Below are 113,049 nucleotides of genomic sequence, written 5' to 3'. Positions count from 1 at the left end.
CTACAGGGCGCATGTCGAATGGCTTGCCGGTTATAAAGCGCCGGTGCTGTTTGCCGCCGGCGGCACGGGTGAGTTCTTCTCGCTGAAGCCGGATGAAATTCCGACCATCGTTTCCGCCGCCAAGGACGTTGCCGGTGAAACCGCCATCGTTTCCGGCTGCGGTTACGGCACCGAGATCGCCGTCGATATCGCCCGCTCGGTCGAAAAGGTCGGCGCGGACGGCATCCTGCTTCTGCCGCATTATCTCATCGATGCGCCGCAGGAAGGCCTTTACGCCCATATCAAGAAGGTGTGTCAGTCGGTCGGCATCGGCGTCATGGTTTATAACCGTGACAATTCCGTGCTGCAGGCGGATACGCTGGCGCGTCTTTGCGACGAATGCCCGAACCTCGTCGGCTTCAAGGACGGCACCGGCGATATCGGTCTCGTTCGCCAGATCACCGCAAAGATGGGTGATCGCCTGATGTATCTCGGCGGCATGCCGACGGCGGAACTGTTTGCCGAAGCCTATCTCGGCGCCGGTTTCACCACCTATTCCTCGGCTGTCTTCAACTTCGTGCCCGGCCTTGCCAATGAGTTCTACGCCGCCCTGCGTGCCGGCGAGCGCGCCACCTGCGAGCGTATCCTGACGGAATTCTTCTATCCGTTCATGGCGATCCGCAACCGCGCCAAGGGTTATGCCGTCTCCGCCGTCAAGGCCGGCGTTCGCCTGCAAGGCTTCAACGCCGGTCCGGTGCGCGCGCCGCTGAAGGACCTGACCAATGAGGAAATCGGCATGCTCGACGCCTTGATCGGTACGCACAAGCGCAAAGCCTGATTTGGAGGCCTGATCGAGACAAGCGGGAGGGGAGCCATGAACATCACAGCGGTGCGCACGCATCTGCTCGAACACCGGCTGGACACGTCGTTCGAAAGCGCATCCATGCGTTTTGACCGCCGCGCCCATATTCTGGTGGAAATCGAATGCGACGACGGAACCGTCGGCTGGGGCGAATGCCTCGGCCCGGCGCGGCCCAACGCCGCCGTGGTCCAGGCCTATTCCGGCTGGCTCATCGGCCAAGACCCGCGTGAGACCGAAAAGATCTGGGCCGTGCTTTATAATGCCCTGCGCGATCAGGGCCAGCGCGGCCTCAGCCTCACGGCGCTGTCCGGCATCGATATCGCGCTGTGGGACATCAAGGGCAAGCATTATGGCGCTTCCATCTCGATGCTGCTCGGCGGGCGCTGGCGCGAAAGCGTGCGGGCCTATGCCACCGGCAGCTTCAAGCGCGATGGCGTTGACCGCGTTTCCGACAATGCCTCCGAGATGGCGGAGCGTCGGGCGGACGGCTTTCATGCCTGCAAGATCAAGATCGGCTTCGGCATAGAGGAAGACCTTCGCGTCATCGCCGCCGTGCGCGAGGCGATTGGGCCGGATATGCGGCTCATGATCGACGCCAATCACGGCTACACCGTCACCGAGGCCATCGCGCTCGGCAACCGCGCCGCCGACTATGGTATCGACTGGTTCGAGGAGCCGGTGGTTCCCGAACAACTCGATGCCTATGCCCGGGTGCGGGCCGGCCAGCCGATCCCGGTTGCGGGCGGCGAGACCTGGCACGGGCGTCACGGCATGTGGCAGGCGCTTTCCGCCGGCGCCGTGGATATTCTCCAGCCCGATCTCTGCGGCTGCGGTGGCTTTTCCGAAACGCAGAAGATTGCGGCGCTCGCCACGCTGCACGGTGTGCGCATCGTACCGCATGTCTGGGGCACCGGCGTACAGATTGCGGCAGCCCTGCAATTCATGGCGGCGATGACGCCCGATCCGGTGCGGGTCAATCCCATCGAGCCGATCATGGAATTCGACCGCACCTTTAATCCATTCCGGCAGGCCGTGCTGAGCGAGCCGATAGAGGCGGTAAACGGCGTCGTCACGATCCCGAACGGCCCCGGCCTCGGCATAGAGATCAACCGCGACGCATTGCTTGAATTCAGGATGCCAGACCCGTGAGCGAACTTGTCAGAAAACTGAGCGGCACAGCGCCCCGGCCCGCTTTCCCGAAAGGCACCGTCGATACGCAGATGCATCTCTATCTGCCCCACTATCCCGCCCTGCCGGGTGGACCGGGCCTGCCGCCGGGCGCTCTGCCCGGACCGGAAGATTATCGCAGCCTCATGCAATGGCTCGGCATCGACCGGGTCATCATCACCCAGGGCAACGCCCATCAGCGCGATAACGGCAACACACTCGCCTGTGTCGCGGAAATGGGCGAGGCGGCCCGCGCGGTGGTCATCATCGATGCGGGAACGACCGAAAAGGACATGGAAAAGCTTGCCGCCGCAGGCGCTGTCGGTGCGCGTATCATGGATCTGCCGGGCGGTGCGGTAAACCTGTCCGAGCTGGAAGCCGTGGACGAGCGCGCGCATGCGGCCGACTGGATGGTGGCGGTGCAATTCGACGGCAATACGCTGCTCGATCACCTGCCGCGCCTTCAGAACATCCGCTCGCGCTGGGTGTTCGATCACCACGGCAAGTTCTTCAAGGGCATCAAAACCGATGGCCCGGAAATGGCGGGGCTTCTGAAACTCATCGACCGAGGCAATCTCTGGTTCAAGTTCGCCGGCGTTTACGAAAGTTCGCGTGAGAGCTGGCCCTATGAGGACGTCGCCGCCTTTTCGAGCGTCATCGCCGCCCATGCGCCGGAGCGCATCGTCTGGGGCACCAACTGGCCGCATAACTCCATCCGCGAGACGGCGGCCTATCCCGACGATGCCCGCCTTGCGGAACTCATACTCGGCTGGCTGCCGGACGATGCCGCGCGCCATCGCGCGCTGGTGGAAAACCCGGAAGCGCTGTTCAAGCTGCCGCCAGTCACGGCGGCATAGGTCAATCGGGGATGGCTGGGGAAGGGAGGTCCCCCTCATCCTTTAAACTGAAAGGTCTTTGCATGCCGGCCCGGATGGGCGTGAAAAAAATCGGTCCGATAGCCTTGGAGGGCTGGGTCGTTTCAACAATGGAGGAGGAAAGCATGAAAAAGATTGCAAGCATGATGTGCGTCGCGATGGGGATCGCGCTCGCCGGTGTTTCCGCCAAGGCGCAGGAAATCACCCTGCGTTCGGCCGATATTCATCCCGACGGTTATCCGACGGTCGAAGCGGTGAAATACATGGGCGAGCTTCTGGCCGAGCGCAGCAAGGGCCGCATCAAGATACAGGTCATGAACAATTCCGTTCTCGGCGGCGAGAAGGATACCATCGAGCAGACCCGCTTCGGCGTCATCGACATGAACCGCGTCAATGCCGCGCCCTTCAACAATCTGGTCAAGGAGACCACCGTTCTTGGTCTGCCTTTCCTGTTCCGCTCGACGGAGCACATGCACAATACGGTCGACGGCCCGATCGGCGATGAGGTTCTGGCGGCCTTCGAACCGCACGGCCTCGTCGGTCTTGCCTTTTACGATTCCGGCGCACGTTCCTTCTACACCACCAAAAAGCCCATCGAAAAACTCGCGGACCTGAAGGGCCTCAAAATCCGCGTGCAGCAGTCGGATCTGTGGATTTCGATGATGCAGGCCTTTGGCGCCAACCCGACGCCGATGCCGATGGGCGAGGTCTATTCTTCGCTTGAAACGGGCGTTGTCGACGGTGCGGAAAACAACTGGCCCTCTTACGAATCCGCCCGTCACTACGAGGTCGCGAAAAACTACTCCCTGACGGAACATTCGCTGAACCCGGAAATCCTCGTCATTTCCAAGGTCTCTTACGACAAGCTCTCTCCGGAAGATCAGAAGCTCTTGCGTCAGGCGGCCAAGGATTCGGTCGGCAAGATGCGTGAGCTCTGGAGCGCCCGCGAAAAGGCATCGGAAGAAAAGGTCCGCGCCGGTGGCGTCAATGTCATCAAGGTCAACAAGGAGGAATTCGCTGCCGCGATGGGTCCGGTCTACGACAAGTTCGTCACCGATCCGAAGATGAAAGACCTTCTGGAACGGGTGAAAGCGGTCAAGTAAAGCGCGGAAAACCGGCCCTGGGAACAGGGCCGGTTTTCTTTTGTCGCCGTTGACGCGGAGGAACAGACAATGCGAAATTTCATGCGGGCCATTCGCCCTTTTCTCGGCGCGCTCAGCCACGCGTCGCTTTATATTGCCGGTATCGGCATGATCGCCATGACGCTTATCGTCGGCTGGCAGGTCTTTGCGCGGTATATTCTGAACGATTCACCCAGCTGGTCGGAGCCGCTGTCGCTGCATCTCATGTCGTGGTTCATCATGCTGGGGGCGGCGGTGGGCGTGCGCGAAAGCGTGCATCTGGGGCTGGATATCCTGCGCTACATGATGCCGCCACGCGTGCAGAAGGGAATGGACCTTACCAGCCTTGCCCTGATCTTCTTCTTCGGCGCCGGCATGGCCTGGTATGGCACCTCGCTTTCCATGGGCACATGGACGGCGACGATCCCGGTTCTCGGCTGGCCGGGCGGCACGGATTTCTTCCCGCTGATCGGTGGCGGTTTCCTCATCGCGCTGTTTGCGGCTGAACGTTTCGTCGATCTCGCCATCGGCGAGGAGATTGCGGCCGATGTGATCGTGCAGGAGGCAGCGTAGATGGCTTACACCATTCTCTTCGGGGTCTTCACCCTGCTGATGCTGATCGGCACGCCGATAGCATTTTGCCTCGGCATAGCCTCTTTCGCCACGGTTCTTTATCTCGGCCTGCCGCCCATTGTCGTGTTTCAGCAGATGAATTCCGGCATGAACGTGTTTGCGATGATGGCGATACCGTTTTTCATCTTCGCCGGCGACCTGATGGTGCGCGGCGGCATCGCCCATCGCCTCATCCGCTTCGCGGCCGGCCTCGTGGGACACCTGCGCGGCGGTCTCGGCCAGGTCAACATCGTGGCCTCGACGCTGTTCGGCGGCATTTCCGGCTCGGCCGTGGCCGATGCCTCCGCAGTCGGCGGTCTGATGATCCCGCAAATGGCCAAGCGCGGTTATGACAGGGACTATGCGGTCAATGTCACGGTCAATGCGGCGATCATCGCGCTGATGATACCGCCCTCGCATAATATGATCCTTTATTCGATTGCGGCGGGCGGAAATGTTTCGGTGGCCGATCTCTTCACCGCCGGCATTGTTCCGGGTTTCCTGCTTGCAGCGGCGCTGATGGTGACGGCCTATATCGTTGCCCGGCGTAAGGGTTACCCTTCCGAGCCGTTCCCCGGCTTCTCGAAGCTGATGTATTATCTCCTGGCTTCGTTCCCCGGCATCCTGTTGATCGGCATCATCTTCGGCGGCGTTCGTTCGGGCATCTTCACCGCGACGGAAAGTTCCTGCATCGCGGTTCTCTATGCCTTCCTCGTTGCGATGCTGGTCTATCGCGAACTGGACTGGAGCGGTTTCGTGGAGGCGGTGATGGGTGCGGTGCGCACGACGGCCATGGTTCTGCTGGTCATCGGCACGGCGGCGTCCTTCGGCTGGCTGATGGCCTTCCTGCAGGTGCAGACGCTGATGATTGCCGCAATCAGCGCGATTTCGGACAATCCGATCATCGTGCTGCTCGTCATCAACGTCATCCTGCTGTTGCTCGGCACCTTTATGGATATGGCGCCGATGGTCATCATATCCACGCCGGTGCTTCTGCCGGTCGTGAAGGCCTTCGGCATCGACCCCGTACATTTCGGCGTCGTGATGATCCTGAACGCCGGTATCGGGCTCAACACGCCGCCAGTCGGAACGGTGCTTTTCGTCGGCTGCGCGGTCGGCGGCATATCGATACGGGAAGCGATGCGGACGATCTGGCCGTTCTTCGGAGCCAGCATCGCGGTGCTGCTTGCCGTCACCTATATTCCGTCGCTGTCCCTGTGGTTGCCGTCACTGTTCCGGTAATTCCAGCGCTCTCAAACGAGAAGGCCCCGTTATGCCGGGGCCTTTTCCGTTTCAGTGGCAAGCAGCCTCTGCTGCTCGTGTTCGTCAAAGGCCAGGAGATTGCCGTGCCGGCTGCGGCGTATGCGGTTCATATGGTCGCGCGGGCTTAACCCCAATGTCCGTTTGAACATGCGCGAGAAATAATAGGGGTCGCCATAGCCCACTTCGGCGGCCGCTGCCGTAACCGAAAGCCCCGCCTCGAGAAAATGCATGGCGCGCTCCATGCGTTTGAACTCCTGATATTTACGCGGCGTCCGTCCCACCCGTTTTTGAAATTCGCGCAGAAAATAATCGCGATTATAGGGAGCCGCTTCGGTCGCCCGGCCGGCAATGTCGGGGTCGAGCGGATTGGCTGAAATCATGGTGATCGCCTTCATCACCGCAAGGTCGAGGCCTTCCGTGCCTTCCGGCTGGAAACTCGGTCGGTCCACCCATCCGAGGAAGGCGTCGTCGATGAAGGCGATGAGCAGCACCATGAAAAGATGATGCTGGCCAAGTGTGACGGAGGAGGGCGGGGCGCTCTGCCGGTAGTGGCGCACCAGCGGTTCCAAGAGCGGCCAGCGGCTCAGCTTCACTTTCGGCTTCAGGTCCATCTGCGCGATCAGGTTGTGGCGTCCGTAAATATCCAGCGTGAAATGTTGCGCCACCCCGCGATAGGTGACGGCCTGCTCGTTCCAGCCGACAAAGCGCTGTCCCCGGAAAATCAGCATGGCGTCACCCGGCTCCAGCACCCGCGCCTCGCCATCGACGAGATAATGCCCGCGCCCTTCCAGACAGATGATGAGATCGTCCACCTGGTTGGATTTGTCGATCTGCCAGGTGCGCGAATGCTCCATCTTGATCGTTGCGCGCGTCAGGTTGAGGTTGAGCGCCGCAGGCGGAACGGACGATAGAATGCCACCTTCGATTTCGTCCATCTTTTTCCTCGTCTTTGTTAATTCACCTTGGCGCGGAAATTTGGTTTTGTCACCGCATAAATTGCTTTTACGCGCCGTATCAATGAGGGAGGAGATCGGTCGCGGCGAGAAATTGCGCCATCACGCGCGTGCCGCTGCCTGTTCCGGGAGAATCACTTGTACGAAATTGTATTCTGTCGTTCGCGTTCCGCTGGAGCGCGGGGAGAAGCTTTATGAAATCTCAGCGCTTCCTCGGGCTGGGATATCTGACGCCTTATATCGTCGGGCTTTTGGTCTTCACGGCCATCCCGTTTCTCGGCTCGCTCTATCTCAGCTTCACCCGTTACGATCTGATGAGCGAACCCAGCTGGGCAGGATTGGCCAATTACGAGCGGCTGTTCACCCGCGACCGCACCTTCATGAAATCGCTGAACGTTACCCTGTTCTACGTGTTTCTGACGGTGCCGCTAAAGCTTGCCTTCGCGCTATTCATTGCGGCCATACTCAATTACAAGCTGCAATTCATCAACTTCTTCCGCACCGCCTTTTACGTGCCGTCCATTCTCGGCGGCTCCATCGCGATTGCGGTTCTGTGGCGCTACATCTTCGCAAGCGAGGGGCTTGCCAATATGGCGCTTGCCGCGATCGGCCTGTCGCCGGTGGACTGGTTCGGCGATCCCGGCAACGCGCTTTTCACCATCACGCTGCTGCGCTGCTGGCAGTTCGGTTCGGCCATGGTGATCTTCCTCGCCGCGCTGCAATCCATCGACAAGTCGCTTTACGAGGCGGCCGCCATCGATGGCGCGGGCAAGGTGCGGACCTTCTTCTTCATCACGCTGCCGCTTCTGACGCCGGTGATCTTCTTCAATCTCATCATGCAGATGGTGCAGGCGTTTCAGGAGTTCAACGGCCCTTACATCATCACACAGGGCGGGCCGCTGAAGTCCACTTATCTCTTGCCTCTTTATATCTATGACGAGGCCTTCAAGAAGTTCAACATGGGCTATGCCTCCGCCATCGCCTGGGTGCTCTTCACCATCATCACCGTGCTGACCCTCGTGGCCTTCTGGTCGTCGAAGAAGTGGGTCTATTACGCCGGCGACAAGCGGAACTGATGCCATGACCGATATCGCAACCCTAAACGACATGCAGGCGGCCCGCCGGGCGCGGCTCAGACTCGTCTCCACCTCTGTCCGTTATGTGCTTCTCTTCGCGGTCGGCCTCCTCATGCTCTACCCGCTGATCTGGCTGGTGGGCGCAAGCTTCAAGACCAATTCGGAAATCTTCTCCGGCGCCGGCTTCATTCCCGATAATCCGACGCTGGATGGTTACATCCGCGGTTGGGAAACCTCGACGCCCTATACGTTCGGCCGGTTCTTCTGGAATTCGTTCCTGATCATCCTGCCGAAAGTCATCGGCACGGCGATCTCCTGCACCATGGCGGCCTATGCCTTTGCTCGCTTCGATTTTCCGCTGAAAAAGATCCTGTTCGGCTCGGTCATCGCCATCCTGCTGTTGCCGAATGTCGTTACCCGCATTCCGCAATATATCCTGTTTCGCGATCTCGGCTGGCTGGACAGTTTCCTGCCGCTCTGGGTGCCGTCCGCGCTCGCCGGCGATGCCTTCTTCGTCTTCATGCTGGTGCAGTTCCTGCGCTCGCTGCCATCGGACATGGAAGAGGCCGCCCGTGTGGATGGCGCCAACAGCCTGCAGACGCTGATTTACATCGTCGTGCCGATGCTGGCTCCGGCGCTGATCTCGGTCTGCCTGTTCCAGTTCATGTGGACGATGAACGACTTTCTAGGGCCGCTGATCTACCTGTCCTCGGTCGACAAATATCCGGTGAGCCTCGCGCTCAAACTCTCCATCGACACCACCGAAGCCTTCGAATGGAACCGCATCCTGGCGATGTCGGTGCTGACGATCGCGCCTGCGCTGATCGTGTTCTTCGCGGCGCAACGGTATTTCATTGAAGGGATCTCGTCTGGCGGGGTCAAGGGCTGAAAATGGCAAGCGTTCAACTTAAAAATCTCGAAAAAGTCTATGGCGGCAGCTTCAAGGCCGTGCACGGCATCAATCTCGACGTCGAGGATGGCGAGTTCATGGTGTTCGTCGGCCCTTCCGGCTGCGCCAAATCCACGACGCTGCGCATGGTGGCGGGGCTGGAGGAAATCACCGGCGGCGAAATCCTGATCGGCGACCAGCGCGTCAACGACCTGCCGCCCGGCAAGCGCTCCATCGCCATGGTCTTTCAGAATTATGCGCTTTATCCGCATATGAAGGTGCGCGGCAATCTCGCCTTCGGCCTGAAGATCGCCGGTGTCGCCAGGCCCGAGATCGAAAAGGCAATCGACAATGTCGCGCGCATTCTCGAAATCGAGCCGCTGCTCGACCGTCTGCCGAAGCAGCTCTCCGGCGGGCAGGCGCAGCGTGTGGCGCTGGGCCGCGCGCTCATCAAGAAGCCGGGCGTATTCCTGTTCGATGAGCCGCTGTCCAATCTCGATGCCAAGCTGCGCGCCTCCATGCGGGTGCGCATCACCGATCTGCACCGTCAGCTGAAGGCGGAAGGCCTGTCCTCGACGGTCATTTACGTCACCCATGATCAGACGGAGGCCATGACCATGGGCGACCGTATCTGCGTCATGCAGGCCGGCCGCATCATGCAGGTCGCGACGCCGAAGGAGCTTTACAACCATCCCGCCAATCTCTTCGTCGCCGGCTTCATCGGCACGCCGGAAATGAACCTGGTGGACGTGGCAATCGAGGGCGCGGAGTTCGTCATCGCTGGCCAGCGGCTGCCGATCGGCGCGCATCTGGAGCAACGGCTATCGGCGAGACCCGCGGATGCCGTCATTGGCATCCGCCCGCAGCATTTTTCGCTGGCGGGGGAGACGGATGGCCCGGCGCTGCAGGCGAAACTCACCAATGCGGAATTCATGGGCCACGAGGTCTATCTGCACGCCGATCTAGGCGGTCAGAAGGTCGTCAGCGTCGTTGGCGCGGCGGAATTCGAGGCGCTCGGGCGCGACGGCATCCTGCGACTGAAGCCGGATCCGGAGAAACTGCATATTTTCGACAAGGCCGATGGCCGCAACGTCTCGCTGTGAGGAGGGGACGGGCGTGCCTGATTTTTCGAGGAGGAGAAGAACAATGAAGACGATGACAAGAATGATGGCGATGCTCGCCGGTGCAGCCTATGTGGCGATGGCGACGGCCCCGGCGGCGGGTGCTGCGGAACTGCGCATGTCATGGTGGGGCGGCGAAAGCCGTCATGTCGCCACTCAGAAGGCAATTGCCGCCTGTGGCGAGAAATATGGCCACACGGTGAAGGGCGAATTCACCGGCTTCGACGGGTATCTGGAAAAGCTTACCACGCAGATGGCGGGCAAGACGGAAGCCGATATCGTTCAGGTCAACTGGCCGTGGCTGCCGCTGTTTTCCAAGAACGGCGAAGGTTTTGCCGATCTGCGCCAGCTGAAGCCGCTCGATCTTTCGCAATGGGCCGAGAGCGATCTGGACGCCGGTTCGATGAACGGCGTGCTGCAGGGGCTTTCCGTTTCCACCACCGGCCGCGTCTTCTTCTTCAACGCCACCACCTTCGAAAAGGCCGGCGTTGAAATTCCGAAGACCTGGGACGAGTTTTTCGCGGCAACGAAAACCATCAAGGAAAAGCTCGGCAAGGACTATTACACCTTCAATGCCGTCAAGGAGACTGCCCAGCTGCTGGTGACGCTGGCCGTCGTGCAGAAGACCGGCAAGGATCTGGTCGATCCTAAGACCAACCGCGTGGCCTGGACGCCGGAGGAGCTGGCCGAGGGTATCTCTTTCGTCGGCAAGCTGGTCGAAACCGGCTCCATCCGCTCCCAGAAAGAGGAAGCGGCCGACGGTAACGTCAATCTTTACGAAAAGCCGTCCTGGTCCGAAGGCCGCATCGCCGGTTCCTATGAATGGGATTCGACCTATTCGAAATATGCCGATCCGCTCAAGGAAGGGCAGGTTCTGAAACCGTTCCCGATGCTGAAGCTTGCCGATGCCGTAACAGAGGGCGTCTATCGCAAGCCCTCCATGGTGTTTTCGATCTCGAAAAATTCGAAGAACCCGGAAGCGGCCGCCCAAATCCTGAACTGCCTGCTGAACGAACCGGAAGGGATTGATGCGCTCGGCACCTCACGCGGCCTGCCCGCCTCGAAGGCAGCGGCGGCGCGTCTCGGCGACAAGGGCGAGCCGGAGGTGCGGGCCGCCAACGCCATCGTCATGGCGGCATCGGGACCGGTGGTGTCACCCTTCAACGAACACCCGGAAATCCGCTCGGGCTTCATCGATACGCTTGAGGAATATGCCTATGGCCAGCTGACGGCGGAAGAGGCGGCCGAGCAGATCATCGATACGACCAACGATGTTCTCGCCAAATTCGATTGACGACAATGGCCTGCCGTCGCCTCCATGGCGGCAGGCTCCCTATCCGGATGCCGGATGATGTGAGGCGTGTCCGCCAAAGGTTTGGCCGGACAGGCACCAAAGACGAGAAAAGAGCATGAACGAACCCCTTATCATCGCGTCTTCGGCGCGAACGGCAGCGCTTTGCCTTGCCGTGCCCGGCGCTCGCCATTTCCTTCCGTCCAAAACGGCATGGCATCTGACGTCGGCGGATGGCGCCGAAAGGAGAGGCGAAACCGCGACCGTGGTGACGCTGCTGCCTGATCTCTCCCCGGATACGCGCTATGTCTTCGAAGCGGAGGGGTTTGGACGGCTGGAGTTCAGAACCGCCCCCTGTGCCGGGCTTGTCGAGGCTGCGGAATTTTCCCTGATGCCGGATGTTGCGCTCGATGATGAGACGCGTGCGCGCGCCAATGCGCAGGCGCTGGAAAGAGCCGTGGCTGCGGTGCCGCAGGGCGGCACATTACGTCTCTCGGCCGGTCTCTGGACAGCCTTTCCCGTTCGCCTGAAAAGCAACATGACCTTCCACCTTGCCGAAGGAGCGGTGCTGCGCGCGCCCTCCACCCGCAGGGGCTGGCCGATCCTGCCTGCCCGCGATGAGGCAGGCCGTATGCTCGGAAGCTGGGAAGGCTTGCCGGATGCCTGTTTCGCCGCGCCGGTTCATGCCATCGCGGCCGACAATCTCGTCATCGAGGGCAGGGGCGTTCTCGAGGGTTCGGGCGATAGCGGCGATTGGTGGAGCTGGCCGAAAGAAACCCGCGACGGCGCGCGCCGGCCACGCGGCCTGCATCTCGTTTCCTGCCGGAAGACAAACCTGCTCGGTTTCACCATCCGAAACGCCGCCTCCTGGACGATCCATCCGCAGGGCTGCGAAGACTTGATTGCCGCCGGCCTCAGCATCGTCGCACCCCATGACAGCCCGAACACCGATGGTTTCAACCCCGAAAGCTGCCGCAACGTCACGATATCAGGCGTGCGCTTTTCCGTCGGCGACGATTGCATCGCGGTGAAGGCGGGAAAGCGCGGCCCCGATGGCGAGGACGATCATCTTGCGGAAACGCGCGGCATTCGGGTGCGCCATTGCCTGATGCAGCGCGGCCATGGCGGGCTGGTGATCGGTTCGGAAATGTCCGGCGGCGTGCATGACGTGGCGGTTGAGGATTGCGACATGGTCGGCACGGATCGCGGTCTGCGCCTCAAGACACGGCGCGGGCGGGGCGGCACCGTCAGCAATATCGCCATGCGCCGGGTGCTGCTGGATGGCGTGCAGACCGCGCTTTCCGCCAATGCCCATTACCATTGCGATGCCGATGGACATGACGACTGGGTGCAGTCGCGAAACCCGGCGCCGGTCGATGGCGGCACGCCCTTTATCGACGGCATTAGCGTGGAGGACGTCGAAATTCGCAACCTATCCCATGCCGCCGGCGCTTTTTTAGGCCTTGCCGAAGCGCCCATCCGCAACATCGCCATCCGCAATCTCACCATCGTCTCGCACGATCCGTCGGCTATTGCGACGCCGCCGATCATGGCCGACCGGGTGCGTCCCATGCGCCACGAGGCGATTGTTTTCGAGCAGGCGCATATAGTCTGCGATAATCCCGCCCTGCTGAGCGATGCTTCCGTTTCCATTGTGTCAGATTCCGATTGAGAAAACCGATGAAAGCCACTGAATATTTTGATCAATTCTCCAGTCTCTATAAACATTACAAGGGCGGAAGCTGGTGTTACGAGGATGGATGCGTCTATCGCGGCCTGCAGCAGCTGTTCGAGGCCACCGGCGAGGCGCGCTGGAACGATCATCTGCACCGTCTGGCCGATGCGCAGATAGCGCCAGACGGCACGCTCGCCGGTTACGATCCGCAGGAATATAATATCGACCATATCCTCGCCGGCCGTGTCCTCTTTCCCCTTGCGGCGGAAACGGGTGATCCGCGTTACCTCGCTGCGGCGGAGCATCTGGCGGGGCAACTGCGCAGCCATCCGCGCATCGCATCCGGGAATTACTGGCACAAGAAGCGTTATCCGCATCAGGTCTGGCTGGACGGGCTTTACATGGGGCTTCCTTTCCAGATCGAATATGCGCAGGCGACGGGCCGGGCGGAACTGGTCGACGATGCGCTGCGGCAGTTTTCAGCGGCACTCGCGGCGACCGAGGATAGCGGTGGGCTCTATGCCCATGGTTACGACCACAGCCGCAGCCAGCGCTGGGCGGATCCTCAAAGCGGCAAGTCTCCCGCCATATGGGCGCGCGCGGTCGGCTGGCTCGCCATGGCGCTGGTGGATGCGCTCGCCATCCTGCCGGATGACGGCGCGACGGCGGTGCTTCGCAACAAGACGCGGTTGCTCCTGGCCGGCATCATCGCACGGCAGACCGAGACAGGGCTCTGGATGCAGGTTCTCGACAATCCGGGCCTTGCGGGCAATTACGAGGAAACATCCGCCTCGGCCATGTTTGCCTATGCCTTGCTGCACGCAGTGCGGCTGAAGCTCGTGCAGGGCAAAGAGGCGAATGCCGCCCTTTCGGCGGGTCGCCGCGCGCTTGAGGCGCTTCTTGAAACCCGGCTGAAAGCCGATGAAGAGGGCGTGATGCGCCTCACCGGCATCGTTCATGTCGCGGGCCTTGGCGGCTTTGAGGGCAATTATCGCGATGGAACGCCGGAATATTATCTGACCGAGCCGGTGGTGTCCGACGATGCCAAGGGCGTCGGGCCGCTGATGATGGCCTATGCCGAAAGCCTGCTTCTGGCCAAGCCGCAGGCGCAGGCTGTTTCAGTGGCGTGACGTCACGCCGCCCTTGCGAAGATCACGGTCTGGATCAGGCCCTGTTTCTTGTGGTTGGCGATGGTGATCGTGCCGCCGAAGCGCTCGATGATTTCCCTGGCGATGGCAAGACCAAGACCCACGCCGGGGATTGATTTACGCCGCGCGAGGTCCACCCGGAAGAAGGGTTCGAAAACCCGCCCGATCAGTTCCTGCGGAATGCCGGGGCCTTCATCCCTGATCGTCACGACGATTTCGCTGTCGTCTCCGGTCAGATCGATATGCGCCTTCTTGCCATGGGTAACGGCGTTCAGGATGAGGTTGCGCAGGGCTCTCTTGAGCGCCAGCGGGGCCGCCCTGATGGTCATGGCGGCTTCCGGCTCGATGAAGTCGAGCGCACCCGCGTGACCGAGATCGGAAACATCGCTGACGATCTCGCTGAGAAGCGTACCGATGTCGATCGTCTTGACGCTGTCCTGGCTGACTTCTTCCCGAACCAGAAGAATGGCGCTGTCGGCGATGGCGTCCAACTCCTCGAGGTCCGCCAGCCATTTGGCCCGTTCCTCGTCGTTCTCGATGAATTCCGCCCTCAGCCGCATGCGGGTCATCGGGGTTCTGAGATCGTGGCCGGCGGCGGCGACGAGGCGCATGCGGCTTTCCATCGCCGCCTTCAGGCGGGTGGCGAGTTCGTTCAGCGCCCGCGCAGTGGCGCGGATTTCGCCCGGTCCGGTTTCCGGCAGGTGCGGCAGCGAACCATCGGGCCCGATGCTGGCGGCGGCATTTTCCAGCATGTCGAGCGGGCGGGTGATCTTGCTCGCGGCAAAGATCGAAACGGCGGCGCTGCCGAGAATGATCAGCCCTATCCACATCCCGAAAATTTTCCAGCCGCCCGGCGGCGGACCCATATGCGGGATTTCCGTGACCAGCCAGCCGCCTCTCTCCAGCGCGATAGCCGCCACGGGGGCAGGATTTCCCGGCGAGCGGATGACCATGGCGGTGCGCGGCTCTCCGACGCGGGCCAACGCCTTTTCCAGAAATTCCGAAAGCATGCCGTCGAGATCGCCTTCCGGCGGTTTCTGTTTGATCTGGAAATAACCGGGCTGCTGCAGGGAGGGATCACGCTCGGCCATGGTCACGGCAAAGGCGAGGCTGCGGGCCAGTGGCTCGATGGTGGCGTCAGGCGGCGGCGGCTGCAATGTCCGGTCGGCCACAAAAGTCGCAAGCGCGATGACCGCGATGATGGAGACGATCATCAGCGCCGTGATGCGGTTTCTAAGCGAGCTCATCGCTGCACCGGCAGGGTTTTGACCTGAACCGTCATCTGGTAACCGCCATTGCGCACGGTCTTGAAGATCGGCGTCTGGGTGTCGGCGTCCAGCTTCTTGCGCAAGCGGCTCATCAACACGTCGATGGAGCGGTCGAACGGTCCGCGATCCTTGCCCTGCGTGAGATCGAGAAGCTGATCGCGGGAGAGAAGCCGACCGGGCCTGTCGAGAAAGACTTTCAGCAGATCGAATTCAGCTCCCGTCAAATCTATCTTTTCACCGCTGGCGCGGATGACGGAGCGCTGCTCGGGATCGGCGGTGAAATCCGCAAAACCATAGGCGGCGGATGAGGCGCGGGGCGCTTCCTGCGGTGTGGCGCGGCGCAGCACGGCCTTGATGCGCGCCGTCAGTTCACGCGGATTGAAGGGTTTGCCGAGATAGTCGTCGGCGCCGATTTCCAGCCCGACGATCCGGTCGACATCTTCCTTCAGCGCTGTCAGGAGAATGACCGGCGTGCGCGGCCGGCGGCCCTGCAGATCGCGGCAGATATCGAGGCCGGAACCGTCGGGCAGCATCACGTCGAGCACGATGAGGTCGGGATCGGAACTGGCGATCTTTTCCTCGAACTCACGCCTGTCGGCGGCCATCGACACGCGGAACCCCTGCGAGCTGAGATATTTCGCGAGCAATGTGCGTATTTCCGGATCGTCATCGACGATCAATATATGTGTCACCGAAACTGTCGTCATATCGTCCAACCTTTTGATGCCACTATACATAAGCGCTGAAAAGAAACGGCGGATTTTTGCAACGAAAGCTTGCCGGGGCCGTCCTGGCAACATTCGGTTACAAATAGGCGGTTTGCGGAAGCAGCCCGGAAACATTCGGACCAAAGCCGGAAACGCGATGCTCCTATCGTCCTTTCATGTTGGAAAACGGAAGGAAGGTAAGATGAGAAACTCGCTACTGGCCGCCGCCATCGCGACAGCAACCATGGGCGTTTCCGCCGCCGCGCAGGCGGCGGAAGAGAATGCGCCCGCACCCCGCACGACCGAACAGGCTGCGCCGCCGCCCGCCAATCCCGATCTCGGCCCGGACATCGGCCCGGATCGCGGTCCGGATGAAAGGCCGCTGCCGCCGCATATGCGCAGAATGCCGGGCCCGGATGTTCTCGGGCTGGCGACGAAGCTTTCGGCGGCCGAAATCTATCTCGGCGTCACGCCGGAGCAGCTCGGTCCCTGGCGCGCCTATACCACGGCGCTGATCGATCTCGTTTCTCCCGGCCCGGAGCGCAATCCGTCGCCGCCAGTGCCGGGTGAAGGCAAGGCCAAGCCCGAGCCGCGTCTTGCGGGAGAGGAACTGGCAGGCATCATCGCGCAGAAGGCGGAAAAGGCCAAAGCCCTGCAGGACGCCATTGCGGCGCTGAAACCGAAGCTTTCGCCGCAGCAGGTGATGAAGCTTGCCGAGCTCGAGCGTGCCCTGATGCCGCCTCCGCCTCCCGGCCCGCGTCATGGCCCCGCAGAGCGCGGCGGTTTTGCTCGCCCGCATGGCGACCTGAGACCGCCGGTTCCCGAGGCGGAACGGGGCTGAGGCAAGTTTCGAAGTTTCCTCCTTTAATCTGCCCCCCAGTAAAGGAGGAAATCAGCCGGCAACGGCTGGAGCCGGGGGATCGCACGCCTGCGATCCCCCGCGTGATTTTCAAGCAGGAAGACGATGATGAGATATTTTTATCTGGTGCTGGCAACGGCTTTTGGTTTGAGCTTTGCCTGGTCGGTGGCCGCGGCGAAGGACAAGCCCGTGCAACAGCCGGCGGCTAAATCCCGCCAGGAAGAACAGCGGCGTCAGCCCGCCTGCGCGAAGGATAAACGCGAGAAGACGGATTCCAGACGTCTTCGCAGCACCTGCCGCAAGGCGGCGGCGCGGAAATCCGCTTCTGCCTATGAATGGATCGAAGCGGACAGGGGGTTCATCCTCGTGAAACGCGACATGACGCCGGTTTCTTCCTTCGAGTGAACCGGCTGGACAGGACATCAAGATGAAAACGGCACGCAAGGCAGGCGCATTGCTGGCGGTTGTTGCTCTCGCTGTGGGCGGCTACTGGCTGTCCTCGCAATATACGCGGGCGGCCACACCCGGCTATATCACCGCACCGGTGACGCGCGGCGATATCGAGCAGACGGTGCTGGCGACGGGAACGCTGAAACCCGTTCGCCTTGTCGCCGTCGGCGCGCAGGCCTCCGGCCGCATCACCGCCGTCAGGGTGGCGCTCGGCGATACCGTCAAGGCGGGCGATCTGATCGCCGAAATCGATTCCGTTACCCAGACGAACAGTCTGCGCACGGCGCAGGCGGCCCTGGCGAACGTGAAGGCGCAGCGGGTGGAGAAGCAGGCGACGCTTCTTCTCAACCGCCAGAGCCTTGCCCGTCAGCAGGAGATGGTGTCGAAGAACGCCGCCTCCCGCGCCGATTTCGAAAGCGCCACCGCAGCCCTTGCCGTCACCGAGGCGCAGATCGAAGCCATCGGCGCCCAGATCGAGGAAGCGCAGGTCGCGGTGGAAACGGCCGAGGCCAATCTTGGCTATACCAAGATCACAGCCCCCATCGAAGGCACGGTTCTGTCGATCGTCAGCCAGGAAGGGCAGACCGTCAACGCCACGCAATCCGCGCCAACCATCGTCATCCTCGGCCAGCTCGACCGGATGACGGTGCGCACGGAAATTTCCGAGGCGGATGTAACGCGGGTCAAGCCGGACCTGCCGGTCTATTTCACGGTGCTGGGTGAGCCGCAGCAGCGTTACGACGCGACGCTTGCCTCGATAGAGCCGGCGCCGGAATCGGTGCGCAGCGATTCCAGCTTCAGTTCCTCGACCTCTTCATCCTCCAGCTCGTCCTCTTCCAGCACGTCGTCCTCCGAGGCGATCTATTATAATGGCGTGTTCGAAGTGCCGAACCCGGAAGGCAAGCTGCGTACCTATATGACGGCGGAGGTTCATATCGTTCTCGGCGAAGCGAAGGATGTGCTGACCGTCCCTTCGGCAGCCCTTGGCAGCATGGACAGCGACGGCAGCTATGCCGTGCGCGTGGCCGGCGCCGATGGCAGGGTTTCCGAGCGCAAGGTCGAAATCGGGCTCAACAACAAGGTCACGGCGGAAGTGCGTTCCGGCCTTGCCGAAAACGAGCGCGTGGTGACCGGCGAGCGTTCCGTCGACACCGCCACAAACGCCATGCCGGGGCCGGGCGGCCCGCCGATGGGGCTTTGAAGCATGGCTGAACCTTTGATTTCGCTTAAATCCGTACGGCGGGATTATCCCTCCGGCGAAGGCACGATCAGCGTGCTCAAGAATATCGACCTCACCATCGAGGCCGGTGAGATGGTGGCGATCGTCGGCGCGTCCGGGTCGGGCAAGTCGACGCTGATGAATATTCTCGGCTGCCTCGACCGCCCGACATCGGGTAGCTACAGCATCAGGGGCCGGGAAACGGGCAATCTCGATGCCGACGCGCTTTCGGCGCTCAGGCGCGAAAATCTCGGCTTCATCTTCCAGCGCTACCATCTGCTGGCCGAGTTGACGGCGCTCGGCAATGTCGAAATTCCGGCGATCTATGCCGGCACGACGCAGGCCGACCGCAGGCACAATGCCGCAAGGCTGCTTGGTCGCCTCGGCATGGCGGAACGTCTGGATCACCGTCCCGGCCAGCTTTCCGGCGGCCAGCAGCAGCGCGTTTCCATCGCCCGCGCCCTGATGAACGACGCCGAGATCATTCTTGCCGACGAGCCGACCGGCGCGCTCGACAGCGCCAGCGGCGACGAGGTGCTGCGCATCCTCGGCGAGCTGCATGCTGAAGGCCGCACCGTCATCATCGTTACCCATGACATGTCGATTGCCAGACGCGCCGGGCGGATCATCGAAATCAGCGACGGCACAATCATTTCCGACCGCAGTGCGGATGCAACGCCCGTACCGCAGGACGATGCCAAACCCGCTGCCGTTTCCGGCGGGTCTTCGGGTCTCGCGGGTCTCGTTTCGTCTCTGCGCGAGGCGTTGCGCATGGCGCTTCTGTCGATGCGGGCGCACAAGCTGCGTACCTTTCTCACCATGCTCGGCATCATCATCGGCATCGCCTCGGTCATCAGCGTCGTGGCGCTGGGGCAGGGGTCGCAGCAGCGGGTGCTGCAGAACATATCAAGCCTCGGCACCAACACGCTTGAAATCTTCGCCGGCAAGGATTTCGGCGACATAAGGTCGGGCAAGATCACCACGCTCGTCGTTTCCGATGCCGAAGCGCTTGCCAAGCAATCCTATGTCGCGGCGGTCACGCCGACGGTCTCGACCTCCAGCACGGTGCGCTTCGGCGCGAAGGAGGCGAATGCGCTGGTGAACGGCGTCAGCGAGCGTTATTTCGTCGCCAAGGGCACCAAGCTGTCGCAGGGCCGCTTTTTCGATGGCGGAAGCGTCGCGCAGAAGGCGCAGGAAGTGGTGATCGACGAAAATACCCGCAAATCGCTGTTTGCGGATTTCGATGGCACCCCTGTCGGCCAGGTCATTCTCATCGGCAAGGTGCCGGCCCGCATCGTCGGCGTCACGCAGGCGCAGCAGGGCGGTTTCGGCTCAAGCCAGAACCTGTCGCTTTACCTGCCCTATACCGCCGTCCAGTCGCGCTTTCTCGGCAGCCTGTCGCTGCGCAGCATCACGGTGCAGGTGAGTGACGATACCGATGCCTCAATCGCCGAGCAGGCGGTGACGACTCTTCTGACCCAGCGGCACGGCACACGAGATTTCTACATTCTCAATACCGACGATATCCGCCAGACCATCACCAGCACCACGCAGACGCTGACCCTTCTGATCGCCGCCATTGCGGTGATTTCGCTGCTGGTCGGCGGCATCGGGGTGATGAACATCATGCTCGTTTCCGTGTCTGAACGCGTATCGGAAATCGGCGTGCGCATGGCGGTCGGCGCACGGCGCACCGATATTCTGCGGCAGTTCCTCATCGAGGCGGTGCTTGTGTGCATCATCGGCGGTACGCTGGGCGTGCTGGGCAGCCTCGGCTTTGGCGCGCTTTTCTCCGCCTTCAGCAGCAATTTCGCCATGGTCTATTCCACGACGTCAATCATCGCCGCCTTCGTCTGCTCGACGCTGATCGGTGTTGTCTTCGGTTATCTGCCGGCGCGCAATGCGTCGAAACTCGATCCCGTCGCGGCTTTGTCTGCTGGGTAAATCCCCCCGCCGGTCACGCCTTGTTTTTTTCGACGAAGCGGATGGCGTCGCCAACGGTCAGGATCGTGCTTGCGGCGGAATCTGGAATTTCCACCCCGAATTCCTCTTCGATTTCCATGACGATCTGAACGGTCTCGAGCGAATCCGCACCGAGATCGTCAGCAAAACTGGCCTCGTCCACGATGGTGGCAGGGTCTGCGCCAAGCTGGTCCACGATGATTTTTCTGATACGTTCTGCAATGGTGGACATGGTAAGACTCCGCGAAAGTTGCCTGCCGTCTAATTCCGCTCCATCTGAATTTGCGCCGAAGATATCCAAGCGAAATCAAGCTGAATTTCGAAAGGACAGGCCGCAGAGTCAAAGGCTCGGAAGATCGATGACATCCGGACGTAGCACGCCTTTCGCAGCCGCGAAAGGGTGTCGATCACCCGTTAGTATTCCATAATAATATGGGACGTTCGCCACGTTAAACAGTTTGTGACTGGCAGCGGTGAACCGCAACGCGGTAAAGCTCGTTACCTGTGAACCTTAAATCCGTCAGCCACACCGAGCCTCATGCCATGGTCCAGTCGTCCCCGGAACGCTTCATATTGCTCGACGGCATAAGGGGCGTGGCCGCCCTTTTTATCGTCCACCGCCATGCCGAAGACCTGTTCGGGAAAAGCACGGCTTCGAGCTATCTCGCCGTGGATCTGTTCTTTGCGCTCAGCGGTTTTGTGCTCGCGCATGCCTATAGCCGGAAACTGGCCGAAGGGGCGATTACGCCAGGCTTTTTCATGAAGGCGCGCTTCGCACGTCTTTACCCTCTTTATGGGCTGGCGCTGGCCCTGATGGCGGCATATTTCATCTGCCTCTACGTGCTGGGCCTGCCGACGCCGATCGACGATCTGCATCGTCTTATCGATCCCGGCGAGCTTGCTTTCGCCCTGGTAACGGGGCTGCTCTTTTTGCCGGCACCCTTCACGCTCACTCTGAACGGCGCGCTGTTTCTCGTCAGCCCGGCATGGTCGCTTTTCAACGAGCTGGTGGTGAATGCGTTTTACGCCCGCTTCGGTGTCCGGGCCACGATGAAACAGACCGCCGCGGTGCTCATTGTCAGCGCCCTTGTGCTGATGGTGGCTGCTGCCGAGTTCGGCCGTCTGCATGCCGGTTTTCGCTGGCATGAAATGTATGCCGGCATGGGGCGGGTGTTCTTCTCGTTTTTTGCCGGCGTGCTGATTTACCGTTTCCGCAATCGCGCACCGCAGTTCAAACCTTTTCAGGCGGCGCTTTGCCTTCTGCTGGTCTGTTTCATTCTGGCCGTGCCCATGTTGCGCGAGCTTCGGCCGTTCTTCGATCTTGCGGTTGTCCTCGTCGTCTGGCCGCTGCTGCTGTTCGTCGCCAGCAAGACGGTTCCGGGGCGCGGGGTCGGAATGGTGTCGGTGTTTCTCGGCACGGCGTCCTATGCGGTCTATGTGCTGCATATTCCGCTTCTGGCCTGGACGGAGCTTCTGATCCCGGCGGTGCACCGGGAAAACCTGGCTTTGCCGGCCGGAATTGTTTTCCTCATCGCCACGACGTGCCTGTCATGGTGGCTGACGGTCCATTACGATCAGCCCGTTCAGAAATGGCTGAAGAACCGGTTGAGAAAGCGGAGTGAAATCCGCCAGCCGGTATGACCCTGCCTTGCGGCTGCAAACCTCAATAATGGGCGAAAATCGGGGCAGTCAGCACGAAAGCTGCGACGAGGCTGATGATCGTCAGTTTCGCCGCTCGCATGCGGCGCATTTTGCGGCCGCTCCAGTCATACGTCATACTCACCTCCACGCAGACGCAAAACTTACCGGCATGGGAAACAACGCCAGCCTCGCGAAGACCGGTTATGGTCCCGCTACGCACAGGGTGCACATTCCATACCCAAGCTTCCCGGGACACGCCTGATCGCGCGCGGGACGCTCAATTTCAGTGTTGCCTGATATACGGCTTTTGCCAAGCCGTTATTTTCATCGGTGATTTTGAAGGCCGCCACGGAAAGGGCGGCAAGCCCAATCACCGGTAAAGGGGCGGCAGACCCTGAATGGCGTAACGCGGCAGCGGTTTCCACGGTTTGACGCGTTCATGTTTGTGAACGCCGAACAGGAACAGCATTTCCTCGGAGATATCGGCAGGGTCGGTCAAGCCATCCTGAAAGAGCTCGATCACCTTGCGGGCGGCATTGTTGTAAAGAATGGCTTCGTCATCCATGGTGTGACGATCGTAACCGAGACCTTCCAGCACCGACTGGAGCATTTTCAGGTCCTGCGATGTGATGATGCAATTTTCATATGCGGAAGACATGGCGTCCTCCTTTCTTGTGGGGTTCGCAAAAGCCGGAGCGTCGCGCCTCAATCGGGAGATGGTGCGGGGACGCTTCAACGCCTTGAAACGCGGGCGACGTCGGGGAAACCGTTCCCGGGCCGTTCCGTCATGCATGTCGCGTGAATAAGGATCGTGCCCGCCGGGCAACAGGCGGGACAGGGCTGGGAGTGCAACAGGCCTGACGGCGGCAACGCCCTTTAATTACCGATGGAGAAGCTTGCGCCGTTTAGGGGGAATAGGCAAGCTAATTCCGTTAACGGAGACAACGCAGCAGCCGCTGCCGCAGGCAACAAAAAAGGCCGGGGCAATATTGCACCGACCTTCCTCATATCGCTCTCAACACCAGTGCCAGTACATCCGTGGTCAAAAGTCTGAAGCGACTAAAACAACTGCGAACGTCGATTTCATTCGCGCTCACCAGCAGTTGCCATGAGAGCTGTTTAAATGGGCAATGTGGCCAAAACAAGTCCGGCATGGATGGCGATGCTTTTATTCGCCGTGACTTGTCGGCCCGCTTGGTGCCTATTTCTTTTTGCTATCTGCTGTCGTGGCGTTTGCGAATTTGACCTGCGAACCGGCGGGCGGCGCGGCAGGTGCTTTCGTCTTGTCCTTCTTCGGTTTGCGGATTTCCTTGTTGCTGCGCAATTGACCCTTGGCCATGGTGTCCTCCTCCTGTTGGATTGATGCGGCCTCGAGCGGCTATGAGACAATCCGTTCAAGGCCTGTTCGAGCGGGCGATGCTGGAAATCCGGCCAGTCAGTTCTTGCCGGATCGTTTTTTTGCGGAAACCGGCGCGTCGGGGATAATCGTCGCTTCCTGCGCTTCGCGAAGCTGGCGAAGGCGTTCCGTTTTGCGGGCGCGCTGGTCGGCCTCGGCGTTTATGATCTGCTTTGCGGCGTTATCCGTCAATGACGCCCTGTCCTGTGCGGATAGTTTGCCGGGTTTGAAAAAAGCTTCCTTTGACGCGGCCATGGCATTCTCCTTTATGGAAGAGCGGTATCGGACGGCTAGGGGCGCGTAACCTTTTTGGGGGGGCGGGCAGCAGCCCTTCGCGCTGAATTTTCTTCTTTGCCCTCTTGCGGCGGTGGCGCATGGCTTCCGCTTCTTCGCGGACGCGCTTTTCCCTGGCCCAAAAACAAAAGGCCGGGCTTTGACCCGACCTCTCACGATCATTCTAACCTGCAGCCAGTACATCCGTGGTCTGCGGGGTCAAATGACGAATATCAAGCTGCCTGAAGGTTATCAGCCGAGCTTTTGCCGGACCGACGGTCCTGGACGATCTCGTAGCTAATCTTCTGGCCGTCGTTCAGCGAACGCATGCCAGCGCGCTCAACAGCGGAGATGTGAACGAAAACGTCCGTGCCGCCATTGTCAGGCTGAATGAAGCCGAAGCCCTTGGTGGCGTTGAACCACTTTACAGTACCAGTGTTCATAACGATTTCCTTTCGTAGAATCGTTGTGGTTCCCGCGATACCTTGCGGGATAAGATCGATTATTTGAGAGGAAATCCGACGGGGAACAGTCTGTTCCAGAACGACGTCACAAGCAATGGTCGATGAAGAAAATATAGGCGCAATTTTTGATTTTGCAATGGGCATTGAAGGAAAAAGCACCGGCGAGCGACCTATCATTGGCTAAGTATCTGGTTCACGGTGCTATTTCCTGCTGACCCAAACGTGCGCCCGGTTTGGCGCGGCCTTTGGTTTCGCGCGCATCAGCCTCCGCCGGGAGACACGTCTTTCGCACCGTCATCCGGCAGGCTGCCTGCGCCGGGCGTCTTGTCATAGTCGGTGAGGGACGGTTTGGCGTGCGGGCCGGCGGGAGGAATCTCGTTCGGGCTGGAAGACCCTTTGTCGAGCGTTTTCGGCTTCGTTTTCTTCGTCATGTCGCGTCCTCCTTTTGGTGGGAAAACGCTGGGGAAAAGGCGCGGGTTCCGTTTCCACGCCGCAAGGGCGCGCTTTTCCGCCGTCAGCGGCGGGAACGCGGCTTTTTCTCTTCCCTGTTCATATCTCGCCCGACCCATTTGAAAAATACGACGAGGCTGACGCCGATGATGATGAGCGGAACGAAGGATTCAAAACTGGACATGACTCACTCTTTCTTCCCCCGGCGATCATTTTACCGGCATGGAAGAAGCGCGTAATCTGCGGAATATCGTCCGTTCTTTTTTGGCCATTGCTGTCTGCGGCCCAGCTGCCGATGGGCCGCAGATGAAGGCGGTTAAACCGGCAACGATTTCACCGCCGCCGTGCCGCCTTCACGGGCGCTTTTCAGCGCCGCCACGCCTGTCAGAACGGACATGGCGCCGGCGCGCGAACCCGCCCGCTGCCGCAGCCGGTCGTTGGAGCCGGGCTTGAAGATCATGTCGCGCATGCGGTTGTCGCCGCCATAATGGCCGCCGGGCTCATGCGGCACCCATATGCGTTCGACACCGCCGCCGAAGCTTTTCACCAGCAGGATTTCATCGGCCGGCGGTTCCGTCCAGGGTTGCTTTTCATACTGGCGCATCTCGATGCGGCCCTTATGGCCGTTGAAGGCGATGTGATGGCCCTCGATCGGCATATAGGTGTTGAGCGAATAGGAGACCTGCACGCCGGTGGCATAACGGATCGAGGCGCTCATCGTGTCGGGAATGTCGATCTCCTCGCGGAAGACGCAGGCATCGCGCACATAACCGTCCACCGTCGAAGGGTCTTCATAAAGCGCATCGAGGAAAGGATCGGCGCCGAGATCCATGAAATAATCGCACTCGTTCTTGTGCGGACAGGTACGACAGCGCGTTCCGCGGAACGGGCCGTTCTTGCCATAATGCAGCAATTGCCCGAAGCCCTTCACTTCCACGGGATCGGAATCGAGATACCAGTTCAGCAGATCGAAATGGTGCGTCGCCTTGTGCACGAACAGGCTGCCGGAATGTTCGGTAAAGGCGTGCCAGCGGCGGAAGTAGTCCGCGCCGTGCTGGTTGTCGAGATACCAGTGGAAATCGACCGAGGTGACGGTGCCGATTGCGCCGTCGTCGATCAGCTCCTTGATGCGGGCGGCGGTGGGAGAGAAACGGTAATTGAAGGACACATCGACCCGGCGGCCACTTTTGGCCTCCGCCGCGCGGATGCGGTCGATCTTTTCCGGGGTGGTGGTCATGGGCTTTTCGCTGATGACATCGGCCCCCCCTTCCAGCGCGCGGATGATGATGTCGTCATGGGTGTCGTCAGGTGTGCAGACGATCACCAGTTCGGGTCGCTGTTCCTCCATCATCCGGTCGAAATCGTCATAAAGCGGTGCGTTCGATCCCATCATGGCGCGGGCGCGTTCGGCGCGCATCAGGTTCAGGTCGCAAATGCCGACCAGTTCGACATAATCGCTCCAGCCGGCCAGAAGTTCGCGGCCCCACATGGTGGTGCCGCGATTGCCGGTGCCGACCAGCGCATAGCGTTTGCGTTTCACCTTTTCAGGCATCGTATCTCTCCCGGATAATCAACAAACAGTCTTGAAACGCTCGACCACGGTGGCGAGGACCTCGTCCATCGGGCGCGCCTGCCAGCGATGCGAAAAGATTTCCACTTCCTGCGGGCCGTGGAAGCCGGCAGCCTCGATCATGGCGCGAAATACCTTGAGGTCAATCACGCCGTCGCCCATCATACCGCGATCGTTGAGCGGATCGGTCGTCGGCACCAGCCAGTCGCAGATATGGTGGGCGAGAATTTGCCCGTTCCTGCCGGCGCGCGCCACCTGTTCCTCCAGTTCCGGGTCCCACCAGACGTGATAGACGTCGATGGCGACGCCGGTGCCGGCACCCAGCCTGTCGCAGAGATCGAGCGATTGTTCCAGCGTGTTGAAGCAGGCGCGGTCGGCGGCATAGAAGGGGTGCAGCGGCTCGATGGCGAGCGGCACGCCGGCCGCCCGCGCATAGGGCAGAAGTTCGGCCATGCCGTCCTCCACCATCTGCCGGGCGCCTTTCAGATCGCGTGAGCCGGCGGGCAGGCCGCCGACGACAAGCACGAGGCAATCGGCCTTCATGGCGGCGGCCTCATCGACGGCGCGTTTATTGTCCTCGACGGCGAGGCGGCGGCCTTCGGCATTGGGGGCGGGGAAGAAGCCGCCCCGGCAATGGCCGCTGAGGCGCAGCCCGTTCCGTTCCACTATGCGGGCGGCTTCAGCAAGGCCGACGCCATGCACCTGCTCGCGCCAGGGCGAGATGGCGGTAATGCCATGGGCAAGGCAGGCATCGACGATTGCGCCGAAATCGCCGCCCTGCCGCACGGTGGCGAAATTGATGGAAAGGCCTTCAAGGCTCATTTCGGTATCTCCCCTTGTTTTGCGTCACCCGATGCCACGGACGGCCAGAAACGCTTTCATGCGCTGCGCCGCCAGATCCGGCTCGGCCAGCACATTGGCCTTGTCCGCCAGCCGGAAAAGCTCGGCGAAATGCTGCGTGGAGCGGGTGCTTTCCTGTCCGCCGACCATGGTGAAGTGGTCCTGCAATCCGTTGAGATAGGCGAGGAACACCACGCCGGTCTTGTAGAAGCGGGTCGGGGCCTTGAAGATATGGCGCGACAGCGCCACCGTCGGCTCCAGAATATCGAAGAACTCGTTGTCCGCGCCACGCTTCAGGCTGGCAAGCGCCTTGGAAGCGGCCGGCGCAATGGCGTCGAAAATGCCGAGCAGAGCGTCAGAGTGCCCCTGTTCGTCGCCGGCGATCAGTTCGGCGTAGTTGAAGTCGTCGCCGGTATACATGCGCACGCCTGCCGGCAGGCGACGGCGCATGACGATTTCCTTTTCCTTGGAGAGAAGCGAAATCTTGATGCCATCAATCTTGTCGGCATTCTCCTCGATCATGGCAAGGCAGGTTTCCATGGCCTGCATGTGGTCACCGGAACCCCAGTAACCCTCAAGCGCGGGATCGAACATTTCGCCCAGCCAGTGAATTACCACTTTCTGCTCGGCGCGGGAAAGCACCCTTGCATAAGCCTTGAGATAATCGTCTGGTGAGCGGGCAGCAGCGGCCAGTGCGCGGCTCGCCATCAGGATAACGCGCCCGCCTTCTCCATGAACAAAATCAAGTTGTTCCATGTAAGAGCCGACAATCTGGTTCAGGTCGTAACTGCCGCCATTCAGATGATCGGTGCCGACGCCGCAGGCAATCAGCGCGTCCTTGCGGCTGGCTGCTTCCTTCAGCGAACGGGAGATCAGTTCCTGCGCCTGCGGCCAAGCGAGCCCCATGCCGCGTTGTGCCGTGTCCATCGCCTCGGCGACACCGAGGCCAAGGTCCCACAGGCGGTGACGGAAACGCAGCGTGGCGTCCCAGTCGATGGCGGGTGTCAACCACGGGTCGTTATCGGCAAGCGGATCGGCCACCACGTGGGCGGCGGCGAAAGCGACGCGGTTGAAATCCGCCGCACTGCGTTTTTCAACGGCGACGGGCGTGCCTGATAGTTTGTAGACCTCGATGCTGCGGTCATCCTTCGGAAGCTTGAGTTCGCTCACCGTCGCCTCCTCAGGAAAGGGCGGGAACGTCGAGCCAGCGGCGTTCCTTCCAGGATTTCAGTCCAAGCTCGGCCAGCTGCACGCCCTTCACGCCTTCCATGAGGCCATAGGGCCACGGGTCGTTGTCGACGAGGTGGCGCACGAACATTTCCCACTGCGCCTTGAAGCCGTTGTCATAGACGACATTGTCCGGCACTTCCTGCCACGTCTTGTAGAAATCGATGGTCTGCGGCTGGTCGGGGTTCCACACCGGCTTCGGTGTGTTGGTGCGGTGCTGGGTAAAGCATTTGGTCAGGCCCGCCACCGCGGAACCATGAGTGCCGTCCACCTGGAAGGTCACGAGATCGTCGCGGCGCACCCGCACCGCCCATGAGGAGTTGATGTGGGCGATAGCGCCGCCTTCCAGCTCGAAGGTGGCATAAGCGGCATCATCGGCATCCGCCTTATAGGCTTTGCCCTGCTCGTCGAAACGTTCCGGAATATGGGTCGCACCGAGGCAGCTGACGGATTTCACCGGACCGAACAGATTGTCGAGCACATAACGCCAGTGGCACAGCATATCGAGAATGATGCCACCGCCATCTTTCAGACGGTAGTTCCATGAGGGGCGCTGCGCCGGCTGCCAGTCGCCCTCGAACACCCAGTACCCGAACTCGCCGCGCACCGAGAGGATTTTGCCGAAAAAGCCGCTGTCGCGCAGCATGGCGAGCTTGCGCAGACCGGGCAGGAACAGCTTGTCCTGCACCACGCCGTGCTTGATGCCGGCGCTTTCGGCGAGCCGGGCAATCGCCAGCGCCTCTTCCATCGTGTCGGAAATCGGCTTTTCGCAATAAACGTTCTTGCCGGCCTTGATGGCTTTCTCCAGCAGGCTGCCGCGCATCTGCGTCGTGCCTGCATCGAAAAAAAGCGTATCGTCAGGGTTCGCCAGCGCCGCATCGATATCGGTCGTCCAGCGGGCGACATTGTGCTTTTTCGCGATTTCCTCGATCTTTGCGCCGGTGCGGCCGACCAGAATGGGGTCGAGCATGACCCTTTCGCCGTTCTTCAAAACCACGCCGCCCTGATCGCGAATGGCGAGAACGGAGCGCACGAGGTGCTGGTTGTAACCCATGCGGCCGGTGATGCCGTGCATGATGACGCCGATACGTTTCATGAATTTCCTCCCAAGGCGGCCTCTTCCCGAAAGCCGCTTCCGTCAAACATGGCAATTTGTAACCATTTGGTTATTTGTGGTCGTGAAGGATGCGATCTGTCAAGGTGTTTTTGACAGGAAAAATTCATGGTCTGACGACCGTTGTGTTTTGGTGTTTACGCCGCGCCGCAAAAGAAAACGACGCGCTTCGCGGATGCGAATGGCGCGTCGTCGCTGTTGTTAAAGAGGAATTCGGACCGGCCGGCTCAGACTGGCCGCACTGCAGCAAGCAACGTGTCGACGATGTGCTGGCCCCATCTTTCCAGTTCGGCAGGGTTGGTCAGGTCACGCTGGAAGATCGTCGACAGCGTGAACCGGTTCGAAAGATAGAAGGCGCCGAGTGAAGCGATGGTCAGATAGACGTCGATCGGATCGAGGCCGTCACGAAATTCGCCAGCGTCGCTGCCGCGCCGCAGCACGTCTTCCAGCTCGGAAATGAAATTCGAATGCATCGCCGTAATCGCCGGGGATTGCCTGAGATAGCGGGCTTTATTGAGGTTTTCCGTTGCGAGAATGCTCAGGAATTCCGGGTGGTCGAGGAAGTAGTGCCAGGTGAAAAGCGCAAGTTCCCGCAAGCCCTCCGAAGGGGCCTTGCGGGCCAGGTCAAGCCGCCTCTCGGTGTGGCGAATATGGCGATAGGCGTCTTCCAGAACGGCGAGATAAAGCGCATCCTTGTCGCCGAAATAATGGTAGATCATCCGCTTGTTGGTGCCGGCACGCCGGGCGACGACATCGATTCGAGCCCCCGCCAGCCCCTTGGCGGCCACCTCGCGGCGGGCGGCTTCGAGAATGGCGGCGCGCGTTCTTTCCGGGTTTCGCACCTGTGCCGTCGCGCGTTTGCGCTTGGGCGACGGCGTTTTCTCCATGGCCGCATCGGGGGCCGGATCGGACGGCTGGTTTTTTGTCGTTTCTTCCATTTCAGCACCCGCTTGACAATGTTTGCGATCGGTGTTCCCATGTAACCAATTAGTTATAAAACGGCAAGTGTCGTTTACGTTCATCATCAATTGGCAGTCAATAGGGAGGAGTTGCCAATGCCCATGATGCTTCACAGGAGAGGTGTGCTTTCAGCAGGGCTTGCGGCCCTGTCGCTTGCAACATTGGGAGGAGGGTCGGCGCAGGCGCAGGCCGCGCGCCTTCGCATGTTGTGGTGGGGGTCGCAGGAACGCGCCGATCGCACCAACAAGGCGATATCGGCCTACAAGCAGGTCAAGCCGGATCTCGATATTGCCGGTGAGTTTGCCGGCTGGAGTGATTACTGGCCGCGCCTTGCCACGCAGGTGGCGGGCCGCAACGCGCCTGATCTGATCCAGATGGATTATCGTTACATCTTCGAATATGGCCGTCGCGGCGCGCTCGCGCCGCTCGATGAATATATCGGCAAGGGCCTGAAGATCGAAGATTTCGGCAAGATGAACATCGATTCCGGCCGGGTCGATGGCAAGCTTTACGGCATCAATCTCGGCGTCAATTCAAGCGCCGTCTTCTTCGACAAGGCGGCCTGGGAAAAATCCGGTGCCACGCCGCCGGCGATTGGCCAGACCTGGGAGGAGTTTGCCGAAAACGCCGCCAAGCTCAGCAAGAACAAGCCGAAGCCCGGTTATTACGCCACGGCCGATGCCAGCGGCGTGGAGCCGAGCTTTGAGAACTGGCTGCGCCAGAACGGCAAATCGCTCTACACGCAGGATGGCGGCATCGGCTTTGATCCTGCTGATGCGACCAAGTGGTTCACTTTGTGGGCGGATCTGCGCAAGAGCGGCGCCTGCGTGCCGGCCGATGTGCAGGCGCTCGACCAGCTCAACATCGAAACGAACCCTTTGACGACGGGCAAGGCGGCAACCGCATTCGCCCATTCCAACCAGTTCGTCGGTTATCAGAAGCTCAACAAGTCCAAGCTTGCCATAAGCTCCTATCCGAAGAGCACGAAGGATGGCCCTTCCGGCCATTATCTGAAGCCTTCCATGCTCATCAGCGTCGCCAATGGCAGCGCCGGCATCGAGCAGGCCGTCGGTTTCATCAACTTCCTTGTGGCTGAACCGCAGGGCATCGATATTCTCGGCGTCGAGCGCGGCGTTCCTGCTTCGGAATCCATGCGTAGCCAGTTGAGCAGCAAGCTCGACGAGGTCAGCAAGACCATGGTGGACTATATTGCCGAGATTACCCCCGGCGTCGGCGATCTGCCGCCGGCGCCGCCTCCGGGCGCGGGCGAATTCGCCTTCGTCCTCAAACGCACGGCGGAGGAAATCGGCTTCGGCAAGATCACGCCGGAAGAGGGCGGTGACCGCCTCGTCAAGGAATCCGAAACCGTTATCAAACGGAAGTGATGGTTTATGGCCTTTCGATCTGAAACTCTTGTGGGGGAGAGCCGTGGCGCGGCTCTCCCGAAGCGGGGCGGCGTGAAGCGGATTTTCGACCGCAACATTCACGCCTACCTGTTTCTGCTGCCTTGGCTGATTGGCTTTTTCGGCCTCACCCTCGGTCCCGCGCTTGCGTCGCTTTATCTGTCCTTCACCAATTACGACCTGTTGCAGTCGCCGGACTGGGTGGGGGCGGCAAACTATGTGCGCATCGCCACGGCCGACCCCAAATTCGCCGCAGCCATGCAGGTCACCTTCACCTATGTGCTGCTGTCGGTGCCGCTGAAGCTGATCTTCGCGCTGCTGGTCGCGCTCGCCTTCAACCGCGGCATCAAGGGGCTGACGCTTTACCGGGCGATCTTCTATCTGCCGTCGCTGCTGGGTTCGAGTGTCGCGATTGCCGTGCTCTGGCGCCAGCTTTTCGCCTCTGACGGCCTCGTCAACATGATCCTGTGGCAGGCTTTCGGTTACGAAGGGCCGAGCTGGATTTCCAATCCGGATTATTCGATCTACACGCTGGTCATCCTGTCCGTCTGGCAGTTCGGTTCGCCGATGATCATCTTCCTCGCGGGTCTGAGACAAATCCCGCAGGACATGTATGAGGCGGCGGAAATCGACGGTGCAAGTAAGGTGCGGCAGTTCTTCCGCATTACCCTGCCGCTTTTGACGCCGGTGATCTTCTTCAACGCGGTGATCCAGACGATCGACGCCTTCAAGGCCTTCACCCCCGCCTTCATCATTTCCGAAGGCACCGGCGGGCCGATCAACTCGACGCTGTTCTACACGCTCTACCTCTATCAGGAAGCCTTTGGTTTCTTCCGCATGGGTTATGCCTCGGCGCTTGCCTGGATTTTGGTGATCATCATCTCGCTGTTCACGGCCTTCTCGTTCCTCAGCGCGAAATACTGGGTGCACTACGATGACTGATGCTGTTACCGCCCCCCGGCCGGGCCAGGGCCCGCAACGTTCGCCGCTGAAATCGGTGATGCTCCACACGGCGCTGATCATCGCGTCCTTCGCGATGCTCTATCCGATCCTGTGGATGATCTCGGGTTCCTTCCGGCCGCAGGACGAGCTGTTCGGCTCTTCCTCGCTCATTCCCTCGGCGGTGGATGTCGGCGGATATATTCGCGGCTGGACCGGGCTGCAGGTGAGCTTCGGACAGTTTTTCTGGAACTCCTTCTTCATCTCGGTGCTGGCCACCATAGGCAACGTGGTCGGCTGTTCGCTCGCCGCCTTCGCTTTTGCCCGGCTACGTTTCGGCGGGCGCAATTTCTGGTTTGCGCTGATGCTCGGCACCCTGATGCTGCCCTATCACGTCGTGCTCATCCCGCAATATATCCTGTTTCTGGAAATGGGCTGGGTGAACACATCGCTGCCGCTGATCGTGCCGAAATATCTGGCGACGGACGCCTTCTTCATCTTCTTGATGGTGCAGTTCTTCCGCGGCATCCCGCGTGAACTGGATGAGGCTGCTGTCATGGACGGCTGCTCGCCCTTCCGCATCTACTGGAAGATCATGTTGCCCCTGTCGCTGCCGGTGCTGGCGACGGCCGCGATCTTTTCCTTCATCTGGACCTGGGACGATTTCTTCGGGCCGCTGATCTATCTGAACGACATCAACACCTACACCGTGCAGCTCGGCCTCAGATCCTTCGTGGATTCCACCGGCAGCTCGGACTGGACCTCGCTTTTCGCCATGTCCAACCTGTCGCTGGTGCCGGTCTTCCTGTTCTTCCTGTTCTTCCAGCGGCTGCTGATCGAAGGCATCGCCACCACTGGAATGAAACGCTGAACGGAACCCGGATCGGGAACGCATTTTAAGACAATCAACACTGTCGCTGCCGTCCTGCATGCGGCGCGACAGTCGGGAGAAACAGCATGGCAAGCAGCATTACGCTCGAAAAAATCGTCAAGCGGTTCGGCGCTTTTCCGGTCGTTCACGGCATCGATCTCAAGATCGAGCCGGGCGAGTTCACCGTTTTCGTCGGCCCCTCGGGCTGCGGCAAATCCACGCTTCTGCGCATGATCGCGGGGCTTGAGGAAATCTCCGAGGGAGATCTTCGTATCGATGGCGAAAGGGTGAACGAAACCGCCGCCTCCAAGCGCGGCATCGCCATGGTCTTCCAGTCCTATGCGCTTTATCCGCATATGAGCGTCTACAAGAACCTCGCCTTCGGTCTGGAGACGGCAGGCTACAAGAAACCGGAAGTCCAGGCACGGGTGCAGAAGGCCGCCGATATCCTGCAGATCGGCCCGCTTTTGCAGCGCAAGCCGAAGGCGCTTTCGGGCGGCCAGCGCCAGCGCGTCGCCATCGGCCGCGCCATCGTGCGCGAGCCGAAAATCTTCCTGTTCGACGAGCCTTTGTCCAACCTCGATGCGGAACTGCGCGTGCAGATGCGCGTCGAAATCGCCAAGCTGCACCAGACGCTCGGCAGCACCATGATCTATGTAACGCACGACCAGGTGGAAGCCATGACCATGGCCGACAAGATCGTCGTGCTGCGCGACGGCCGCATCATGCAGGTCGGCCGCCCGCTCGATCTCTACAACAACCCCGCCAACCAGTTCGTGGCCGGTTTCATCGGCTCGCCGAAGATGAATTTCCTCTCCGCCAAGGTGGCGTCAGGCGACAGTTCCAACCGCACCATCGAAGTCGCCGGCCAGCGCATCGTGCTGGAAAAACCGGTCGCCGCGCAGCAGGGCGAACCGCTGACCTTTGGCGTGCGCCCCGAACATGTGAACCCGCAGGCGCAATCCGCCTCCCTGGGTGAGGCCTCCATCCAGCTCGTCGAACATCTCGGCGGCTCAACGGTGGTCTACACCGCGACCCCCGACGGCCAGCCCGCCACCGTGCTGCTGGACGGCCAGCGCCATATCCGCATCGGCGAGACCATTCCCTTTGCGTTCGATCTTTCGAAGACACATCTGTTCGGGGCGGATGGGCGGCGGATATAGGGTGCAGAACCGGATGCGGAAGGAGAACGTCCTTCCGTCATTCCTTTGCTTGTCACAGGGACGAGGGCAGCAGGATTCGTTCTGACGGATAGCGAGGTTTAGTTTGCCGGCTGGTTTTCAATAAGGGAAAAAGCGGTTCTACGAACCGGCAAGAATTTGCCGCAGCATCACCGCATCTTCCGCGAACTGCCCGACATCGTCACCCTTGACGAATTCGAGCATCGCGAAAGCCGGTTTTTTCCAGTCGCCTTCCGGCAATGCATCCACGCACGCCCGCCAATAATCCGCCCGTTCGCGAAGCGGCAGGCGGCTTGCGTCGGCGAGCCACGCGAAGACATGCAGATGGCAGATGCGTGGGCCAAGTGCGGATATTTCCGTGAGTGCGTCCTCCAGCGGTAGACCGGGGGCGGGTTGCCAGTAGAAAAAGAGGTTGAGCATCGGTAAATCCTGCATGAGTTGCAAGGCCGAGGGCAGGGTGTCCGTCAGTGAGTTGGGGTGATATTCGAGGCCGATTGTGATGCCATAGTCGTGCGCCCGGCGGGCGATTGTCGCCAGCGCCTCCGTTGCCACGCGGCGTTCGTGGGGGGAGTAATCGGCAGATGGGCGTTTGCGGCTGCCGGGCCAGATGCGGATATGGCCGGCGCCGAGGGCCTTTGCTGTTTCCAGCACGGCGGTCACATCTTCCGGCGCAAAATCCGGCGCAAAGATATAGGAGCCGTAGGACGAGACGGAGAGGCCGGCCTCCGCCGTCCGCGCCGCCACATCCCTTGCATTGGCAAGGTCGCCGGGCGGCACATGGATATCCGCACCCCATTCGATGGACCTGATGCCGTTTGCAGCGGCAAGCTCGATGACGGCCTGTGGCGACAGGGAGCGGAAGGTGACGGAGCAGAGGCCCGGCTCGAAAAATCTCATGCGATCAGTTCCAGATGTTCCGGCCGCACCTGTTGTTGCAAGGGTGCTGCGCGGCAGAAGCGTTCGATTTCGGCAATCGCCATGTCGCCGAGCCTTGCGCGTTCAAGGCCGGTGGCGCCGGCGATATGCGGCGTCAGGAACACGTTCGGCAGGCTGTAAAAGGGCGAATCCGGCGGCGGCACTTCCGGGTCGGTCACGTCGATGACGGCTTCGATGCGTCCGGTTTTCAGCTCGGCCAGGAGCGCGTCTTCATCCACCAGCGCGCCGCGCGCCGTATTGATCAGGGTCGCGCCGTCCTTCATGCGGGCAAGCGCTGCTGCGCCGATCATATGCCGCGTCTGCGGCAGGGAGGGTGCATGTAGCGAAATGACATCGCTCACCGCCATCAGCTCCTCGAGCGGGGCGAGACGTACACCGAGTTTTTCCGCCTCCGCAGGGCTTAGAAGCGGATCGAAAAGGATGAGATTGAGATCGAAGGGCTGCAACAGATTGATGACGCGACGTCCGATGCGCGATGCGCCGACGATGCCGACCGTCAGGCCGAGATTGCCGATGGCCTGCGCCTGCAATCGCTCGACAGGGGCGCGGTCGCGATGCTCCAGATAAAGGCGTCGGAAGCCGAAGGTGCGCTTGCCGGCCAGCAGGATCATCGCCAGCGAAAACTCGGCGACCGGCTGCGCATTCGCCTCCGCCGCGCTGCATACGGTAACGCCACGATCGAACACCGCTTGCGACAGGAAATATTTGACCGTGCCGGCGGCATGGGAAATCAGCCTGAGGCGCGGCATCAGCGCCAGCTCCCGCGTCCCGATATCCGGACAGCCCCAGCCGGTCAGAAGAATATCCGTCCGCGCCAGCTGCTCTTTCACTGCGGGATCGTGGAAATCGAAGATCCGCCCCTTGTCGAGAATATCGACGCTCTGCGACAGCCTTTCGAGCGCCTGCGGTGTCAGCACATGCTGGGTTCGCTCCGGGTCCATGGCAAGGCTGAGACGCGGAAGCGGGCTCGTCATTGCGGCTCTCCCGTTGCCGCCATGCTGCTGACCGGAACGCCCCGTTCCGCAAACAGGCGGTCAAGCGCCTCCATGTCCGGAAGTGCCGGAACTGTCGCCAACGCTGTTTCGCTTTCTGGCCCGGTCACCCCGGCAAAGACCGCGCAGGCAAGCAGGGTTTCGCCCGCCGGAATCTCGCCCCGCAGTTGCGGCACCGTGGTCTTAGCGTTGATGAGATTGGTGTTGGGCAGCGCCTTCAGCGCCACGCCGTGGCGGATTATGCTGGAGCCGAGATCGACGATGGCGGATATGTCTGTGCCGCAATCGGCGGTCGCCCGGCCGGTCTCTTCGCGCACAACATCGCGGTCGCCATCGTTGCGGTTGATCGCGAAGCCGCCTTCAGTCACCGAAATGGCGCGGGCGGAGGTGATCCGGTGCACTCTGACATGCCAGCCGCCAGCCGCAACCAGCGTCGTTTCAACCGCCACATCCGGGAACGGCTTCCATGTTGCCCGCAGGCTTTCCCCGGCCAGCAGAACCTTCTCGTTGGTCTCGCGCACGCGGTAATGCAGGCCGTCTTCGGAGAAGGCCAGCATATTGTCGAAACCGTTGGTCCTGAAACCGCGTTCGTCCACTTCGACGCCGAAACCGTAACGGGAGGAATAGGCGAATTTGGCATATTTCTCAGGTCCGCCGCGCATGGAGAGGTTTTCCTGCCCGCTGGAAAGCGCCGTGACATTGCCGCTGGTCCGCATCATCACCATGCCGGGGTGAATGAGCGCCTTTGGTTTTGCCGATGTTTCAGGCTGCTTTTCCTCCGCCTGCCAGAAGGGGTGGCTTTCTGGCAGCGCGAGCGGCAGGAAGGCCTTGAAGGCCCAATAGGGCGAGCCCGCCGAATTATAGCTTTCCGACATGGTGAGCTGCGGATAGGCATAGCCGATGGAAAGCACGCCGTCGCGGTCGGCAATCGGCTTTTTTGCCCACCAGCGCAGATGTTGCAGATAAAGCCCCTTGATCTCGCCCCAGGGCAACGCCTCCTCATCGGCAAAGGCAAGACCCGCCCAGAAGCCGCCGCAGGCGAAGCGGTAGGTCATGGAGCGGCCGAAGGCGAGCGTGCCGCCATCCTCATCGAACCAGCTGGCGAAATCGCCGGCGAAGAGGCGCGCCCGCTCCCGGTAGCGTGCGGCATAGGCATCGTCAGGCTTGCTGAGTTTCGCGTAGATCAGGCCGTAAAAATGCATGGCAAAGGCGATGTAATGGTCGATGCGGCGGTAATTGCCATCGCGATACCAGCCGTCGGCGATATAGAATTCGTCCAGTTCCTTCTGGAATGTTTCGGTCAGGTTGCGGTCGAAATCGATGCCGAGATGATCCAGCGCCATATCGACCATCACCCGGAAAAACTTCCAGTTATTGTCGGCGTAATTGCGCTCGCGCGCCGTCAGCAGATAGCGGCGCACATTGTCTTTCTGCGCGTCGGAGAGCGGTTCCCACAGGTGCTGAGGCGCAAGCCGCAGCGCAAAACTAAGCGCGGCCAGTTCCACCAGCCGCTGATCCTTTTGGCGTACGTCGCCCCAATATTCGGGATGGGAAGGGTCGGTGCCGTTGGCTATTCCCCGTGCCAGAAGCGGCCAATGGTCGAAATGATCGCCGCTCAGCGCAAGCGGCGCGATGCCCCAGAGCGGCCGGGCAAAACCTTCCAGATCGGCCGCCGCCCGGTCGAAATGCGCGGCGGTGCCGCTCAGCGTCACTCTTGCGCCGCCCGGTGAAAAATGGGCAAGAAGCGGCGCAAAACTGTCATCCAGCGCTCGCCGGACATCGGCGCGGCTTTTGAGTGGATTGCCGTGCAGCGGATTGAATCTGGCCATGGTGGGCTTATTCATGGTGTCATGCATCGCGTGCCGCCTTTCCCGTCTTTTTCGCCTTGCCGGCCGTCTGTCCTTCCACCAGCTGCACGCCAAGTTGTACCTGGCGGGCGTTGGCGGAGGGTTCCGTCAGCCGGCGGCGCATCAGTTCCACCGCCTCGCGGGCGATTTCTCGGCGGTCGACGCGGATCGTGCTGAGACGGGGGGTGGAGAGCTCGGCAAAGGGCAGATCGTCGAAGCCGATAATGGAAAGATCGTCCGGCACGGCGAGGCCAAGCTCCTGCGCCGCCCCGAGCGCGCCGAGCGCAATCGCGTCATTCATGCAGAAAATGCCGGTGAGTTCAGGGTTTTTGGCCAATAGCTGGCGAACCGCATCGCCCGCCTGTCCGAAGCCGCTATCCGCCGTCGAAAGCAGGAACTCCTCATAGGTCGTTCCCTCTTCCTCGAGGATCGTGTAGCGGAAGCCGCGCATACGCTCCCTTATGGTGTGGCGATGACGCGGGCCGATATAGGCGACCTTGCGGTGACCGAGTTCCAGCAGCCGCCGCGCCGCCATAGCGCCGCCGTAAAAATTGGAGGGTGAGACGCAATCCAGCATCATCGAAGGATCGGCGCTGTTGACCAGAACCGGTTGCAGCACCCCCTGCGTGATGCGGTGGATGATTTCGTCCTCGGGGTCGAGGCCTATTGCGAGAAGGCCGTCCACCTCGCAGACCCGCTGGGTCAGCGCATCATCCACCTGCTTCTGGTGCAAAAGCCGGATGTCGAGTTCGAAACCATCGGTCTGGGCAAGGCTGCGCAGCATGTCGAAAATATCGTGATAAAAAGCGCCGATATCGCCGGTCGCCCTTTCGGCGGACATGAGTGCGAGGATTTTCTTGCCCTCCAGCGGCACGCCGCCGGTCTGGTTCGCGACCGGTCGCAACGGATAACCGAGCTCCGCCGCCACCCCCAGAACCTTGGTCTGGATCGACGCGCTGATACCTTTCTCTCCCGCAAGAACGCGCGAGACGGTGCTGATGGAAACGCCGGCGCGCTGGGCGATATCCGATTGGCGCGGGCGGCTGATGTCGGGCGTATCGTTCATATCGTCTCCTGCGCTTGCAAAAAAATCTAATATGATGCAAATATTGCAAACAAAGAAAATTTGCAAGAATTTAAGTAGTCAGTGAAAAATTTGCAAAACGCGGGAGGAGCAGATGCAAACTATCGACAGACGTGGATTTTTGGTGACGGCGGCGCTGGCCGGTCTCGGCGTGGCGGCGGGAGGTTTTCGCGCGGCCGCGGCTGAGACCCGGCTTCGCTGCGTATGGTGGGGATCGGCCGACCGCAGCAAGCGCACCAACGACGTGATCGCCCTTTACCAGAAGGCTAACCCGCAGACGGAAATCAGCGGCGAAATGATCGCCGGTTCCGATTACTGGACCAAGCTTGCAACATCGATGGCGGGGCGCAACGTCGCCGATATCTTCCAGCTCGAACCTTCCACCATTGCCGATTATTCCGGCCGTGGCGCCTGCATGGAGCTGGACCAGTTCGTCGGCAAGTCGCTCGATCTTTCCACCTTCGGCAAAAGCGAGGTCGATCTCTGCCGCATCGACGGCAAGCTTTACGGCGTCGGCCTCGGGCTGAACTCCTTCTGCATGATGTATGACGCCGATACGCTGAAGGAAGCCGGCGTTTCCGTGCCGCAGGACCAGATCACCTGGAAGGCGCTCTCGGAACTGGCGCGCGATTTCAAGAAGAACGGCCCGGCAAAACGGAACTACTGGGCGGTGCCCTATGGCGCGCGTTATCATTATGTTTTCGATGTCTGGCTGCGCCAGCGCGGCAAGCTGCTGTTTCAGGACGGCACCATCGGTTTCAACAAGGAAGATGCGAAGGAATGGTTCGCCTATTGGGAGGATCTGCGCGAGAACAAGCTCTGCGTTTCCGCCGATATCCAGACGCGTGACGACAATACCATCGAATCCAACGCCCTGACGCTTGGCAATTCGGCTATCGGCTTTGCTTATTCCAACCAGCTTGTCGGCTATCAGAAGCTGAATAAACAAACGCTGTCCATCGGCATGCTGCCGGGCGAGGGGCTTGGCAAGCCGACCGGGCATTATTACCGGCCGGGCCTCATCTGGTCCATTTCGTCCACCTCGACCAATGCGGAAGCGGCGGCGAAATTCATCAACTTCTTCGTCAACGATCTGGAAGCCGGCAAGGTGCTCGGCGTCGAGCGTGGCGTGCCGCCGGCCAAGGTCGTGCGAGAGGCATTGCTGCCGAGCCTGAACGAGACCGAGCGCAAGACGGTGGATTATATCGAAAGCCTGTCGGGCAAGCTCGATTCCTATCCGGAACCCGCACCGATCGGCGCCAACGAGTTCGACCGTGGCGTGATGCGCCCCATTGCCGATTCGCTCGCCTTCGGCCGCGCCAGCGTGGATGAAGCGGCGCAAAACCTCGTCGACACCGGCACGCGGACCCTGCGCAAGCGCGGCTGACGACGAAACGGGCACCGCCGCGCGGTATCGAGACCGTGTGGCGGTGCTCTTTTTTTGTGAAGTGACTGGGGTGGATGGCGCTTCACGCCTTTCAAAAGCGCCTGCGTGACAAACAGCACTGGACAAGTGCATGGCATTTAAGCCAGAAATTCTGATCTGGATCGATAAATCTGAAGATTAGAACATGGCGCCCAATTTCCTCCTCGTTGATGCTGAAAAAGAATTCGATGTCCTGAAAGCGGCGGCGTCGCTGATCCGCGTGCAGATATTGAAGCTGCTGCATGAGGCGAGCGGCCTCAACGTCAACGAAATTGCGCAGAGACTGGAGCTCCCCCAGTCCACCGTTTCCGCCGGCGTGGCCGTTCTCGAGGAAGCGGGGCTGCTGCGAACCGAAACGCGCAAGGCGCGCAAGGGCAACCAGAAAATCTGTTTCGCCACCTGCGACGAACTCATTGTTTCTTTCCGGAAACCCGAGGCGCCGGTCGCATCGAATTACATCGCGGTCGCCATGCCGCTCGGTCTTTACACCCAAAGTTCGGTAACCGCGCCCTGCGGCATCTGCTCGCCGGAGGGCATCATCGGCCTGCTCGATGTGCCCGATACATTCATGGATCCGGACCGCATGAAGGCGGCGCTGCTGTGGTTGACCTCCGGCTTCGTGGAATATCAATTTCCCAATAATGCCAAGATTCAGGGGCGGGAAGTCGAAGAAATCGAGTTTTCGATGGAGGTCAGCTCCGAAGTGCCGGGAACGCACAGCAACTGGCCGTCCGATATTACGCTATCCGTCAACGGCCGGGAAATCGGGGTCTGGACCTCGCCCGGCGACTTCGGCGACAAGCGCGGCGCGTTTACGCCGGACTGGTGGAAGCTCTCCGGTTCCCAATATGGCATGCTCAAGACCTGGCGCATCACCGCACAGGGAACCTATGTCGACGGAACCCGGATTTCGGATGTGACGCTGGCGGATATCGATCTGACCAGCCACCGTTCCATCCGCTTGCGCATCGAGGTCAAGGCCGATGCAAAACATCCGGGCGGGCTGAATATCTTTGGCCGCGGCTTCGGGAATTACGAGCAGGACATCGTTCTGCGCCTGCGCACCGCGGGCTGGTCCAGCCAATTTTCAAAAGTATGATTTTCGCGGTTGACAGGCGCGGATTCCCTCGGCAACTATATTATCAAATATGGTTTATATCATATTTTGAGATATAAATGCGCAGGGGAGGAGAGCCTTATGAAAGCGCGGGTTTCAGTCCACCGGGACTTCCGGATTGGGCGTATCGACGATCGTCTTTATTCCGCCTTCATCGAACATATGGGGCGTGCCATCTATGGCGGCATCTATGAGCCCGGCCATCCGCAGGCGGACGAAAACGGCTTCCGCAGGGACGTTCTGAAATTCGTGCAGGACCTGAAAATTCCGGCCATCCGTTATCCCGGCGGCAACTTCGTTTCCGCCTATCGCTGGGAAGACGGCATCGGGCCGCGCGACCAGCGCCCCATCCGTCTCGATCTCGCATGGCGCTCCAGGGAAACCAACCAGATCGGCATCAACGAATTCGCCGACTGGGCGCAGATGGCCGGCATCGAGATGATGCTCGCCGTCAATCTCGGTTCCCGTGGTCTGGATGACGCCCGCAATTTCCTCGAATATGTGAATTTTCCGGGCGGCACCACGCTCAGCGATATGCGCCGCAGCCACGGCGCGGAAAAGCCCCACGGCGTGAAAATGTGGTGCCTCGGCAACGAAATGGACGGCCCCTGGCAGATCGGTCACAAGACGGCGGTGGAATATGGCCGGCTGGCCAATGAAACCGCCAAGGCCTTCAAGGGTTTCGATCCGACGATTGAAGCGATTGTCTGCGGCAGTTCCAATGACGGCATGCCGACCTATCCCGAATGGGAGCGGGAGGTGCTGGAGGAATGCTATGAGAATGTCGACCACATCTCGCTGCACAAATATTTCGGCAATAACAGCCGCGATACGCTGAATTATTTCGGCAAGATCGAGGAAACCGGGCGCTATATCCAGACGATTGCCGGGGTCATCGATTACGTGAAGGCCAAGAAGCGCGCCAAAAACGAGGTCTCCATCTGCTTCGACGAATGGAATGTCTGGTATCACATTCGCGAAGAAGACGGCAAACGCATCAAGAGCTGGGACTGGCCGGAAGCGCCGGCACTTCTGGAAGAGACCTATAATTTCGAGGACGCGCTTTTTGTCGCCGGCCTTCTCAACGAGTTCATCCGCCGTTCGGACCGCGTGCGCATTGCCTGCATCGCCCAGCTCGTCAATGTCATCGCCCCCATCCGGGCGGAAAAGAACGGGCCGGCCTGGCGGCAGACGATCTATTATCCCTATCAGTTCGCCTCGCTTTATGGCCGTGGCGTCGCGCTGAACGTCGCCGTCGATTGCCCGACTTACGATTGCAACGCGGCCGATGATGTCAAATATCTCGATGTTGCGGGTGTTTATGACGAAGCGGAAGGCGTCGTGACGCTGTTCGTGCTCAACCGCCATCTGACAGAAGCGGCGGAGATCGATGTCAGCCTCACCGGCTATTCATCCGCCACTCTCAGCCTGCATCTTGCCATGGCGGGATATGATCTGCGCCTCGGCAACGGCCCGGATCAGCCGGATCGCGTCGTGCCGGTGCCGGGCAGCGGCGTCGCCGTGGAGGACGGGGCATTGAAGGGTTCGGTGCCTGCGCTGTCCTATCATGTGCTGCGGCTGAAGGTTCAGTGAGGCGGCCATGGGTGTCCGTCTCAACAATGTCGCCAAGTCCTTCGGATCCTTCGCGGCGATCCGGGATGTTTCGATGGAAATTCCAGCCGGCAGCTTCGCGGTCTTCGTGGGGCCTTCCGGCTGCGGAAAATCCACCCTGTTGCGCATGATCGCCGGCCTTGAGGAAACCAGCGGCGGGCGCATCGCCATCGATGAGCGTGATGTCACCGCGGTCGAACCGGCGGATCGCGGCGTTGCGATGGTGTTCCAGAACTATGCGCTCTATCCGCATCTGACGGTGTTCGAGAACATGGCGTTCAGCCTCCGTCTTGCCCGCCGACCGAAGGCGGAGGTGACGGAGAGGGTGGGCGAGGCCGCGCGCATCCTCCAGCTTGAGGAGCATCTGCACAAACGGCCCTCGCAGCTTTCCGGAGGCCAGAGGCAGCGCGTGGCCATCGGCCGCGCCATCGTGCGGCAGCCGAAGGTCTTCCTGTTCGATGAGCCGCTGTCCAATCTGGATGCCGAACTGCGCGTGCAGATGCGGCTGGAACTGACCCGGCTTCACCGCAAGCTGGGCGCGACGATGATCTATGTCACGCATGACCAGGTGGAGGCCATGACGCTTGCGGACAGGATTTTCGTGCTGAAGGGCGGCATCGTGCAGCAGGCGGGGGCGCCGCTCACCCTTTACGACGATCCGGACAACCGCTTCGTGGCCGGTTTTATCGGATCGCCCGCGATGAATTTCCTGCGGGCCGATATCGTCTCCCAGAGGGATGGCATCGTGACGCTCGCGCCCGAGGGCGGGGCAGGGCATTTCAGGGCCGGGCTTGCCCAGTCCGTTTCCCCCGGCCAGCGGGTCGAGATCGGAATTCGGCCGGAGCATCTGATGATTACGGAAGAGGGCGCCCTGCCGGTCGTCGTCGAGGTCGCGGAAGAGCTTGGCGATCTTTCCTACCTCTATACCCGCACCGGAGCCGGGAAGGAAATCATCGTGCAGCGGCAGGGCACGCGGGAAAGGCTGGATGGCCGGTCGGTATCGCTTACCGCCTCGCCCGACCATGTCCTTGTCTTCGACGATAACGGCAGACGGTTGCGATAGGCGCGAGGAGGCGTCTTTCGAAACAGCAAACCATCCCTCGACGGGATGTTCGATCAAACGGGAGGAGTGAACGATGCGACTGATCAAGACATTGCTTGTTGGTGCGGCTCTGGGTCTCGGCGCCCTGCCGGCTCTCGCGAAGCAGGATATCATCTGGTGGGACTTTCTGTCCGGCGGTGACGGCGTGCGCATGAAGGCGTTGATCGATGCCTTCAACAAGGAACACCCCGACATCCAGATCAAGGGAACGACGCTCGAATGGGGCGTGCCCTTTTATACCAAGGTGCGCACGGCCTCCGCAGTGGGTGAGGGGCCGGATATCATGACCTATCACCTGTCACGCGCGCCGCTCGGCCTTGAAGAAAAAGTGCTGAGCGAAATCACCGAAAAGGATCTCGAGGATGCGGGGCTGAAGACCGGAGACTTCTTCAGCGCACCCGTGGAAGCGGCCACCCAGAACGGCAAACTCTACGCCGTGCCGTTCGATATCCATGCGCTTGTCCTTTATTACAACGCCGATCTTCTCAAAGGCTCGCCCTATCTCGATGCCGAGGGCAAGCTGACCGGCATCAAGACGATCGAGGATTTCGAGAAGGCGCTGGCCTGGGCGAAGGACAATGGCGTTGAGACGCCGATCACCTATCAATCGGGTGGCGAAGGCGGGGTGTGGCGCGTCTTTTATACGCTGCTGTCGCAACAGGGCGGCGAACTCGTCACTGAAAAAGAGGTTCTGGCCGGCGACAATGCCGAAAAGGCGGCAAAGGCCATCGAGACCATGTCCAGGTGGCGGGAAAACGGCTGGGCCCCCGAACAGGCGGAATATGAAGCCTCGGTGGCGCTGTTTTCCGCCGGCAAATCCGCGTTCCAGCTGAACGGCGTCTGGGAAGTTCCGACCTACAAGGATCTGGAAAAGAACGGCAAGCTCGGCTTCAAATGGAGTGCGGTGGAAGTGCCGCCCCTGATGGGCAAGCGCGCCACCTGGGCGGATTCCCATGCTTTCGCCATTCCGAATGAAGGTGACAAAACGGTCTCCGGCGAAAAACGCGCTGCGGTGATGAAGGTGATCGGCTGGATGGAAAAACACGCCATCAGCTGGGCCGATGCCGGGCATATTCCGGCTTACAAGTCCATCACCGAAAGCAGCGAATACAAGGCGATGCAGCCGAATGCCACCTATGCCTCGCTGGCGGAAGCGGCGGTGTTCGATCCGAAGACCACCATAACCGGGGTCGCTTCGCCCGCCTATGACGCCGCTCTCAACGTCATCGCCCCTGCCATTCAGGGCTTCATGAGCAGCACCGACGCCGTCGAGCAGATCAAGGATGAGCTGCAGGGCAAGCTCAGGTAATCGACAGCCTGCCCTCCGGTTTGAGGCCGCAGGGCAGGCTGCAATGCGCAAGCTCCCGGAGACATTCCATGGCTATGATTGAAAACCGGCGCAAGAAATCGCTGATCGCGCTGTCGATGGTGACGCCGTTCGTTCTGGTCTTCACCACCTTCTTTCTTTATCCGCTGATAGAGATGGTGCGCATCAGCTTTACCGATGCGCCGCTGATCGGTGAGGGAAACTGGGTCGGCCTGGAGAATTACGCGAAACTGCTGGGCGACCGCCTGTTCGTCACCTCGCTCAAGAACAACGGCTATTTCGTGCTTCTGACCGTCATACCGACAACCGTCATCGCCCTGATGATCGCTCTCGCCATCAGCCGCCTCTCGGGCGTGAAGCAGACGATTGCCATGAGCCTGTTTTTCCTGCCCTATGTGCTGCCGGTTTCGGTCGTCACCGAAATCTGGGCGTGGATGCTCGATCTGCAGTTCGGCATTCTTCAGCCGGTCATATCGCTGCTGGCGGGCAAACCCGTCGCCGTTTTCAAGAACCCCTACTGGGTCATGCCGATGGTTGCCGTCGTCACCATCTGGTGGACGAACGGCTTCAATGTGCTGCTCTTCATCGCCGGATTGCGGAACATACCGGCCGAGCTTTATGAGGCGGCGGCTCTGGATGGCGCGACAACCTGGCAGCGCTTCCGCCGCGTCACCTGGCCGCTTCTGTGGCCGGTCACGGCGCTGGTGCTGACGCTGCAACTGATCCTGCAGCTGAAGATATTCGACCAGATCTATCTCTTAAGCGGCGGCGGGCCGTTCAATTCCAGCTTCGTGCTGCTACTCAAGGTCTATCGCGAGGCCTTTCAGATGAACAATGGCGGTTATGCGTCTGCCGTGGCGACGGTGCTTTTCCTGCTGATCGTCATCGTTTCCGTTTTCCAGTTCCAGCTGCTGCGCATCCGGAGGAATTCATGAGCCCGATGAGAAAACTCGAGAACCTGGTTCTGACGCTGCTGACTTTTTCGGCGGCTCTCGTCTGGATTTTTCCGCTCTACTGGAGCTTCGTCACCTCGCTTCGCGCCGATGAGAACGTTGCCGGCAACATGTCGCTTTTGCCGGACGAGTTTCGCCTCGGCGCTTATTTCAATGCGATATTCAATACCCGGCTGATGACCTGGTATGTGAACTCCATCGGCGTCGCCGTCATCGTCACGATCTCGGTGCTGTTCATTTCCATGCTCTGCGCCTATGCGCTGTCGCAGATACGCTTTCCGGGCAGGCGGCTGCTTTATGGCATCGTGCTGGCAAGCTTCATGGTGCCGGCGCAAACGCTGGTCGTCACCCAGTTCATCCTGATGAAGAACCTCAACCTCATCAACACCTGGGCGGGCATCATCCTGCCGCAGTTGATCACGCCCATCGTCATCATCGTCTACAAGCAGTTTTTCGACAGCGTGCCGAAGGAGATGCGCGAAGCGGTGGTGCTGGATGGCGGCGGCGAATACACGATCCTGTTCCGGGTCTATCTGCCGCTCAACTGGGGCATCACGACCGCTATGGCGATCGTGACCTTCATTACGGTATGGAACGCCTTCTTCTGGCCCTTCCTCGTGGTCACCTCCGAAAACATGATGACGATCCCGGTCGGCATCACCCAGGTCAACGACGCTTTCGGCGTCGCCTATGCGCGGCTGATGGCCGTCGCCATGCTGGCCGCCCTGCCGGTCATCATCGCCTATGTCATCTTCCAGCGGCGCGTGACGGAGGCGATCATGATTTCGTCGGGTGTTAAGGGGTGAGATGTTCCTCAGATGACGTGGGCATTGTGCAGGGCGGTCAGCACCTCGTTCTTGAGGTTTGCGAGCTGTGGCGCCCTCCGGTCGCGCGGGCGCGGTACGTCCACCTCTATCCGCTGCTGGATACGGCCGTCATGGGCGCCCATCATGTAAATCCGGTCACCGAGATAGAGCGCTTCGTCGATATCGTGGGTGACGAGCAGGAAGGAGATGCCGCGCTGTTCGACGAGCTTCAGCACCAGGTCCTGCAACTTCATCCGCGTAAAAGCATCGACCGCGCTGAAGGGTTCATCGAGGAGCAGAATGCGCGGCTCGGTGTAGAGCGCCCTTGCGATTGCCACACGTTGCGCCATGCCGCCCGAAAGGGCTTTCGGCAGCGCCCCGCCATGGCCGCTCAAACCCACATCGTCGATCAGCTTCTCCACGCGCCCGACATCATATTTCCTCCCGGCCGCATAACCGATGTTTTCGGCAACCGTCAGCCAGGGCATCAGGCGGGGTTCCTGAAAGACGAAGGCGATGGGCGGTGAGTTCGATGCCTGCTCCTCGTCCTGCTGAACCCTGACCGCGCCTGAAAAACGCCGGTCGAGGCCGGCGGCGATGCGCAGCAATGTGCTCTTGCCGCAGCCGCTGGGGCCGAGAAGAACCGCCGCTTCGCCATCGCCCAGCGTGAGCTGAATATCCTGAAGGATCACCGTGTCGCCGAAAGCCTTTTCGCGCACATCGACGTTGAGCAAACTCATCGCAGGCGCCCTCCCTGCTGAAGCGGATAGGTGTCGCGCCAGCGCAGGCAGCGGTCTTCGACGATCTTGAAGAGGCTGTCGGAAATCTTGCCCAGCACCGCAAGGCAGATGATGGCGATCATGACGAGATCGGGCCGGGAAAGCTCCCGCCCGTCGGAGAGCATGTAGCCGATACCTTCCGAGGCGGCGAGAAGCTCGGCGGCGACGACGCTCAACCAGGCGAGCGACAGCCCGTAACGCAGGCCCGTGAAGAGATGCGGCAACGAGGCGGGAATGAAAATCCGCCACACCAGCACGGGCAGCGGCTGGCGATACATCTCGCCCACCTCCACCAGCTTGCGGTCGACATTTCGGATGCCGGAAAAGAGGTTGAGATAGACCGGGAAAAACGCGCTTTTGGCGATCAGTACGATTTTCGAGGTTTCGCCGATGCCGAACCAGATCATCAGCAGCGGCACCCATGCAAGGCTCGGGACCGCCCGCAGCGCCTGAAACGTCGGCTCGAGATAACGTTCGGCGGCAATCACCAGACCGACGAGCGAACCGACGACGATGGCGAGCAGGGAGCCGATGACGAAGCCGACGAAGACGCGCGTGGTACTGGCCGCAACATTCGTCCACAGGGGACCTTCCGCTAGCCGCAGGAACGTATCGTAAAGTTCGGAAGGCGGCGGCAGCACATAGGGGCTGACCCAGCCGAGGCGGACGAAAAGCTCAAGCAGCAGCAGCGACCCGACGGGCACGATTGCGCCGCGCAGGTCGAAACGGCCAAGGAAATTCCCCACCCTTTGCACAAGCGGGAATCGGGAAGGGAATTGTCCCGCAGTCTGTTTCACGCGCTGGAATTCGCGCGGATGGGAATTCATGCGCCAAGCGCCTTTTTCGCCGGTGCCGGGTCGCTCAGGGAGGAGAGGACATTGTCGACATTGACGCCGGGGCGCAGGACGTCGTCACCCAGAAGCGGCGTGACGATGCGGATCGAGTTCAGCAGTTCCTCGCCCGGAACGGGATTGTTCCAGTCGCGCTTCTCGATTGTCAGCCTGGTGATCTTGGGATCGTTGCCGGTGACCTGCGTGACGAAATCGATGAATTCGTTTTTGTTTTCACGAATCCATTTCTGCGTCTGCACCCAGACGCCGAGAAGTCTGTCGACCGCTTTCGGGTATTTGGCCAGAAACTCCTCGGAGACGCTGAAGACGCTGCCGTCGCGCCAGCTGCGCTCGTCGAAAATCGCCCGGTCCCCGGCAAGCTCGGCCTGGGATGTGTGCGGATCGATGCCGACCCAGGCATCCACCTGACCCTGCTGAAGCGCGTTGAACCCTTCCGGATGCTGCAGGTTCACGACCTTGAGGTCGTCGATGGACAGCTTGTTCTGGTCAAGCGCGCGCACGAGGGTGAAATAGGGCGCAGTGCCCTTGGTGACTGCAATGGTCTTGCCCTTGAGATCGGCGACGGTTTTGATGGGCGAATCCGGGCGCACCTGAATGATGGACGAACCGCCCCAGCTCGCCACATAGATCACCTTCAGCGGCACACCATTGGCGCGGGCGAGAAAGGCGGAAAGTGCGGCCGAGCCGGCAAAATCCGTCGAGCCGACCTTCAGGAATTCGAGCGAATTGTTGCTGCCGCGGGATTGCACCCAGGTAATCTTCGTGCCGACATCCTTGAAAGCCTCCTCAAGCCAGCCCTTGTTCTTTATCAGCAGCGTATGGGAGGAGTAAAATCCCCAGTCCAGCTTCAGCTCGGCAGGGAATTCCGGGGAACTCTCGGCCAGTGCCTTGCCCGTGGCAAGCGGTGCGGCAAGAGCGCCGGCAATGCCGAATTTGAGGAGCTGGCGGCGGGAATGTTCAGCCTTCATATTAATTCACCTAATTTATGTATTTTGTGTATTTATAGGGTATGGGCGGGTGTTTTTGAGGTCAATCCGCCCTTCTGGAACCTCATGCCAAACTTTGCGAGCCGCGTGGAAAATCTCCCTACCGGGAGCGCAATCGGCGCGACGGCGCTTTATTCAGGTGAAAAAACGATTGGCCGGTCGTTGCAGGCCGAGATGGTCGCGCAATGTCGGCCCCTCATAGTCCTTGCGAAACAGCCCGCGCCTTTGCAGTTCCGGCACCACCTGCGTCGTGAAGTCGTCGAGGCCGGCGGGCAGGAAAGGGAAGGTGACGTTGAAACCATCCGAACCCTCCTCATGGAGCCATTGTTCCATTTCGTCGGCGATGGTCTTTGGCGTACCGACGAAGGCAAGACCCGCATAACCGCCCAGCCGCTGGGCAAGCTGGCGCACCGTCAGGCCCTCGCTTCGGGCAAGCTCGATCACTCTTTCACGGCTGGATTTGCTGGCGTTCGTTTCCGGAATATCAGGCAGGGGGCCATCGGGATCGAAGCCGGAAACATCGTGGCCGAGCGCAATCGAAAGCGAGGCGATTGCGCTGTCATAATGGACGAGACTGTCGAGTCGGGCGCGTTTGGCCTTCGCCTCCTCCACGCTGTCGCCGACGAGAACGAAAGCGCCCGGCAGGATGACAATTCCGTCGCGCGAACGGCCAGCGGCGACGGTCCTGTCCTTGACGTCCTTATAAAAAGCCTTGCCCGCCGCAAGCGTGGGTGTTGCGGCAAAAACCACCTCTGCCGTCTCGGCGGCAAGCTGGCGTCCCGGCTCGGAAGCTCCGGCCTGCACAATGACAGGCCAACCCTGCACCGGGCGCGCGATGTTGAGCGGTCCGCGCACGGAAAATTCAGATCCCTTGTGGTCCAGCACATGCATCTTTTCGGGATCGAAGAACAGCCCGCTGTCGACATCCCGGATAAAGGCGTCATCGGAAAAGGAATCCCAGAGGCCGGTGACGACATCGTAAAATTCCCGTGCGCGACCATAGCGCTCGGCATGATCCGGCTGTTCCTCGCGGCCGAAGTTCCGGGCCGCGTCGGGATTTGACGTGGTGACGATGTTCCAGCCGGCGCGACCGTTGCTGAGGTGGTCGAGCGAGGCGAAACGCCGGGCGACGTGATAAGGCTCATCGAATGTGGTGGAGGCGGTGGCGACTAGCCCGATGCGGGAGGTGACGGCGGCGAGCGCCGAAAGCAGGGTGAAGGGCTCGAAGGAGGTGACGGTGTGGCTGCGGCGCAGCGCCTCCGTGGGCATGTTCAGCACCGCCAGATGATCGGCCATGAAGAATGCATCGAACTTCGCGGCCTCGAGCTGTTGCGCGAAGCGCGCCAGATGGGCGAAATTGAAATTCGCATCCGGGAAGGCGCCCGGATAACGCCATGCGCCCGTGTGGAGACTGACGGGCCGCATGAAGGCGCCGAGATGCAGTTTGCGATCATTTGCCATTGGGCTTCACTTTCGTCGATGTTTTGGCTTGCGCGGCGCGTTGCGGAGGGCTTCAGCCGCAGGCAGGCCTTTGCTCGTCGCGACGATATCCCCGCCGGGGGATTGGCGCGGCAAAGACTATTCCGATTATGATTTCCGAACCGAAAGATTTTTGCTGAAATTCTGCATTTGGCGATGATCCCGTGGCGGTAGCCGCTCGGTCATCTTTGAAGTGCAACGGCGGAGTGGCCGCGGCAAGACAGTTGATGGCGGATGCTTTCGCTGTCAAATTTCCATAAGAAAATATATAATATTCAATATATTAAATAGGTTTTCTGATGTGATTTATCCGACTTGATCAGTCATCCGACATCATCGGTTCCGGAGCCGGTGCGGGTGGACTATATCCGAAACCGCACCGGAGGCATATTACGCGGGCCTAAACCGCCAGCAGTTTCTCGTTGCCCATGCGGGTGGTTTCGACGGCCCCCTCGGTTTCGATCCGTTTTCCCGTTGCCGGATCGAAGAAATGAAGGTGGGCGGCGGGGAGATCGAGGTGGATGCGCTGGCCGGGTTTTACCGAGAGGTCCTCACCGATGGCGGCCGAGAAGGTCTCGCCGGCGATATCGGCATGCACGATGCGGCCCGATCCGAGTTCCTCGACGAAATCCACGACTGCAGGCACGCCGGCGTCATCCGTGCTGACCACGCACTGTTCCGGGCGGATGCCGACCGTCACATCGCGGCCGCGCAGTTCCAACGCGGTTTCGGGGAAGAGTTTCACCGGGGTTCCGGCGAGCATAACGGCAGGTGACTCTACCTCCACCCTTGTCGTGAACAGGTTCATGGCGGGCGAGCCGATGAAGGAGGCCACGAAGGTGCTGGCCGGACGATGATAAATATCCAGCGGATGCCCGACCTGCTCGACATTGCCCCTGTTCATAACCACCAGCCGGTCGGCCAGCGTCATGGCCTCCACCTGATCGTGGGTGACGAAGATGGAGGTGGCGGAGAGGCGCTGGTGCAGCTTGCGGATTTCGGCGCGCATGGTCACGCGCAGCTTGGCGTCGAGGTTGGAGAGCGGCTCGTCGAACAGAAACACCGCAGGTTCGCGAATGATGGCGCGGGCCATGGCGACGCGCTGGCGCTGGCCGCCGGAAAGGGCCGCGGGCTTGCGCTCCAGATAATCGGAAAGGCCGACGATCTTTGCGGTTTCCTCGATGCGGCGCTGGCGTTCGGCCTTGGGAACGCCCGCCACCTTCAGCGCATAGCCGATATTGCCGGCCACCGACATATGCGGGTAAAGCGCGTAGTTCTGGAACACCATGGCGCAGCCGCGCTCGCGCGGTTCCAGCGTGTTGACCACCCGCCCGCCAATGGCGATCTCGCCCGACGTGATGTCCTCCAGACCGGCGATCATGCGCAGAAGCGTGGATTTGCCGCAGCCCGACGGGCCGAGGATGACGACGAATTCGCCGGAGTCGAAAGTGAGGTCCACGCCGTGCAGGGTGGGCGTCTTGCCATAGGATTTGCGGACCTGACGGATATCGATCTGAGCCATGATGGGAAAACCTTGTTGTTGAAAGCCGCGCTGTTACTTGTCGGACGAGACGAGGCCGCGGACGAACCAGCGTTGCAGGAAGGCGACGACGAGAAGCGGCGGCAGGATGATGATGAGGGAACCGGCCAGCGTGACGTTCCAGTCCGGCGTGCCGTCATCGGCGGGCAAAAGCGCGCGCAGCGACATCATCACCGTCTTGTAGGAAGGGTCGGTGATCATCAGCAACGGCCACAGATACTGGTTCCAGGCGTAAACGAACATGATGGTGGTGAGCGCCAGCATGTTGGTGCGTGACAGCGGCAGCAGCATGTCCACGAAGAAACGCGCCGCGCCCGAACCGTCCATGCGCGCGGCCTCCGCCAGCTCGTCCGGGATCGTCATGAAGAACTGCCGGTAGAGAAAGGTGCCGGTGGCGGTGGCGATCAGCGGCAGGGTGAGGCCGGCATAGGAGTTCAGCAGGTTCCATTCCAGCGTGACCTCGATGCCGAACAGGCCGAGGATGGAGCGGAACGGCTGGAAAAGATCGGCTGCGACCGAATAGGTCGGCACCACGCGCACTTCGAGCGGCAGCATCAGGGTGATGAACACCGTCCAGAAGAACAGGTGTCTGAGCGGCGAGCGGAAGAACACGATGGCGAAGGCGGTGAAAGCCGAGAGGGCCACCTTGCCGACGGTCACCAGCGTCGCCATGATGATACTGTTGAGGAGGGCGTTGCCAAGATTGGCGCGTTGCCAGGCCGCCTGCGCATTGGTGAAGAATTCGCCCTGCGGCATGAAGCTGAAGGGGACGCTGTTGACCTGCTGGACCGTCTGGCTGGCGCCGGAAATGACGACAATGAAAGGGCCGATGAGCAGGACGAAGCCGGCCACCATGATCGCATAGGTCAGGGCGTCGGCATAGGGTGTGCGCTGGATCATCGCCGCCTCACTTGTAATGGACTTGCCGCTCGACGAAGCGGAACTGGATGAAGGTGAACACCATGATGAGGCCGATGAGGACGAGGCTCTGCGCCGAGGCGCCGGAATAATTCAGCCCCTCGAAGGCCTCGCTGACGATGCGGTAGACCATCACTTCGGTGGCGTGGTTGGGGCCGCCCTCGGTGGTGGAGGCGACGATGCCGAACGTATCGGCGCCGACGAAACCCTCGGTCATCATGATGACGGTGAGGAAGAACAGGGTGGGTGCAAGCAGCGGCACCTGAATGTCGATGGCACGGCGAATGGGCCCGGAACCGTCCATGGCGGCGGCCTCGGTCAGCGAACGCGGCACGGATTGCAGGCCGGCGAACAGGAAGATGAAGGTGTAGCCCGCCCATTTCCAGATGAAGATGACGATGACGAGGATGAGCGCGTGCTCGCCATATTTGGCCGGGTTCCAGATATCGGGCCACCAGGAATTCAGCGATGCGGCGATGCCGCGTTCCGGCGACAGGATGAAGCGGAAGGCCATGCCGGCGGCGGGACCGGCAATCGCATAGGGCAGGATATAAAGCACCCGGAAAAAGCCGGAACCGGGAAGCTGGCGATCGACCGCAAGGGCAAGCACAAGGCCGATGAGGATCGCGAAAAACGGCCCGGCGATCGCAAAGATCAGGCTGGTGAGGATCGACTGCCAATAAAGCGGATCGCCGAAGGTTTCGATGAAATTGGCCAAACCGACGAATTCCGCCTGGCCGCCGAAGGGCGGCTCCAGGGTGAATGCCCAGTTCAGCACCGCCGCGACCGGCCAATAGAAGAACAGAAGAATAAGCAGAAACTGCGGCAGGGCGAAGAGCACAGGCAGCCATGTGCTTTTGAAGACGGTACGCTTTTCCATTGGAGTCCGGCAGAGTTCGAGATTTCGGCGGGCCTGCCCGAACGACTGTCCGGACAGGCCTTTGACGGCGAGGAAAGAACGCTTAGTTCAGCTTGGCGCCTTCATAGGTCTTTTCGAAGCGGCGCAGGCCGGTGTTGGCGCGCTCGACGGCCTTGTCGAGTTCGGCCTGAATATCGGCGTTCTGCATGAAGATGGCTTCGAGCGAGGTGGCGACTTCCTTGCGGATCTGCGTGAAACCGCCGAGGCGGATACCGCGGGTATATTCGGAAGGCGGCGTAAAGGTCAGGCTTTCGATGGCCTTTTCGCGGCCCTTATAGGGAGCCTTGTCGTAAAAACCGTTGGCCTTCATGGCGTCGAAGCCGGTCTTGGTGACCGGGATGTAACCGGTGACCGTCGACCACCACTCAACCATATCAGGCTGGGCGATGAAGTTCAGGAATGCGGCAGCGCCCTTGTATTCGGCTTCCGGACGGCCGGCGAGAACCCACAGCGAAGCGCCGCCCACCAGCGAGTTGTGACGCTCGGTGCCCTTCCAGATCGGCAGCATGGCGACGTCCCACTTCACGCCTTCCGGCATGGACTTGCCGACGGTGCCGTGGTTGGCGATGGAGGTCATGAACATCTGGCAGGTCTGCGAGGTGAAGGCAGGCAGGATGTCCATGCCGAGCTGCTTGGTCTTGACGACGAACAGCTTCTCGTCCTGCATCTTCTTGAAGAATTTCACCTGGTCGACGAACTTGGTCTTGTTGATCGCAAGTTCCGCGTCGAGACCCTGATAACCGTTGGCCTTGGTGGCGATCGGCTGGTTGTGGATGGCGGAGAACTGCTCCATCAGCATCCAGGTGTCGAAGTTGAAGGCGAGCGGGCATTCGAAGCCGGCGGCTTTCAGCTTCTTCGAAGCTTCTTCGACCTGTTCCCAGGTGTCGGGTTTGAAGGTAATGCCGGCTTTTTCGAAAGCGTCGACATTGTAATAGAACATCGCGGTCGAAGAATTATAGGGGAAGGAGTTCAGCTCGCCCGAAGCCGTGGCGTAATAATTGGCGATGCCGGGGAAATAATTGTTCCAGTCGATCTTGTAGCCATTGTCGGCCATCAGCTTCTTGGCGGGAACGAAAGCCTTGGACAGCATCATGTCCAGCGTGCCGGCGTCATAAATCTGGGTGATGGCGGGCTGCTTCTTGGCGCGATAGGCGGCAATGGTATTCTGCAGGGTGGATTCGTAATCGTTCTGCGAGGTGCAGACGATCTCGAATTCGGCCTGGGAGTCGTTGAACTTCTTGCAGGTTTCCTGAACGCGGTCGCCGAGATCGCCGGAAAGGCCGTACCAGAATTCGAACTTGGTCTTTTCTGCCTGGGCAGCCGTGGCGCCGAAGGCGGCGGCGATGGCGACGCCGGCCACGAAGGAAGTCAAAGCGGAAGATTTCATGAGTTGAGCCCCGTTGATGGAATGATGGCCTGCTCGGCAAGGACCTCATGTCCCCGGCACGTAGCCACGGGCTCTGCTAACAGCCGTCTTTGACGGATGGCTTACAGTTTGTTGAACGTTTTATGATGACTGGCCGCGCAGCCCATTCTGCGCGGCGAAAAAAGTGCGACAAATGCGGAAAATCGGAATTTAATCTTGTTTATCAGGTGCTTCCTGTTCCCGGCTTGCGTCGCTACTTGCTGGTGAACAGCTTTCGCCAGTCAACCGAGACGTGCATTCTCGATGGCGGCGACGTCGATTTTCTTCATGTCCATCATCGCGTCGAAGGCGCGTTTGGCCTCCGCGCCGCCGGCGGCCATGGCGTCCATCAGCACGCGCGGCGTGATCTGCCAGGAGACGCCCCATTTGTCCTTACACCAGCCGCAGGCGCTTTCTTCGCCGCCATTGCCGACGATGGCGTTCCAGTAACGGTCGGTTTCTTCCTGGTCTTCGGTCGATATCTGGAACGAGAAAGCCTCGCTCTGCTTGAAGACCGGCCCGCCATTGAGGCCGATGCAGGAAACGCCTGCCACGGTGAACTGCACCGTCAGCACGTCTCCCTTCTTGCCGGAGGGATAGTCGCTCGGCGCATGGTGAACGCCGGTTACCGCGCTATCCGGAAAGGTTTCGGCATAAAATCTGGCCGCAGCCTCGGCATCCTTGTCGTACCAGATACAGATCGTGTTCTTTTTCATCTGTGTGTTCCTCCCAAATTGAAATCGTCGTCGTGGCGACGCGGAAATTCGCCGGCCATTGCCGGTTCCCCATTCGGTATAGAATGCGACCATGCGCCGAACGTTCCCAAAAAAGCGGCAGCGAGGGAACACCGGCAGGCAACACATTGCCACGCTATCTGCAACTTCAGATGACGAACATCAACTTTATCCTTAAATATTATTTAATAATGTAATCATAATATTCACGAATGATTTTGAATAGAAATCATCCCTTTTCACCGGAGAAACGCGCGTGAGTATTCTTGATCGTGGTGCCAATGCTTTCGCGGTTCTCGCCGCGCTTTCCAAATCCCAGGCCATCATTGAATTCGACCTTTCGGGCAAGATTCTCACCGCCAATGAGAATTTCTGCCGGGCGCTCGGTTATGAGCTTTCGGAAATCGTCGGCAGGCACCACAGCATGTTCGTGGAACCTGCGGTCGTGTCCTCGCAGGATTACAAGGCCTTCTGGTCCAAGCTTTCGGCCGGCCAGTTCGATCAGCGGCAATATAAGCGTATCGGCAAGGGCGGCCGGGAAGTCTGGATCGAGGCGTCCTACAATCCGGTGTTTCGTCGCGGCAAGCCGGTGAAGGTGGTCAAGATCGCCACCGATATTACCGACCGCAAGCTGAAGGCGGCGGAAGATGCGGGCAAGATCGATGCGCTCTCGCGGGCGCAGGCCATCATCGAATTCTCTCCGAACGGCGAGGTTTTGACGGCAAACGAGAATTTTCTGGCGGCGCTCGGCTATTCGCTGGCGGAAGTGCAGGGCAGGCATCATTCCATGTTCTGCGAACCGGGCTATACGCAGTCGCCGCAATATAAGCAGTTCTGGGAAAGGCTGGCCGGCGGCGACCTCGTGGCGGACGAGTTCATGCGGCTTGGCAAGGGCGGCCGCAAGGTCTTCATTCAGGCGTCCTATAACCCGATCTTCGATCTCAACGGCAAGGTGTTCAAGGTCGTCAAATTCGCGACCGACGTGACCGGCCGCGTCGAAAACGTCGAAAAGCTGGCGCAGTGCCTCACCGATCTGGCCGAGGGCGATCTTGCCCAGAGCATCGACAAACCCTTCATCCCCTCGCTTGAAAGATTGCGCACGGATTTCAACGCGGCTTCGGAAAAGCTGAAAAGGGCCATGACGCTGGTGTCTGAAAATGCCGGCGCCATTTCATCCGGTTCCAACGAGATCAGGTCCGCTGCCGACGATCTCGCCAGACGCACGGAGCAGCAGGCCGCCTCCATCGAGGAAACGGCAGCCGCGCTCGAAGAAATCACCACAGCCGTCAACGATTCAAGCCGCCGCGCCGAAGAGGCCGGCAAGATCGTCGCCCGTGCCCGTGACCATGCGGAACATTCTGGCCAGGTGGTGCGCGATGCGATCGGCGCCATGGACCAGATCGAAAAATCATCGCGCGAGATTTCCAACATTATCGGCGTGATCGACGAAATTGCCTTCCAGACCAATCTTCTGGCATTGAATGCAGGCGTGGAAGCCGCCCGCGCGGGTGAAGCGGGCAAGGGTTTTGCCGTGGTTGCGCAGGAAGTTCGCGAACTCGCGCAGCGTTCCGCAACGGCCGCCAAGGAAATCAAGAGCCTGATCAATGCCTCCGGCGCGCAGGTGGAAAACGGCGTTGGCCTCGTCACCAGGGCGGGTTCGGCCCTGCAGGAAATCGCCGAACAGGTGCGGGATATCAACACCAATGTCGTTGCGATTGTCGATGCGGCGCGCGAACAGTCCACGGCGCTCGCGGAAATCAATCAGGCGGTCAACACCGTCGATCAGGGCACCCAGCAGAACGCCGCCATGGTGGAGGAACAGACCGCCGCAAGCCACAGCCTTGCGCGGGAAGCGGCGGCCCTGTTCGAACTTCTGGGGCAATTCCGGTTCGAGGACGCCCCGCGCTCCTCCGCCTCTGCGCGCAGCGGCTTCGAGCAACAATCCGCGCCGGTGAGCTCGCATCGCAGCGCATCCCGCCCGCTTGCGGCGCGCGGTTCCGCCGCTGTCGCCGTCAAGCACGAGGAGTGGCAGGACTTTTAGAGTGAGGGCTCAGCAAGCCGAGCCAATCACGCCAACGTCATCCTCGGCTTGTCCCGAGGATCTGCAACATATTGATTTTATTCGACGTGATTAGATCCTCGACACAGGGCCGAGGATGACGCCGAGAGAATGTTGACCCTCCATTACTGACTTGAAAGGGGCTGCCCGCCATCCTCGCCCCGTCCGATAACGCCATCCATTCGATGTTCGATACGTGATGACAAGCCGGAAAGCTGGGCATATCTTCCGGATTGGCCGATAATCGTCACATCGCGTCTGGAGTTTTCGGGGATTTTCGCTTGGCAGGGATATCGACAAGCCGCATGGCTCTTGCCCTGTGTCTGCTGACCGCAACCTTCGGCGCGGCGCAAGCCGCAGAGCCCGCCGGGGAGAAAACCGCCTGCGCTTATACCCACGATGTCGCGCCGGACCTGTGCATCAATGCCGGCAGTTACAATAACGATCTTTGCCATGCCATCGAGGTGCTCGCCGCCCGCCATGCCGTTCCGCCGGATTATTTCGCCCGGCTGATCTGGCGGGAAAGCCTGTTTCGGCCGAATGCGGTCAGTCCGAAGGGGGCGGAGGGCATTGCCCAGTTCATGCCGGGAACGGCGCGGTTGCGCGGTCTCGAAGACAGTTTCAACATCATCGCCGCGCTTGAGGCGTCTTCCCGATATCTCTCCGAATTGAACGTGCAGTTCGGCAATTTCGGCCTTGCCGCCGCAGCTTACAATGCGGGGGAGGCGGGCCTGCGGAATTTCATCGCCAACGGCCGCCTGCCCACCGAAACCCGCGATTATGTGTTCGCGATCACCGGTTATCCGGTGGAGACATGGAAGGACAATCCGCCGGAAAAGGCGGCTCCGGCGCTGGATGACAACCGTTCCTTCCTCGATGCCTGCGTGCGTCTCGCCGACACCCGCACCATGAACGATCCCGTTCTCATTGCATCGGCCGACTGGGCGCCATGGGGCGTGCAGCTTGCGGCGCATTATAATCCGGCCGTGGCAAACCGGCTTTTCACCCGGGCGATCCTGCAGCTTTCGGAACCGTTGAATGTCGAGCGGGCTTTGATCGTGCGGCAGCGGGGCGGCAATTTCGGTTCGCGGCCGCGTTATGCCGCCCGCATCGGCCGGGAAACCAGAGCCGAAGCCAATGCGCTTTGTGGCGATATCCGGCGGGCGGGCGTTCCCTGCACCGTGTTCCGCAACAGGTAAAAACGGCGCGCGCCGGACCGGTAAATCGTCTCCCCGCGACAGGCTGATCATAAGAAGTTGATCGGCTTTGCGGCCATTCCATCTTTCCGTGCAAAATGATCGTGCCTAAATTTGCCCCGGGTGCTGGCCGACAACCGGAGCCGGTGACGTTTTGTAGGGAATAATCTGGAAATGAGATGGCTTGAAAGAGGATGTCTGGCGGCCGTGCTGGTCGTCGTTGCAGCGTGCACCAGTGCCGGCGAGACGGAGATTTCCCACACTGTCGCAGGTTTCGTGGGGCAACCGCGCGAGGCCGCAATCGCCCGACTCGGCCGCCCGAACAAGGTCATCATCGAAAACGGCGAAACCGAATCCTACTGGCTGAAAGTCGATAGGGAGATTTATGCCGGCCTCAGCAACAGGCGCGAAGTCAAGACCGTCGACGGGCAGGCGCAGGTCTCGGAAACCGAGGGCATGAAGATCAAGGAACATCGCCGCGACTGCATCATCAAGATAACCGCGGATGCCGCCTCCATCGTCAGGACAAGCGAGATCATCGGCAATCCGGCCAATTGCGAAAACCTTCTCGACAAGCAGGCTTCCTGAGGAACCGCTATCGCGGCCGTTCCGATTGCCGAAGCCTCAAAGCTCCATCTTGATGGTCAGCATATATTCGGTGCCCTTCGCCCGGTCACGCGTGCGGGAGACTTCAAGCGTGACCTTGTCCAGCTTGTGCCCAAGGGTTTCCTTGATCGTTCCTCCCGGCGTATCCTCGCGCCGGAACGAGGTGTCGCCGTAACCGACGCCGATTTTGCGGGTAATGGCGTTTTCCGTGTAGGTTCTTCCGAACATGGCGGAAGCCTGGCCGCTGCGCACCGTCGTTTCGAAGCCGCGGGATTCGATATCGCGATAGGCCGAGGCGGCAATCGCATTGTCCGAACTGCTATAGCTGCCGCCGGCGCTTATTCTGGCGAGGCGATGGCCGTCATGTTCCAAGGAAAAATTGCCGTCGGCCGAAGGTCCGAAACGACCGCCGTTCATGGCGTCCTTATAGGTGAAGCGGAAGCGGCCGCTGCGTGCGTCCACCTGATAATTATAGGAGGCGTCGCCGCTGCGGATCTGGATGCCCGGCGCCGGTTCGCTGCCCAGGATCGGCGAAACCTTGTCCGCGAACTGGAACAGGGGTTTGGTGACCTCTTCGAATTCCGACTTCGACAATGGCAGCGGCTTGCCATCCGGGTCGAACTTCCCGACCGCCAGGCACGGGCGCTGGTTGATGATGCTCTTCAGGGCAAAGACCGTGCAATTGTCGCTTGTCGTGCCGGCAATCGCGGCGTGGACGGAATTGCGCAGGGTGTAACTGCCGCAGCAGGAGAAGGCTTCGTTGTCGAGGCTCGCATCGCGTGTATAGCCGGTAAAGACAATGCCGCTCGCCCCGTTGGTAAGGCCTGCATTGGCGAAATGCGGCCCGCTCTGCAGCGGAAACAGTTTTAGCCGGCTCTGGTCAGCGAGCGTTTTCGGGTTGGAAGGCGATGGAAGCGGCATTCTTCTTCTCTCCTGAAACACGGGAACGGTGCGCTTTTTTTACCATCGTAAATTGAAGCCGCAACCCTTAACTGTACCCCGTGAGTTATGCCGTTTCTGTGGATGAGAGCGACCGCTGTTGTTACTGTGAGCCTGTGCGCATATGTTGGAATACTCAATCTTGATTTCCGGGCACGGCGGACAGGCACATAATGACCTCCCAGTTGGATTTTTTCGCACCCGCGGCAGCGCGGCTTTCGCAGGCTGAAAGAGGGCGAAAAGCGGGCGGTCGCGAAACGACCCAGAAGACCGGTACGGACGATGAGGCCCTTGCCGTACACCTTGAATCCACCGGCAATTATCGTGTCCTGCGTCGGCTGCAGCCACGCGCGGTCGTTGATCGGCCAAGGCCGGAATTTTCCCGCCAGGGTGTGATCCTCGATACGGAAACGACGGGCCTCGACCATCGCACGAACGAGATCATCGAAATCGGCGTCATCACCTTCACATTCGATGATAACGGCACAATCGGCGATGTCACCGGCATCTATGGCGGGTTGCGGCAGCCGGGTATCGCCATTCCCGAAGAGATCACCCGCCTGACCGGTATTACCGACGAGATGGTCGCGGGGCAGGCGATAGACATGGACCGGCTGACCTCCCTCATTGCCCATGCCGATCTGATCATCGCCCACAATGCCGGTTTCGACCGCCCCTTTTGCGAGGCCTTCTCGCCGATCTTCCGCGATAAGGCGTGGGCCTGTTCCGTTTCGGAAATAGACTGGCGCGCGCGTGGTTTCGAGGGCAACAAGCTCGGTTATCTGATCGGCCAATCCGGCTATTTCCACGATGGCCATCGCGCGGTGGACGATTGTTTCGCCCTGCTGGAAGTGCTGGAGCAGACGCGCCCCGGCCAGAGCAGCACGCCCTTTGCCGAACTCCATGAGGCGAGCCTGCGCTCAAGGGTGCGCCTCTATGCGGAAAACAGCCCCTTCGACATGAAGGATCATCTGAAAAAGAGGGGCTATCGCTGGTCGGACGGCTCCGATGGCCGGCCGAAATCCTGGTGGGTGGAGCTGCCGGAGGAAAAGCTCGAAGAGGAACTGCATTTCCTGCGGACCGAAATCTACCGCTGGGACGCCGATCCCACGGTCAAATATCTCACCGCTTTCGACCGGTTCAAGGCCGGTTGAAGCGCGGGGCATTCCGGGTTCGCAGATTGCATACAATTTCTACAATGAATCGAAAACAATCGCTGTAAAATTGGGCACGTCCGCGCACGGGTTTCCGGAGCGCATAAAAATATCATTTTACATCAATGGCTAAGCAGATTGGCACGCCTCCTGCATGACAAAGACGTCGCAGGAGAGTGTTTATGAGCAAAGCCGCAGCAATCGACATCGCGTCCGTATCCAAGATTTACGGCAACACCACCGCCGTGCATGCGATAAGCCTGAAGATTCCGGCCGGGAGTTATTGCTGCCTGCTCGGCCCGTCGGGCTGCGGCAAGACCTCGACATTGCGGATGATTGCCGGCCACGAAAGCATCTCCAGCGGCGATGTTCGGCTAGGCAATACAGTCGTCACCGATCTGCCGCCCGCCCGGCGCGGCACGGCGATGATGTTCCAGTCCTACGCGCTGTTTCCTCACCTCGATCTCATCGACAATGTCGCTTTCAGCCTCAAGATGAAGGGCGTGGACAAGGAAACCCGCCGGGCGAAGGCGCTCGAAATGTTGCGGCTGATGCAGCTCGAACCCTATGCCAGCCGCCGTCCGGCCCAGCTTTCCGGCGGCCAGCAGCAGCGCGTGGCGCTGGCGCGTGCGCTGATTACCGATCCCGAGGCGCTGCTGCTGGACGAGCCGCTTTCGGCGCTCGACCCGTTCCTCAAGATCCGCATGCGCGCAGAATTGAAGAAGCTGCAGACCTCGCTCGGCATCACCTTCGTCCACGTTACCCACAGCCAGGAAGAGGCCATGGCGCTGGCCGATATCATCGTCGTCATGAATGACGGCCGCATCGAACAGGCGGCCACCCCGCGTGAGGTGTTCGAGCGCCCGGCCACCGCCTTCGTTGCCCGCTTCATGGGCGACCACAATGTCATTTCCGGGCGTTACCGGGAAAAAACGGACGATTTCGTCACGCTCGAAGTGGCGGGCGGCGGCATTTTCACGGCAAGCGGCGTCGCCCCGGATGACGGCGCGGTCGATATCGCCGTACGCACCGACCGGGTGCGCGTCGGTGAAGCAGACCAGCCGGGCCTCGGTTTCACCGGCATCGTCTCGAATGTCGAATATCGCGGCGCAAGCGTGAAGATCGCCGTAACCGGCGCGGGCATCGAGGATTTCAACGTCATCCTCAGCGATGCCGCCTTCTTCGAAAACCCGGTCAGGACCGGAGACGCCATACCGCTTTCATGGAATGCGGCCGATGCCATCGTGCTCGGCCGGGTAGAGAAGTGACCCCAAAAATAACCAGAGGAGAACTTTGAAATGACCGATACCACCAACAGCAAAAAGGGCCTGTCCCGCCGCGGCCTCCTGAAGGCGGGCGCGGCCGCCACGGGTGCCGCGATCGGCTCCGGCCTCATCACCGGCTTCCCGACCATCTGGGCGCAGAACCCGATCACCATCCGCCAGTTCGGCACGGGTGTATCGAACCTCAACGCCATTGCCGAAAAGTGCAAGGCCGATCTCGGCATCACGCTCGAAATGACGGCGACGGACTCGGATGCCGCCGCCCAGCGCGCCGTCACCCAGCCGAATTCCTACGATATCGCTGACATCGAATACTGGATCCTGAAGAAGGTCTATCCGGCCGGCGTCATCCAGCCGATGGAAATCAAGAAGCTCAAATATTACGACAAGATCGTGCCGCTGTTCAAAAACGGCAAGCTGAAGCCGGACAGCGTCGTGGCGCAGGGCACGGCCCCGCACACGGTCGGTTTCGTCGAAAAGCCCGGCGACAAGAAGTTCGCCAAGGGCGAGACCGATTATTTCACCATGGTCCCGACCATCTACAATGCCGATACGCTTGGCATCCGCCCCGATCTCGTCGGCCGCGATATCTCCAGCTGGGCCGATATCATGGACCCGAAGTTCAAGGGCAAGACCTCCATTCTCAACATCCCCTCCATCGGCATCATGGATGCGGCGATGATCATGGAAGCCATGGGCAACATCAAATATGCCGACAAGGGCAACATGACCAAGGAGGAGATCGACAAGACCATCGACTTCCTCATCAAGGCCAAGAAGGACGGCCAGTTCCGCGCCTTCTGGAAGAGCTTCGACGAAAGCGTCAACCTCATGGCGTCGGGAGAAGTCATCATCCAGTCCATGTGGTCGCCTGCCGTTGCGGCTGTCCGTTCCAAGGGCATCGCCTGCAAATACCAGCCGCTGAAGGAAGGCTATCGCTCCTGGGGCGGCGGTCTCGGGCTTGCGAAGCACCTCTCGGGCGCGAAACTCGATGCGGCCTATGAATATATCAACTGGTACACCTCGGGCTGGGTCGGCGCTTACCTCAACCGTCAGGGTTATTATTCCGCCGCCATGGAAACGGCCAAGGAGCACATGACCGCCGACGAGTGGGGTTATTGGGTTGAAGGCAAGCCGGCGCAGGGCGATATCATCGCACCCGACGGCAAGGTCATGGAAAAGGCCGGCGCCGTGCGCGATGGCGGCTCCTTCGAGGAACGCATGGGCAAGGTCGCGTGCTGGAACTCCGTCATGGATGAAGACCGCTACATGGTCCGCCGCTGGAACGAATTCATCGCGGCGTGATGTAAAAGACAGGACCGGTAGCGGCTTGTCGTCACCGGTCCTGAAAGCGGCAGTCGCCCAAACCTCTCCTCCGCCATCCTCGGGCTTGGCCCGAGGATCTAACGAACCACCACATCGGACGTGGTTAGATCCTCAGGTCAAGCCCGAGGATGACGTCGAGAGTGCGGAGGACTTGTCAACATGCTCGCTGGCGGCATCGCCGTCGGTGCTTCAGCAAATCCAGCGAAAGGCTTCATGATGGTGACGGTCAGACTCATCGGCGTCAGCGACAAAAAGGACAGGCCGCCCCGCAGCTTCGCGCTGCCGCAAAAGCTCGTGTCCTATGTTCAGGCCGCTCCGCTTTTGCTGATCCTCGGCTTTTTCCTGGCTCTGCCGATCCTCATGATCGCCATCGTTAGCTTCTGGGATTACGATTTCGCCCAGATGTATCCGGATTTCGTGACGTTCAACTATCTGGAAACGCTCGGCTCCTGGGTCACTTGGCAGACTTATCTCAACACCCTGAAATATGCCGCCATGGTCTGGGCGATCACGCTGTTCTGCGGTTTCTGGGTCGCCTATTTCCTTGCCTTCCACATCCGCACCACCACCATGCAGATGGTGCTGTTTCTCGTCTGCACCGTGCCCTTCCTGACGTCGAATATCATCCGCATGATTTCCTGGATTCCGGTGCTTGGGCGAAACGGCCTCGTCAACAGCGCGCTGGTTGGCACCGGCATCATTCCCGAACCGATCGAATGGCTGCTTTATTCGGATTTCGCCGTCGTGCTGGCCATGGTGCATCTTTATACGCTGTTCATGGTCACGCCGATCTTCAACACGCTGATGCGCATCGACAAATCGCTGATCGAGGCGGCGCGTGACGCCGGCGCGACGGGCTGGCAGACGCTCAGTAACGTCATCATTCCGCTTGCCAAGCCCGGCATGGCGATTGGCAGCATCTTCGTCGTCACGCTGGTCATGGCCGATTTCTCAACGGTTCAGGTCATGTCCGGCGGTCAGAGTGCCTCGGTGGCGCTGATGATGAAGAACCAGATGTCGCTGCTGCAATATCCGGCCGCCGCTGCGAACGCCGTCATCCTGCTCATCCTCGTTCTTCTGATGGTCGCGGGCATCCTGCGCATCGTCGATATCCGCAAGGAGCTTTGATCCCATGCATCAGGAAAAACGCGGTCGCGAATTCTACATCCTCGCCTTCTTTTTCGCCCTCTTCGTGCTGTTTCTTTACGGTCCGCTGTCGGCCATCCTCATCCTCGCCTTTCAGGGGCCGAATGGCGGCCTGACTTTCCCGCTGAACGGCGTTTCGCTGCACTGGTTCGGCAATCTCTTCGAACAGCAGGCCGTCGGCGATTTCGGCGGCTCCTTCCGCCGTTCCTTCGCTCTTGGCCTGATGGTCATGGCCGTTACCGTGCTGGTTTCGCTGCTGGCGGGCCTTGCCTTCCGGCGCAAATTCATCGGTGCGACGCCGTTGTTCTATCTGTCGGTCGCAAGCCTCGTGGTGCCGTCGATCATCATTTCGCTTGGCATCGGCGTTCTGTTTCAGCAGCTCGGGCTGGAGCCGTCATGGTATACGTCCGCCTTCGGTGCGCATCTCACCTGGACGCTGCCTTTCGGCGTGCTCATCATGCTGGCCGTCTTCAACCGCTTTTCGCCGTCCTATGAGGAAGCGGCCCGCGATCTCGGCGCGTCTTCCTGGCAGACCTTCGCCCATGTGGTGCTGCCGATGATCGCGCCGAGCCTGATCGGCGTCGGCCTCTTCGGCTTCACGCTTTCTTATGACGAGTTCGCCCGTACATTGATGACGTCAGGGACCTACAACACGCTGCCGCTGGAAATCTACGGCATGACCACCAATGTCACGACGCCGGTGCTTTATGCGCTCGGTGCTGTTACAACCCTGTTTTCCTTCCTGGTGATCGCGGCCACGCTCGGCCTGATCGTCACGCTCAATCGCCGCCATTCACGCGGATAAAGAAACGTAAAATGCGCATTCTCGTCATCAATCCAAACACCACGCAATCCATGACCGCGACCATTGCCGACGCCGCGACGCGGATAGCCGGCCCCGATACGGACATAGTGGCCGTCACCTCTTCCATGGGGCCTGTCTCCATCGAAGGTTATTACGACGAGGTTTTCGCCGTGCCCGGCCTGCTGCTGGAGCTGGCAAAGGTGCCGGCGCTTGGAGCCGACGCGGCGATCATCGCCTGCTTCGACGATACCGGGCTCGATGCCGCCCGGGCTCTCGCCGATATTCCCGTTATCGGCATCTGCGAGGCGGCGGTTTCCGCCACCGCCTTCATCGCCCAGAAATTCACCATCGTCACGACGATGGAACGCTCGCGGCTGCCGTTGGAACACCTCGTCCGCCGTTATGGCATGTCTGCCCGCTGCAATGTGCGCGCCGCCGATATTCCGGTCCTGTCGCTGGAAGACCCCGCCTCGAACGCTCGTGAAAGGCTGCGCGAGGAAATCTCGCTGGCCCTGAAAGAGGACAGGGCGGAGGCGATCGTACTCGGCTGTGCCGGCATGGCGGATCTTGCCGCCGAACTACGCGATGAGTTCGGCGTGCCGGTTGTTGATGGCGTCGCGGCGGCCGTCAAGCAGGCGGAATCGCTGGTGTCCATGGGTTTGTCCACCGCCAAGCGCGGCGCTTATGCCACGCCGCTTGCCAAGCCCTATCGCGGATTGCTGGAGCCATTCCGGCCGGACAGGCTCTCCGGGGCATCGGGAGATTAAGATTGAGGGGTTTTCGCTATTTCCGCCCATAAAGTGACGAATGCCAGCTGATAGGGGCAAAATCGCTCAGAACTATTCCGACTGAACGACAGCTCCTTCGCCGGATAATCGCCGAACGACGCCGGAACGTTATCGCAACGTTCCGGCGTCAACGCCGCCAGCCCCTTCATATGCCTGTCATAATGGTATCTGATACCGAAACCGTCTTGGGGCTGATATGTGTTGACGACTAGCCGTTGCACGCAGGGAGTTTTTTGGTGAAATCGTCAACGCGAAGCATAAAGACCGAAGTGCACGGCCAGAGACACGGCACACCCGGTGAGGTTTTTGCGGCCTTCCTGAAGCTCGGCGTCACCTCCTTCGGCGGCCCTATCGCCCATCTCGGTTATTTTCGCGATGAACTTGTCGTGCGGCGCAAATGGATCGACGAGGCCGGTTATGCCGATCTTGTGGCGCTCTGCCAGTTTCTTCCCGGCCCGGCCTCCAGTCAGGTGGGGTTTGCGCTTGGGCTGCTGCGGGCGGGCCCGCTCGGTGCGCTGGCGGCCTGGACGGCGTTTACCCTGCCATCCGCCATTCTCCTCTTTTTCTTCGCCATGGTCGCTGCCTCCATCGAAGGGCCAGTCGGCACCGGCCTCCTGCATGGGCTGAAAATCGTTGCTGTCGCCGTCGTGGCGCAGGCGGTCTGGGGTATGGCAAAAAGCCTTGCGCCGGATCGTGAGCGGGCCAGCATCGCGCTTGCCGGCATTGTCTGCGTCGTGTTTGTCGCCGGCGCCTTCGGACAGATCCTGGCGCTTGCCGTCGGCGCGCTCGCCGGGCTTGTCTTCTGTCGTGCCGATGCCGCGCGGCAGGCCACCCATCTCGCCTTCCGGGTGCCGAAAAGCGCCGGATACGTTGCGCTCGCCACCTTTGCCCTGCTTCTTGGCCTCCTGCCGCTGCTTGCGGCGGTCGCGGCGTCCCAGGGTCTCTCCTTGTTCGATGCCTTTTATCGCGCCGGCGCGTTGGTTTTCGGTGGCGGGCACGTGGTGCTCCCGCTGCTGCAATCGGAAGTCGTCGCCACGGGCTGGGTTACGGAAGATGCCTTCATCGCCGGTTATGGCGCAACCCAGGCCGTGCCCGGCCCGCTCTTCACCTTCGCTGCCTATCTCGGTGCGGTGGTAGGGCCACAGCCCAACGGCGTTGCAGGTGCGGCGATCGCCCTTGTCGCGATCTTCCTGCCCGGCATGTTGCTGCTCGTCGGCGCGCTGCCCTTCTGGGAAGGGTTCCGCAAGCACCTTCTGGCGCAGGCTGCCATGCGCGGCGCAAATGCCGCTGTCGTCGGCATTCTGGGCGCTGCGCTTTATGATCCGGTCTGGACAAGCGCCATCTTCACCCCGAAGGATTTCACCCTGGCGCTCACTGGCTTCATCCTGTTGACGATCTGGAAAACCCCGCCATGGGCCGTGGTGGTCCTCTGCGCGGCCGGCGGCGTTCTGCTCGCCCTGGCATAGGCCTTATTCCGCAGCGCCTATGCTGTTGAACATCCAGTCGGAAAAGGCCTGCATGGCGGGTGTCGGCGGTTTCGATTGCAGCCGGGTCAGCCAATAGCTCCCGAGCGAAATGGTAACCGGAAAAGGCTGGATGATCGCGCCGGAGGCGAGATGCCGCGAAAACATCGATGGCGGCGCCAGCGCCACGCCAAGCCCCTGCAGGGCGGCCTCCATCATGCCCAGAGACGTATCGAAAACAATGCCGGCATTCACCTGCGCCGCGGGCGTCACGCCGGCCGCGGCAAACCAGTTGCTCCATTCATCGGCCCTGTAGCTGCGCAGCAGCGTCGCTTCCATCAGATCAGCGGGCGTTTTCAGCGTCTCTGCCAGTTTCGGCGTGCAGAGCGGGGAGAGAGGCGCCTCGAATAACCGAAAGGCATCCGTGCCGTGCCAGGAGCCCTGGCCGAAACGAATGGCGAAATCCAGCCCTTCAGCCGCCATATCCACCCGGTTATTATTGGTGGAAACCCTGACATCGATGAAGGGATGTTGCTTCTGAAACACCTTCAGCCGGGGCAGCAGCCAGCCCACGGCAAAGGTTCCCACAACACCCAGAAACAGCAATTCGCGCACCTGACCGGCCTCGATCCGGTCGAGCGTCGTCGCCATCTGGTCGAATGAGCTGGTTACCGTCGGCAGCAGGGCCTCGCCTTCCGCAGTAATCTTCAGGCCGCGCGGAAGCCGCTGAAAAAGCGAAACGCCAAGCCGCTTTTCCAGCCCTTTCACCTGCTGGCTCACAGCCGCCTGCGTCACACATAATTCGATGGCCGCGCGGGTGAAGCTCAGGTGCCGCGCCGATGCCTCAAAAGCCCGTAAGCCGTTCAGGGGAAGAAATTGCCGAACCATTCGAGACCTAGATTTTCTTGTGTCTTCTCCGAGATATCATGATTTGTTCGTGCAATGTAGGCCGGTTAAACCTCTTTCGCTGGGAACGGCCCACGGGCTGAAAATCCACCCTAGGTTTTGGAGAACGCGAAAGATGAAACTTAATCGCAGAGATATCGCACTGGCCACTTTGCTTTCGACGGGCCTGTTCACGCAGGCGCTCGCCGCCGATGATGCGAAGCTGAAAGCGATAACGGATGCCGCGATCAAACCGGTCATGGAGAAAAACGGCATTCCGGGCCTTGCCGTTGGTATCAGTGTCGATGGCGAAAGCCACATCTTCACCTATGGCGTCATGTCCAAAAGCTCGGGCCAGCCGGTGACGGCGCAGACGCTTTTCGAACTCGGCTCAATCTCCAAGACTTTCACGGTCACCCTCAGCACTTATGCCGAAATGAATGGCCAGCTTTCGCTCTCGAGCAAGGTGGAAAATTATCTTCCCTCCATGAAGGGCAAGCCCTTCGGTGATGTCACGCTGATGCAACTCGGCACCCACACCGCCGGCGGCTTTCCGTTGCAGGTACCGGATTACGTCAAGACGGAACAGCAGTTGCTGGCCTATCTCAAGGCCTGGAAACCCTCATACAAGCCCGGAACACACAGAACTTATGCCAATCCCAGCATCGGAATGCTCGGATACATCACCGCAAAGGCCATGGGCCAAAGCTTCGATGACGCCATGAAAGATACGCTCTTTCCCGCTTTGGGCTTGAAGAACACCTTTACCGTGGTGCCCGAGGCAAAGATGGCCGATTACGCGCAGGGCTATAAGCGAACAGGCGAGCCCGCCCGCGTGACACCGGCCGTTCTCTCCTCGGAAGCCTACGGCGTCAGATCGACAGCGGAAGACATGATCCGTTTCGTCAATGCGAATATGGGACTGGAAAAGCTGGACGGAAAAATCCAGCAGGCGCTCACCAATACCCATATGGGATATTTCAGCGTCGGCGCCATGACGCAGGACATGGTCTGGGAGCAATATACCCATCCCGCACCGTTGAAGACATTGCGAGAGCTGAATTCCGGTGCCCTGCTCAAGAGCGTGTCGGTTTCCGAAATCTCACCGCCCATGAAACCGCGCCAGGATGTATTCATCAACAAGACCGGCTCCACCAATGGTTTTGGCGCTTATGTGGCGTTCATACCAAAGCAGAAGTTGGGCATCGTCATTCTGGCTAATAAAAACTACCCCAATGAGGAGCGGGTTTCGGCGGCCTATGAGATTCTGACGGCGCTTGAAAAAGCGCGCTAATACCGTCGATCTGGTATCATTTTACCGGCGCGGGAGCTGATTGTTCCGCGCCGGAATGCGTAACAGTGGGAAACGGTCCGTTGCCGATGACAGGTGCAGCCGATCGCGCTAACGGAGAAAAGATGCATCGGCTGCCGATTCGATCTACGGAGGCGGGCGCAAATCATAAAAAGCAAATCTTTTGCGCGGCGACGAACTGAAACCGGAAAACCCGGGAAGCGCGTGCCGGCTGTTTCCTGGGGGGGGCGACATGAGTGATACCGGTGGTTATTTTCCGCGCTGGCGACTGAAAACCGAAGGGCGCATCTTGCCCGATGAGCGTCTGCCTGCGGGGCAGACCGCGGTGCTCGGTTTTCAGCATGTCGTGGCGATGTTCGGGTCGACGGTTCTTGCACCATTGATCATGGGGTTTGATCCGAACGTCTCTATCCTGTTTTCGGGCATCTCGACACTGATCTTCTTCATCGCCGTTGGCGGACGTGTCCCGAGCTATCTTGGCTCTTCCTTTGCGTTCATCGGACCGGTGCTCGTGGCAACGGGGGCGGCCGCGGGTGCGGCGAGTCCTGATATCGCGCTGGCACTCGGCGGTATCATCGCCGCCGGTGTGCTTTATGCGCTGATCGGCGTCATCGTCATGATCGCCGGCCATGACTGGATCGAAAAGCTGATGCCGCCGGTTCTGACCGGCGCGATTGTAGCGGCAATTGGTCTCGTTCTCGCACCCATTGCGATTGCAAGCGCCTCCGGCTCCGGCCCGGGCAATCCCGACGGCGACCAGCTCTCGCGCTGGATTGCGATCCTGACAGTCACATCGGTCGGCGCGATTGCTGTCTATGCGCCCGGCATGGCGCGCCGCTTGCCCATTCTTCTCGGCGGCGCGATTGCCTATATCGCTTATCTCGTGGTGGCAAACGGCCTCGGTCTCGGCAAACCGGTCGATTTTGCAGGCGTTGCGGCCGCATCGTGGTTCGGTCTGCCGACATTCACCGCGCCGGTATTTTCCGGCTCCGCGATTGCGCTAATTGCTCCGGTCGTCGTCATTCTCGTGGCGGAAAATCTCGGGCATATCAAGGCGATAGGCGCGATGACCGGGCAGAACCTCGATCGTTATCTCGGTCGCGCCTTTATCGGTGACGGCATTGCGACGATGTTCTCAGGCGCCTTCGGTGGCACCGGCATGACGACCTATGCCGAAAACATGGGTGTCATGGCGATAACCCGCATTTTCTCGACGCTCGTCTTCGTCGTAGCTGCACTGGTGGCCATCATTCTCGGCTTTTCGCCGAAATTCGGTGCGCTCATTCAGACCATTCCCGGACCGGTCATCGGCGGCCTTTCCGTCGTGGTCTTCGGCCTCATCGCGGCGACAGCTGGGCGGATCTGGGTTGAAAACAGGGTCGATTTTTCCGAGCCGCGCAACCTCATCACCGTGGGTATCGCTCTGGTGCTGGGCGCCGGCAACTTCAAGCTCAATGTCGCGGGCTTCACGCTCGATGGCATCGGCACGGCAACAATCGGAGCGATTGCCTTTTACCACCTGCTGGGCCTTGGCAGACGGGCGTCGGGCAAGTGATGCCTGCCACCTGAACATCCACCATGTTTGGAAGCAGCATCGGTTTTCCCGGTGCTGCCGTGTTGCCATCTTCGCCGCATCGGATCCTGACGACAGGCCTGAGGCGGACGCCTGCCTGCCGGTTATTCGATCGTCGCGTAGTCCATGGCTCTGAGATCGTCGAGCAGGCCCGGTCCAGTCGGTATCCAGCCGAGTTTCTCCCGGGTGAGCGCGCTGGAGGCCGTAAGATCCATGGCGGCGAACAGGGCAAACCAGCCGAAATGGCCGGCGGCGTCCTCTTTGCCTATGGAAACGAGCGGCAGCCCCAGCCTCTCGGCAACTATCCCGGCAATATCGCGCACCATAACGCCTTCTTCCGCCACGGCATTATAGCGAGCACCCCGCTCGGCCCGAAGGAGCGCCATCACGTAGAGCTTCGCCACATCGTCCACATGCCCGGCTGACCAGCGATTGCCGCCGTCCTCGACATAAGCGACGATGCCTTTTTCGCGCGACATCTCGATATAGGGCGAGATGAGGCCCTGTTTTACCGTGTCATGCACCTGCGGGAGCCGGATGACGCCGAGATTGACGCCCGCCTGCAATTGCTCCTGGCCCGCGAGTTCCGAGGCGATGCGCGGATTGAAATGATGCGTATCGAACACATCCTCCCGGGCGGGTTCGCCATTGCCGGGATCACCCATGCCGACCCCTGAGGTGATGAGCATCGGCCTGTCGGAACCAGCCAATACGGCACCGAGCGCCGCGATCACCCGGCGATCCTTTTCGCAATTGGCGGCGAAATTCGCGAAATCATGGTCGAAGGCCGTATGGATGACGGCATCGGCAGTCTCTGCGCCCCCGGCCAGTCTGGCCGCATCTTCCAGCGTTGCGATGTGGGCGGAAGCTCCAGCGGCCTGCAGCGCTTTTGCGCCGGCCTCCGAGCGGGTGAGGCCGATCACCTCATGGCCGTCGATGAGCAGTTCACGAAGAATCCGGGAGCCGATGAACCCGGTGGCACCTGTCAGAAAAACACGCATACAAAATCTCCCGCGTTGACGGGGAGGGTGATCTCATGAAGAATTGTCCTGTTAAAGTAGTGACTTTATCATGGTATAATTCTCAACAGGCTGCGGCGAGGAATGCAATGACGGAGAATGCACTTAGCACCTTCCTGCGCGATCGCCGCCTGCGGCTTGATCCTGCAACGTTTGGTTTTCCCATCGGCCGCCGCCGCACACCGGGCCTGCGCCGGGAAGAGGTTGCCCAGCGCGCCAATATAAGTCCGACCTGGTACACCTGGCTGGAGCAGGGTCGCGGCGGTTCGCCCTCGGCGGATGTGCTGGATCGTATCGCCAAGGGACTGATGCTGACCGATCCCGAGCGCGACCACCTGCATATATTGGCCTTCGGACATCCGCCCGAGCAGCGTTATCGTCAGCCCGAGACGATAACGCCCCGTCTTCAGGGCGTGCTTGACGCGTTGCCCTTCAGCCCCGCGATCATCAGAACGGCGACATGGGACGTCCTGGCATGGAACCGGGCCGCCGCCGTCATCCTCACGGATTACAGCAAACTGGCGAGAGAGAACCGCAACATTCTGCGTCTGATTTTCTCCGATGAACGGGTGCGCACTGCCCAGGAGGACTGGCGCAATGTCGCCCGCTACGTGGTCGGCGCGTTCCGGGCAGATGCCGCGCGCGCCGGCGCTGGCGCCGGCATCCAGCAACTTGTCGATGAGCTCTCGGCCGCCAGCTCAGAATTCAAGGCCATGTGGGATGACAACGAGGTCACAAGCATGCACGAGGGCCTCAAGCGCCTACACCATCCGGTTCTGGGAACAATCGAACTGGAGTTTTCATGCTTTGCGGTGGAGGGACGCTCGGATCTCAACATGATGGTCTATAATCCCGCCAACCCTGAAATGAGCGAGCGATTTCGCTCGCTGATCGCAAAATCCGGCTGATCCCTTTGCGCTTAGCCGTAGGCACAAGTTCCCGGACGACAATGACACCGGGCGCACCTGATTTGACCCGTAGTCAGATCGCGGTCTCGGCAAGCCTCTGGCCATAGGCGGCAATTGACTTGCCCACCGGCAGGCGGGTTTTCTGATATCGTGAAAGGGCTGCAGGCAGGTCATCCGTCTGTCGCAGGGCGTCGCGTAGTGCCATTGCGTCGCCCGCGGCCTTGGAAACGCCCATTGCGGTGTGAGGGCGAACCACAAAGGCGGAATCCCCGACCAGCGCCATACGTGGCGACACCATCTGTTCAGCCTCATAGTCAAAAATGCCCTGGATCGATGGGGTTTCCTCGGCTTCCACCGCAAGAGCCAGTTGCGGCGGCAGAAGGGAAAACGCGTCCCTGCGCAGTTGCTCGCGGCGCTGTTCGGCCAGCTCGCCGCGGGGGAGCGAATGCTCGAAATGCCTGCCGTCGCGGCCGGCGAAGGTGCGGGGCAGCTCGTCAGCCGGTGTGGGGCGATACCACACCCAGTTGTAGCGGCGCTGTCCCTGTTGTGTCTCACCCTGGGGGCCCGGCACGAGGTAACCCAAAACATGAATTCCGGGTGCGATATAAAAAGCGAAGCGGTCGAGCAGCAGGGATGCATCGGCCGGCAATTTGGTTTCCCTGATCAGTCCGCGCCAGGCGACGTAACCCGCAAAGGCGTTTTCTGAATGGCGATTAACCGCCTTGCGGATGACCGAACCCAGGCCATCCGCGCCGATCACCAGATCAGCGCGGTCTTCCGTGCCGTCGGTGAAGGATAGTGTCACTCCATCAGGGCCTTCCCGAACCGCGTTGATATGGTGTCCGAGACGATAGGTATCGGCAAGGAGGCGGGAGGATACGCGCTCGAAGAGATAGTCCCATGAAATCTGCATCTGCGGCGTCTTCTGGCGCTGGGCGACGTGGCCGTCGGCGTCGAGGTAGACGCGCTCCTTCGCAACCACACCGACATGGGAGACGTCTTCGCAGCCGATCTGGTTCAGAACCTCGAATAATTCCTGCTGCGGCACCAGTCCTGCACCACGCCCTCCGAGGCCGGTTGCAGAGCGTTCGTAGACTTTCACATCGTGCCCGTCCTGCTGAAGCAATATCGCCGTGAAGAGACCGGCAAGCGAGCCGCCGGCGATCCGGATTGTCAATGGTTTCATGGCTGTTCCTGACTTTCGATACTGGTTTTGCGTTGCGTCCTGTCTTGGAAGACCTGCGGATCGGGTATGCCGAAACGCCGGTCAAAGGGTGGGCAGGAGGTTCAGCCCGGCATGATCGCCGGTTGGTTTGCGGGAAACTTCGCCACATCCTCGATGCTGACGTTGAGGTGCTGGGCTACGAGCGCCGGCGGGGTGTGGGTCAGCCAGGACGACAGGCTGACCTCCTGGTATTCGGCGGTCTTGAAGACCGCGACGAATTGCAGGTCGGTCTTGCCGGTATTTTCGATGATGTGGCCCTGGCTCCTCTTCACGTAGCCAATGTCGCCAGCACGGAAATCCGCGGTCTGGCTGCGTGGCCCCGCGTCGAATACGGTCATCCGGCCTTCACCCGTGATCCAGTATTGCCATTCGTCCGCGTTGGGGTGCCAGTGCATTTCGCGCACCCCGCCGGGCTTGATCGTTTCGATGGCGGCGGCGATGGTTTTGGACACGGTAAAGGCGCTGCTGTCGGCGAGGCGAATGAGGCCGGCAGCGTTTTCCTTCAGTGGCTTTGATGCCGCGAGCTTATAGGTGAACGGGAACGGGGGAAGCCCCGCGCCGGCAACGGCTTCCTGATCTCGGGAGAGCGGTCCCGGCTCCTTGCCCTGGAATATCCAGAGGTTCTGCAGCGGAATGTTCCGGAACACGTCCGGCACGACGCCGAAATTCTTGGCCAGCAGTTCGGGAGAGGTATGCGCCAGCCAGTCGGTGAGAAGCAGGGTGCCATATTCGGACTGGTCGCCTTCATCGAACACGATGACGAATTCGCAGCCGTCGGGACCAAGTCCCTGCAGCGAATGGGGGTAGCCGGCCGGAAAATACCAGAGATCACCGGCCTCCACATCCTGCACATAAGCGCGGCCCTGCGTATCGAGCACCGTGATGCGGCAATGGCCATTGGTCATGATGGCCCATTCGGCGGCGCGGTGCCAGTGCATCTCACGAATGCCGCCCGGTCCGAGCCGCATGTTGACGCCGGACACGGCATCCGAAATCGCGAAGTCCGACTTGGTCACCTGACGTGCCCAGCCGCCGTTCTGGATTCGCTTGGCGGCGTTGTTGAACGAGCCCCAGAAGAGTTGCATGTCACCCACATCGGTCGCCGGCGGGCTCTGGAAGGATGGAAACTGGTCGTTGATCGCGGAGTTCTTCGGGCCGGGATCGCTGAGGCCCGCAGCATTGGCGTTGACTGCACCCTCGGCGGGCTGGTCGGGATTGCCGAAAGAGGCTGCCCCGGCCGTGCTGGCGGCAAGGGCGGTGCCGCCGACGGCGCCGATTGCGAGGACTGCGCGTCTGGTCAAAGTTTCCATCTCAGAACTCCTTGTTCATGGCGAGTTGGGACGAGGTGCTGATAGGGTGGGCCTGCGATGCGAGTTGGAGCAAGGCGATGCGGTCGATCAGCTCGGCATTGAAGAGGCGTTGCTGCAGCTGGCAGAAGGCTTTTGGATCGAGCGTGTCGTGTCGGCCCGTTTTCCGGGCGGCGCGGGCGGCGACGCAGGATGTCTTGTCCGTGGCCGCTACAGTCTCTTCGCCTTCGGTTGCATCGCCGGCGGCCGCGACAGGCGTGGAATGTCCGCCAAGCCTGTCGGTCGTCTGCGGTGTGAGGATGCGGAAGGCGCTGGCTGATGCGACGTCTTCGGAGGCCGCGAGCGCCGGCTCGCTATCCCTGATCAGGAATGCATTTCCTCCGAACACGGCGACCGCACCCAGCATCAACATTGCTGCGACTTTGAGGTGACGCCGTCTTTGCGCGTCCGCATTCTTGCTGATGGAGGTCATGCCTTGCTCCTGAAAGGGGTGGTGGTGTCGTCGGGAGCGTCCGGAAGGGAAGCGCTTGACTGGAGCAGAGGCTACGGCGGAGAAGCGAAGCCGGCATCTATACAGAGGTCTAGTTCGTATAGCGGAAGGTGTTGGCGTCGAGAGGCATCCGCTCAACGGAAATGCCTGCCCGGGCGGCAGGGCGTCGGGGCATGAAATAACGACCAATTCACTTGGAAGAGATGCAAACAAGCGATGGAAGGCTTGTCTGCGAGCGGATATAGGCTGGCTCGCCCGCTCGGTGGCGAAGCGTCAGCGTCAGGACGGCCGGGCGAGAACGGATTCCAGACATCCGATCAGACTGACGATATTGACCGGCTTGCCGAGAAAGGCCAAAGCGCCGCCGTTCAAGGCCGCATTTCGGGTGCGCTCATCCTGATAGGAGGTGACGAAGATCATCGGCGGGTGGTTGCCGCGCCTGTTCAGCTCACTCTGCAACTCGATGCCGGAAAGACCGGGCATTTTCACGTCCACGACGATGCAGTCGATGCCCGCCTGCTGCTTCGATTCCAGGAATTCTTCGGCAGAAGCAAACAGGCGGCATTCGTAACCAAAGGATATGATCAGATCATCCATGGCTTCGCGAATGGCGGGATCGTCGTCGACGACAGCAATGACGGGAACGGGGGGCAATGAAAGCGACCTTTTCTGTTTTTCTTTCTTCTCTATGCGCCCATGCCGCTATCAAAGATACCATACTAAGATACAGGTGGCCGCAGCTTCTCGCCGATCAGCTCCGCTTTGCGCACGAGATCGGCGACGGATCTCGCCTCCATTTTGCGCATGACATTGCCCCGATGCAGCTTCACAGTGACCTCGCTTATGCCGAGCTCGTAGGCGATCTGCTTGTTCATCAGGCCGCGGACAACGGCGCCCATGACCTCGCGTTCTCTTGGCGTCAGCTGTTCGGCAAGGGAGGTGACGGCGTCGTTCTGGGCGCTTTCACGGCGTCGCGACGCATCCCGCTCCATCGCGGCCGCGACGGCGTCGAGAATGTCCTGTTCCTTGAAGGGCTTGGTCAGAAAATCCACGGCGCCCGCCTTCATCGCCCGCACGCTCATCGGAATATCGCCGAACCCGGTCATGAAAATGATCGGCATCCGGTTGCCGACGCGTTCCAGCTGCATCTGGAAATCCAGGCCGCTTATGCCCGGAAGCCGCACATCAAGCAGCAGGCAGCCAGGTCGGTTCAGATTGGCTTTTTCAAGAAAGGCGGCGGCGCTGTCGAAAGCTTCGGCATCGAACTTCATGGAGCGGAAAAGATCGGTGAGCGCCTCGCGCATCGACACATCGTCGTCGACGATGAACACGATGGGTGACGGCGGCTCCTTTGTCGTCTTGCGTGGCTCAGGCATGTTCCATCTCCTGGCTGATCGGCATGGAAATGGTAAAGACCGCCCCGCCGAGAGGATGATTGTCACCGGTAAGCCTGCCGCCCCGTGCTTCCAGCGTCGTGCGGCAGATGGAAAGCCCCATGCCCATTCCCGTTTCCTTGGTCGTGAAAAACGGCGAAAACAGCTTTTCCTTCATCTGCGCCGGGAAACCCGGTCCATTGTCGTGAACCGCAATATGAATATTGTCCCTGTCTTCACGTTCCTTCCGCACCATGATGGTGCGATTGCCGGTGCCCGCCTCGTCCATGGCCTGAATGGCGTTTGTGAGAAGATTGATGAGGACCTGCTGCAATTCGATCCTGACGGCTCTTATCGGCGGCGTGGCCGCTTTTTCCACATGCACCGTGGTTCTGCTGCGTTCCAGCTCATGTTCGAGAAGGCTTAGCGTTTCGTCGATGAACTCATCGAGGTCGAAGGTTTCCACCTTGCCGCTTGTATGGGCAAGCAGGCTGCGCGTGTTCTGGATGATTTCACTAGCGCGCTGCCCGTCGCGGATCATGCGTTCGGCCGAGCGGCGGGCGGCGGCGAGATCCGGCGGATCGCGATCGAGCCAGCGCAGCAATGTCTGCGCATTGACGATGATGGCGCCAAGCGGCTGGTTCAGTTCGTGGGAGAGCGATGCGGACATGGCTCCGACGGCCGCCGCCTTCGAGGCCTTTGTCAATTCCGCCTGAGCTTCAGCCAGCGCCTTCAACGCCATTTCGCGCTGGGTGATATCCACCATGCTGACCACCACACGATTGAAGGAGGCCGCCTCCGCGGGGAAACTGATTGAAAGAAGCACCAGCTTGTCTTCGCCGCTGTCGGTGCGCACCACCACCTTGTCTTCAAAGACACCCTGATTGTCGATGATCGCCTGCAGTACATCGACGAACTTGCCGGACGAAGAAACGACCGATTGCTGGAGGGTGCCGCGGATAGAGGAATCGTAACCCAGCATTTCCTTCCCGGCTTCATTCGATGCAACGACCGTGATGAGATCGATGCATTGCTGCGTAAAACCCGGATTGGCGCGGGCATGGGCCCGCATGTCGGTGATGCCCCGTTGCTTGAGGCCCATCAGCAGGGCGTGAAGCTTCGAATAGTCGCGTTCCCAGAGTGCGACACGCGTACGGTCGAAAATGGAGCGATAACGCTCCTCGCTTTCCTTCAGCGCCCCATTGACGGACAACATTGCCAGCCGGGCGGTCTCCGTTTTCAAAAGCAGCATGGTCGTGACGGCAAGTGCCGCAAGGGCGACGACCAACCGAAGCGCCGACTGGAAATCCGCATCCTGCGCGTGGGTCGCTGCATAGGACAGGAGGGAAAGAATGGCGCAGGTGCAGGAGACGGCGATCAGCCCCGACCAGCTTACAGTCTGCGCGGCCAAAAGGACCGTGATGACATAAAGCACCGCGATCGCGCCTTCTATGTCGGTATAGGTATCGACGTAAAATACCGCGGCCGCCAGCGCCAGCGCCCCAAGGCCAAAAGCCAGATGGTGCGCTCCACCTTCCGGTTCGCGCGCGCGAAACATCCTTGACGCAATCGACATTGTTCCCCCGATGCGATTTTTGCCGACAATACGGTTTTTTCAGCACAACCTGACCTATACATAGGTCTTGGTTGCCACCGTCGTCGAAACATCAGGATAGCGGTAAAACGGCACGGCGATATATCGAAAAATTCGCATATATAGCCGGTCTTCCACAGGCCATGCCTGATGCCCGAGGTGACGTCCAACCCGAATGGCGGGAAAAGAGCGCGCAAAGACCGTTGCGTTGCGCGCCGGGCCTTCGGCCGTCAGGTGGCTGCCGGACTCACCGTGATCGGGACACCCTTGTAGGAAGGCGTTCCGGAAAGGCGGTCATAATGGCCGAGCGCTACCACCGCATTCATCTCCGGATAATAGCCTGCGGCCGATCCCTTCGGGATATTGTATTCGACCGCGGTGAAACCCTGAACGAAGTGTCGGTCCTCATTTTCCGGGCTGATGCCATGAATATCGATGCGATCGCCATCCTTCAGGCCGCGCGCGGCAAGGTCGTGCCGGTTCATGAAGATAATGTCCCTTCGGCCGAAGACGCCGCGATAACGGTCATCCATGCCATAGATCGTCGTATTGTATTGATCGTGACTGCGGATCGTGGTCAGCACGAGGGCCTCCGGATTGGAGATGAGCGGGTCTTCCTCAAGTCCTGTCGCGACAAGGAAATTGGCCCTGCCGCTCTGCGTGTTCCAACGGCGGAAGGAGGCCGCGACATCAAGGCGAAAACCGCCTTTTACCCGAACCCGGCTGTTGAAATCCCTGAAATCGGGAAAGACCTCTTCGATCTTGTCACGGATTCGGTCGTAATCGGCAATCAGCCAGTCCCAATCAATTCCGTGACGGTTTCCGATGGTCGCCTTGGCGATGCCGGCGATGATGGCGGGCTCTGACCTCACCAGTTCTCCTGGTGGATTGAGGAAACCGCGAGAGGCATGCACCATCGACATCGAATCCTCGACTGTCACAGCCTGCGGTCCTGACGCCTGAATATCCAGATCGGTGCGTCCAAGGCAAGGCAGGATCAGCGATGTCTTTGCTGTCAAAAGATGAGAGCGGTTGAGCTTCGTTGCAATATGAACGGCCAGATCGAGGTTGCGCATGCCCTCGAAGGTCGCGCCTGTATCCGACATGGCGACGGCGAGATTGCCGCCGAGGCAGATAAGTGCGCGGGATTTGCCGGCGATGATTGCCTCCACGGCTTCTATCGCGTTGTGACCCTTCTCCGCAGATGGGCGGAAACCGAAAGCGCGTTCCATGCCGTCCAACAGCGCCTTGTTCGGGATTTCGGTAATGCCGACGGTGCGGTCTCCCTGAACATTGGAATGGCCGCGAATGGGCGCTATTCCCGCCCCGGGGCGACCCATATTTCCACACAGCAGCAGGAGATTGGCGATCTGCTGTACGTTGCTGGTACCCTTGGCGTGCTGGGTTATACCCATGCCGTAACAGATGATGACGTTAGAAGCATTCACATAAATCCTCGCAACACTCTCTATAGCCTCTTTCGTCAGCCCGCTGACTGAGCAGATCACATCCCAGGACGTCGCGTCGATATCGGCGCGAAGCGCGTCGAGGCCTGCGGTATGTTCCTCGATGAAAGCCCGGTCGAGTACGCCGCCGCGGTCCGCCTGAAGGCTCTCCGCATCGAGTTCGAACACCGCCTTCATAATGCCCTTGAGGGCGGCGAGATCGCCTCCGGTGCGAAGCTGGTGATAGGCGGAGGCGATCGGCGTCGAAGAGAGCGTCGCCATCTCGATCGGGTCCTGCGGCGCGGCGAACCGTTCGAGCGCGCGTTCCTTCAGCGGATTGAACACGACGATCGGCACGCCACGTTTTGCGGCATTGTGCAGCGTCGTCATCATGCGCGGATGGTTGGTGCCGGGATTGTGGCCGAAGCTGAAGATCGCATCGGCATGATCGAAATCCTCCAGCGTCACCGTGCCTTTGCCGACACCGATGGATTTCGGAAGGCCGACGCTGGTGGCCTCATGGCACATGTTGGAACAATCAGGGAAATTGTTCGTGCCATAGGCGCGCACGAAAAGCTGGTAGAGAAACGCAGCCTCATTGGATGCCCGGCCGGACGTGTAGAACTCAGCCTTGTCGGGGTCGTCAAGCTTGTTGAGTTCCTGTGCGATCAGGCTGAAGGCATCGTCCCAGGCGATCGGTGCATAGCGATCCTTCTTGGAATTGTAATGCAGGGGAAGGGTTAGCCGACCGGCATCCTCGAGCTTGTGATCGGTCCATTGCCACAGTTCGGAAACCGTGTGCTGCGCGAAAAGTTCGGGTCCGGATCTTTTCGCCGTCGATTCCCAGGTGATGGCCTTGGCGCCGTTTTCGCAGAACTCGAACGATGATGTGTGTTTGGGATCGGGCCAGGCGCAGCCGGGACAGTCGAAACCCTCGGGCTGATTTGCCTTGAGCAGCGTCATCGTGCCCTGCGCGACGATCTGCTGGTGCGCGAGCGTTTTCGCAACGGCTTTCAATGCATCCCAGCCTCCGGCTGGGTGATCGTATCTTTCAATACCTTCCGGCCGTTCTTCCGCCATATCAGAGGTTCCTTCGATTTTGCAGATTGACGATTGTCGTGCCCGCTGAGGCTAACGCAACGGCGAAAGAGTAAACATCATACTCAGGCATAGGTTGCCTGCTCCCTGGAGGGCGGAACGAAAAAGGCCGCCTCCTGCGGCGGGGGCGGCCTTGGCGGATCGGGAGGAGATCCGCGGCTCCGGGAGAGGGGACACCGGAGTTCATGGCTTCTGCGAGCCAATCGCCCTGGGGCGGGGCGACAGGCAAAAACTATCCCGAATGCGAACCCGCCGAAACTACACTTAGGTATCGGGTGGACTGTACCACCAGCCGATTTCTCCCGAGCCATCCTTCTTTCTATCCTCGGTGCCGATCAGACAGCCGCAACAGGGGCGCTCAACACCGGGCGGTCGATTGCAAAAGGAGAACGATCATGGACACGACCACAACTGCCAAAAACCGCAAGCTTCCACTGGCAACGCCGACCGACCTCGGTGCCGAAGCGAGCCGCGACATCGCCGCCGCACTGACCGCGCTGCTGGCGGATGTCTTCACGCTCTACATCAAGACCAAGAATTTCCACTGGCATGTTTCCGGTCCGCATTTTCGTGATTATCACATGCTGCTGGACGAACAGGGAGCGCAGATATTCGCGATGACCGACGACATTGCTGAAAGGGCGCGCAAGGTCGGCGGCACCACCATCCGTTCCATCGGTCATATCGGCCGCCTCCAGCGTCTCCTTGATAATGATGCCGACTTCGTCACGCCGGAGGACATGCTCGCCGAACTGCGCGAGGACAACAAGCAGTTGACCGCCATCCTGCGACAAACGCACAACCTCACCTCCGACCTCAACGATCACGCCACCACCAGCCTGATCGAAAACTGGATCGACGAGACCGAGCGCCGCACCTGGTTCCTGTTTGAAACCACCCGCCGCGCCCGCTGAAACCAGGCAGGAAACCGGAATGACCGACGATCCAATCGCGCTGGCGCTTTCGAGACGGCATGTCCTGCTGGCCGGCGCCGCGCTTTCCACTGCGATGGCTGTGCCGTCGACAGCATTTTCAGAATCCATCCCATCCCGCAGCGAAGGAAAATTTCCAATGACCGAATCATTCGTAAAGACCAAGGACGGCGTCGATATCTATTTCAAGGACTGGGGCCCGAAGAATGCCCAGCCGATCGTCTTCCATCACGGCTGGCCTTTGTCCTCCGATGACTGGGATGCGCAGATGCTGTTCTTCGTAAAGAACGGTTACCGCGTCGTGGCCCATGACCGTCGCGGCCACGGCCGTTCCCAGCAGGTGAGCGACGGTCACGACATGGATCATTATGCCGCCGATGCATCCGCCGTTGCCGAACATCTCGATCTCAGGAACGCTGTTCATATCGGACACTCGACTGGCGGTGGTGAGGTCGCGCGTTACGTCGCAAAGTTCGGCGAACCGCAGGGCCGTGTCGCCAAGGCCGTTCTCGTCTCCGCCGTTCCGCCACTGATGCTGAAGACGCCTTCCAATCCCGGCGGTCTGCCGATCGAAGTCTTCGACAGCTTCCGCAAGGGTGTGGCCGAAAACCGCGCCCAGTTCTTCCTCGACGTGCCGACCGGTCCCTTTTACGGCTTCAATCGTCCGGATGCCAAAGTCTTTCCCGGTGTTATCCAGAACTGGTGGCGTCAGGGTATGATGGGCAGCGCCAAGGCCCATTACGACGGCGTCAAGGCCTTCTCGGAAACCGATCAGACGGAAGACCTGAAGGCGATCACGGTGCCGACGCTCGTTCTCCACGGTGAAGACGACCAGGTTGTGCCGATCGCAGATTCTGCCGAATTGTCGGTCAAACTGCTGAAGAATGGTACGCTGAAGGTGTATAAGGGATATCCGCACGGCATGCTGACCACCCATGCCGATGTCATTAATCCGGATCTGCTGGCCTTTGTTAATAGCTGATCACCGGAAACGGCCGCCGCCGGAAAAAGCGGATGGCGGCCAATATCCCGCGCGGAAGGAGATTCCGATGCCGTTCAAACCATCTTATGAAGACGTTGACCTTCGTGATGGCATCGCCAGCCTGCCCGAGATGGAGGATATCCAACTGGAGCTTCCTCTGTCGCAGCAGGCCGAGGCGGAAAATCGCGTCGATGCGAAACCGGATCCTTCGGGCAACGGAACGAAATTTCAGGTCTGATCGATGTGATCGCCGTCCTCGACCGTAGCTTATTGTATCAGCAACCGGTCAGAGTACATCGAGGTACCGTTTTCGGTTTCGATGGAAAACTCTCGACACAACGCTTCTCCATCAAGTGGCGCAATATCGTTATTCATGATGGAGATCCGAGATGACCAACGCAGTGTCGCTTCTGTCGATCCGCAGGGTTTTGAATGAGTTCTGTGCAGAGAAACGCCTGCCGATCGGCTGCTCGATAGCCGTCGACGCCGCAAAATACCTGATCGGGATCGCCTCCACGGACGCCGTGTCCGGATCAATGCTGCGGTCTGCGCTGGATCAGTGGATGGCGGAACGTGTCGCGGTTGCGGCCTGAAATCTCCTGGCATCAGATACGGAAAAAGCCGTTTCTCGACTGGCGTCGAGCGACGGCTTTTTGGGTGCAGAAACGCCCAAGCTTTAAATCGGACAGCAACACGAGGATGTGGTGAAGCGCGGTCGGGAACCGCGCTTCCAGAATGACGTCTCTCAGCGCAGTTTTCTGAAGGCGTCACGAAGCTCGCTCGAGAAAATCCCGGGCTGCTCCCAGGCGGCGAAATGTCCGCCGTGATCCACCTGATGATAATAGGTCAGCGATGGATAGGCCTGCCTGCTCCAGCTCTCCGGCGCTCGGTAGATTTCCTTTGGGAAGACGGTGATGCCGACGGGGATCTTGATGTCCTTGGTCTTCTGGGCGTCCGCGCTGAAGTTGTTGTTGTTGTTTTCCCAATAGAAGCGCGCGCCGGACGCGCCGCTGTTGGTCAACCAGTAGAGAGTGATGTCGTTGAGCATTTCATCCCTGGAAAGCACGCTTTCGGGCTCGCCATTGCTGTCGCTCCATTGCGCGAATTTCTCGTAGATGAAAGATGCAAGACCGACAGGTGAATCCGACAAGGAATAACCGATCGTCTGCGGTCTTGTGACCATCATTGCGCCATAGGCAGCGTTCCTGCCGAAAAACTCCTTGAGCGAGTCATAGGCATTCCGTTCCGGCGCAGACAGGTCCGCAGGGGCCGGATCACCGCTGTTGATGCCTTTCATGAGCGCGCCGGGAACGGTGGCCGGCATATTGAGATGGATGCCGAGCAGACCCTTTGGCGCCTGCCGGGCAAGCGCATCGGAAATGACCGAACCATGATCGCCGCCCTGGGAAACATAGCGCGTGTAGCCGAGGCGCTTCACAAGGGTGTCCCAAGCGCGTGCAACACGGTCCGGTCCCCAGCCCAGATCGGTCGGATGGCCTGAAAAACCATAGCCGGGGATGGAGGGAATGATCACGTCGAACGCGTCTTCGGCTTTGCCGCCATAAGCGGTCGGGTCCGTCAACGGGCTGATGACTTTTGTGAACTCGAAGATTGAACCCGGCCAGCCGTGGGTGAGGATGACAGGCAGGGCGTTGGGATGGCGTGAGCGGACATGAATGAAGTGGATGTCGACGCCGTCGATCCTGGTGATGAACTGCGGCAAGGCGTTGAGTTCTTTCTCGGCATTTCGCCAGTCATAGTCGCTGCCCCAATATCGGACGAGATCCTGAACCCGCGCCAGCTGGATGCCTTGGGAAATATCGCCAACGGTTTCCTTATCCGGCCAGCGCGCATTCCTGATCCTCGCCTTGAGGTCGTCAATCTGTGACTGATCGACATGAACCTGGAACGGCCGAATGCTGTCGTCGGCAGAGGCGGTTTCGGATTGGGGTGGTTTGACAGTCTCAACTGCCAAGGCAGGGGTGAAGGCCATCAACACGGCCATTGCAGACCCAGGGAAAATCGCGGTGCTGTGTCCGCCTTTTGCGGGGTGAAGGACGTCGATCATATTTCTCTCCATATCGATGTGTTCCGCGACCATTTCGCGTCCGAAACAGGTAGATGTTGATCGTATCCCGGCTGTTTCTTTCGACCTGCTGTTGCGTCACCAAACGTCGGTTTTCGCACGGCTGACACTTCTGGATACAATGTCGGCCTGAAGCAGAAAGGAGAGTGCGTCGGGACCGGCGCTGCAGACTTCTCGCGTTACGGCGTGAGAACGGCTCGCGGTTCGAGCATGCCGTCGAGACCGAAGGCACCGATCTCCCTGCCGACACCGGATTGCTTGAAACCGCCGAAGGGCGCGCGAGGATCATGCGGTGCGCCGTTGATGACGACACGGCCGGCCATCAGCCTCTCGGCGATGCGTTCGGCACGTCTGAGGTCGGATCCAAGCACATAGGCTTGCAATCCGTAGTCGCTATCATTGGCGATTTTGACGGCCTCATCTTCGTCCTCATAGGCGAGAAGACACAGGACGGGACCAAAGATTTCTTCGCGGGCGATGCGCATTTCGTTCGTGACATCTGCGAAGATTGTCGGGCGGGCGAACCATCCTTTTTCAATCCCGGCCGGTCGTCCGGTTCCGCCTGTCAGCAGGGTTGCTCCTTCTTCGACACCAAGCCGGATGTAAGTCTGGATCCTCTCCCACTGGGCAAGGCTGGCGAGAGGGCCTACCCGAACCTCCGGATCACGGGGATCGCCAACTTTGAATTTTTCAGCCGCCATTTTCAACCGCTCGGCAATCTCGGGCAGACGGGACCTCGGAGCCAGGATGCGGGTACCCGCGACGCAGGCCTGGCCGCTGTTTGCAAAGCCCGACATCAGGGCGACAGGTATAGCCTTGTCCAGATCGGCATCCGGCAGGATAATGGTGGGTGCTTTGCCTCCCAGCTCCAGAACCACCCTTTTCATGCCGTCGATCGCCGCACGCTGAATGATCTTTGCAGCCTGGGTGGAACCGGTGAAACTGACGGTCGCCACGTCGGGATCCTGCGTCAGCGCCGCACCGACCACCGGACCCATGCCGTTGACAATGTTGAAAACCCCTGCCGGCAGGCCGGCCCGATGCAGCCTTCTCACCAGAATATCCGTCTGAAACGCACTCTGTTCGGCCGGTTTGATGACGAGGGACGAGCCTGAACCGATTGCATGCGCAAGCTTGGTGGCGATAAAACCGAAATTGCTGTTCCAGGGCGTGATGGCGGCGAGAACGCCGCGCGGCAGCATCCTGACCGTGCTTTTGCCCACGACCCGGTCAAAGTCGTAGTTCGCCACGGTCTCAGCCATAACATCAAAAATCGACGCTGCGTTTTGAACGGAGAAAGCCGTGAAATAAGCGGGCGCGCCGTATTCTTCGGTCATGACCTGCGTAAGCTCATCCGGTCGCTCTTCGATCGTATCGCGCAGGCTGCGCAGCATATCGATACGCTGCGCCTTGGTGGATGTTGCCATGGCGGGAAAAGCCCGTTTCGCGGCTGCCACTGCGGCCCTTGCATCATCAGCATTGCCAAGCCGGACATCGCCGATTTTTTCTTCCGTTGCCGGATTGAAAAGGTCCAGCCGTTCATTGCCGTCTGGCACCACAAATTTACCGTCGACATAGATGTGTTCAATTGATCGCATTGATCTGGCCTCGTTCAAGATGGTTGGAAATCCGGCTCGTCTGGCCGCCGCGGAACGCGCTGGAGGCGCGCCGCATGGGTCCAGGCAGGCTTCATTGAGCTGATCAGAGGGATGGCAGGAAGAAGTGGAAACGCGAAAACGGCTGCGGCGGGCGCCGAGCCGTTCCCTTGTGGTCACATCGATGAGACCGCGCCCAGAAGTCCAGCAAGCGGCGAGGGCTCGTCGGATGTTGCATCATATACGCACGGTGCTGCGAATATCGCCGCAAACACGATGGCGATGACAAGCGCACGGGCGGAGACAATCGGCTTAAGCGAGCTTGAGCGTAACATCGATGTTTCCCCTGGTTGCCTTCGAATAGGGGCAGATCTGATGGGCTTCCTCGATGATGGCCTGTGCTACGGGACGATCGATCCCGGGCAGGCTTACCGACAGGCGAGCCTGCAGGAAGAACTCGCCGCCCGTCGTGCCGAGGTCGACTTCCGCATCGACGGCGGTGTCGGCGGGAAGCCGGAGCTGGCGTTTCGCCGCCGCCTTTGTCATGGCGCCGATAAAACATGCCGACCAGCCGGCCGCAAAAAGCTGTTCGGGATTCGTGCCCGGCTTTCCGCTGCCCGGAGGTGAGAGCTTGATGCCCAGCGCGCCATCATCGCTTTGCGCCGATCCGTCACGCCCGCCGGTCGTGTGGGTCTTGCCGGTATAAAGAACAGTCTCGATCTTGGTCATGGGAGGCTCCATTCATTTGCCGCTGCTGCGGCGTTTCGTGATAGGAGCTTTGTGATGGATCAGCGTATCCGGCATGTTTCCGGAAACTGCGAAACTGTATCGAAAAGTATCGGCGCTTTGTCACTGGTTATCGTTGACCCGTTTCCCTCTCAGGGAAAAGCCACCTCGGCCGCAAGCCCGCCGCCCTGCCTGTTATAGAGGCGAACCGAGCCGCCGATCGTTCCGGCGAGTTGCTGCGCGATCGCTAGTCCGAGACCCGTTCCGCCCGTATCGCGGTTTCTCGATGTTTCGATCCGGAAGAAGGGCTGCATGGCATTTTGCAGCATCTCGTCCGGGATGCCCGGCCCCCGATCGAGCACCGTGATGACCACGGTGCCTTCACCACGCCGGTCCACTTTAATCTCGGCGCTGCCGGCGAATTTGAGGGCGTTATCTATGAAGTTCGTCAGGATTCTTCGCAATGCATGTGGCTTTGTCGACGCGGTGCCGCGCACCATGCCGGCAACTGTTACGGCTTTTCCGGTATCCTGATAGTCGTAGGCAATGCTGTCGATGAAAGAGGCCAGATCGATACGGGAGGATTTCTCGCCATTACCGTGAGCGCTGCGTGCGTAAGCGATCCCATCCTGCACCAGGCGTTCGATTTCACGCAGGTCACTGACCAGCTTTTCCTTTTCCGGCGTATCGTCTGCCATATCGGCCCGCAACCGCATCCGGGTGATGGGCGTCTGCAGGTCGTGCGAAATCGCCGCAAGAATCTGGACACGCTCCTCGAGATATTGCGCGACGCGATCGCGCATGGCGTTAAACGCGCGGGCGGCGTGGGCAACTTCGCTTGGGCCGCTCTCACTCATCGCCGACCCCTTTTTCCCCGGATCCAGTGCTTCGGCTGCCGCAGCAAGTGCGCTGAGCGGTCTGGTCGTCTGTCGCACTGCAAACCAGGTGCAGAGGAGGAGAAGCGCCATCTGCGCGGCGAAGACATAAGGCAGCCATTCCGCCAGGGGCATCACGCCGCGCGGTGTCACGTCGATCGTCAGGGGCGAGCCGTCCGAAAGCGTCAGGTGTGCCTGAAGCCGCTTGCCGTCGCCGGGAATGGACTCGACCCTGACGGGAAAACGGTGTCCCGCGGCTTCCTCGATTCTCTGCGCAATTTCAGCGCCACGGCCGGACATGTCGGAAACGCCGGGAAGACCGGGGCCGAGGACAAGTTGATAATTGTTGCGGCTCAGGCGATGGATCCATTGCGCCCGCTCTTCCGCAGGCAGGCGGTCGATGATGGCGATCGATACCGCCAGATCCTGCTCCAGAGTGCCGAGCATGACCGCCTTTGCCGACATATATCGTTCGGCAAAAAGGATGCTGAACGACAGGCCGTAGGCAATGGTGAGGCCGGCAAAAAGGATGATAAAAAGTCTGGACCGCAATGAGCGCGGCCACCAGCCGGCGAGCAGGCGCGGGCCGTTCATATCCTCGGCTCCGAAATCTCCACGGGCACCGCAAAGACATAACCCTCCGCCCGTACCGTCTTGATGTAGATGGGTTCGCGCGCGTCATCCCCCAGCCGCTGGCGCACGCGGCTCACGAGAAGATCGATCGACCGGTCGAAAAGCTCGGCATCGCGTCCCTGGGTGAGATTTAACAACTGGTCCCGGTTGAGGACGCGCTGGGGATGATCTATGAAGACCCTGAGAAGCCGGTATTCAGCCCCGCTCAAGGCCACGGTCGTGCCCTCCCGGTCGAGCAGGTGACGGCCCACCGTGTCGAGGCGCCAGTCACCAAAGGTCAGGAGCTGCCCGGCCTCGCTGATCTGCAGATTGGGTGGCAGCATCCGCGTGCGGCGCAGGATGGCCTTGATCCGCGCAAGAAGCTCACGGGCAGCGAAGGGCTTCGACAGATAGTCGTCGGCGCCCATTTCGAGCCCGATAATGCGATCCATCTCGTCATCGCGGGCGGTCAGCATCAAGACCGGCGTGGCTTTGTGTTTCCCCGCTCGCAACTCACGGCATAGAACCAGCCCGTCATCGCCTGGCATCATCACGTCGAGCACGATGAGATCGACGGTATTGCCGTCGAGAAAACTTCTCATCTGCCGTCCGTCGGCCGCCACGCTCGTGCGCAGGCCGTTCTTCTTCAGGTAGCTGGAGACCAGCTCCCGGATTTCCCTGTCGTCGTCCACGACGAGAATATGGTCGATATGTTCCATTTGGATGCCTTCGTCGTCCGGACGGTTTGAGTGGCCCGCTGCCGCGTCCCCTGCTGTTACATGCAGTAAGACAACGGTTCGCGGGCTTCGGCAAGTTTAAAGCTTTGCGACGTCCAGAACAGCGTTGGCAAAAGCCTCGGGTGCTTCCTGCGGCAGGTTGTGACCGATGCCGCCGCTGATGTTGCGGTGCTGGTACTTGCCGGAAAACTTCGATGCGTAGGCGGAAGGATCCGGATGCGGCGCGCCGTTGGCGTCGCCTTCCAGCGTTATCGTCGGCACGGTGATGACGGGAAGTTTCGCAAGCTGGCGCTCGTAATTATCGTACTTGGCTTCTCCGTCGGCCAGTGCCAGCCGCCAGCGGTAATTATGGATGGTGATGGCCACATGGTCGGGATTGTCGAATGCGGGGGCCGAACGATTGAAGGTCTCGTCGCTGAATTTCCAGGTCGGAGATGCCGTCTGCCAGATCAGGCGCACGAAGTCGCGGGTGTTGGCGGCATAGCCCGCACGGCCGCGTTCCGTCGCGAAATAGAACTGATACCACCAGGAAAGTTCCGCCTTGGGCGGAAGCGGCTTCCTGTTGATCTCCTGGCTGCCGATAAGGTAGCCGCTGACCGATACGAGCCCGGTGCAACGTTCGGGCCAGAGCGCCGCCATGATATCGGCGGTGCGAGCGCCCCAGTCATAACCGGCAACGACCGCCTGCTTGACGCCGAGCGCGTCGAGAAAGGCGATCATATCGACCGCAAGCGCCGCCTGCTGTCCGTTGCGTGCGGTGTCGTCCGTGAGAAAACGGGTCGTGCCATATCCGCGCAGATAGGGGATGAGTACCCGATATCCAGCCGATGCAAGGATGGGTGCGACATCGATATAGCTGTAGATGTCATAAGGCCATCCGTGCAGCAGCAGCACGACAGGGCCGTCTGCGGGGCCGGCTTCTGCATAACCGACGCTGAGTACGCCCGCTTCAACCTGCTTCAGGCCGCCAAAGGAGCTGGCTCCGTCGCGTCCGGTTGACGGCTGAGGCGAAGGCGCTTCGCCCTTGGCATGAGCAATGCCTGCGACCCCGAATTCGACGGCGGCAACTGTCATTGCGGCAATGCCGAAGAAGCGGCGGCGCTGGAAATTGATCTCGGAATTCATTGCTGTCTCTCCTGTCCATGTTGGATGCGGGCAGGTAACGCGGTGCGTGTATCCTCGATGTGTCGCAAGGAGGACGAATGTGAATGGTTTTGTAGCAGGGGGCATTCCGGATACAGACTGATACATTCGGTCCGCCCTCCTTACGCAATCAGCCGCCCCGGTGTCTGGGGCGGCTGTGTTGGATTTCGAGGCGGGCGCGGTTTATTTCGCGGATTGCCGGGCGGCCTGTTCGATGACGTCTGCGACCTTTTCAGGCTGGGAGGCAAAGACCGCATGGCTTGCCGCAATCTCGGTCACCGCACTGCCGGCGCGCTTGGCCATGTCGCGCTCGAGATCGGGGTTGATCGAGCGGTCCTGCGTTGCGACAATCGACCAGCTTTTCTTGGTTTTCCAGGCGGGTTCGCCGGCTTTGGCGGCAAAGGCGGCAAAGGCGGCCTTGGCGGCGAAGACCTGACTTCTTGCCATGAAGGCCGCGTCCTCACGCGGCAGATCGCCGGCGAAATCTTGTCCAAAGACGGCGGGATCGAGATAAAGGAACGCGCCATCCTTCGTCGGCTTGATGCCGTTGCCAGCCGGCGGTTTCGAGCCGGCGAGGTCGAGAAGGCTCTCTCCCTTCTCCGGCTGGAAGGCGGCGACATAGACCAGCCCGGCCACATCCGGCCGGTTACCCGCTTCCGAGATCACCATCCCGCTGTAGCTGTGCCCGACAAGCAGGCTCGGCCCCTGCTGGAGATCGAGAACACGGTTGGTGGCCGCCACGTCATCGGCAAGAGAGGTGATGGGCTCCTGCACGATCGTGACGTTGAAACCACGGCTTTCAAGGATGTCTGTCGCCCTGCGCCAGGCCGAACCGTCGGCCAGCGCGCCATGGACGATGACGATATTCTTCACCTCTGCCGCCTGTGCGGCAAAAGCGATCAGTGCGGTTGCGAGGGCAAGCGCGAATTTTGGCATGAGACGATGGTGCATCATATTTCTCCTTTGGTTTTGATGGGAACGGGAGGAAAATCCGGGTCACCCGAAAGTGAAGGCATAGGCCTGCACGCCGGGGTCGAGGAAGCGGATGGTAAAGGTTCTCGCTTCGACGGCGCCGGACTGGCGGACAAGCTGGTAAAGACGGGTTGAGGTGACGACGCCATTGCCCTCGGCATCCGTGTCGGCCCCATGATCCGCACCCGGCGGATGCCCGTCGATGGTGACCTGGAAACGAACCGGTTTTCCGGCTGCATCCGGCCCAACGACCAGATGCAGGTCACGGGCGCTGAAGCGATAGGTGATGCCGCCATCAGCCGCATCAAGTGTGGCCGCCTCCGCGCCAATCGTCCAGGTGCCGGAAAGTCCCCATTCGTTGAGGGAAGGCCTCTTGACGGAGTAGTCGCGCGGCGTGTCTGCACGCATCGCCTCGTTGGATGCGAAGCTTCGAGCCTGCCGGTAGCCTATATAGGTTTCGCCCGAGCGCATGTGCCCGATATCCGCAGCGGCTTCGGCTCCTGCCGCCTCCGGGTTCACCGGTGCGCTGGCGGAGGCGCTGCTGCCGGCCTCGCGCAGCAGGTCCTGGATCGCCTCTTCGGTCTGCCGGTAATTGCCCTCGCCGAAATGGTGGTAACGGATCTGGCCCCTGGCATCGATCAGGTAATGCGCCGGCCAATAGCTGTTATCAAAGGCGCGCCAGATCCTGTAATCATTGTCGATTGCCACCGGGTAATCGATCTTGAAGCTGGCGACGGCCTGTCTGACATTGTCGATCTTCTTTTCAAAGGCGAATTCGGGGGCGTGAACGCCGATGACGACGAGGCCCTGATCCCGGTATTTGTCCGCCCAGGCACGCACATAGGGAATGGTGCGGATGCAGTTGATGCAGGAATAGGTCCAGAAGTCGACGAGAACGACCTTGCCACGCAATTGCTCACGCGTGAGCGGCGGGGAATTGAGCCACTCCACGGCGCCGTCGAGGGATGGGGCCTTGCCCTCAACCGGCAGCTCCGACCGTGCCGTGGCGGCGCTGACGCCCGCCGCCGCCACTTCTGGCGCTATGGCGGTGTGGAGCCGATCGAGCACCCGTTGTTCGAAGGATGCCGTGCTCGCATAGGAAATCTGCGACAGGAAACCCGTATCCAGCCCGAGCGCGATGACCGCGACGCCGGCAAGCACCGCCGCGCCAAGCACCTGCCGGATCCGCTCGCTGAAACCCAGAGACCGCTTCATGGCCGCAAATACCCTGCCGCCGACGAGGATGGCGACGGCAAGGGAGGTCGCAGCCCCGGCGGCATAGGCGGCAAGCAGCAGGCTGGTTTCCAGATTGGCCCCCTTCAAGGCCGCACCCGTCAGCACAAGCCCGAGGATCGGTCCGGCGCAGGGCGCCCATAAAAGGCCGGTGGCGATGCCGAGTAACAGCGAGCCCGCAACCGTTGGCATTGCCCCGGGCTTGCCGGCGGCATTGGCGAGCCGGTTGCCGAGTTCGACGACCGGACGGGTGATGATGCTGGCCGCACGCGGCGAGAGCAGCCCGACGCCGAAGACCGCAAGCAGCGCAAGAGCCGCGAGCCGGCCATATTCATTGGCGCTGATTGCCCAGCTGCCGCCCACCGCGGCCAGCGTCGCGACGGCGCAAAAGGTTGCCGCCATTCCCGCGAGCAGGGGCAGCGTGCTGCGCAGAAACGGTTGCCCCGCCCGCGCAAAAACGAAGGGGAGGATGGGCAGGATACAGGGGCTGAGAATTGTCAGCGCCCCTCCAAGATAGGCAATGACCAGAAACGTCATCATCTTTTCCTTTCAGGCAGGAGTTCGGGGCTCCGGTCGGCGAAGGCGACCCGGCGATGGCGCCAATTTCCCGGCCTCACGTATCCCTGATGTGTCGGGGCTTCGGTGAATTTGTATTCGAGTGTAAAAGCCGCCTCAGGCGCACGGCCGCAAAAGCCAAACCGCATGCCCCCGTCATTCGTCACGGCGCATAGCGCGTAAAGACGAAATCATGGTCTTTAACGTTGCCCTCGTGGCAGGAGAGACAGGTCTCATGCTGGGCGGCGTCCACCGGCTTGCCGTTGACAAACCGCCCGAAGCCCCAGCCGTGGCTGCCGGCATATTTCTTTGAGTCTTTCACCATCACCTGCACTGTGGTCGCCGCGCCCGGAACCGTGGCCGGCGGAAACTCCGTGGATTGCTGCCGCTTGTATGCAAGCTTCACCAGGATTGAGCCGTCTGGGAAGGGCAGGGTTCCGCTCTTGTAGGCGTCGACGGCGACATCGTTTGCCAGAACAGCGCGAAGCTCGTCCAGCGGCGGCGCTTCCTGCGCGGGCGCGATGAACTTCCAGTCACGATATCCTTCAGGAAGCGTCACACCATAGATGGGAGAGGCAAGTTCCGAAGGCGTGTCCGCTGAGCTCGAATAAATGGTTCCAAAACCTGCTGCCGCAACCGATAGGGCGACGGCGAAGAAAATCTGCCTCTTCATGGGAAATCCTGCCTGATCCGAAATAGATCAGGCAATGATCTGCCCTGCAGGTATCCGGCATGTTTCCTGAAACCCGCATTTATGTATCAAATCGTAGCGGTGCGCAGTGCCCCGATGGGATATCTGCATTGCGGACCCAGCGGTGGGAAATTTTGTCAAGATGGTGCATAATGGCATTGAATACGGTGTTAAGGCGGCCTACGCCAAAAGTCTGAACATATTGAAGGCTGCCAATGCCGGTATGCAGAACCGCGCCGCGGATGCGGAAACGGCCCCTCTCGCCCATCCGCAATATTACCAGTTCGATATCGATCTTCCTGCCGTGACGGAGGTCTGGCGGCACGGGTCTGTCATCGGCTCATGGCTGCTCGATCTGACGGCCGAGGCCCTGAAGCAGGACCCTGATCCAGACCAGTATGGTGGCCGGGCTTCGGACTCCGGCGAGGGGCGCTGGACACTGCAGGCGGCTGTCGAAACGGGCGTACCGGCTCCCGTGCTGGCATCGGCGCTGTTCGAGCGCTTCTCGTCATGCGGTGAGGCCGAATTTGGCGGCAAAGTGCTCTCGGCAATGCGCAATGCCTTTGGTGGTCATCTGGAAAAGGCAAAATAGGCGCGCAGGCAATGGACAAGTAACGATCGGACGGCCGGCTTCAGGCAGAAGTCGCTGCTGGACAAGATAGTGGATATAGTCCACTATTTTGTCTCCGGTGTGATATGCCGGGCAAACGCGAACAAAGTTACAAAAAACAAGGGGAACTTATGTCGCATTCAGCCACGTCGGCCGACGTGGTGCTGTCCGTTCGTCATCTCACGGTGGATTTGCCGCCGGGAATGGAGCGCAGCCACGCGGTCAAGGATATTTCGTTCGACCTTCACGCTGGGGAAATCCTTTGCATCATCGGCGAGTCGGGATCCGGCAAGTCCGTTACCGCAAGTACGATCATGGGACTTTTGTCGCCAGTCATCACAGTCAGTTCCGGCGAAATCCACTTTAGAGGAATGGACATCCTCTCGGCCAGGGAGGAAAAAATCCGGCCTTTACGCGGTCAGGCGGTCTCGATCATATTTCAGGATCCGCTTTCCGCGCTCAACCCGTTGATGACCGTCGGCGACCAGATCTCAGAGGTCCTGGAAGCCCATGGGGCCGGAACGCCGCAGAGCCGAAACGCCAAGGTTCTGGAATTGCTGGAGGAGGTGGGCCTTCCAGACCCGTCGTTGATGCGACTGCAATATCCTTTCCGTCTCTCCGGCGGACAGCGGCAGCGTGTCATGATCGCCATGGCGCTGGCGCTTGATCCGGATGTCCTGATTGCCGATGAGCCGACGACTGCGCTTGATGTTACCACGCAGGCACAGATTCTGGACCTTATCCGCAAAATCCAGAAGCGAAAAAACATGAGCGTGATGTTCATCACCCATGATTTCGGCGTGGTTGCGGAAATTGCCGACCGTGTTGTGGTGATGGAAAAGGGACATCTCGTCGAGCAGGGAAGGGCTGATCAGGTTCTGGTCAACCCGGTTCATCCCTACACGCAGCGGCTGGTTGCTGCTGTGCCGCGCATGCGCAACGCAGAGCGCCCGCTTGACGAAGACGCTCCCGTTGTTCTCGAAGTGGAAAACCTCGAAAAGGAATACCGCAGTTCCGGCTCGTTTTTCCGCAAGGCCCGGACCGTCAAGGCGGTAAACGGCGTTAGCTTCAAAGTGAGAAAAGGGCAGACACTCGGTGTTGTCGGGGAGAGCGGCTCGGGCAAGTCGTCGCTCGGGCGCGTTCTGCTGAAGTTGCTTGACTCGGATGGCGGCGCCATTCGCTTCGACGGTCGCGATATAGCTGCGATGGACGAAAGCGCGTTTCGATCCTTGCGGCCCTATATTCAGATGATCTTTCAGGATCCGTTTGCTTCGCTCAATCCGCGCCACACCATCGGCAGAATTCTGACGGTTGGTCCGCTGGCTCATGGAATGGCCTTGCACGAGGCGAGAACAAAGGCCCTTGGAATTCTAAAGCTCGTTGGTCTGGACGAGCAGGCCTATGACCGTTTTCCGCACGAGTTTTCCGGTGGTCAGCGCCAACGCATCGGCATTGCCCGCGCCCTGATGTTCGACCCGGTTGTTCTGGTGGCCGACGAAGCCGTTTCCGCGCTGGACGTGTCCATACAGGCGCAGGTCCTGCAACTTCTGGCCCATGTTCAAAGAGAAATGAAGGTGGCGATGATCTTCATTACCCATGATCTCAGGGTCGCAAGCCAGATTTGCGATGATGTGCTTGTCATGCACAAGGGAACCGTGGTGGAGCAGGGGCCGCCCACCCAAATCTTCCGATCGCCCACGCACCCCTATACGCAGAAACTGGTTGCGGCCATACCCGGCGCAGACTGGGAGCCGGCGGCGACGGCCTAGGTTATGTAACAATTCAGACGTCCGGGCGGTTTTCCCGAACGTCTATTTGTCTCGCGTGCCAATTCCAAACGCTCTGACAGCCGGATTTCTGCCTGGTCCGACGGCGCTTTAACACGTCGATATAAGGCAATGAAATATATAAATAAATTTCATATTTTTGTGGAAAAGTAGTTGCGTTCGTCCACTAATTGTCATTTCATATAGTCACAAAACTGCAATACGACATGGCCCAAACCTGCACTGTGGCGCGCCCGGAAGCGTACCCGCAACTGCTGTCCTGTGGCCATTCGATCGGAAAACTCATGCATAAGCCAACTGCGAAACCGCCCGTGTCACCGACCAATATTAATCTCGATGTTCTCGAAGACACGTTGAGCTTCTACATCCGCACGATCAATCTTGCCGTGTCGCGCGATCTCGATGACCGGCTTGAGGGACTGGATGTGGCGAAGGGAACAGGAAAAATCACGACCCTGCTGCTCGTTGATGACTATCCTGGTATCCGCCCTTCGGTGATAGCACATCTTACGATGCGTGACCGTTCGGCCATGGGCAGGATTATTGACCAGATGGTTTCACATGACCTCATCCGCCGGGAAGTGTCGCAGGAAGACAGCCGCGCGCAGGAACTTTATATCACCGAAGCAGGGGCGGCACTCGCCGTGAAAGTTCGCGAGATCGTTCCACAGCAGTCTCGTGATTTCTTCAGCTTCATTCCCGAGGACGAACAGAAACAGGTGATCGACATCCTGCGTCGGGCCTATCGGCATATCGTGGGGCTTTCATGACAAATCGATCGGAACAACGCGTTGCTCTCATCTCCGGTGCAAGCCGCGGCATAGGCGATCAAATTGGCGCAACCCTCTTGGAGGAAGGCTGGCGGGTTTCACTTGGTATGCGCGCACTCGCGCTGCCTTCCTGGGCCGCAGGTCACGAAGAAAAAGTTCATCTCTTCACTTACGATGCGAATGATGTGGTTGCTGAAAAAAGATGGACGCAAGATGCCCTTCAGCATTTCGGTCGCATCGATGCCATCGTGGCGAATGCGGGCATCATGATCCCGAAGACGGTGATCGAAGCTGACGACGACGATATCGATGCAATGTTCTCCGTGAACGTCAAGGCACCGCGGAGGCTTGTGAAGGCCGCATGGGATCCATTGTGCGAAAGCGGTCGTGGCCGAGTTATTATCCTCGCATCTCTCTCGGGCAAGCGCGTCAAGTCGGCATCGTCGGGCAGCTATTCCTTGTCCAAATTTGCCGCCGTGGCTCTCTCGCACGCCGTTCGGCAGGCGGGCTTCGACAAGGGCGTGCGCGCGACTGCCGTCTGCCCCGGATTCGTGGCAACCGACATGGCTGCGGCCCTATCCGAGCGGCCGGCCGCGCAGATGACCCAGCCCGCGGATCTCGCCCGTATCATTGCTATGCTGCTGTCCCTCCCGAACGAGGCCTCCGTTGCCGAGTTCGCCATTAATTGCCAGCTTGAGGAGTTTTTCTGACATGCCCGGTCCTTATGTCGTTCCCGTTCATGGGGATGCGGAATTACCGAAAGAAGTCGACGTCGTTGTCATAGGTGGCGGCATCATCGGCACGTCTACCGCCCTCGAACTTGTCGATCAGGGGCTGCGGGTTGCCCTGTGTGAAAAAGGCGGCATCGGGCATGAGCAATCGAGCCGGAACTGGGGGTGGGTGCGTATTTCCCGCCGCGACCCGCGCGAAGTGCCCCTGATGGCAGAGGCGCTTCGCATCTGGGCCGACCTCAATCGCCGGACCGGGCGGGAGACGGGTTTTAAACAATCCGGCATCGTCTTCACCTGCGCCAATGAACGGGAATTTGCCGAGCACGAACGCTGGAACCATAATCTTGAGGGCTACCAGATTGAGAGTCGCATGCTGAGTGCGGCGGAATTCAAGTCGAAATATCCTGGATCCAATATGAATATTGCCGGTGCGCTCTACACCGCCGGGGATTGCCGCGCGGAGCCGCAGCGGGCAGCGCCCGCGATTGCGGAAGCGGCACGCGATCGGGGCGCCGCTATCCTCACAGAATGCGCAGTGCGCGGCCTCCAGCTTTCAGGTGGAAGGGTCTCCGGCGTGGTGACGGAGCGTGGCGAAATCGCCTGCAAGGCTGTGGTAATGGCAGGAGGCGCATGGTCCAGCCTCTTCCTGGGTAATAACGGGCTCGACTTACCGCAGCTCAAGGTCATGAACTCTGTGCTGCGGACAAAGCCGCTGGAGGGCGGGCCGGAAGAGGCAATTTGGTCAAATGGTTTTGCTATCCGCAAGCGTCTGGATGGTGGATATACGATCGCAAACGGTTTTCAGAATATCGTCGACATCGTTCCGGCATCTTTCCGCTACGCGTTGAAATTCTTGCCCGCTTTGCGGCACGAGTGGCGTTCGCTCGATCTGCGTCTGACGGGCAAGTTCTACGATGAATGGCGCATACCGCGTCGCTGGAATCTCGATGAGCCGTCACCCTTCGAATATAACCGCGTGCTCGATCCGGTTCCGTCGAAAGCGATGACGGACGGCGCTCTGGCGAAGCTGAAACAGGCATTTCCGATTTTCGAAAAGGCGGAAATCTCGCAGCGCTGGGCAGGCATGATCGATGTAACGCCGGACGCCATTCCGGTCATCGACGCCGTTGACGCCATTCCGGGCTTCCATGTCGCGACCGGTTTTTCAGGCCACGGGTTTGGAATAGGGCCCGCGGCCGGAAAGTTGATGGCCGACATTGTCACCGGCCGTAACCCGATCGTTGATCGCCATGATTTTCGGTTCAGCCGCTTTAGCGATGGCTCGAAGATCAAACTCGTCAGCGGATTCTAGGATGAAGCCACGGGGCTGAGCGCAAGCCGTCATCTCAAAGCATAAGGCAGGCAACTGTCGAAGGGAGCCAAACTGCCCAAAGAGGCGGAAGAAACAATAATCGTCATGTTCAACCATCGGATCAAGGGGAACTAAAAATGTCCGACCAGAACAAGCCGCTTATCAACACCACCCGCCGCCAGGCACTCGGCCTTTTTGCACTTGGTGCATCCGGTGTTGTCCTTTCCGGACTTCCGGTCTTTTCCCGCGCCATGGCGCAGGACAAGTCTGCCAAAGGCCAGCTGACCGTCGGCTTCTCTCAGGAACCCACTGTCTTCAATCCGCATATGCCCCACATTGAAGTGGATGAAGGGATCCACTTCAGCATTTTTGACCCGCTGTTTTACGTGGACGAGAAGGGCGCCTTCGTCGCGGCGCTAGCTGCGGAGGTCCCAACAGTCGAAAACGGCGGTATTTCCGCCGATGGTCTCAATTGGAAAGTCAAGCTTCGTGACGACGTCAAGTGGCACGATGGAAAGCCGTTTACCGCCGAAGATGTCAAGTTCACACTTGAGCTTCTCGTCGATCCGAATTTCCGGTCGTGGCGCAAGACCGGACATGAATTCGTCCGTGACCTGACCGTCGTGTCCCCGACGGAAATCACCTGGAAGATGGAAAAGCCCTTTGCGCCCTATCCGTCTATCCTTGCTTCCACCTTCATGACCCCGAAACATCTTCTCGGTGCGGAAGCGGACCGCAACACAGCCGCCTATAACAACGCACCTGTCGGTACCGGAGCCTTTAAATGGAAGGAACGCGTCGCCGGCGATTACATCCTTCTTGAAGCCAACACCGACTATTTTGGTGACGGCCCGCATGTCGAGCGTCTGATTTACAAATATGTCCCTGACCTCAATGTTCTGTACACCCAGTTCAAGACAGGCGATATCGACGTTGTTGGTCTGCAGTGGATCACGCCGGACCACTATGACGAGGCCAAGGATCTTTCCGGAAAGGTTGTCAATGTCGTACCCGGTTCAACGATTGAATCGCTCTCCTTCAACATGGAGCGGCCACAATTCAAGGATCCGGCTGTCCGGGAGGCTCTCTATGCCGCAATCGACAAACAGTCGATCATAGAAGCGCTCTATTACGGTTTGCCAACTCCCACGGAGAGCTACGTCCCCCGGCAGTCATTCTATTACAATCCGGATTTGCCCAAACATGAATATTCCATCGAAAAGGCGAAGAAGCTTCTGGATGATGCGGGCTGGGTGGCCGGTGCCGATGGTATTCGCGCGAAGGACGGGGTGAAGCTTGCCTTCACCTGCTCGACAACAGCGGGCAATCACATCCGCGAACAGGTGCAGCAATACATGCAGCAATCCTTTAGGGACATCGGCGTGGAAATGACCATCTCCAACCTGCCGCCGGCTGTCATGTGGGGCGACTACTGGATGTTGTCGAAATTCGATTCCGTTATTGTTGGCCTCGATTTTCTGACCGGGCCCGACCCCGATACATCTGATTTTTTCCGTTCGACTTCGAGCCCGGCGAAAGGCGGTTCGGGCCAGAACACCTGGCAGTTTGTCAACAAGGAAGTTGATGATCTTCTCGCGAAAGGCGGCAGCCTCTTCGTGCCGGAGGAGCGCAAGGCGGTTTACCTGAAAATTCAAGAGATCATGCGCAAGGAAATGCCGCTTCTGCCGCTGTTCCAATATGCGACGGTCCGCGGCCACAAGCAGGGTATCGAGAACGTCAAGCCGAACGTCAATACGCGCATCGACACATGGAACGTTGCGACCTGGCATCTGGCGTAAAGGCGAGCCACGAAACCGGGGCTTTGCTCCGAGATATGTGGAACGCGCCGGCTTTGAAACAGCCGGTGCACTGACGGCTATTCGTGGACGGGCTTGATGCCTGTCCACGATGCGACCTGGAGTCTCACCAATGCTGACCTTTCTTTTGCACCGCATATGGCAGAGCCTTGTGCTCCTGCTGCTTGTTTCGATTATTGGATTTGCGATCCTCAATCTTGCGCCGGGCGGGCCCCTGTCGCAATTTGCTCTCACGCCGGGCATGACGCGGGAAGCTCTCGACCGCATCGCCCACCAGATGGGCCTCGATCGGCCTTTGCCGATCCAGTATCTGGATTGGGCCTGGCGATTACTGCAGGGTGATTGGGGTAAATCCTATCGCGACCAGCGCCCGGTTCTCGACATTATCTCCGGACATCTTTTCGCGACATTGCTTTTGATGATCTCATCGACGGTCGTCTCGATCCTTGTCGGTACGTGGATCGGGATCAAGGGTGCCACCAAGCGTTATACGTTGTTCGATTATACCGCGACAGTCGGCGCGATGATCGCACTGTCCATTCCAACTTTCTGGTTCGGCCTGGTTGCGATCTATGTTTTTGCGCTGCGGCTGAAATGGCTGCCTGCGGGCAACATGTACACCATCGGTGACCAGTCATTCTACGACTATGCGATCCACCTGATCATGCCGAGCCTGGTGCTAGCACTCGTCAATATCGCCGTCTGGAGCCGCTATATGCGGACCGCGACGCTTGACGTCATCAATCAGGATTTCGTCCGCACCGCGCGGGCCAAGGGGCTGTCGCCACGTCGGGTATTGATGAAACATGTCGTTGGCAACGCCCTCCTGCCGATGATCACGCTTGCCGGCCTTCAGCTCCCGACGATCCTCGGTGGTGCGCTTGTTACGGAAACCGTCTTTACCTGGCCGGGCATGGGGCGTCTCTTCCTCGATAGCCTTGGTTATCATGACTATCCGGTGGTCATGGGCCTTTTGATGTTTTCCGCAATCCTCGTGCTGCTCGGCAGCCTGCTCGCTGACCTGATGGTCGCTCTCGTCGATCCCCGTATCCGGCTCGGATAGGACTTAATCGGCGAGCACCGCAATCAACGGAAGGAAAGACCATGTCCGCTGCCACACTCCAACCCACCCGCGCCGTGCCACGCTTCCGCTGGTGGCAGAACCGTACGCTTCTCCGCTTTGCCCGCCACAAGCTGGCAGTTCTTGGCGTCATCATGATTTCGATCATGATCTTCGCCTGCGTTGTCGGCCCATATCTCTTGCCTTACGACGAGTTGTTCATTGATCTGCGCGCGCGCTTTGCGCCGCCTTTGACCGGCCATCACATATTCGGTACGGACCCCCTCGGGCGCGACATCGCGGCGCGCCTGTTCAATGCCGGCCGCATCTCGCTGCTTGTCGGTTTTTTCGCCATGGTGCTGTCGACGGTGATCGGGACAGTCATCGGAGTCGTTGCCGGTTATTACGGCGGTCGCACCGGCGCAATCCTGATGCGCTTCGTTGATGCGTTTCTTTCTTTCCCGAGCATTTTCCTGCTTCTGGCACTGGCCGCTTTCGTCAAGCCGAGCCCGTTTATGATCACGGTCATCATTGCCGTCACGAGTTGGATGGAGATCGCACGCCTGGTCGAGGCAGAGGTCCGTTCCTTGCGCGAGCGAGACTTCGTGATGGCAGCCCGCATGCTTGGTCTGCCCAATGGCTGGATCATGTTTCGGGAACTACTGCCAAATGCTGCCGGGCCCATCATTGTCGCGGCGACGTTGACGGTGGCGCGCGCCATTCTTCTTGAAGCCTACATCAGTTTTCTGGGTTACGGCATTCAGCCGCCGCTGCCAAGTTGGGGCAACATGTTGAACGGTGCCCAGCAATATCTCGACAAGGCGCCCTGGCTCGCCATCGTACCCGGTGTCGCCATCACGCTTGCCGTCACGAGTTTCAACTTCATAGGCGACGGACTTCGCGACGCGCTCGATGCCCGCAGCGATCTGAATTGAGAGTGCGGGTTGATGGCTTCTTTCTCGCCCTTTGACGTCACGCTCTGGTATGCGACGGCCGCTTCCGCCCCGGTGACGGAACCGCTCTCTGGTCTCATCCAGGCAGATATCTGCATTGTCGGTGCCGGTTATACCGGGCTGACCACCGCCCTCGAACTGGCCAGGGCAGGCGTTGACGTCGTTCTTCTGGAACGGCAGGAAATCGGTTTTGGTGGCTCGGGCCGCAATGCCGGACATTGCACTCCGACGTTTACCCATTACAGTCTGCCTGAGCTGCGCAAAATGCTTGGCGAACCCTGGGCGGAACGGCTCATCGAACGGCAGACGCGGGCGAATGATCGCGTTTCCCAACTGGTCCGCGATTACCAGATCGACTGCGAATGGGTGCAGCGGGGTTATGTGATGGGTGCGCCGCACGGCGGCGCAATGGAAGAAATAAGGCGCAAGGTCGAGACGTACAATCAGGTCGGCGCCAAAACCCGGCTGCTCGATCGCGATGAAATCACTGCTGTCACCGGAAGTCCACGTTTCGAGGGTGGCTGGCTACATGAAGAGGCAGGCCATCTCAATCCGCTCGGTTATGCCAGAGGGCTTGGGAGAGCAGTTCTTCAGGAGGGCGGGAGGATATTCACCGGCTCGGGGGTAACGGGGTGCGAGCGCGAGGCGAGAGGCGGCTGGAAGGTGACGACAGAGCGTGGAGAGGTTATCGCATCCAAGGTGATCTTCACCACTGGCGCCTACACTGTCGGCGGATGGCCGAAGCTCGATCAGACCTTCAAAATTCAGCGCGTTTTCGTCGCCGCGACCCAAATAATGTCAGAGGAGACACGCCGGACCGTTCTGCCACAAAACACCACGATCCATGATGGCCGGGGTGACATCTACGTCTATAAATACAACGCCGAAGGTCGCATTGTAGCATCGATGTTTCCCATGGGGCGCCGTGGGCGGGACATGATCTACACGAAACAGGTCATGAGCGAGCGACTGAAATGGTTGCATCCCCAGATCACCGAGGATATTCGCTGGGATTATGTCTGGTTTGGCGAACTGGACATGCAATTTCGCACCGTTCCACGTCTTTATAATCTTGCGCCGGGCGTCGTGGCTCTGACAGGTCTTTCGGGTCGCGGCGTGCCAACCGGTTCGATGCTGGGTTCCATCCTCTCGGAATGGGCGCTCGGCAAGCCGGAAAACGAACTGGCTCTCAAACTGGAGCCGCTGAAATCCGCACCCTTCTACATGAGTTTCGCTCCAGCCCTGACCCTGAGATATTACCGTCTGCGCGACAACATCGCGACAAGGCTCGCGGGCAGGGAGCTTCCGCCCCATGCGTGACGCGCGTCAAGCTCTAATCCAACGAAATCCTCAAACAAACCTGGCGAGGAGAATGCTCATGACAATGCCGATTTTCAATATCTCCGATGATGTAGACCTTGTCCCGGCCATGCCGGCTGAAGGACGGGACGGCGGCTCCTTCCGCCGTCAGATATGGCAAGACGACGTCGAAAACGGCACGATCGTCGCCGTCTGGAAGGCGGAGCCAGGCATCTACAACTACCCCGGCCGGGAACTTGAAGAAACCTTCGTAGTGATTGAGGGCGAGGCGATATATTCGCAGGCGGACGCCGATCCTGTGAAAATTGGTCCAGGCTCGATCGTCAGCATCGCCAAGGGTGTTCCAAGCCGTCTCGAAATCCAGTCACCGTTTCGCAAGCTGGCGACGGTTATTCCGAAACCCTAACGATATACCGTCTCTTCCAGCGACCTTTGCGCGCTGCCTGACGGTATGCGCACCGAGTGGTATTCCACAGAGCTTAACGGAGGGCTTGAAGGGCCGAGGCAAAAAGCATGTTGCATCCCGCAATGCTGTGTTCGGGTTCGACATGCTCCGCCTCGTTGTGGCTGAGACCATCCCGGCAGGGGACGAAAATCATCGCTGATGGAGCGACGCGATTCATGAAGAGGGCGTCGTGGAAAGCGCCAGACAGCATTCGTTGGGTGACAAAGCCGCGATCTTTGGCGGCGCGATCCAGCGTCGCGATAATATCTTCCTGAAAATTCGCCGGCGGCATATCGAATATCTGCGTAATCGTCGCTTCACAGTTTTGATCACCCGCGGCCCTTTGCGTGACCGCGCGAATTTTACGCTCCATGTCATCAAGGATTTCGATAGAGGGGTGTCTTATATCCACGGTGAAAACCACAGTCTGTGGAATGGCGTTAACGGCGCCCGGCTGCAGTGCCATTCGTCCAACGGTGAAGCGGGCGGACGGATCCGATGGCATGATCGCAGGGAAAAGCGATCCCAACCCATTGACTGCAGCGTGAAACGGATCTCGCCTGTACATCAGTGCTGTGGTGCCGGCGTGTGCGGTCTGGCCGGAGATGGATACTTGCAGCCAACGCGTCCCCTGTATTCCCGTGACAATCCCTATTGGTATGCCTTGTTTTTCAAGCGACGGCCCCTGCTCGATATGAACCTCGATATAGGCAAATACGGGAAAACCGAGCTCGCGCATTGACGCTTGGGGCAAACTTTTCAAGGTGTCGGCAAGCTCGGTTGCGAAATCGGCCCCGTCATCTGTTGCCGCAAGGTTCCTCCAGCTTTCAGGGATTGTCCGTGAAGCAAAAGCCATTGAACCCATGCAACCCGGCGCAAAGCGGCAGCCTTCCTCATTGGTGAAAGCGACGACTTCAACGGGGCGTTCCGTTTCGATCCCGAAATCCTCGAGAGTTTCCAGCACCTCGAATGCGCAAAGCGTTCCCAGTGCGCCATCGAACCGGCCGCCTGCCGGCTGGCTATCCAGATGGCTGCCAATCAAGAGCGGCGCAAGACTGTTGTTACGACCGTCCCGGCGAACGAAGAGATTGGCGATGGGATCCTGGAACACGGAAAAGCCCCGATCAATGGCGAGTTTCGCCAGCAGTCGTCTCGCCTCACGATCAAGTCCGGTCAGCGCCTGCCGGTTGACGCCGCCCTTTTCAGTTGCGCCGATCGCCGCAAATCGATCGAGATTTGCCAGCAGTCTTTCGCCGTTGATCGAAAGTTTTGCCATTGCTGTCTCCTTTTCAGCCATCGAGGCCGGGCTGAGCCGCTGCAACGAAAGAACGTACCCGGGACAGTTCGACCGGGTTCCACCAGACGCCGCCTTCCTTCAGCGATGACGCCACGATTACGCCATTGGTGCGTTTGAGGATTTCGATAATATTGCCTTCGTTGACCCCTGAGCCGACCAGAAGCGGCAGATGCGTGGCCGCGCCGATCTCCTCGATCTCTTCAAGAGACGCGCTGTTTCCGGTCCGCTGGCCTGTCGCTATGACGGCATCGGCGTCGAAGAAGGCGAGATCGCGCGTCAGCTCATCAATGCTGCGATCCGCCGTGATGGCGTGGGCGCCGTGCTTCACATGGCTGTCGGCAAAAACCTTGATGTGCTCTGCCCGCAGCAGCGAACGGTAACGCATCGCCTCGGCCGCACGGCCCTCCATGAAACCCTCATTGGCCACATAGGCATTGGCCCATTGATTGACGCGGATGAACTTTGCCCCGCCCGCCATGGCGATCGCGAAGGCCGGGATCGGGGCATTGGCGAGCACGTTGATGCCGACAGGCACGCCGGCGGCGCGAACGATGCGATCCGTCACCACGCTCATGAAAGCCGACGTTTCCGGCCCGATATCGTCAGGCTTGGAGAAAGGAACGTCGCCGTGGTTTTCGACGATCAGGCCATGCATGCCGCCTTCGACAAGGCGTTCTGCATCGCGCATGCAGGCATCATAGATGGTATCCATGCTCGCATCGCGATAACGCGGGGCTCCCGGAAAGGCCGGGCAATGTATCATGCCGATCAGCGCCTTGCTGCGGCCGAAAATTTCCTGAATGGCATTGGCCGCGTTGTCGGATATGGTCTGCATTTCCAGTCCCTTTCGAAAGTTTTCCATGCGTGCCTTTGTTATCGGCAATATCGCACTCGATGAAACCTATTCCATTGCCGCACTGCCGGAGGCAGGCGCTTCAATCTTCGGCGAGCAGGCCTCGCGCAGTCTCGGTGGCAAAGGCTGCAACCAGGCCATTGTTCTTTCGCGCTGCGGCGTCGAAACCACGCTCGTCGCCGCCGTCGGCAGGGACGACCGCGCCGTTGCGATCGGAAAAGCGCTCACCCGCGAGCCACTGACACCGAAGCTCATTCCCGTCGACAGTGCCACCAGCGATATCTCCATCATCCTGACGACGCCGGACGGTGAAAACTCGATCATCACTACCCGTTCGGCAGCGGCAGCGCTCGATCAAAAAGCTGCCTTGGACGCCCTTGCCGTCGCCGTCTCCGGTGACCTTCTCGTTTTGCAGGGCAATCTTTCGGAAGAAACGACCCTTGCCATTCTCGATGCGGCGAGATCGAAGGGACTAAAGACGGCTTTCAATCCGTCGCCGCTTCAGCCCTGGTTTGCAAGCGTCCTGCCGTTCATCGATATCGCCGTCCTCAACCGCCTCGAGGCCGAGGCGCTGACGGGTGAGAGAGGGTCCGATGCCGGAGCGTCCCTGCTGCGCGCCGGTGTCGGCCTCGTCATCGTCACGCTTGGCGGGCAGGGCTGCGTGCTCGTGTCCGCCGATGGCGCCATCGAGGTGCCGGCGGCGCCAGCGACGATCGTCGACACTACGGGCGCCGGCGATTGCTTCGCGGGTGTTGCGCTCGCCTCCGCCACGCTTCGCGGCGTCGCCGTGGATGCGCGTGCCCTTGAGGATGCCGCGAGGGCCGCAGCCATCACGGTTGGCCGTCGGGGCACACAGGATGCCTTTCCCAGCCGTCAAGAACTGATGACCATTTTGCAGGCGTAGCCGCTCTGGTCACGGCTTTTCCGTCAGCCAGCCGAGAATGTTCTTCCACAGCCGCCCATAGCCATCCCATTCGCAGAAGGCTGGAGAAAGCCAGTGCGGACCAATGTCGGATGTCCATGCGGCCGTGCGGCCCTTGCCGAACCGACCGGTGACGAGCAGCGGATGGGAACCCTGATCTTCCGGCAGACGGGCAACCACCTCGACATCGGCGCGGTCACGCACCTCAACCTCGTTCACCCCCAGCAGAAGTGGCCATTCGCCGGAAAGGCCCGCCACGGTCGGATGGTCGGGTTTCAGAATATCGGCCGTCGAGCCCTCAGGAATTTCCACGCGGTCGTCCCATGGAAGGCAGGTGACGGGCAACGTATCTTCCACCGGCGTGCGGCGCCAGCGGGCCTTGCCATCGATGCCCTGGAAAGAGAAGTAGCCGCCGACCATCAGCAGGCCACCGCCTTTTTCGACCCATACCTTCATCAGCTTCAACCGGTTCGGCACGGTTTTGGACTGCAGCCAGACGGCCGGTGGCAGCAGGAGCGAATTCGCACCGATATCCGAGAGGATGATGGCGTCATAGACGTCAAGCCCTGCCATCTCGAAGGGAAACTTCTCCACCGCATCGTGGGCAGTCATGTAAGTCAGCTCATATTCGCTGCCGTCTAGCGCCTTCACCAGCGGTTCGGCACCGAGGTGAAACGTCACGCTGCCAAATTGATCGAAGCCCTTGTAGTGGGTGGCGGAGCTGACCCAGCTTTCGCCGACGAGAAGAACTTTTTTTGTCATGATCTTTCCATTTCCATAGGTTCGTCAGGTCTTTCCCTGGAAGACCGAGCGCGGATTATCCCGCATGAGGGTTTGAAGAGTGGCGTCGTTGAGGCCATGCCGCTTCAGCCGCGGCAGGAAATGCCTGAGGATATAGGCGTAGCCATTGCCGCCATACCGCGTCAGCATCATTTTCAGGAAGACGTCATGAGACAGCAGAATGCGGTCGAGGTAACCGCCCTCCGCCAGCGTGACAATCGAACGGGCGGCATCCTCGTCGCTGGGGCATTGCACCTGCTGGTCGGCGTAGAAAAAATCCATACCGATCATGTCGTATTCGATGAAGGCGCGGCGATCTGCGAGTTCGCTCTGGTAGGTGATATCCGCGTGGGACGGGTTCATGTGACAAAGAACCGTATGGTTCAGATCGGCGCCTTCATCCGCGACGATGTCGAGAACCCTGTGTCCCAGCCGAAGCCATCCCGGCAAATGAACCATCAGGGGAAGGCCGGTGCGGACCTGCGCCTGCGCCGCTCCCCGCAGTGACTTTTCCTCCGTTGCCGTGAAATCCGCGGAAACACCGATTTCGCCGATCAGGCCGATGCGGATATCGGTCCCATCGACACCGTTGAGCGCCTCGTGCACGATTTCGTCGGCAAT

Annotated in this window: 105 protein-coding genes and 2 pseudogenes (2 of these 107 running past the window's edge); 56 read left to right on the top strand and 51 right to left on the bottom strand. The window is 60.1% G+C overall.

The features are described from left to right. The 6 genes from kdgD to ACQZ5K_RS04010 all read left to right on the top strand — a co-directional run. Positions 1-817: the 3' portion of a 5-dehydro-4-deoxyglucarate dehydratase gene (gene kdgD, locus ACQZ5K_RS04035; RefSeq protein WP_003522686.1), read on the top strand. 95 nt of this gene lie to the left of the window's left edge; the window shows 817 of its 912 coding nt (coding positions 96-912); the start codon falls outside the window, past its left edge; the stop codon is at positions 815-817. Between the two features lie 36 nt (positions 818-853). Next, a complete protein-coding gene (locus ACQZ5K_RS04030; protein ID WP_448739702.1) occupies positions 854-1,990 on the top strand; it encodes a D-galactarolactone cycloisomerase in 1,137 nt (378 codons plus the stop codon). Next, positions 1,987-2,865, top strand: a complete 879-nt coding sequence (locus ACQZ5K_RS04025; protein ID WP_137004567.1) for an amidohydrolase family protein — start codon at positions 1,987-1,989, stop codon at positions 2,863-2,865. The genes ACQZ5K_RS04030 and ACQZ5K_RS04025 overlap by 4 nt, the downstream gene beginning before the upstream one ends. Before the next feature lie 143 nt (positions 2,866-3,008). Beyond that, positions 3,009-3,986, top strand: coding sequence for a TRAP transporter substrate-binding protein (locus tag ACQZ5K_RS04020; protein ID WP_137004566.1), 978 nt, complete (start codon positions 3,009-3,011; stop codon positions 3,984-3,986). 69 nt (positions 3,987-4,055) lie between these two features. Continuing rightward, positions 4,056-4,577: a TRAP transporter small permease gene (locus ACQZ5K_RS04015; RefSeq protein ID WP_003522682.1), complete on the top strand. Its 522-nt coding sequence runs from the start codon at positions 4,056-4,058 to the stop codon at positions 4,575-4,577. Continuing rightward, on the top strand, positions 4,578-5,858 hold the full coding sequence (locus ACQZ5K_RS04010; RefSeq protein ID WP_059757073.1) for a TRAP transporter large permease: 1,281 nt from the start codon (positions 4,578-4,580) through the stop codon (positions 5,856-5,858). Positions 5,859-5,887: 29 nt separating this feature from the next. On the opposite strand, the gene ACQZ5K_RS04005 is transcribed toward ACQZ5K_RS04010, so the two are convergent. Then, positions 5,888-6,814 carry an AraC family transcriptional regulator gene (locus ACQZ5K_RS04005; protein WP_137004565.1) on the bottom strand — a complete coding sequence of 309 codons (927 nt, stop codon included), beginning with the start codon at positions 6,812-6,814 and terminating at the stop codon, positions 5,888-5,890. A 212-nt stretch (positions 6,815-7,026) separates the two neighbouring features. On the opposite strand from ACQZ5K_RS04005, the gene ACQZ5K_RS04000 reads away from it, so the two are divergent. The 6 genes from ACQZ5K_RS04000 (at position 7,027) to ACQZ5K_RS03975 (ending at position 14,014) form a co-directional block, all read left to right on the top strand. Next, entirely contained in the window at positions 7,027-7,908 is an 882-nt protein-coding gene (locus ACQZ5K_RS04000) for a carbohydrate ABC transporter permease (RefSeq protein ID WP_137004564.1), read from the top strand. A gap of 4 nt (positions 7,909-7,912) precedes the next feature. After that, positions 7,913-8,797 carry a carbohydrate ABC transporter permease gene (locus ACQZ5K_RS03995; protein ID WP_137004563.1) on the top strand — a complete coding sequence of 295 codons (885 nt, stop codon included), beginning with the start codon at positions 7,913-7,915 and terminating at the stop codon, positions 8,795-8,797. Positions 8,798-8,799: 2 nt separating this feature from the next. Next, positions 8,800-9,900, top strand: a complete 1,101-nt coding sequence (locus ACQZ5K_RS03990) for an ABC transporter ATP-binding protein (protein WP_137004562.1) — start codon at positions 8,800-8,802, stop codon at positions 9,898-9,900. A gap of 43 nt (positions 9,901-9,943) precedes the next feature. Further along, positions 9,944-11,212: an ABC transporter substrate-binding protein gene (locus ACQZ5K_RS03985; RefSeq protein WP_065656160.1), complete on the top strand. Its 1,269-nt coding sequence runs from the start codon at positions 9,944-9,946 to the stop codon at positions 11,210-11,212. A gap of 115 nt (positions 11,213-11,327) precedes the next feature. Continuing rightward, complete coding sequence (gene pglA / locus ACQZ5K_RS03980; RefSeq protein ID WP_137004561.1) at positions 11,328-12,881, top strand: polygalacturonase PglA; 1,554 nt, start codon at positions 11,328-11,330, stop codon at positions 12,879-12,881. Between the two features lie 8 nt (positions 12,882-12,889). Continuing rightward, positions 12,890-14,014, top strand: coding sequence for a glycoside hydrolase family 88/105 protein (locus ACQZ5K_RS03975; protein WP_137004560.1), 1,125 nt, complete (start codon positions 12,890-12,892; stop codon positions 14,012-14,014). Positions 14,015-14,016: 2 nt separating this feature from the next. Here the strand turns inward: ACQZ5K_RS03975 and ACQZ5K_RS03970 are convergent, their stop codons facing one another. Next, the gene (locus ACQZ5K_RS03970; protein ID WP_137004559.1) at positions 14,017-15,279 is read right to left on the bottom strand and encodes an ATP-binding protein; all 1,263 of its coding nucleotides are present in this window, start codon (positions 15,277-15,279) and stop codon (positions 14,017-14,019) included. Beyond that, entirely contained in the window at positions 15,276-16,007 is a 732-nt protein-coding gene (locus tag ACQZ5K_RS03965; protein ID WP_210241513.1) for a response regulator, read from the bottom strand. Before ACQZ5K_RS03965 ends, ACQZ5K_RS03970 begins: the two co-directional genes overlap by 4 nt. 202 nt (positions 16,008-16,209) lie before the next feature. Here ACQZ5K_RS03965 and ACQZ5K_RS03960 point away from each other — a divergent pair, with 202 nt between their 5' ends. The 4 genes from ACQZ5K_RS03960 to ACQZ5K_RS03945 all read left to right on the top strand — a co-directional run bounded on the left by ACQZ5K_RS03960 (position 16,210) and on the right by ACQZ5K_RS03945 (position 20,479). Then, positions 16,210-16,848 carry a hypothetical protein gene (locus ACQZ5K_RS03960; protein WP_137004557.1) on the top strand — a complete coding sequence of 213 codons (639 nt, stop codon included), beginning with the start codon at positions 16,210-16,212 and terminating at the stop codon, positions 16,846-16,848. Positions 16,849-16,974: 126 nt separating this feature from the next. Beyond that, positions 16,975-17,271 carry a hypothetical protein gene (locus ACQZ5K_RS03955; RefSeq protein WP_137004556.1) on the top strand — a complete coding sequence of 99 codons (297 nt, stop codon included), beginning with the start codon at positions 16,975-16,977 and terminating at the stop codon, positions 17,269-17,271. A 22-nt stretch (positions 17,272-17,293) separates the two neighbouring features. Then, positions 17,294-18,517 carry an efflux RND transporter periplasmic adaptor subunit gene (locus ACQZ5K_RS03950; RefSeq protein ID WP_137004555.1) on the top strand — a complete coding sequence of 408 codons (1,224 nt, stop codon included), beginning with the start codon at positions 17,294-17,296 and terminating at the stop codon, positions 18,515-18,517. Positions 18,518-18,520: 3 nt separating this feature from the next. Continuing rightward, on the top strand, positions 18,521-20,479 hold the full coding sequence (locus tag ACQZ5K_RS03945; RefSeq protein ID WP_137004554.1) for a MacB family efflux pump subunit: 1,959 nt from the start codon (positions 18,521-18,523) through the stop codon (positions 20,477-20,479). A gap of 13 nt (positions 20,480-20,492) precedes the next feature. Here ACQZ5K_RS03945 and ACQZ5K_RS03940 read toward each other — a convergent pair whose 3' ends face one another. Next, a complete protein-coding gene (locus ACQZ5K_RS03940; protein WP_003520197.1) occupies positions 20,493-20,729 on the bottom strand; it encodes an acyl carrier protein in 237 nt (78 codons plus the stop codon). Between the two features lie 311 nt (positions 20,730-21,040). Between ACQZ5K_RS03940 and ACQZ5K_RS03935 the strand changes: the two genes are divergently transcribed. Beyond that, positions 21,041-22,138, top strand: a complete 1,098-nt coding sequence (locus ACQZ5K_RS03935; protein ID WP_137004553.1) for an acyltransferase family protein — start codon at positions 21,041-21,043, stop codon at positions 22,136-22,138. Positions 22,139-22,508: 370 nt separating this feature from the next. On the opposite strand, the gene ACQZ5K_RS03930 is transcribed toward ACQZ5K_RS03935, so the two are convergent. The 11 genes and pseudogenes from ACQZ5K_RS03930 to ACQZ5K_RS03880 form a co-directional block, all read right to left on the bottom strand. Further along, complete coding sequence (locus ACQZ5K_RS03930; RefSeq protein WP_137004552.1) at positions 22,509-22,796, bottom strand: hypothetical protein; 288 nt, start codon at positions 22,794-22,796, stop codon at positions 22,509-22,511. 543 nt (positions 22,797-23,339) lie between these two features. Beyond that, positions 23,340-23,477 (bottom strand): hypothetical protein, encoded by a 138-nt coding sequence (locus ACQZ5K_RS03925; protein WP_175422107.1) that lies wholly within the window; start codon positions 23,475-23,477, stop codon positions 23,340-23,342. A gap of 96 nt (positions 23,478-23,573) precedes the next feature. Continuing rightward, positions 23,574-23,789, bottom strand: coding sequence for a hypothetical protein (locus ACQZ5K_RS03920; RefSeq protein ID WP_080821088.1), 216 nt, complete (start codon positions 23,787-23,789; stop codon positions 23,574-23,576). Positions 23,790-23,832: 43 nt separating this feature from the next. Continuing rightward, positions 23,833-23,940 (bottom strand): annotated as a pseudogene (locus ACQZ5K_RS03915) (30S ribosomal protein S21); the annotation flags it as partial. A gap of 100 nt (positions 23,941-24,040) precedes the next feature. Next, on the bottom strand, positions 24,041-24,250 hold the full coding sequence (locus ACQZ5K_RS03910; RefSeq protein WP_003508146.1) for a cold-shock protein: 210 nt from the start codon (positions 24,248-24,250) through the stop codon (positions 24,041-24,043). A gap of 281 nt (positions 24,251-24,531) precedes the next feature. Next, positions 24,532-24,702, bottom strand: coding sequence for a hypothetical protein (locus ACQZ5K_RS03905; protein ID WP_175422106.1), 171 nt, complete (start codon positions 24,700-24,702; stop codon positions 24,532-24,534). Positions 24,703-25,037: 335 nt separating this feature from the next. Next, positions 25,038-26,273, bottom strand: a complete 1,236-nt coding sequence (locus tag ACQZ5K_RS03900; RefSeq protein WP_137004551.1) for a Gfo/Idh/MocA family protein — start codon at positions 26,271-26,273, stop codon at positions 25,038-25,040. 18 nt (positions 26,274-26,291) lie between these two features. Next, positions 26,292-27,113: a sugar phosphate isomerase/epimerase family protein gene (locus tag ACQZ5K_RS03895; RefSeq protein ID WP_448739701.1), complete on the bottom strand. Its 822-nt coding sequence runs from the start codon at positions 27,111-27,113 to the stop codon at positions 26,292-26,294. Between the two features lie 24 nt (positions 27,114-27,137). Then, positions 27,138-28,301 carry a dihydrodipicolinate synthase family protein gene (locus ACQZ5K_RS03890; protein ID WP_448739700.1) on the bottom strand — a complete coding sequence of 388 codons (1,164 nt, stop codon included), beginning with the start codon at positions 28,299-28,301 and terminating at the stop codon, positions 27,138-27,140. 10 nt (positions 28,302-28,311) lie between these two features. Next, positions 28,312-29,454: a Gfo/Idh/MocA family protein gene (locus tag ACQZ5K_RS03885; protein WP_175422105.1), complete on the bottom strand. Its 1,143-nt coding sequence runs from the start codon at positions 29,452-29,454 to the stop codon at positions 28,312-28,314. Positions 29,455-29,699: 245 nt separating this feature from the next. Continuing rightward, positions 29,700-30,410, bottom strand: a complete 711-nt coding sequence (locus ACQZ5K_RS03880) for a TetR/AcrR family transcriptional regulator (protein ID WP_137004548.1) — start codon at positions 30,408-30,410, stop codon at positions 29,700-29,702. A gap of 117 nt (positions 30,411-30,527) precedes the next feature. Here ACQZ5K_RS03880 and ACQZ5K_RS03875 point away from each other — a divergent pair, with 117 nt between their 5' ends. The 4 genes from ACQZ5K_RS03875 (at position 30,528) to ACQZ5K_RS03860 (ending at position 34,808) form a co-directional block, all read left to right on the top strand. Beyond that, positions 30,528-31,817, top strand: a complete 1,290-nt coding sequence (locus ACQZ5K_RS03875) for an ABC transporter substrate-binding protein (RefSeq protein ID WP_137004547.1) — start codon at positions 30,528-30,530, stop codon at positions 31,815-31,817. A 6-nt stretch (positions 31,818-31,823) separates the two neighbouring features. Beyond that, the gene (locus tag ACQZ5K_RS03870; RefSeq protein ID WP_003520181.1) at positions 31,824-32,777 is read left to right on the top strand and encodes a carbohydrate ABC transporter permease; all 954 of its coding nucleotides are present in this window, start codon (positions 31,824-31,826) and stop codon (positions 32,775-32,777) included. Next, positions 32,770-33,645, top strand: coding sequence for a carbohydrate ABC transporter permease (locus ACQZ5K_RS03865; RefSeq protein WP_020809242.1), 876 nt, complete (start codon positions 32,770-32,772; stop codon positions 33,643-33,645). Before ACQZ5K_RS03870 ends, ACQZ5K_RS03865 begins: the two co-directional genes overlap by 8 nt. Positions 33,646-33,731: 86 nt before the next feature. After that, positions 33,732-34,808, top strand: coding sequence for an ABC transporter ATP-binding protein (locus ACQZ5K_RS03860; RefSeq protein WP_003520178.1), 1,077 nt, complete (start codon positions 33,732-33,734; stop codon positions 34,806-34,808). Between the two features lie 138 nt (positions 34,809-34,946). On the opposite strand, the gene ACQZ5K_RS03855 is transcribed toward ACQZ5K_RS03860, so the two are convergent. Genes ACQZ5K_RS03855 through ACQZ5K_RS03840 form a run of 4 tightly spaced genes read right to left on the bottom strand, consistent with a single transcriptional unit; the run spans position 34,947 to position 39,667 of the window. Continuing rightward, positions 34,947-35,723 carry a sugar phosphate isomerase/epimerase family protein gene (locus ACQZ5K_RS03855; protein WP_137004546.1) on the bottom strand — a complete coding sequence of 259 codons (777 nt, stop codon included), beginning with the start codon at positions 35,721-35,723 and terminating at the stop codon, positions 34,947-34,949. Beyond that, entirely contained in the window at positions 35,720-36,736 is a 1,017-nt protein-coding gene (locus ACQZ5K_RS03850) for a hydroxyacid dehydrogenase (RefSeq protein ID WP_137004545.1), read from the bottom strand. The genes ACQZ5K_RS03855 and ACQZ5K_RS03850 overlap by 4 nt, the downstream gene beginning before the upstream one ends. Then, positions 36,733-38,610, bottom strand: coding sequence for a DUF2264 domain-containing protein (locus tag ACQZ5K_RS03845; protein ID WP_137004544.1), 1,878 nt, complete (start codon positions 38,608-38,610; stop codon positions 36,733-36,735). Before ACQZ5K_RS03845 ends, ACQZ5K_RS03850 begins: the two co-directional genes overlap by 4 nt. Then, a complete protein-coding gene (locus tag ACQZ5K_RS03840; protein ID WP_137004543.1) occupies positions 38,603-39,667 on the bottom strand; it encodes a LacI family DNA-binding transcriptional regulator in 1,065 nt (354 codons plus the stop codon). Before ACQZ5K_RS03840 ends, ACQZ5K_RS03845 begins: the two co-directional genes overlap by 8 nt. Positions 39,668-39,779: 112 nt before the next feature. Between ACQZ5K_RS03840 and ACQZ5K_RS03835 the strand changes: the two genes are divergently transcribed. The 7 genes from ACQZ5K_RS03835 to ACQZ5K_RS03805 all read left to right on the top strand — a co-directional run bounded on the left by ACQZ5K_RS03835 (position 39,780) and on the right by ACQZ5K_RS03805 (position 48,027). Beyond that, positions 39,780-41,072 (top strand): ABC transporter substrate-binding protein, encoded by a 1,293-nt coding sequence (locus tag ACQZ5K_RS03835; protein WP_137004542.1) that lies wholly within the window; start codon positions 39,780-39,782, stop codon positions 41,070-41,072. 184 nt (positions 41,073-41,256) lie between these two features. Beyond that, positions 41,257-42,210 (top strand): ArsR/SmtB family transcription factor, encoded by a 954-nt coding sequence (locus tag ACQZ5K_RS03830; protein ID WP_137004541.1) that lies wholly within the window; start codon positions 41,257-41,259, stop codon positions 42,208-42,210. 99 nt (positions 42,211-42,309) lie between these two features. Beyond that, complete coding sequence (gene arfA / locus ACQZ5K_RS03825) at positions 42,310-43,821, top strand: arabinosylfuranosidase ArfA (protein ID WP_137004540.1); 1,512 nt, start codon at positions 42,310-42,312, stop codon at positions 43,819-43,821. 7 nt (positions 43,822-43,828) lie between these two features. Beyond that, a complete protein-coding gene (locus ACQZ5K_RS03820; RefSeq protein ID WP_137004539.1) occupies positions 43,829-44,902 on the top strand; it encodes an ABC transporter ATP-binding protein in 1,074 nt (357 codons plus the stop codon). 73 nt (positions 44,903-44,975) lie between these two features. Then, a complete protein-coding gene (locus tag ACQZ5K_RS03815; RefSeq protein WP_137004538.1) occupies positions 44,976-46,250 on the top strand; it encodes an extracellular solute-binding protein in 1,275 nt (424 codons plus the stop codon). Between the two features lie 68 nt (positions 46,251-46,318). Beyond that, on the top strand, positions 46,319-47,203 hold the full coding sequence (locus ACQZ5K_RS03810) for a carbohydrate ABC transporter permease (RefSeq protein ID WP_175422104.1): 885 nt from the start codon (positions 46,319-46,321) through the stop codon (positions 47,201-47,203). Further along, positions 47,200-48,027 (top strand): carbohydrate ABC transporter permease, encoded by an 828-nt coding sequence (locus ACQZ5K_RS03805; RefSeq protein ID WP_003520165.1) that lies wholly within the window; start codon positions 47,200-47,202, stop codon positions 48,025-48,027. The genes ACQZ5K_RS03810 and ACQZ5K_RS03805 overlap by 4 nt, the downstream gene beginning before the upstream one ends. An 8-nt stretch (positions 48,028-48,035) precedes the next feature. Here ACQZ5K_RS03805 and ACQZ5K_RS03800 read toward each other — a convergent pair whose 3' ends face one another. From ACQZ5K_RS03800 to ACQZ5K_RS03760, 9 genes are all read right to left on the bottom strand, one after another. Further along, complete coding sequence (locus ACQZ5K_RS03800) at positions 48,036-48,767, bottom strand: ABC transporter ATP-binding protein (protein WP_137004537.1); 732 nt, start codon at positions 48,765-48,767, stop codon at positions 48,036-48,038. After that, positions 48,764-49,633: an ABC transporter permease gene (locus ACQZ5K_RS03795; protein ID WP_137004536.1), complete on the bottom strand. Its 870-nt coding sequence runs from the start codon at positions 49,631-49,633 to the stop codon at positions 48,764-48,766. The genes ACQZ5K_RS03800 and ACQZ5K_RS03795 overlap by 4 nt, the downstream gene beginning before the upstream one ends. Further along, positions 49,630-50,625, bottom strand: a complete 996-nt coding sequence (locus tag ACQZ5K_RS03790) for an aliphatic sulfonate ABC transporter substrate-binding protein (RefSeq protein WP_137004535.1) — start codon at positions 50,623-50,625, stop codon at positions 49,630-49,632. The genes ACQZ5K_RS03795 and ACQZ5K_RS03790 overlap by 4 nt, the downstream gene beginning before the upstream one ends. Before the next feature lie 153 nt (positions 50,626-50,778). Next, the gene (locus ACQZ5K_RS03785; protein ID WP_137004534.1) at positions 50,779-52,104 is read right to left on the bottom strand and encodes an LLM class flavin-dependent oxidoreductase; all 1,326 of its coding nucleotides are present in this window, start codon (positions 52,102-52,104) and stop codon (positions 50,779-50,781) included. Between the two features lie 418 nt (positions 52,105-52,522). Further along, positions 52,523-53,644 carry a sn-glycerol-3-phosphate import ATP-binding protein UgpC gene (locus ACQZ5K_RS03780; RefSeq protein WP_137004533.1) on the bottom strand — a complete coding sequence of 374 codons (1,122 nt, stop codon included), beginning with the start codon at positions 53,642-53,644 and terminating at the stop codon, positions 52,523-52,525. Positions 53,645-53,677: 33 nt separating this feature from the next. Further along, positions 53,678-54,562, bottom strand: coding sequence for an ABC transporter permease subunit (locus tag ACQZ5K_RS03775; RefSeq protein ID WP_080857156.1), 885 nt, complete (start codon positions 54,560-54,562; stop codon positions 53,678-53,680). A 7-nt stretch (positions 54,563-54,569) separates the two neighbouring features. Then, positions 54,570-55,460, bottom strand: a complete 891-nt coding sequence (locus ACQZ5K_RS03770) for a carbohydrate ABC transporter permease (RefSeq protein WP_004432873.1) — start codon at positions 55,458-55,460, stop codon at positions 54,570-54,572. An 82-nt stretch (positions 55,461-55,542) separates the two neighbouring features. Further along, positions 55,543-56,886 carry an extracellular solute-binding protein gene (locus tag ACQZ5K_RS03765; protein WP_080820849.1) on the bottom strand — a complete coding sequence of 448 codons (1,344 nt, stop codon included), beginning with the start codon at positions 56,884-56,886 and terminating at the stop codon, positions 55,543-55,545. A 260-nt stretch (positions 56,887-57,146) separates the two neighbouring features. Next, entirely contained in the window at positions 57,147-57,620 is a 474-nt protein-coding gene (locus ACQZ5K_RS03760) for a VOC family protein (protein ID WP_137004532.1), read from the bottom strand. 274 nt (positions 57,621-57,894) lie between these two features. Between ACQZ5K_RS03760 and ACQZ5K_RS03755 the strand changes: the two genes are divergently transcribed. The 3 genes from ACQZ5K_RS03755 to ACQZ5K_RS03745 all read left to right on the top strand — a co-directional run bounded on the left by ACQZ5K_RS03755 (position 57,895) and on the right by ACQZ5K_RS03745 (position 61,481). Continuing rightward, entirely contained in the window at positions 57,895-59,679 is a 1,785-nt protein-coding gene (locus ACQZ5K_RS03755) for a methyl-accepting chemotaxis protein (protein WP_137004531.1), read from the top strand. Positions 59,680-60,002: 323 nt separating this feature from the next. Further along, positions 60,003-60,896 carry a transglycosylase SLT domain-containing protein gene (locus ACQZ5K_RS03750; RefSeq protein ID WP_137005885.1) on the top strand — a complete coding sequence of 298 codons (894 nt, stop codon included), beginning with the start codon at positions 60,003-60,005 and terminating at the stop codon, positions 60,894-60,896. A 171-nt stretch (positions 60,897-61,067) separates the two neighbouring features. Next, positions 61,068-61,481, top strand: coding sequence for a hypothetical protein (locus ACQZ5K_RS03745; RefSeq protein WP_137004530.1), 414 nt, complete (start codon positions 61,068-61,070; stop codon positions 61,479-61,481). A 36-nt stretch (positions 61,482-61,517) separates the two neighbouring features. Here ACQZ5K_RS03745 and ACQZ5K_RS03740 read toward each other — a convergent pair whose 3' ends face one another. Next, positions 61,518-62,420 carry a hypothetical protein gene (locus ACQZ5K_RS03740; protein WP_137004529.1) on the bottom strand — a complete coding sequence of 301 codons (903 nt, stop codon included), beginning with the start codon at positions 62,418-62,420 and terminating at the stop codon, positions 61,518-61,520. A gap of 191 nt (positions 62,421-62,611) precedes the next feature. Here ACQZ5K_RS03740 and ACQZ5K_RS03735 point away from each other — a divergent pair, with 191 nt between their 5' ends. The 7 genes from ACQZ5K_RS03735 to chrA all read left to right on the top strand — a co-directional run bounded on the left by ACQZ5K_RS03735 (position 62,612) and on the right by chrA (position 70,406). Beyond that, complete coding sequence (locus tag ACQZ5K_RS03735; RefSeq protein WP_137004528.1) at positions 62,612-63,592, top strand: 3'-5' exonuclease; 981 nt, start codon at positions 62,612-62,614, stop codon at positions 63,590-63,592. A 182-nt stretch (positions 63,593-63,774) separates the two neighbouring features. Continuing rightward, complete coding sequence (locus tag ACQZ5K_RS03730; protein WP_137004527.1) at positions 63,775-64,860, top strand: ABC transporter ATP-binding protein; 1,086 nt, start codon at positions 63,775-63,777, stop codon at positions 64,858-64,860. A 30-nt stretch (positions 64,861-64,890) separates the two neighbouring features. Continuing rightward, complete coding sequence (locus tag ACQZ5K_RS03725) at positions 64,891-66,180, top strand: ABC transporter substrate-binding protein (RefSeq protein ID WP_137004526.1); 1,290 nt, start codon at positions 64,891-64,893, stop codon at positions 66,178-66,180. Positions 66,181-66,417: 237 nt separating this feature from the next. Beyond that, complete coding sequence (locus ACQZ5K_RS03720) at positions 66,418-67,329, top strand: ABC transporter permease (protein WP_137005884.1); 912 nt, start codon at positions 66,418-66,420, stop codon at positions 67,327-67,329. Between the two features lie 4 nt (positions 67,330-67,333). Beyond that, positions 67,334-68,152 carry an ABC transporter permease gene (locus tag ACQZ5K_RS03715; RefSeq protein WP_004432890.1) on the top strand — a complete coding sequence of 273 codons (819 nt, stop codon included), beginning with the start codon at positions 67,334-67,336 and terminating at the stop codon, positions 68,150-68,152. Positions 68,153-68,163: 11 nt separating this feature from the next. Next, positions 68,164-68,919 carry an aspartate/glutamate racemase family protein gene (locus ACQZ5K_RS03710; RefSeq protein WP_137004525.1) on the top strand — a complete coding sequence of 252 codons (756 nt, stop codon included), beginning with the start codon at positions 68,164-68,166 and terminating at the stop codon, positions 68,917-68,919. Positions 68,920-69,176: 257 nt separating this feature from the next. Then, the gene (gene chrA / locus ACQZ5K_RS03705) at positions 69,177-70,406 is read left to right on the top strand and encodes a chromate efflux transporter (protein WP_137004524.1); all 1,230 of its coding nucleotides are present in this window, start codon (positions 69,177-69,179) and stop codon (positions 70,404-70,406) included. A 3-nt stretch (positions 70,407-70,409) separates the two neighbouring features. Here the strand turns inward: chrA and ACQZ5K_RS03700 are convergent, their stop codons facing one another. Then, the gene (locus ACQZ5K_RS03700) at positions 70,410-71,291 is read right to left on the bottom strand and encodes a LysR substrate-binding domain-containing protein (RefSeq protein WP_137004523.1); all 882 of its coding nucleotides are present in this window, start codon (positions 71,289-71,291) and stop codon (positions 70,410-70,412) included. A 133-nt stretch (positions 71,292-71,424) separates the two neighbouring features. Here ACQZ5K_RS03700 and ampC point away from each other — a divergent pair, with 133 nt between their 5' ends. Next, complete coding sequence (gene ampC / locus ACQZ5K_RS03695; protein ID WP_137004522.1) at positions 71,425-72,582, top strand: class C beta-lactamase; 1,158 nt, start codon at positions 71,425-71,427, stop codon at positions 72,580-72,582. A gap of 250 nt (positions 72,583-72,832) precedes the next feature. Beyond that, positions 72,833-74,155, top strand: coding sequence for a solute carrier family 23 protein (locus ACQZ5K_RS03690; protein WP_137004521.1), 1,323 nt, complete (start codon positions 72,833-72,835; stop codon positions 74,153-74,155). Between the two features lie 122 nt (positions 74,156-74,277). Here the strand turns inward: ACQZ5K_RS03690 and ACQZ5K_RS03685 are convergent, their stop codons facing one another. Beyond that, positions 74,278-75,174, bottom strand: a complete 897-nt coding sequence (locus tag ACQZ5K_RS03685; protein WP_137004520.1) for an SDR family oxidoreductase — start codon at positions 75,172-75,174, stop codon at positions 74,278-74,280. A gap of 107 nt (positions 75,175-75,281) precedes the next feature. Between ACQZ5K_RS03685 and ACQZ5K_RS03680 the strand changes: the two genes are divergently transcribed. After that, positions 75,282-76,100, top strand: a complete 819-nt coding sequence (locus ACQZ5K_RS03680) for a helix-turn-helix transcriptional regulator (protein WP_078053581.1) — start codon at positions 75,282-75,284, stop codon at positions 76,098-76,100. A gap of 73 nt (positions 76,101-76,173) precedes the next feature. Here ACQZ5K_RS03680 and ACQZ5K_RS03675 read toward each other — a convergent pair whose 3' ends face one another. From ACQZ5K_RS03675 to ACQZ5K_RS03645, 7 genes are all read right to left on the bottom strand, one after another. Further along, positions 76,174-77,286: an FAD binding domain-containing protein gene (locus ACQZ5K_RS03675; protein ID WP_137004519.1), complete on the bottom strand. Its 1,113-nt coding sequence runs from the start codon at positions 77,284-77,286 to the stop codon at positions 76,174-76,176. A 101-nt stretch (positions 77,287-77,387) separates the two neighbouring features. Further along, on the bottom strand, positions 77,388-78,635 hold the full coding sequence (locus ACQZ5K_RS03670) for an oxalate decarboxylase family bicupin (RefSeq protein WP_137004518.1): 1,248 nt from the start codon (positions 78,633-78,635) through the stop codon (positions 77,388-77,390). A 1-nt stretch (position 78,636) separates the two neighbouring features. Further along, entirely contained in the window at positions 78,637-79,104 is a 468-nt protein-coding gene (locus tag ACQZ5K_RS03665) for a hypothetical protein (protein WP_137004517.1), read from the bottom strand. Between the two features lie 297 nt (positions 79,105-79,401). Then, the gene (locus tag ACQZ5K_RS03660) at positions 79,402-79,776 is read right to left on the bottom strand and encodes a response regulator transcription factor (RefSeq protein WP_137004516.1); all 375 of its coding nucleotides are present in this window, start codon (positions 79,774-79,776) and stop codon (positions 79,402-79,404) included. 65 nt (positions 79,777-79,841) lie between these two features. Then, positions 79,842-80,498: a response regulator transcription factor gene (locus ACQZ5K_RS03655; protein ID WP_137004515.1), complete on the bottom strand. Its 657-nt coding sequence runs from the start codon at positions 80,496-80,498 to the stop codon at positions 79,842-79,844. Next, on the bottom strand, positions 80,491-82,071 hold the full coding sequence (locus ACQZ5K_RS03650; protein ID WP_137004514.1) for a PAS domain-containing sensor histidine kinase: 1,581 nt from the start codon (positions 82,069-82,071) through the stop codon (positions 80,491-80,493). Before ACQZ5K_RS03650 ends, ACQZ5K_RS03655 begins: the two co-directional genes overlap by 8 nt. Before the next feature lie 248 nt (positions 82,072-82,319). Further along, positions 82,320-84,614 carry an FdhF/YdeP family oxidoreductase gene (locus ACQZ5K_RS03645; RefSeq protein ID WP_137004513.1) on the bottom strand — a complete coding sequence of 765 codons (2,295 nt, stop codon included), beginning with the start codon at positions 84,612-84,614 and terminating at the stop codon, positions 82,320-82,322. A 413-nt stretch (positions 84,615-85,027) separates the two neighbouring features. Between ACQZ5K_RS03645 and ACQZ5K_RS03640 the strand changes: the two genes are divergently transcribed. The 4 genes from ACQZ5K_RS03640 to ACQZ5K_RS03625 all read left to right on the top strand — a co-directional run bounded on the left by ACQZ5K_RS03640 (position 85,028) and on the right by ACQZ5K_RS03625 (position 87,139). Next, complete coding sequence (locus ACQZ5K_RS03640) at positions 85,028-85,546, top strand: Dps family protein (RefSeq protein WP_137004512.1); 519 nt, start codon at positions 85,028-85,030, stop codon at positions 85,544-85,546. Positions 85,547-85,565: 19 nt separating this feature from the next. Then, a complete protein-coding gene (locus tag ACQZ5K_RS03635) occupies positions 85,566-86,546 on the top strand; it encodes an alpha/beta fold hydrolase (RefSeq protein WP_137004511.1) in 981 nt (326 codons plus the stop codon). 67 nt (positions 86,547-86,613) lie between these two features. Next, entirely contained in the window at positions 86,614-86,784 is a 171-nt protein-coding gene (locus ACQZ5K_RS03630; RefSeq protein WP_175422103.1) for a hypothetical protein, read from the top strand. Between the two features lie 151 nt (positions 86,785-86,935). Then, positions 86,936-87,139, top strand: a complete 204-nt coding sequence (locus tag ACQZ5K_RS03625; RefSeq protein ID WP_137004510.1) for a hypothetical protein — start codon at positions 86,936-86,938, stop codon at positions 87,137-87,139. 152 nt (positions 87,140-87,291) lie between these two features. Here ACQZ5K_RS03625 and ACQZ5K_RS03620 read toward each other — a convergent pair whose 3' ends face one another. The 9 genes from ACQZ5K_RS03620 to ACQZ5K_RS03580 all read right to left on the bottom strand — a co-directional run bounded on the left by ACQZ5K_RS03620 (position 87,292) and on the right by ACQZ5K_RS03580 (position 97,753). After that, complete coding sequence (locus tag ACQZ5K_RS03620) at positions 87,292-88,614, bottom strand: epoxide hydrolase family protein (protein WP_137004509.1); 1,323 nt, start codon at positions 88,612-88,614, stop codon at positions 87,292-87,294. Between the two features lie 197 nt (positions 88,615-88,811). Further along, complete coding sequence (locus ACQZ5K_RS03615) at positions 88,812-90,230, bottom strand: aldehyde dehydrogenase family protein (protein ID WP_448739699.1); 1,419 nt, start codon at positions 90,228-90,230, stop codon at positions 88,812-88,814. Between the two features lie 309 nt (positions 90,231-90,539). Then, entirely contained in the window at positions 90,540-90,956 is a 417-nt protein-coding gene (locus ACQZ5K_RS03610) for an organic hydroperoxide resistance protein (protein WP_448739698.1), read from the bottom strand. Between the two features lie 149 nt (positions 90,957-91,105). After that, entirely contained in the window at positions 91,106-92,422 is a 1,317-nt protein-coding gene (locus ACQZ5K_RS03605) for an ATP-binding protein (protein ID WP_448739697.1), read from the bottom strand. Continuing rightward, positions 92,419-93,159 carry a response regulator gene (locus ACQZ5K_RS03600; protein WP_026372362.1) on the bottom strand — a complete coding sequence of 247 codons (741 nt, stop codon included), beginning with the start codon at positions 93,157-93,159 and terminating at the stop codon, positions 92,419-92,421. The genes ACQZ5K_RS03605 and ACQZ5K_RS03600 overlap by 4 nt, the downstream gene beginning before the upstream one ends. Positions 93,160-93,255: 96 nt before the next feature. Then, positions 93,256-94,302, bottom strand: coding sequence for an alpha/beta fold hydrolase (locus ACQZ5K_RS03595; RefSeq protein ID WP_448739696.1), 1,047 nt, complete (start codon positions 94,300-94,302; stop codon positions 93,256-93,258). A 201-nt stretch (positions 94,303-94,503) separates the two neighbouring features. Continuing rightward, positions 94,504-95,271, bottom strand: coding sequence for an alpha/beta fold hydrolase (locus ACQZ5K_RS03590; RefSeq protein ID WP_448739695.1), 768 nt, complete (start codon positions 95,269-95,271; stop codon positions 94,504-94,506). Between the two features lie 45 nt (positions 95,272-95,316). After that, complete coding sequence (locus ACQZ5K_RS03585) at positions 95,317-97,062, bottom strand: cytochrome c biogenesis protein DipZ (protein WP_210241512.1); 1,746 nt, start codon at positions 97,060-97,062, stop codon at positions 95,317-95,319. 181 nt (positions 97,063-97,243) lie between these two features. Next, positions 97,244-97,753 carry a cytochrome P460 family protein gene (locus ACQZ5K_RS03580; RefSeq protein ID WP_137004502.1) on the bottom strand — a complete coding sequence of 170 codons (510 nt, stop codon included), beginning with the start codon at positions 97,751-97,753 and terminating at the stop codon, positions 97,244-97,246. A gap of 105 nt (positions 97,754-97,858) precedes the next feature. On the opposite strand from ACQZ5K_RS03580, the pseudogene ACQZ5K_RS03575 reads away from it, so the two are divergent. The 10 genes and pseudogenes from ACQZ5K_RS03575 to ACQZ5K_RS03530 form a co-directional block, all read left to right on the top strand. Beyond that, a pseudogene (locus tag ACQZ5K_RS03575) lies at positions 97,859-98,363 on the top strand (phosphogluconate dehydrogenase (NAD(+)-dependent, decarboxylating)); the annotation flags it as partial. Between the two features lie 149 nt (positions 98,364-98,512). Then, positions 98,513-100,150, top strand: a complete 1,638-nt coding sequence (locus ACQZ5K_RS03570; RefSeq protein ID WP_448739694.1) for an ABC transporter ATP-binding protein — start codon at positions 98,513-98,515, stop codon at positions 100,148-100,150. A 302-nt stretch (positions 100,151-100,452) separates the two neighbouring features. Next, entirely contained in the window at positions 100,453-100,938 is a 486-nt protein-coding gene (locus ACQZ5K_RS03565; protein ID WP_137004500.1) for a MarR family winged helix-turn-helix transcriptional regulator, read from the top strand. Continuing rightward, complete coding sequence (locus ACQZ5K_RS03560) at positions 100,935-101,648, top strand: SDR family NAD(P)-dependent oxidoreductase (RefSeq protein ID WP_137004499.1); 714 nt, start codon at positions 100,935-100,937, stop codon at positions 101,646-101,648. Before ACQZ5K_RS03565 ends, ACQZ5K_RS03560 begins: the two co-directional genes overlap by 4 nt. A 1-nt stretch (position 101,649) precedes the next feature. Next, on the top strand, positions 101,650-102,981 hold the full coding sequence (locus tag ACQZ5K_RS03555) for an NAD(P)/FAD-dependent oxidoreductase (protein ID WP_448739693.1): 1,332 nt from the start codon (positions 101,650-101,652) through the stop codon (positions 102,979-102,981). A gap of 137 nt (positions 102,982-103,118) precedes the next feature. Then, positions 103,119-104,780 carry a peptide ABC transporter substrate-binding protein gene (locus ACQZ5K_RS03550; RefSeq protein WP_448739692.1) on the top strand — a complete coding sequence of 554 codons (1,662 nt, stop codon included), beginning with the start codon at positions 103,119-103,121 and terminating at the stop codon, positions 104,778-104,780. A 130-nt stretch (positions 104,781-104,910) separates the two neighbouring features. Further along, positions 104,911-105,861, top strand: coding sequence for an ABC transporter permease (locus ACQZ5K_RS03545; protein WP_060723831.1), 951 nt, complete (start codon positions 104,911-104,913; stop codon positions 105,859-105,861). A gap of 41 nt (positions 105,862-105,902) precedes the next feature. Further along, positions 105,903-106,793, top strand: a complete 891-nt coding sequence (locus ACQZ5K_RS03540; protein WP_137004496.1) for an ABC transporter permease — start codon at positions 105,903-105,905, stop codon at positions 106,791-106,793. 12 nt (positions 106,794-106,805) lie between these two features. Beyond that, complete coding sequence (locus tag ACQZ5K_RS03535) at positions 106,806-108,131, top strand: NAD(P)/FAD-dependent oxidoreductase (protein ID WP_448739691.1); 1,326 nt, start codon at positions 106,806-106,808, stop codon at positions 108,129-108,131. Between the two features lie 58 nt (positions 108,132-108,189). Continuing rightward, positions 108,190-108,537 carry a cupin domain-containing protein gene (locus tag ACQZ5K_RS03530; protein WP_448739690.1) on the top strand — a complete coding sequence of 116 codons (348 nt, stop codon included), beginning with the start codon at positions 108,190-108,192 and terminating at the stop codon, positions 108,535-108,537. A gap of 73 nt (positions 108,538-108,610) precedes the next feature. Here the strand turns inward: ACQZ5K_RS03530 and ACQZ5K_RS03525 are convergent, their stop codons facing one another. Both ACQZ5K_RS03525 and ACQZ5K_RS03520 read right to left on the bottom strand, forming a co-directional pair. Beyond that, entirely contained in the window at positions 108,611-109,852 is a 1,242-nt protein-coding gene (locus tag ACQZ5K_RS03525) for a Zn-dependent hydrolase (RefSeq protein WP_137004493.1), read from the bottom strand. A 13-nt stretch (positions 109,853-109,865) separates the two neighbouring features. Then, positions 109,866-110,708 (bottom strand): BtpA/SgcQ family protein, encoded by an 843-nt coding sequence (locus tag ACQZ5K_RS03520; RefSeq protein WP_137004492.1) that lies wholly within the window; start codon positions 110,706-110,708, stop codon positions 109,866-109,868. A gap of 25 nt (positions 110,709-110,733) precedes the next feature. Here ACQZ5K_RS03520 and ACQZ5K_RS03515 point away from each other — a divergent pair, with 25 nt between their 5' ends. Beyond that, complete coding sequence (locus ACQZ5K_RS03515; protein WP_448739689.1) at positions 110,734-111,630, top strand: ribokinase; 897 nt, start codon at positions 110,734-110,736, stop codon at positions 111,628-111,630. Positions 111,631-111,639: 9 nt separating this feature from the next. Here the strand turns inward: ACQZ5K_RS03515 and ACQZ5K_RS03510 are convergent, their stop codons facing one another. Next, the gene (locus ACQZ5K_RS03510; protein WP_448739688.1) at positions 111,640-112,410 is read right to left on the bottom strand and encodes a glutamine amidotransferase; all 771 of its coding nucleotides are present in this window, start codon (positions 112,408-112,410) and stop codon (positions 111,640-111,642) included. A gap of 24 nt (positions 112,411-112,434) precedes the next feature. Further along, on the bottom strand, positions 112,435-113,049 hold the 3' portion of the coding sequence (locus tag ACQZ5K_RS03505) for a phosphotriesterase family protein (protein WP_137004489.1). 453 nt of this gene lie beyond the right edge of the window; 615 of the gene's 1,068 nt are visible here — the last part of the coding sequence; its start codon lies beyond the right edge, outside the window; the stop codon is at positions 112,435-112,437.

It is taken from the genome of Agrobacterium sp. 22-226-1, assembly GCF_053522345.1.
The sequence above is the reverse complement of the archived record's forward strand: the minus strand, read 5'-3'. Positions and strand labels throughout refer to the sequence as shown.

Excerpts from the sequence above, each read along its gene's own strand:
- ACQZ5K_RS03680 (WP_078053581.1), top strand. The coding sequence starts at position 75,282 with ATGACGGAGAATGCACTTAGCACCTTCCTGCGCGATCGCCGCCTGCGG.
- ACQZ5K_RS03880 (WP_137004548.1), bottom strand. The coding sequence starts at position 30,410 with ATGGAAGAAACGACAAAAAACCAGCCGTCCGATCCGGCCCCCGATGCG.
- ACQZ5K_RS04010 (WP_059757073.1), top strand. The coding sequence starts at position 4,578 with ATGGCTTACACCATTCTCTTCGGGGTCTTCACCCTGCTGATGCTGATC.
- ACQZ5K_RS03625 (WP_137004510.1), top strand. The coding sequence starts at position 86,936 with ATGACCAACGCAGTGTCGCTTCTGTCGATCCGCAGGGTTTTGAATGAG.
- ACQZ5K_RS03610 (WP_448739698.1), bottom strand. The coding sequence starts at position 90,956 with ATGACCAAGATCGAGACTGTTCTTTATACCGGCAAGACCCACACGACC.
- ACQZ5K_RS03510 (WP_448739688.1), bottom strand. The coding sequence starts at position 112,410 with ATGACAAAAAAAGTTCTTCTCGTCGGCGAAAGCTGGGTCAGCTCCGCC.
- ACQZ5K_RS03520 (WP_137004492.1), bottom strand. The coding sequence starts at position 110,708 with ATGCAGACCATATCCGACAACGCGGCCAATGCCATTCAGGAAATTTTC.
- ACQZ5K_RS03715 (WP_004432890.1), top strand. The coding sequence starts at position 67,334 with ATGCATCAGGAAAAACGCGGTCGCGAATTCTACATCCTCGCCTTCTTT.
- ACQZ5K_RS03710 (WP_137004525.1), top strand. The coding sequence starts at position 68,164 with ATGCGCATTCTCGTCATCAATCCAAACACCACGCAATCCATGACCGCG.
- ACQZ5K_RS03750 (WP_137005885.1), top strand. The coding sequence starts at position 60,003 with ATGGCTCTTGCCCTGTGTCTGCTGACCGCAACCTTCGGCGCGGCGCAA.
- ACQZ5K_RS03800 (WP_137004537.1), bottom strand. The coding sequence starts at position 48,767 with ATGAGTTTGCTCAACGTCGATGTGCGCGAAAAGGCTTTCGGCGACACG.
- ACQZ5K_RS03920 (WP_080821088.1), bottom strand. The coding sequence starts at position 23,789 with ATGGCCGCGTCAAAGGAAGCTTTTTTCAAACCCGGCAAACTATCCGCA.
- ACQZ5K_RS03945 (WP_137004554.1), top strand. The coding sequence starts at position 18,521 with ATGGCTGAACCTTTGATTTCGCTTAAATCCGTACGGCGGGATTATCCC.
- ACQZ5K_RS03990 (WP_137004562.1), top strand. The coding sequence starts at position 8,800 with ATGGCAAGCGTTCAACTTAAAAATCTCGAAAAAGTCTATGGCGGCAGC.
- ACQZ5K_RS03630 (WP_175422103.1), top strand. The coding sequence starts at position 86,614 with ATGCCGTTCAAACCATCTTATGAAGACGTTGACCTTCGTGATGGCATC.
- ACQZ5K_RS03765 (WP_080820849.1), bottom strand. The coding sequence starts at position 56,886 with ATGAAATCTTCCGCTTTGACTTCCTTCGTGGCCGGCGTCGCCATCGCC.
- ACQZ5K_RS03870 (WP_003520181.1), top strand. The coding sequence starts at position 31,824 with ATGGCCTTTCGATCTGAAACTCTTGTGGGGGAGAGCCGTGGCGCGGCT.
- ACQZ5K_RS03565 (WP_137004500.1), top strand. The coding sequence starts at position 100,453 with ATGCATAAGCCAACTGCGAAACCGCCCGTGTCACCGACCAATATTAAT.
- ACQZ5K_RS03960 (WP_137004557.1), top strand. The coding sequence starts at position 16,210 with ATGAGAAACTCGCTACTGGCCGCCGCCATCGCGACAGCAACCATGGGC.
- ACQZ5K_RS03655 (WP_137004515.1), bottom strand. The coding sequence starts at position 80,498 with ATGCCTGAGCCACGCAAGACGACAAAGGAGCCGCCGTCACCCATCGTG.
- ACQZ5K_RS03570 (WP_448739694.1), top strand. The coding sequence starts at position 98,513 with ATGTCGCATTCAGCCACGTCGGCCGACGTGGTGCTGTCCGTTCGTCAT.
- ACQZ5K_RS03580 (WP_137004502.1), bottom strand. The coding sequence starts at position 97,753 with ATGAAGAGGCAGATTTTCTTCGCCGTCGCCCTATCGGTTGCGGCAGCA.
- ACQZ5K_RS03790 (WP_137004535.1), bottom strand. The coding sequence starts at position 50,625 with ATGAAGGCTGAACATTCCCGCCGCCAGCTCCTCAAATTCGGCATTGCC.
- ACQZ5K_RS03910 (WP_003508146.1), bottom strand. The coding sequence starts at position 24,250 with ATGAACACTGGTACTGTAAAGTGGTTCAACGCCACCAAGGGCTTCGGC.
- ACQZ5K_RS03995 (WP_137004563.1), top strand. The coding sequence starts at position 7,913 with ATGACCGATATCGCAACCCTAAACGACATGCAGGCGGCCCGCCGGGCG.
- ACQZ5K_RS03685 (WP_137004520.1), bottom strand. The coding sequence starts at position 75,174 with ATGCGTGTTTTTCTGACAGGTGCCACCGGGTTCATCGGCTCCCGGATT.
- ACQZ5K_RS03900 (WP_137004551.1), bottom strand. The coding sequence starts at position 26,273 with ATGCCTGAAAAGGTGAAACGCAAACGCTATGCGCTGGTCGGCACCGGC.
- ACQZ5K_RS03805 (WP_003520165.1), top strand. The coding sequence starts at position 47,200 with ATGAGCCCGATGAGAAAACTCGAGAACCTGGTTCTGACGCTGCTGACT.
- ACQZ5K_RS03700 (WP_137004523.1), bottom strand. The coding sequence starts at position 71,291 with ATGGTTCGGCAATTTCTTCCCCTGAACGGCTTACGGGCTTTTGAGGCA.
- ACQZ5K_RS03850 (WP_137004545.1), bottom strand. The coding sequence starts at position 36,736 with ATGACGAGCCCGCTTCCGCGTCTCAGCCTTGCCATGGACCCGGAGCGA.
- ACQZ5K_RS03635 (WP_137004511.1), top strand. The coding sequence starts at position 85,566 with ATGACCGACGATCCAATCGCGCTGGCGCTTTCGAGACGGCATGTCCTG.
- ACQZ5K_RS03720 (WP_137005884.1), top strand. The coding sequence starts at position 66,418 with ATGGTGACGGTCAGACTCATCGGCGTCAGCGACAAAAAGGACAGGCCG.
- ACQZ5K_RS03585 (WP_210241512.1), bottom strand. The coding sequence starts at position 97,062 with ATGACGTTTCTGGTCATTGCCTATCTTGGAGGGGCGCTGACAATTCTC.
- ACQZ5K_RS03815 (WP_137004538.1), top strand. The coding sequence starts at position 44,976 with ATGCGACTGATCAAGACATTGCTTGTTGGTGCGGCTCTGGGTCTCGGC.
- ACQZ5K_RS03605 (WP_448739697.1), bottom strand. The coding sequence starts at position 92,422 with ATGAACGGCCCGCGCCTGCTCGCCGGCTGGTGGCCGCGCTCATTGCGG.
- ACQZ5K_RS03970 (WP_137004559.1), bottom strand. The coding sequence starts at position 15,279 with ATGAGCTCGCTTAGAAACCGCATCACGGCGCTGATGATCGTCTCCATC.
- ACQZ5K_RS03560 (WP_137004499.1), top strand. The coding sequence starts at position 100,935 with ATGACAAATCGATCGGAACAACGCGTTGCTCTCATCTCCGGTGCAAGC.
- ACQZ5K_RS03840 (WP_137004543.1), bottom strand. The coding sequence starts at position 39,667 with ATGAACGATACGCCCGACATCAGCCGCCCGCGCCAATCGGATATCGCC.
- ACQZ5K_RS04005 (WP_137004565.1), bottom strand. The coding sequence starts at position 6,814 with ATGGACGAAATCGAAGGTGGCATTCTATCGTCCGTTCCGCCTGCGGCG.
- ACQZ5K_RS03950 (WP_137004555.1), top strand. The coding sequence starts at position 17,294 with ATGAAAACGGCACGCAAGGCAGGCGCATTGCTGGCGGTTGTTGCTCTC.
- ACQZ5K_RS03965 (WP_210241513.1), bottom strand. The coding sequence starts at position 16,007 with ATGACGACAGTTTCGGTGACACATATATTGATCGTCGATGACGATCCG.
- ACQZ5K_RS04015 (WP_003522682.1), top strand. The coding sequence starts at position 4,056 with ATGCGAAATTTCATGCGGGCCATTCGCCCTTTTCTCGGCGCGCTCAGC.
- ACQZ5K_RS04020 (WP_137004566.1), top strand. The coding sequence starts at position 3,009 with ATGAAAAAGATTGCAAGCATGATGTGCGTCGCGATGGGGATCGCGCTC.
- ACQZ5K_RS03665 (WP_137004517.1), bottom strand. The coding sequence starts at position 79,104 with ATGACCTCCATCAGCAAGAATGCGGACGCGCAAAGACGGCGTCACCTC.
- ACQZ5K_RS03780 (WP_137004533.1), bottom strand. The coding sequence starts at position 53,644 with ATGGCTCAGATCGATATCCGTCAGGTCCGCAAATCCTATGGCAAGACG.
- ACQZ5K_RS04000 (WP_137004564.1), top strand. The coding sequence starts at position 7,027 with ATGAAATCTCAGCGCTTCCTCGGGCTGGGATATCTGACGCCTTATATC.
- ACQZ5K_RS03535 (WP_448739691.1), top strand. The coding sequence starts at position 106,806 with ATGGCTTCTTTCTCGCCCTTTGACGTCACGCTCTGGTATGCGACGGCC.
- ACQZ5K_RS03640 (WP_137004512.1), top strand. The coding sequence starts at position 85,028 with ATGGACACGACCACAACTGCCAAAAACCGCAAGCTTCCACTGGCAACG.
- ACQZ5K_RS03770 (WP_004432873.1), bottom strand. The coding sequence starts at position 55,460 with ATGGAAAAGCGTACCGTCTTCAAAAGCACATGGCTGCCTGTGCTCTTC.
- arfA (WP_137004540.1), top strand. The coding sequence starts at position 42,310 with ATGAAAGCGCGGGTTTCAGTCCACCGGGACTTCCGGATTGGGCGTATC.
- ACQZ5K_RS04030 (WP_448739702.1), top strand. The coding sequence starts at position 854 with ATGAACATCACAGCGGTGCGCACGCATCTGCTCGAACACCGGCTGGAC.
- ACQZ5K_RS03760 (WP_137004532.1), bottom strand. The coding sequence starts at position 57,620 with ATGAAAAAGAACACGATCTGTATCTGGTACGACAAGGATGCCGAGGCT.
- ACQZ5K_RS03940 (WP_003520197.1), bottom strand. The coding sequence starts at position 20,729 with ATGTCCACCATTGCAGAACGTATCAGAAAAATCATCGTGGACCAGCTT.
- ACQZ5K_RS03525 (WP_137004493.1), bottom strand. The coding sequence starts at position 109,852 with ATGGCAAAACTTTCGATCAACGGCGAAAGACTGCTGGCAAATCTCGAT.
- ACQZ5K_RS03530 (WP_448739690.1), top strand. The coding sequence starts at position 108,190 with ATGACAATGCCGATTTTCAATATCTCCGATGATGTAGACCTTGTCCCG.
- ACQZ5K_RS03810 (WP_175422104.1), top strand. The coding sequence starts at position 46,319 with ATGGCTATGATTGAAAACCGGCGCAAGAAATCGCTGATCGCGCTGTCG.
- ACQZ5K_RS03775 (WP_080857156.1), bottom strand. The coding sequence starts at position 54,562 with ATGATCCAGCGCACACCCTATGCCGACGCCCTGACCTATGCGATCATG.
- ACQZ5K_RS03595 (WP_448739696.1), bottom strand. The coding sequence starts at position 94,302 with ATGAATTCCGAGATCAATTTCCAGCGCCGCCGCTTCTTCGGCATTGCC.
- ACQZ5K_RS03865 (WP_020809242.1), top strand. The coding sequence starts at position 32,770 with ATGACTGATGCTGTTACCGCCCCCCGGCCGGGCCAGGGCCCGCAACGT.
- pglA (WP_137004561.1), top strand. The coding sequence starts at position 11,328 with ATGAACGAACCCCTTATCATCGCGTCTTCGGCGCGAACGGCAGCGCTT.
- ACQZ5K_RS03545 (WP_060723831.1), top strand. The coding sequence starts at position 104,911 with ATGCTGACCTTTCTTTTGCACCGCATATGGCAGAGCCTTGTGCTCCTG.
- ACQZ5K_RS03645 (WP_137004513.1), bottom strand. The coding sequence starts at position 84,614 with ATGGCGGAAGAACGGCCGGAAGGTATTGAAAGATACGATCACCCAGCC.
- ACQZ5K_RS03955 (WP_137004556.1), top strand. The coding sequence starts at position 16,975 with ATGAGATATTTTTATCTGGTGCTGGCAACGGCTTTTGGTTTGAGCTTT.
- ACQZ5K_RS03555 (WP_448739693.1), top strand. The coding sequence starts at position 101,650 with ATGCCCGGTCCTTATGTCGTTCCCGTTCATGGGGATGCGGAATTACCG.
- ACQZ5K_RS03985 (WP_065656160.1), top strand. The coding sequence starts at position 9,944 with ATGAAGACGATGACAAGAATGATGGCGATGCTCGCCGGTGCAGCCTAT.
- ampC (WP_137004522.1), top strand. The coding sequence starts at position 71,425 with ATGAAACTTAATCGCAGAGATATCGCACTGGCCACTTTGCTTTCGACG.
- ACQZ5K_RS03675 (WP_137004519.1), bottom strand. The coding sequence starts at position 77,286 with ATGAAACCATTGACAATCCGGATCGCCGGCGGCTCGCTTGCCGGTCTC.
- ACQZ5K_RS03895 (WP_448739701.1), bottom strand. The coding sequence starts at position 27,113 with ATGAGCCTTGAAGGCCTTTCCATCAATTTCGCCACCGTGCGGCAGGGC.
- ACQZ5K_RS03855 (WP_137004546.1), bottom strand. The coding sequence starts at position 35,723 with ATGAGATTTTTCGAGCCGGGCCTCTGCTCCGTCACCTTCCGCTCCCTG.
- ACQZ5K_RS03670 (WP_137004518.1), bottom strand. The coding sequence starts at position 78,635 with ATGGAAACTTTGACCAGACGCGCAGTCCTCGCAATCGGCGCCGTCGGC.
- ACQZ5K_RS03615 (WP_448739699.1), bottom strand. The coding sequence starts at position 90,230 with ATGCGATCAATTGAACACATCTATGTCGACGGTAAATTTGTGGTGCCA.
- ACQZ5K_RS03550 (WP_448739692.1), top strand. The coding sequence starts at position 103,119 with ATGTCCGACCAGAACAAGCCGCTTATCAACACCACCCGCCGCCAGGCA.
- ACQZ5K_RS03690 (WP_137004521.1), top strand. The coding sequence starts at position 72,833 with ATGAGTGATACCGGTGGTTATTTTCCGCGCTGGCGACTGAAAACCGAA.
- ACQZ5K_RS03725 (WP_137004526.1), top strand. The coding sequence starts at position 64,891 with ATGACCGATACCACCAACAGCAAAAAGGGCCTGTCCCGCCGCGGCCTC.
- ACQZ5K_RS03620 (WP_137004509.1), bottom strand. The coding sequence starts at position 88,614 with ATGATCGACGTCCTTCACCCCGCAAAAGGCGGACACAGCACCGCGATT.
- ACQZ5K_RS03875 (WP_137004547.1), top strand. The coding sequence starts at position 30,528 with ATGCCCATGATGCTTCACAGGAGAGGTGTGCTTTCAGCAGGGCTTGCG.
- ACQZ5K_RS03600 (WP_026372362.1), bottom strand. The coding sequence starts at position 93,159 with ATGGAACATATCGACCATATTCTCGTCGTGGACGACGACAGGGAAATC.
- ACQZ5K_RS03975 (WP_137004560.1), top strand. The coding sequence starts at position 12,890 with ATGAAAGCCACTGAATATTTTGATCAATTCTCCAGTCTCTATAAACAT.
- ACQZ5K_RS03925 (WP_175422107.1), bottom strand. The coding sequence starts at position 23,477 with ATGGCCAAGGGTCAATTGCGCAGCAACAAGGAAATCCGCAAACCGAAG.
- ACQZ5K_RS03905 (WP_175422106.1), bottom strand. The coding sequence starts at position 24,702 with ATGACGAAGAAAACGAAGCCGAAAACGCTCGACAAAGGGTCTTCCAGC.
- ACQZ5K_RS03740 (WP_137004529.1), bottom strand. The coding sequence starts at position 62,420 with ATGCCGCTTCCATCGCCTTCCAACCCGAAAACGCTCGCTGACCAGAGC.
- ACQZ5K_RS03795 (WP_137004536.1), bottom strand. The coding sequence starts at position 49,633 with ATGAATTCCCATCCGCGCGAATTCCAGCGCGTGAAACAGACTGCGGGA.
- ACQZ5K_RS03650 (WP_137004514.1), bottom strand. The coding sequence starts at position 82,071 with ATGTCGATTGCGTCAAGGATGTTTCGCGCGCGCGAACCGGAAGGTGGA.
- ACQZ5K_RS03885 (WP_175422105.1), bottom strand. The coding sequence starts at position 29,454 with ATGAAACGTATCGGCGTCATCATGCACGGCATCACCGGCCGCATGGGT.
- ACQZ5K_RS03590 (WP_448739695.1), bottom strand. The coding sequence starts at position 95,271 with ATGCACCATCGTCTCATGCCAAAATTCGCGCTTGCCCTCGCAACCGCA.
- ACQZ5K_RS03820 (WP_137004539.1), top strand. The coding sequence starts at position 43,829 with ATGGGTGTCCGTCTCAACAATGTCGCCAAGTCCTTCGGATCCTTCGCG.
- ACQZ5K_RS03845 (WP_137004544.1), bottom strand. The coding sequence starts at position 38,610 with ATGCATGACACCATGAATAAGCCCACCATGGCCAGATTCAATCCGCTG.
- ACQZ5K_RS03745 (WP_137004530.1), top strand. The coding sequence starts at position 61,068 with ATGAGATGGCTTGAAAGAGGATGTCTGGCGGCCGTGCTGGTCGTCGTT.
- ACQZ5K_RS03930 (WP_137004552.1), bottom strand. The coding sequence starts at position 22,796 with ATGTCTTCCGCATATGAAAATTGCATCATCACATCGCAGGACCTGAAA.
- ACQZ5K_RS03935 (WP_137004553.1), top strand. The coding sequence starts at position 21,041 with ATGGTCCAGTCGTCCCCGGAACGCTTCATATTGCTCGACGGCATAAGG.
- ACQZ5K_RS03835 (WP_137004542.1), top strand. The coding sequence starts at position 39,780 with ATGCAAACTATCGACAGACGTGGATTTTTGGTGACGGCGGCGCTGGCC.
- ACQZ5K_RS03735 (WP_137004528.1), top strand. The coding sequence starts at position 62,612 with ATGACCTCCCAGTTGGATTTTTTCGCACCCGCGGCAGCGCGGCTTTCG.
- ACQZ5K_RS03730 (WP_137004527.1), top strand. The coding sequence starts at position 63,775 with ATGAGCAAAGCCGCAGCAATCGACATCGCGTCCGTATCCAAGATTTAC.
- ACQZ5K_RS03540 (WP_137004496.1), top strand. The coding sequence starts at position 105,903 with ATGTCCGCTGCCACACTCCAACCCACCCGCGCCGTGCCACGCTTCCGC.
- ACQZ5K_RS03515 (WP_448739689.1), top strand. The coding sequence starts at position 110,734 with ATGCGTGCCTTTGTTATCGGCAATATCGCACTCGATGAAACCTATTCC.
- ACQZ5K_RS03785 (WP_137004534.1), bottom strand. The coding sequence starts at position 52,104 with ATGGCAAATGATCGCAAACTGCATCTCGGCGCCTTCATGCGGCCCGTC.
- ACQZ5K_RS03860 (WP_003520178.1), top strand. The coding sequence starts at position 33,732 with ATGGCAAGCAGCATTACGCTCGAAAAAATCGTCAAGCGGTTCGGCGCT.
- ACQZ5K_RS03830 (WP_137004541.1), top strand. The coding sequence starts at position 41,257 with ATGGCGCCCAATTTCCTCCTCGTTGATGCTGAAAAAGAATTCGATGTC.